Annotated in this window: 109 protein-coding genes and 1 tRNA gene (1 of these 110 running past the window's edge); 103 read left to right on the plus strand and 7 right to left on the minus strand. The window is 46.5% G+C overall.

Annotated features, from left to right (window positions below):
• Window positions 1–97: 97 nt before the first annotated feature.
• Window positions 98–733 (minus strand): TetR/AcrR family transcriptional regulator, encoded by a 636-nt coding sequence (locus tag ACLROL_RS00695; protein ID WP_087198986.1) that lies wholly within the window; start codon window positions 731–733, stop codon window positions 98–100.
• Between the two features lie 239 nt (window positions 734–972).
• Here ACLROL_RS00695 and ACLROL_RS00700 point away from each other — a divergent pair, with 239 nt between their 5' ends.
• The 24 genes from ACLROL_RS00700 to ACLROL_RS00815 all read left to right on the plus strand — a co-directional run bounded on the left by ACLROL_RS00700 (window position 973) and on the right by ACLROL_RS00815 (window position 26,445).
• The gene (locus ACLROL_RS00700; RefSeq protein WP_087198987.1) at window positions 973–1,302 is read left to right on the plus strand and encodes an SCP2 sterol-binding domain-containing protein; all 330 of its coding nucleotides are present in this window, start codon (window positions 973–975) and stop codon (window positions 1,300–1,302) included.
• Between the two features lie 51 nt (window positions 1,303–1,353).
• Window positions 1,354–2,292 (plus strand): alpha/beta hydrolase, encoded by a 939-nt coding sequence (locus ACLROL_RS00705; protein WP_413067151.1) that lies wholly within the window; start codon window positions 1,354–1,356, stop codon window positions 2,290–2,292.
• The gene (locus ACLROL_RS00710; RefSeq protein WP_087199251.1) at window positions 2,292–3,692 is read left to right on the plus strand and encodes a condensation domain-containing protein; all 1,401 of its coding nucleotides are present in this window, start codon (window positions 2,292–2,294) and stop codon (window positions 3,690–3,692) included. Before ACLROL_RS00705 ends, ACLROL_RS00710 begins: the two co-directional genes overlap by 1 nt.
• A gap of 14 nt (window positions 3,693–3,706) precedes the next feature.
• A complete protein-coding gene (locus tag ACLROL_RS00715; RefSeq protein WP_087198989.1) occupies window positions 3,707–3,937 on the plus strand; it encodes an acyl carrier protein in 231 nt (76 codons plus the stop codon).
• Window positions 3,938–3,948: 11 nt separating this feature from the next.
• On the plus strand, window positions 3,949–5,457 hold the full coding sequence (locus ACLROL_RS00720) for an AMP-binding protein (protein WP_413067152.1): 1,509 nt from the start codon (window positions 3,949–3,951) through the stop codon (window positions 5,455–5,457).
• A gap of 106 nt (window positions 5,458–5,563) precedes the next feature.
• Window positions 5,564–6,277 (plus strand): ATP-binding cassette domain-containing protein, encoded by a 714-nt coding sequence (locus tag ACLROL_RS00725; RefSeq protein ID WP_087198991.1) that lies wholly within the window; start codon window positions 5,564–5,566, stop codon window positions 6,275–6,277.
• Window positions 6,270–7,886 carry a hypothetical protein gene (locus ACLROL_RS00730; RefSeq protein WP_413067153.1) on the plus strand — a complete coding sequence of 539 codons (1,617 nt, stop codon included), beginning with the start codon at window positions 6,270–6,272 and terminating at the stop codon, window positions 7,884–7,886. Before ACLROL_RS00725 ends, ACLROL_RS00730 begins: the two co-directional genes overlap by 8 nt.
• A gap of 96 nt (window positions 7,887–7,982) precedes the next feature.
• A complete protein-coding gene (locus tag ACLROL_RS00735; RefSeq protein WP_087198993.1) occupies window positions 7,983–8,333 on the plus strand; it encodes a hypothetical protein in 351 nt (116 codons plus the stop codon).
• On the plus strand, window positions 8,330–8,878 hold the full coding sequence (gene ispF / locus ACLROL_RS00740) for a 2-C-methyl-D-erythritol 2,4-cyclodiphosphate synthase (RefSeq protein WP_087198994.1): 549 nt from the start codon (window positions 8,330–8,332) through the stop codon (window positions 8,876–8,878). The genes ACLROL_RS00735 and ispF overlap by 4 nt, the downstream gene beginning before the upstream one ends.
• A gap of 4 nt (window positions 8,879–8,882) precedes the next feature.
• Window positions 8,883–10,034, plus strand: a complete 1,152-nt coding sequence (locus ACLROL_RS00745) for a GNAT family N-acetyltransferase (protein WP_413067154.1) — start codon at window positions 8,883–8,885, stop codon at window positions 10,032–10,034.
• 37 nt (window positions 10,035–10,071) lie between these two features.
• Window positions 10,072–11,478: a cysteine--tRNA ligase gene (cysS, locus tag ACLROL_RS00750; protein ID WP_087198996.1), complete on the plus strand. Its 1,407-nt coding sequence runs from the start codon at window positions 10,072–10,074 to the stop codon at window positions 11,476–11,478.
• Window positions 11,463–11,915 carry a Mini-ribonuclease 3 gene (locus ACLROL_RS00755; protein ID WP_087198997.1) on the plus strand — a complete coding sequence of 151 codons (453 nt, stop codon included), beginning with the start codon at window positions 11,463–11,465 and terminating at the stop codon, window positions 11,913–11,915. Before cysS ends, ACLROL_RS00755 begins: the two co-directional genes overlap by 16 nt.
• A 1-nt stretch (window position 11,916) precedes the next feature.
• Window positions 11,917–12,669 (plus strand): 23S rRNA (guanosine(2251)-2'-O)-methyltransferase RlmB, encoded by a 753-nt coding sequence (gene rlmB / locus ACLROL_RS00760; protein WP_087198998.1) that lies wholly within the window; start codon window positions 11,917–11,919, stop codon window positions 12,667–12,669.
• Between the two features lie 17 nt (window positions 12,670–12,686).
• The gene (locus tag ACLROL_RS00765; RefSeq protein ID WP_087198999.1) at window positions 12,687–13,298 is read left to right on the plus strand and encodes a sigma-70 family RNA polymerase sigma factor; all 612 of its coding nucleotides are present in this window, start codon (window positions 12,687–12,689) and stop codon (window positions 13,296–13,298) included.
• Between the two features lie 189 nt (window positions 13,299–13,487).
• Window positions 13,488–16,064: a M64 family metallopeptidase gene (locus tag ACLROL_RS00770; RefSeq protein WP_413067155.1), complete on the plus strand. Its 2,577-nt coding sequence runs from the start codon at window positions 13,488–13,490 to the stop codon at window positions 16,062–16,064.
• A gap of 293 nt (window positions 16,065–16,357) precedes the next feature.
• Window positions 16,358–17,248, plus strand: a complete 891-nt coding sequence (rbsK, locus tag ACLROL_RS00775) for a ribokinase (protein WP_287447833.1) — start codon at window positions 16,358–16,360, stop codon at window positions 17,246–17,248.
• A 1-nt stretch (window position 17,249) separates the two neighbouring features.
• On the plus strand, window positions 17,250–17,660 hold the full coding sequence (rbsD, locus tag ACLROL_RS00780; RefSeq protein ID WP_087199002.1) for a D-ribose pyranase: 411 nt from the start codon (window positions 17,250–17,252) through the stop codon (window positions 17,658–17,660).
• Window positions 17,661–17,673: 13 nt separating this feature from the next.
• Complete coding sequence (locus tag ACLROL_RS00785) at window positions 17,674–19,164, plus strand: sugar ABC transporter ATP-binding protein (RefSeq protein ID WP_221919652.1); 1,491 nt, start codon at window positions 17,674–17,676, stop codon at window positions 19,162–19,164.
• Window positions 19,157–20,092: an ABC transporter permease gene (locus tag ACLROL_RS00790; RefSeq protein WP_087199004.1), complete on the plus strand. Its 936-nt coding sequence runs from the start codon at window positions 19,157–19,159 to the stop codon at window positions 20,090–20,092. The genes ACLROL_RS00785 and ACLROL_RS00790 overlap by 8 nt, the downstream gene beginning before the upstream one ends.
• Before the next feature lie 18 nt (window positions 20,093–20,110).
• The gene (locus ACLROL_RS00795; protein WP_413067156.1) at window positions 20,111–21,034 is read left to right on the plus strand and encodes a substrate-binding domain-containing protein; all 924 of its coding nucleotides are present in this window, start codon (window positions 20,111–20,113) and stop codon (window positions 21,032–21,034) included.
• Window positions 21,035–21,166: 132 nt separating this feature from the next.
• Window positions 21,167–22,165, plus strand: coding sequence for a LacI family DNA-binding transcriptional regulator (locus ACLROL_RS00800; RefSeq protein WP_413067157.1), 999 nt, complete (start codon window positions 21,167–21,169; stop codon window positions 22,163–22,165).
• A gap of 180 nt (window positions 22,166–22,345) precedes the next feature.
• Entirely contained in the window at window positions 22,346–22,846 is a 501-nt protein-coding gene (locus tag ACLROL_RS00805) for a MarR family winged helix-turn-helix transcriptional regulator (RefSeq protein WP_087210435.1), read from the plus strand.
• Window positions 22,827–24,560 carry an ABC transporter ATP-binding protein gene (locus ACLROL_RS00810; protein WP_413067158.1) on the plus strand — a complete coding sequence of 578 codons (1,734 nt, stop codon included), beginning with the start codon at window positions 22,827–22,829 and terminating at the stop codon, window positions 24,558–24,560. Before ACLROL_RS00805 ends, ACLROL_RS00810 begins: the two co-directional genes overlap by 20 nt.
• A complete protein-coding gene (locus ACLROL_RS00815) occupies window positions 24,553–26,445 on the plus strand; it encodes an ABC transporter ATP-binding protein (RefSeq protein ID WP_087199009.1) in 1,893 nt (630 codons plus the stop codon). Before ACLROL_RS00810 ends, ACLROL_RS00815 begins: the two co-directional genes overlap by 8 nt.
• 94 nt (window positions 26,446–26,539) lie before the next feature.
• Here ACLROL_RS00815 and ACLROL_RS00820 read toward each other — a convergent pair whose 3' ends face one another.
• Both ACLROL_RS00820 and ACLROL_RS00825 read right to left on the minus strand, forming a co-directional pair.
• Complete coding sequence (locus ACLROL_RS00820) at window positions 26,540–27,043, minus strand: DUF6512 family protein (protein WP_087199011.1); 504 nt, start codon at window positions 27,041–27,043, stop codon at window positions 26,540–26,542.
• A 124-nt stretch (window positions 27,044–27,167) separates the two neighbouring features.
• Window positions 27,168–27,240, minus strand: a tRNA-Thr gene (locus tag ACLROL_RS00825).
• Between the two features lie 651 nt (window positions 27,241–27,891).
• Between ACLROL_RS00825 and ACLROL_RS00830 the strand changes: the two genes are divergently transcribed.
• The 7 genes from ACLROL_RS00830 to ilvC all read left to right on the plus strand — a co-directional run bounded on the left by ACLROL_RS00830 (window position 27,892) and on the right by ilvC (window position 35,845).
• Window positions 27,892–29,553 carry a glutamine--tRNA ligase/YqeY domain fusion protein gene (locus ACLROL_RS00830; RefSeq protein WP_087199015.1) on the plus strand — a complete coding sequence of 554 codons (1,662 nt, stop codon included), beginning with the start codon at window positions 27,892–27,894 and terminating at the stop codon, window positions 29,551–29,553.
• A gap of 8 nt (window positions 29,554–29,561) precedes the next feature.
• A complete protein-coding gene (locus ACLROL_RS00835; protein ID WP_087199017.1) occupies window positions 29,562–30,959 on the plus strand; it encodes a PLP-dependent aminotransferase family protein in 1,398 nt (465 codons plus the stop codon).
• A gap of 111 nt (window positions 30,960–31,070) precedes the next feature.
• Window positions 31,071–31,295 (plus strand): hypothetical protein, encoded by a 225-nt coding sequence (locus ACLROL_RS00840; RefSeq protein WP_087199019.1) that lies wholly within the window; start codon window positions 31,071–31,073, stop codon window positions 31,293–31,295.
• A gap of 189 nt (window positions 31,296–31,484) precedes the next feature.
• On the plus strand, window positions 31,485–32,219 hold the full coding sequence (locus ACLROL_RS00845) for an SIR2 family NAD-dependent protein deacylase (protein WP_221919645.1): 735 nt from the start codon (window positions 31,485–31,487) through the stop codon (window positions 32,217–32,219).
• 78 nt (window positions 32,220–32,297) lie between these two features.
• On the plus strand, window positions 32,298–34,106 hold the full coding sequence (locus ACLROL_RS00850) for an ABC-F family ATP-binding cassette domain-containing protein (RefSeq protein ID WP_413067159.1): 1,809 nt from the start codon (window positions 32,298–32,300) through the stop codon (window positions 34,104–34,106).
• A gap of 111 nt (window positions 34,107–34,217) precedes the next feature.
• Window positions 34,218–34,754, plus strand: coding sequence for an acetolactate synthase small subunit (ilvN, locus tag ACLROL_RS00855; RefSeq protein ID WP_087199026.1), 537 nt, complete (start codon window positions 34,218–34,220; stop codon window positions 34,752–34,754).
• Between the two features lie 74 nt (window positions 34,755–34,828).
• Complete coding sequence (ilvC, locus tag ACLROL_RS00860; RefSeq protein ID WP_087199028.1) at window positions 34,829–35,845, plus strand: ketol-acid reductoisomerase; 1,017 nt, start codon at window positions 34,829–34,831, stop codon at window positions 35,843–35,845.
• Between the two features lie 135 nt (window positions 35,846–35,980).
• Here ilvC and rpsT read toward each other — a convergent pair whose 3' ends face one another.
• On the minus strand, window positions 35,981–36,244 hold the full coding sequence (gene rpsT / locus ACLROL_RS00865) for a 30S ribosomal protein S20 (protein WP_087199031.1): 264 nt from the start codon (window positions 36,242–36,244) through the stop codon (window positions 35,981–35,983).
• Window positions 36,245–36,419: 175 nt separating this feature from the next.
• Here rpsT and gpr point away from each other — a divergent pair, with 175 nt between their 5' ends.
• From gpr to ACLROL_RS00960, 19 genes are all read left to right on the plus strand, one after another.
• Window positions 36,420–37,406, plus strand: coding sequence for a GPR endopeptidase (gene gpr, locus ACLROL_RS00870; RefSeq protein ID WP_087210418.1), 987 nt, complete (start codon window positions 36,420–36,422; stop codon window positions 37,404–37,406).
• Between the two features lie 79 nt (window positions 37,407–37,485).
• A complete protein-coding gene (gene spoIIP, locus ACLROL_RS00875) occupies window positions 37,486–38,655 on the plus strand; it encodes a stage II sporulation protein P (RefSeq protein ID WP_087199255.1) in 1,170 nt (389 codons plus the stop codon).
• Window positions 38,656–38,746: 91 nt separating this feature from the next.
• Window positions 38,747–40,669 (plus strand): DNA gyrase/topoisomerase IV subunit B, encoded by a 1,923-nt coding sequence (locus ACLROL_RS00880; protein ID WP_288722994.1) that lies wholly within the window; start codon window positions 38,747–38,749, stop codon window positions 40,667–40,669.
• A gap of 30 nt (window positions 40,670–40,699) precedes the next feature.
• Window positions 40,700–42,949, plus strand: a complete 2,250-nt coding sequence (locus ACLROL_RS00885) for a DNA gyrase/topoisomerase IV subunit A (RefSeq protein WP_413067160.1) — start codon at window positions 40,700–40,702, stop codon at window positions 42,947–42,949.
• 113 nt (window positions 42,950–43,062) lie between these two features.
• The gene (locus tag ACLROL_RS00890) at window positions 43,063–43,833 is read left to right on the plus strand and encodes an ABC transporter ATP-binding protein (protein WP_413067161.1); all 771 of its coding nucleotides are present in this window, start codon (window positions 43,063–43,065) and stop codon (window positions 43,831–43,833) included.
• 4 nt (window positions 43,834–43,837) lie between these two features.
• Window positions 43,838–46,768 carry an extracellular solute-binding protein gene (locus ACLROL_RS00895; protein ID WP_413067162.1) on the plus strand — a complete coding sequence of 977 codons (2,931 nt, stop codon included), beginning with the start codon at window positions 43,838–43,840 and terminating at the stop codon, window positions 46,766–46,768.
• Between the two features lies 1 nt (window position 46,769).
• Complete coding sequence (phnX, locus tag ACLROL_RS00900) at window positions 46,770–47,546, plus strand: phosphonoacetaldehyde hydrolase (RefSeq protein WP_413067163.1); 777 nt, start codon at window positions 46,770–46,772, stop codon at window positions 47,544–47,546.
• Between the two features lie 136 nt (window positions 47,547–47,682).
• Complete coding sequence (rimP, locus tag ACLROL_RS00905; RefSeq protein WP_287448274.1) at window positions 47,683–48,150, plus strand: ribosome maturation factor RimP; 468 nt, start codon at window positions 47,683–47,685, stop codon at window positions 48,148–48,150.
• A gap of 20 nt (window positions 48,151–48,170) precedes the next feature.
• Window positions 48,171–49,295, plus strand: coding sequence for a transcription termination factor NusA (gene nusA / locus ACLROL_RS00910; RefSeq protein WP_087199043.1), 1,125 nt, complete (start codon window positions 48,171–48,173; stop codon window positions 49,293–49,295).
• Window positions 49,285–49,560 carry an RNase P modulator RnpM gene (gene rnpM, locus ACLROL_RS00915; protein WP_087199045.1) on the plus strand — a complete coding sequence of 92 codons (276 nt, stop codon included), beginning with the start codon at window positions 49,285–49,287 and terminating at the stop codon, window positions 49,558–49,560. Before nusA ends, rnpM begins: the two co-directional genes overlap by 11 nt.
• Window positions 49,547–49,879, plus strand: a complete 333-nt coding sequence (locus tag ACLROL_RS00920; RefSeq protein ID WP_087199047.1) for a L7Ae/L30e/S12e/Gadd45 family ribosomal protein — start codon at window positions 49,547–49,549, stop codon at window positions 49,877–49,879. Before rnpM ends, ACLROL_RS00920 begins: the two co-directional genes overlap by 14 nt.
• 4 nt (window positions 49,880–49,883) lie before the next feature.
• Window positions 49,884–52,451, plus strand: coding sequence for a translation initiation factor IF-2 (infB, locus tag ACLROL_RS00925; protein ID WP_413067164.1), 2,568 nt, complete (start codon window positions 49,884–49,886; stop codon window positions 52,449–52,451).
• A 10-nt stretch (window positions 52,452–52,461) separates the two neighbouring features.
• Window positions 52,462–52,833 (plus strand): 30S ribosome-binding factor RbfA, encoded by a 372-nt coding sequence (gene rbfA, locus ACLROL_RS00930; protein ID WP_087199051.1) that lies wholly within the window; start codon window positions 52,462–52,464, stop codon window positions 52,831–52,833.
• Between the two features lies 1 nt (window position 52,834).
• Complete coding sequence (locus ACLROL_RS00935) at window positions 52,835–53,797, plus strand: bifunctional oligoribonuclease/PAP phosphatase NrnA (RefSeq protein ID WP_330646814.1); 963 nt, start codon at window positions 52,835–52,837, stop codon at window positions 53,795–53,797.
• Entirely contained in the window at window positions 53,794–54,708 is a 915-nt protein-coding gene (gene truB / locus ACLROL_RS00940) for a tRNA pseudouridine(55) synthase TruB (RefSeq protein ID WP_087211385.1), read from the plus strand. Before ACLROL_RS00935 ends, truB begins: the two co-directional genes overlap by 4 nt.
• Window positions 54,709–54,738: 30 nt before the next feature.
• Window positions 54,739–55,689, plus strand: coding sequence for a riboflavin biosynthesis protein RibF (gene ribF / locus ACLROL_RS00945; RefSeq protein ID WP_413067165.1), 951 nt, complete (start codon window positions 54,739–54,741; stop codon window positions 55,687–55,689).
• A gap of 130 nt (window positions 55,690–55,819) precedes the next feature.
• The gene (rpsO, locus tag ACLROL_RS00950) at window positions 55,820–56,086 is read left to right on the plus strand and encodes a 30S ribosomal protein S15 (RefSeq protein ID WP_087199059.1); all 267 of its coding nucleotides are present in this window, start codon (window positions 55,820–55,822) and stop codon (window positions 56,084–56,086) included.
• A gap of 202 nt (window positions 56,087–56,288) precedes the next feature.
• Window positions 56,289–58,385, plus strand: coding sequence for a polyribonucleotide nucleotidyltransferase (locus ACLROL_RS00955; RefSeq protein WP_087199060.1), 2,097 nt, complete (start codon window positions 56,289–56,291; stop codon window positions 58,383–58,385).
• Window positions 58,386–58,504: 119 nt separating this feature from the next.
• Complete coding sequence (locus ACLROL_RS00960) at window positions 58,505–59,158, plus strand: DUF1847 domain-containing protein (RefSeq protein ID WP_087211408.1); 654 nt, start codon at window positions 58,505–58,507, stop codon at window positions 59,156–59,158.
• A 64-nt stretch (window positions 59,159–59,222) separates the two neighbouring features.
• On the opposite strand, the gene ACLROL_RS00965 is transcribed toward ACLROL_RS00960, so the two are convergent.
• The gene (locus tag ACLROL_RS00965; RefSeq protein ID WP_413067166.1) at window positions 59,223–59,714 is read right to left on the minus strand and encodes an N-acetyltransferase family protein; all 492 of its coding nucleotides are present in this window, start codon (window positions 59,712–59,714) and stop codon (window positions 59,223–59,225) included.
• Window positions 59,715–59,882: 168 nt separating this feature from the next.
• Here ACLROL_RS00965 and spoIIIAA point away from each other — a divergent pair, with 168 nt between their 5' ends.
• From spoIIIAA to ACLROL_RS01170, 41 genes are all read left to right on the plus strand, one after another.
• Window positions 59,883–60,791, plus strand: coding sequence for a stage III sporulation protein AA (gene spoIIIAA / locus ACLROL_RS00970; protein WP_413067167.1), 909 nt, complete (start codon window positions 59,883–59,885; stop codon window positions 60,789–60,791).
• On the plus strand, window positions 60,782–61,315 hold the full coding sequence (locus ACLROL_RS00975) for a stage III sporulation protein AB (protein WP_221919634.1): 534 nt from the start codon (window positions 60,782–60,784) through the stop codon (window positions 61,313–61,315). The genes spoIIIAA and ACLROL_RS00975 overlap by 10 nt, the downstream gene beginning before the upstream one ends.
• Window positions 61,316–61,339: 24 nt before the next feature.
• A complete protein-coding gene (spoIIIAC, locus tag ACLROL_RS00980) occupies window positions 61,340–61,534 on the plus strand; it encodes a stage III sporulation protein AC (RefSeq protein WP_087199067.1) in 195 nt (64 codons plus the stop codon).
• A 19-nt stretch (window positions 61,535–61,553) separates the two neighbouring features.
• The gene (locus ACLROL_RS00985) at window positions 61,554–61,940 is read left to right on the plus strand and encodes a SpoIIIAC/SpoIIIAD family protein (RefSeq protein ID WP_413067168.1); all 387 of its coding nucleotides are present in this window, start codon (window positions 61,554–61,556) and stop codon (window positions 61,938–61,940) included.
• Window positions 61,940–63,100 (plus strand): stage III sporulation protein AE, encoded by a 1,161-nt coding sequence (locus ACLROL_RS00990; RefSeq protein ID WP_087211377.1) that lies wholly within the window; start codon window positions 61,940–61,942, stop codon window positions 63,098–63,100. The genes ACLROL_RS00985 and ACLROL_RS00990 overlap by 1 nt, the downstream gene beginning before the upstream one ends.
• 8 nt (window positions 63,101–63,108) lie before the next feature.
• Window positions 63,109–63,447 carry a stage III sporulation protein AF gene (locus tag ACLROL_RS00995; protein WP_087199075.1) on the plus strand — a complete coding sequence of 113 codons (339 nt, stop codon included), beginning with the start codon at window positions 63,109–63,111 and terminating at the stop codon, window positions 63,445–63,447.
• Window positions 63,383–63,928 (plus strand): stage III sporulation protein AG, encoded by a 546-nt coding sequence (locus ACLROL_RS01000; RefSeq protein WP_413067169.1) that lies wholly within the window; start codon window positions 63,383–63,385, stop codon window positions 63,926–63,928. Before ACLROL_RS00995 ends, ACLROL_RS01000 begins: the two co-directional genes overlap by 65 nt.
• A 17-nt stretch (window positions 63,929–63,945) precedes the next feature.
• Window positions 63,946–64,629, plus strand: a complete 684-nt coding sequence (locus ACLROL_RS01005; RefSeq protein ID WP_221919632.1) for a SpoIIIAH-like family protein — start codon at window positions 63,946–63,948, stop codon at window positions 64,627–64,629.
• A 97-nt stretch (window positions 64,630–64,726) separates the two neighbouring features.
• Window positions 64,727–66,319 (plus strand): peptide chain release factor 3, encoded by a 1,593-nt coding sequence (locus ACLROL_RS01010; RefSeq protein ID WP_413067170.1) that lies wholly within the window; start codon window positions 64,727–64,729, stop codon window positions 66,317–66,319.
• Window positions 66,320–66,455: 136 nt separating this feature from the next.
• Window positions 66,456–66,836 carry an Asp23/Gls24 family envelope stress response protein gene (locus ACLROL_RS01015; protein WP_087199086.1) on the plus strand — a complete coding sequence of 127 codons (381 nt, stop codon included), beginning with the start codon at window positions 66,456–66,458 and terminating at the stop codon, window positions 66,834–66,836.
• Window positions 66,837–67,023: 187 nt separating this feature from the next.
• Window positions 67,024–67,431 (plus strand): transcription antitermination factor NusB, encoded by a 408-nt coding sequence (gene nusB, locus ACLROL_RS01020; protein ID WP_087199088.1) that lies wholly within the window; start codon window positions 67,024–67,026, stop codon window positions 67,429–67,431.
• 4 nt (window positions 67,432–67,435) lie between these two features.
• Window positions 67,436–68,650 carry an exodeoxyribonuclease VII large subunit gene (gene xseA / locus ACLROL_RS01025; RefSeq protein ID WP_087211366.1) on the plus strand — a complete coding sequence of 405 codons (1,215 nt, stop codon included), beginning with the start codon at window positions 67,436–67,438 and terminating at the stop codon, window positions 68,648–68,650.
• Complete coding sequence (xseB, locus tag ACLROL_RS01030) at window positions 68,637–68,834, plus strand: exodeoxyribonuclease VII small subunit (RefSeq protein WP_087199092.1); 198 nt, start codon at window positions 68,637–68,639, stop codon at window positions 68,832–68,834. Before xseA ends, xseB begins: the two co-directional genes overlap by 14 nt.
• Entirely contained in the window at window positions 68,821–69,711 is an 891-nt protein-coding gene (locus ACLROL_RS01035) for a polyprenyl synthetase family protein (RefSeq protein WP_087211363.1), read from the plus strand. Before xseB ends, ACLROL_RS01035 begins: the two co-directional genes overlap by 14 nt.
• A gap of 12 nt (window positions 69,712–69,723) precedes the next feature.
• Window positions 69,724–71,613, plus strand: a complete 1,890-nt coding sequence (gene dxs, locus ACLROL_RS01040) for a 1-deoxy-D-xylulose-5-phosphate synthase (RefSeq protein ID WP_087211361.1) — start codon at window positions 69,724–69,726, stop codon at window positions 71,611–71,613.
• 9 nt (window positions 71,614–71,622) lie between these two features.
• Window positions 71,623–72,435 carry a TlyA family RNA methyltransferase gene (locus tag ACLROL_RS01045; RefSeq protein ID WP_087199098.1) on the plus strand — a complete coding sequence of 271 codons (813 nt, stop codon included), beginning with the start codon at window positions 71,623–71,625 and terminating at the stop codon, window positions 72,433–72,435.
• 10 nt (window positions 72,436–72,445) lie between these two features.
• Complete coding sequence (locus ACLROL_RS01050) at window positions 72,446–73,255, plus strand: NAD(+)/NADH kinase (protein ID WP_087211358.1); 810 nt, start codon at window positions 72,446–72,448, stop codon at window positions 73,253–73,255.
• Window positions 73,256–73,259: 4 nt separating this feature from the next.
• Entirely contained in the window at window positions 73,260–73,709 is a 450-nt protein-coding gene (argR, locus tag ACLROL_RS01055) for an arginine repressor (protein WP_087199104.1), read from the plus strand.
• A gap of 10 nt (window positions 73,710–73,719) precedes the next feature.
• Window positions 73,720–75,405 (plus strand): DNA repair protein RecN, encoded by a 1,686-nt coding sequence (recN, locus tag ACLROL_RS01060; protein WP_087211355.1) that lies wholly within the window; start codon window positions 73,720–73,722, stop codon window positions 75,403–75,405.
• An 85-nt stretch (window positions 75,406–75,490) separates the two neighbouring features.
• Window positions 75,491–76,552 (plus strand): SpoIVB peptidase, encoded by a 1,062-nt coding sequence (gene spoIVB, locus ACLROL_RS01065; protein ID WP_318256936.1) that lies wholly within the window; start codon window positions 75,491–75,493, stop codon window positions 76,550–76,552.
• Window positions 76,553–76,680: 128 nt separating this feature from the next.
• A complete protein-coding gene (gene spo0A, locus ACLROL_RS01070; RefSeq protein ID WP_087199109.1) occupies window positions 76,681–77,469 on the plus strand; it encodes a sporulation transcription factor Spo0A in 789 nt (262 codons plus the stop codon).
• Window positions 77,470–77,535: 66 nt separating this feature from the next.
• The gene (gene glgA / locus ACLROL_RS01075) at window positions 77,536–78,972 is read left to right on the plus strand and encodes a glycogen synthase GlgA (RefSeq protein ID WP_087199111.1); all 1,437 of its coding nucleotides are present in this window, start codon (window positions 77,536–77,538) and stop codon (window positions 78,970–78,972) included.
• Between the two features lie 34 nt (window positions 78,973–79,006).
• On the plus strand, window positions 79,007–79,876 hold the full coding sequence (gene metF, locus ACLROL_RS01080; protein ID WP_413067171.1) for a methylenetetrahydrofolate reductase [NAD(P)H]: 870 nt from the start codon (window positions 79,007–79,009) through the stop codon (window positions 79,874–79,876).
• Window positions 79,869–80,519, plus strand: coding sequence for a vitamin B12 dependent-methionine synthase activation domain-containing protein (locus ACLROL_RS01085; protein ID WP_087211349.1), 651 nt, complete (start codon window positions 79,869–79,871; stop codon window positions 80,517–80,519). The genes metF and ACLROL_RS01085 overlap by 8 nt, the downstream gene beginning before the upstream one ends.
• Window positions 80,520–80,533: 14 nt before the next feature.
• Window positions 80,534–82,930, plus strand: coding sequence for a homocysteine S-methyltransferase family protein (locus ACLROL_RS01090; RefSeq protein WP_413067208.1), 2,397 nt, complete (start codon window positions 80,534–80,536; stop codon window positions 82,928–82,930).
• Window positions 82,931–83,006: 76 nt separating this feature from the next.
• Entirely contained in the window at window positions 83,007–84,518 is a 1,512-nt protein-coding gene (locus ACLROL_RS01095; protein ID WP_287448676.1) for a 4Fe-4S dicluster domain-containing protein, read from the plus strand.
• 27 nt (window positions 84,519–84,545) lie between these two features.
• Window positions 84,546–87,191, plus strand: coding sequence for an alanine--tRNA ligase (gene alaS / locus ACLROL_RS01100; protein ID WP_413067172.1), 2,646 nt, complete (start codon window positions 84,546–84,548; stop codon window positions 87,189–87,191).
• 167 nt (window positions 87,192–87,358) lie between these two features.
• Window positions 87,359–87,535, plus strand: a complete 177-nt coding sequence (gene rpsU / locus ACLROL_RS01105; protein WP_004054229.1) for a 30S ribosomal protein S21 — start codon at window positions 87,359–87,361, stop codon at window positions 87,533–87,535.
• A gap of 124 nt (window positions 87,536–87,659) precedes the next feature.
• Window positions 87,660–88,247: a putative ABC transporter permease gene (locus ACLROL_RS01110; RefSeq protein WP_087199119.1), complete on the plus strand. Its 588-nt coding sequence runs from the start codon at window positions 87,660–87,662 to the stop codon at window positions 88,245–88,247.
• Entirely contained in the window at window positions 88,232–88,906 is a 675-nt protein-coding gene (locus tag ACLROL_RS01115) for a response regulator transcription factor (RefSeq protein ID WP_087199121.1), read from the plus strand. Before ACLROL_RS01110 ends, ACLROL_RS01115 begins: the two co-directional genes overlap by 16 nt.
• Window positions 88,907–88,993: 87 nt before the next feature.
• Window positions 88,994–89,911 (plus strand): ATP-binding cassette domain-containing protein, encoded by a 918-nt coding sequence (locus ACLROL_RS01120; protein ID WP_087199123.1) that lies wholly within the window; start codon window positions 88,994–88,996, stop codon window positions 89,909–89,911.
• Window positions 89,904–90,755 (plus strand): ABC transporter permease, encoded by an 852-nt coding sequence (locus ACLROL_RS01125; RefSeq protein ID WP_413067173.1) that lies wholly within the window; start codon window positions 89,904–89,906, stop codon window positions 90,753–90,755. The genes ACLROL_RS01120 and ACLROL_RS01125 overlap by 8 nt, the downstream gene beginning before the upstream one ends.
• Window positions 90,755–91,654, plus strand: coding sequence for a sensor histidine kinase (locus tag ACLROL_RS01130; RefSeq protein WP_087199127.1), 900 nt, complete (start codon window positions 90,755–90,757; stop codon window positions 91,652–91,654). The genes ACLROL_RS01125 and ACLROL_RS01130 overlap by 1 nt, the downstream gene beginning before the upstream one ends.
• Window positions 91,655–91,766: 112 nt before the next feature.
• On the plus strand, window positions 91,767–92,927 hold the full coding sequence (locus ACLROL_RS01135; RefSeq protein WP_413067174.1) for a D-alanyl-D-alanine carboxypeptidase family protein: 1,161 nt from the start codon (window positions 91,767–91,769) through the stop codon (window positions 92,925–92,927).
• A gap of 45 nt (window positions 92,928–92,972) precedes the next feature.
• Window positions 92,973–93,788 carry an HAD-IIA family hydrolase gene (locus ACLROL_RS01140; protein WP_087211335.1) on the plus strand — a complete coding sequence of 272 codons (816 nt, stop codon included), beginning with the start codon at window positions 92,973–92,975 and terminating at the stop codon, window positions 93,786–93,788.
• Window positions 93,785–94,702 carry a metallophosphoesterase gene (locus ACLROL_RS01145; protein WP_087199133.1) on the plus strand — a complete coding sequence of 306 codons (918 nt, stop codon included), beginning with the start codon at window positions 93,785–93,787 and terminating at the stop codon, window positions 94,700–94,702. The genes ACLROL_RS01140 and ACLROL_RS01145 overlap by 4 nt, the downstream gene beginning before the upstream one ends.
• Window positions 94,703–94,813: 111 nt before the next feature.
• Complete coding sequence (locus ACLROL_RS01150) at window positions 94,814–95,599, plus strand: segregation and condensation protein A (protein ID WP_087199269.1); 786 nt, start codon at window positions 94,814–94,816, stop codon at window positions 95,597–95,599.
• Window positions 95,583–96,137, plus strand: a complete 555-nt coding sequence (gene scpB / locus ACLROL_RS01155) for an SMC-Scp complex subunit ScpB (RefSeq protein WP_413067209.1) — start codon at window positions 95,583–95,585, stop codon at window positions 96,135–96,137. The genes ACLROL_RS01150 and scpB overlap by 17 nt, the downstream gene beginning before the upstream one ends.
• 86 nt (window positions 96,138–96,223) lie before the next feature.
• Window positions 96,224–97,255, plus strand: coding sequence for a 3-deoxy-7-phosphoheptulonate synthase (locus ACLROL_RS01160; RefSeq protein ID WP_087199271.1), 1,032 nt, complete (start codon window positions 96,224–96,226; stop codon window positions 97,253–97,255).
• A 179-nt stretch (window positions 97,256–97,434) separates the two neighbouring features.
• Window positions 97,435–98,706 carry a D-alanyl-D-alanine carboxypeptidase family protein gene (locus ACLROL_RS01165; RefSeq protein WP_413067175.1) on the plus strand — a complete coding sequence of 424 codons (1,272 nt, stop codon included), beginning with the start codon at window positions 97,435–97,437 and terminating at the stop codon, window positions 98,704–98,706.
• 248 nt (window positions 98,707–98,954) lie between these two features.
• Window positions 98,955–99,674, plus strand: coding sequence for a transposase (locus tag ACLROL_RS01170; RefSeq protein WP_287448678.1), 720 nt, complete (start codon window positions 98,955–98,957; stop codon window positions 99,672–99,674).
• A 73-nt stretch (window positions 99,675–99,747) separates the two neighbouring features.
• Here the strand turns inward: ACLROL_RS01170 and ACLROL_RS01175 are convergent, their stop codons facing one another.
• Both ACLROL_RS01175 and ACLROL_RS01180 read right to left on the minus strand, forming a co-directional pair.
• On the minus strand, window positions 99,748–101,538 hold the full coding sequence (locus tag ACLROL_RS01175; protein ID WP_087199141.1) for an aminopeptidase P family N-terminal domain-containing protein: 1,791 nt from the start codon (window positions 101,536–101,538) through the stop codon (window positions 99,748–99,750).
• Between the two features lie 232 nt (window positions 101,539–101,770).
• The gene (locus ACLROL_RS01180) at window positions 101,771–103,132 is read right to left on the minus strand and encodes a peptide MFS transporter (RefSeq protein ID WP_413067176.1); all 1,362 of its coding nucleotides are present in this window, start codon (window positions 103,130–103,132) and stop codon (window positions 101,771–101,773) included.
• 1,028 nt (window positions 103,133–104,160) lie between these two features.
• Between ACLROL_RS01180 and ACLROL_RS01185 the strand changes: the two genes are divergently transcribed.
• The 12 genes from ACLROL_RS01185 to cmk all read left to right on the plus strand — a co-directional run.
• Window positions 104,161–105,600 (plus strand): acyl-CoA carboxylase subunit beta, encoded by a 1,440-nt coding sequence (locus ACLROL_RS01185; protein WP_221919976.1) that lies wholly within the window; start codon window positions 104,161–104,163, stop codon window positions 105,598–105,600.
• Window positions 105,601–105,614: 14 nt separating this feature from the next.
• Window positions 105,615–106,403, plus strand: a complete 789-nt coding sequence (locus ACLROL_RS01190; RefSeq protein ID WP_087211311.1) for an OadG family transporter subunit — start codon at window positions 105,615–105,617, stop codon at window positions 106,401–106,403.
• Window positions 106,404–106,415: 12 nt separating this feature from the next.
• Window positions 106,416–106,781 carry a biotin/lipoyl-containing protein gene (locus tag ACLROL_RS01195; protein ID WP_087211307.1) on the plus strand — a complete coding sequence of 122 codons (366 nt, stop codon included), beginning with the start codon at window positions 106,416–106,418 and terminating at the stop codon, window positions 106,779–106,781.
• A 29-nt stretch (window positions 106,782–106,810) separates the two neighbouring features.
• A complete protein-coding gene (locus tag ACLROL_RS01200) occupies window positions 106,811–107,962 on the plus strand; it encodes a sodium ion-translocating decarboxylase subunit beta (protein ID WP_087199155.1) in 1,152 nt (383 codons plus the stop codon).
• A gap of 18 nt (window positions 107,963–107,980) precedes the next feature.
• Window positions 107,981–109,393, plus strand: a complete 1,413-nt coding sequence (locus ACLROL_RS01205) for an oxaloacetate decarboxylase subunit alpha (RefSeq protein WP_087199157.1) — start codon at window positions 107,981–107,983, stop codon at window positions 109,391–109,393.
• A gap of 292 nt (window positions 109,394–109,685) precedes the next feature.
• Entirely contained in the window at window positions 109,686–110,429 is a 744-nt protein-coding gene (locus tag ACLROL_RS01210; RefSeq protein WP_221919978.1) for a YveK family protein, read from the plus strand.
• Window positions 110,401–111,393 carry an LCP family protein gene (locus ACLROL_RS01215; RefSeq protein WP_221919979.1) on the plus strand — a complete coding sequence of 331 codons (993 nt, stop codon included), beginning with the start codon at window positions 110,401–110,403 and terminating at the stop codon, window positions 111,391–111,393. Before ACLROL_RS01210 ends, ACLROL_RS01215 begins: the two co-directional genes overlap by 29 nt.
• 24 nt (window positions 111,394–111,417) lie before the next feature.
• A complete protein-coding gene (locus ACLROL_RS01220) occupies window positions 111,418–112,095 on the plus strand; it encodes a hypothetical protein (RefSeq protein ID WP_413067177.1) in 678 nt (225 codons plus the stop codon).
• Between the two features lie 12 nt (window positions 112,096–112,107).
• The gene (locus ACLROL_RS01225; protein ID WP_413067178.1) at window positions 112,108–112,788 is read left to right on the plus strand and encodes a CpsD/CapB family tyrosine-protein kinase; all 681 of its coding nucleotides are present in this window, start codon (window positions 112,108–112,110) and stop codon (window positions 112,786–112,788) included.
• Between the two features lie 160 nt (window positions 112,789–112,948).
• Window positions 112,949–113,878 (plus strand): MurR/RpiR family transcriptional regulator, encoded by a 930-nt coding sequence (locus tag ACLROL_RS01230; protein WP_413067179.1) that lies wholly within the window; start codon window positions 112,949–112,951, stop codon window positions 113,876–113,878.
• 10 nt (window positions 113,879–113,888) lie between these two features.
• Window positions 113,889–115,124, plus strand: coding sequence for an NAD(P)/FAD-dependent oxidoreductase (locus ACLROL_RS01235; protein WP_413067180.1), 1,236 nt, complete (start codon window positions 113,889–113,891; stop codon window positions 115,122–115,124).
• 29 nt (window positions 115,125–115,153) lie between these two features.
• Window positions 115,154–115,343 carry the start of a (d)CMP kinase gene (gene cmk / locus ACLROL_RS01240; protein WP_221919984.1) on the plus strand. 464 nt of this gene lie beyond the right edge of the window, so only the first 190 of its 654 coding nucleotides appear in the window; the start codon lies at window positions 115,154–115,156; its stop codon lies beyond the right edge, outside the window.

The raw sequence follows: 115,343 nt of genomic DNA on the forward strand, positions 1-115,343 counted from the left end.
AGAGCATACGGTTCATACCCGTAGTGTCGCTGGTTCGAATCCAGTTCCCGCTACTTTAAAACCAGAGTCGCTTGACTCTGGTTTTTTTGTATCTTTATCACATAGTGTCGTCGAAGCTCATCAGGAAATTCAGGGAGCCTGCTGGGTTGCCGGTTCCTTTTTCCAGGAGGGAGATAAGTCCCACAATCGTCTCTTCGATCTCTTCAGGTGCAGATGGGATCAGCGTATTGTCCAGCTTGACTGTGAGGACGATAAGGACGATTTCCGCCAATGCAGATGGATAGGAAAAATGGATCTGGCCATTTGCGATTCCCTGGCTGATGATATCCGAAAGGATCGGTTTCAGCTCTGTGATCAGATGGTTCAGATATTTTTGGTGGAGAAATGATTTCTCCTGTGCGTTGGAGTTTGCGGACAGATGTTCGTTCGTCTCCTGCCTTAAAAACTCAGAAGAAGAGCTTCGGCAAGCCTGAAAGATCATGGCCATCCGTGTAAAAGGAGAGATGTCTGTCTGTTTTGCCAAAGTTTTTGCCGTCTCAAGAGGTTTCTCATAGCGTCTTTTTACAAGGGCTTCTAAAATGGCATCTTTTGATGGGAAGTAATAGTAAATGCTCCCCTTTCCGATTCCGGCTGTGGCGGCGATCTCGCTCACAGAGATCGTCTGGATCGTCCGATTCTCCAAAAGTTTCTGGAGGGAATCCAGAATAAGATTATATTTTGACTGATTTGGCATGGTAGGCCGCCTTTCTAACTTTCTAAAATGAATGCTGCATAGAATAAGTTACAATCCAGTATAGCACAGGAATGGAACTGTGAACAGTGAAAATCCACGCCAATTTCGCCTGTCTGATTTTAGCTTTACCAGACTGTAAAATTTTGGTAAATGCTATTGACCAACAGTCGAAAAAGTGATATGTTACGGTTGAAATCAATTCGACCGACGGTCGAAAAATGTAGAATGGAGGATATGGGATGAATTATGCGGAAATGTTTTCAAAAGTAAAAGGAATGCTTGTTCAGGCAGATGTAAGCGATATTCACGAACATTTGGCATACCAGTTCAATATTACCGGGGAAGCGGAAGGAATATTCTACGTGGAAGTGAAAGAAGGAAAACTGTCCGTGGAGCCGTATGAATATTTTGACCGGGATGCTATGTTTACATGTACGGCTGATACACTGATGAAAATCGCGTCCGGTAAACTCAATCCGATTATGGCGGTAACTCTTCAGAAGCTGAAAGTAGAAGGAAATATCGATAAAGCGCTGAAACTGAAAGATCTTGTAGAGAGCCACAAATAGAAAGGAATTTCCCAGAGTGGCTGAATTGAGAATGGAGATGGGCTGGATAGTATGAAGAAGAGAATCCTTGGTGTCGGACTGCTTTTGCTGGCAGCGGCGGAGGCGGGAGGCACTGCTTATTTTTACCGTAGGACGATGAAACGAAGCAAAGTGAAAGTCGAGCGAACGATGAAGATGGCAGGGACGGACTGGAACCAGTATATTCCTCTGATGGAGAAACGAAAAGCCGCCATGCTTGAGAGCAGGCATGAGGACATTTTTGAGAAGGCGGATGACGGGCTTTTGCTTCATGCCACATGGTTTCCCCAGAATGACAAAAAGAAAGTTGTTATCTGTTTTCACGGGTATACAAGCCAGGGAATGAGCGATTTTATCGGCCTTTCAGACTACTATATGAGGAATGGATACAGTATGCTCCTGCTTGATGAAAGGGCGCATGGCGAAAGCGAAGGAGAGTATGTAGGGTTTGGATGCAAAGATCGCTATGACGGAATGAAATGGATCGACTGGGTTATCCGGATATGCGGGGAAGACTGCAGGATCCTTCTGCATGGGATCTCCATGGGAGGCGCCACAGTATCCATGATGAGTGGTCTTTCCCTGCCGGGGCAGGTCAAGGGAATCATATCCGACTGCGCCTTTACTTCGGCAAAACACGTCTTTACTCATGTGCTGCATACGATGTATCATCTCCCGGCATTTCCGATGATACCTGCCGCGGATCTTATCAATAAGAAACGTGCGGGCTACGGGCTGGATGAGTGCAATGCGGCGCGGGAAGTAAGGAAAGCGAAAGTACCGATTCTTTTTATACATGGAGAAAAAGATACATTTGTTCCGTGCAGGATGTGCTACGAGCTTTATGAGAATTGTGCGTCAAGAAAAATGCGGCTGATCGTCAAAGGCGCGGCACATGCGGAAAGTTATTACAAAGATACAAAAGCATACGAAAAAGCGATGGATTTATTCACAGGAGGAATAATGAAATGATGAGAAAAAGGAAAGGGTACAAAGTTTACCCACTGACTGCGGCGCAGAGGCTGCATTTCTTCTATCAGAAGTATTGCCCGAAAAAACAGGTCCTGAATATCGGGACGAGTCTTACGATCGGAACGGAACTTGACTGGGAAGTGCTCAGGCAGTCTATCTACAAAGCTTACGAGCGATGTGAATCCATGAGACTCCGGTTTGCCCAGGACAAAGAGGGAACTTGCTATCAGTATGTCGTGGACAGGGAAGAACGAGAGATTGAGTTTGTGGATTTCTCTGGAAAGACGATGGAGGAGGCGGAAGACATTATGAAAACCTGGTCTTCTGTGCCGTTCAAGAGGAACGATTCCCCGATGAACCGGATTGTCATGATCCATATGCCGGATGGATTTAATGGGATCTATCTCCTGGTAGACCATATGACAATGGACGCCCAGTCCCTGATCTGTTTCATGAAGGACATTATTGAGATTTATTGTAATGCGAAATACGAAGGGGTGCCGTATCCGAAGGATATGACGTCCTACATCGAACAGCTTGAGAAAGATCTTGCCTACGAGGCAGGATGTAAGGCAAAAGAAAGAGATGAGGCTTTTTTCAAAGGCCTGATCGAACATTCGGAGCCGATGTTCAACGGTATTGAGGGGCCGCAGGTGCTTGAGGAAGCGAGAGAAAAATACAAGGATCCGGATCTTCGTGCCGCTACATATTTGTCACAGTCTGTGGACTCCACAGTGGATGTGTTCCACCTGGAGGAAGAGCCTACAAAAAGGCTCATGGATTTCTGTGAAAAATACCATGTCTCTCTCGTGTGCCTGCTTATGATGGGACTTCGGACATACCTCCAGAAGATGAACGGAAACGACGACGTCTCCATCAATACAACTATCGCAAGGCGCGCCACAGTGAAAGAAAAGAAATGTGGTGGAACGAGGATCCATACATTTCCGTTTCGGACTGTTATCCCGGAAGAAAAGACATTTCTGGAAGGGATCTATGAGATACGTGACTGTCAGAATGCCATGTTCATGCATGCGAATTATGATTCAGTCGACTTTTTTGCCAGGAGAGGAAAATGCTATCCGCATCCGGACGGGCTGACATATGAGCCGATTTCCCTGACGTACCAGCCGATGACGCTGCAGGAAAAGGGGCTTGATAAACTTGGGGATATCAAATATAAGACAAAATGGTATCCAAACGGAGCGGCGGCACAGGCGCTTTATCTGACTGTGATGCACAGACCGGAAGACAATGGGCTTGACTTTAATTTTGAACACTGGATCCAGGCGATGCCGATAGAAAAATTGGAATATCTTTATTATTATCTTTGCAGGATCATGTTCAAAGGTGTGGAAAATCCGGATCTGACAATAGGAGAGATTATCAAACTGGTATAGTGGAGGGAAGAGATATGTACGAAAAACTGAAAGAAATGATCTGCAATTATGTGGAGGTAGAGCAAGATTCCATCAAACCGGAATCCCGCTTTATGGAGGATCTTGGATTTACATCGTTTGATTTTATGAGTATGCTTGGAGAAATCGAGGATGAATTCGATATTGAGATCGATCAGCACGAGGCGGCCGACATCCGTACTGTGCAGGAAGCAGCCGACTATCTTGAAAGACTTAGCGTAAAATAAGGAGTGAGCATATGATTTCCAGCACGATCAGAGAGATACTGTGTAAGACAGAAGAAAAATATGGGGATGGAGATGCCGTTCGCTACAAAATAGGAAAAGACAAGATCGAGTCAAAGACATATTTCCAGCTTCGCAGGGACAGCGAGAGCTTCTCGAGAGCTCTGGAAAGTCTTGGGGAGAGGGAAAATCATATTGCGCTCATCGGAGCCACCTCTTATCCTTGGATCGTCTCCTACCTTGGTATTGTAAACGGCGGAGGAATCGCAGTTCCGCTGGACGTGTCTCTCCCGGCGGAAGAGATCTGTGAGCTTCTTACCCGGGCGGACGTCACAGTGCTTGTGATGGATGAGATCAGAAAAGATGTAGGGGAGATGGCAAAACGTCTCTGCCCGAAATTAAAATATATTATTTCCATGCAGAAAGAAGAGGGTGAGGGAGCCGTGCTTTCTTTTCGAAGCCTTCTCAAAGAGCATGAGGGGAGATTTGACTATACACCGGATCCGGACAGTCTCTGTACGATCATGTTTACATCTGGGACGACGGGAAAGAGCAAGGGGGTCATGCTTACCCACAGAAATCTGGCGGAAAATGCCACTTGTCTGGACATGAAGATACCGGAGCGGATCGTGATCCTTTCCGTCCTGCCGATCCATCATGCATACTGTCTGAGTATGGATTTTTTGAAAGGAATGTCTCTCGGGGCGGTAATCTGCATGAACGATTCGCTCATGCGGGTGGCGAAAAATATCAAGCTTTTCAAACCGGAGATGATTCTCATGGTTCCCCTTATGATCGAGACTATGGCTAAGAAGCTGGAAGATACGAAGGGACTTCCGAAAAAGCTTGTAAAGAAGATGGTGTTTGGCGAACAGTTCCGTACCATTTGCAGCGGAGGGGCTTACTTAAACCCGGCTTACATTGATCTTTTTGAAAGTTATGGCATCACGATACAGCAAGGCTACGGTATGACGGAGTGCTCTCCGGTCATCAGCACGTCCCAAAGCTGGGATATCCGGAAAGAATCTGTGGGACAGCTCCTCCCAAACTGTCAGGCAAAAACGGTGGACGGAGAATTGTGGGTTCGTGGATCCAGCGTCATGCAGGGGTATTATAAGATGCCAAAAGAGACGGAAGAGACACTCTGTGACGGATGGCTTCGGACGGGAGATCTGGGCTACGTAGATGACGAAGGATTTGTCTACCTGACAGGAAGAAAGAAAAACCTGATCATTCTGAAAAACGGGGAGAATGTATCTCCGGAAGAGTTGGAAAACCGGCTTTCGGAAAACCGGCTTGTCCAGGAAGTGCTCGTAAGAGAAATGGGCGATGTGATGGAGGCGGAAATCTTTCCGGACTATGATTATGCAAAGAAAAAGAAGGTACGTGATATCCGACAGGCGCTTCAGGAGATCATTGACGAGTACAACCGCAGCGTGCCTGCATATAAAAAGATTTATTCATTGAAGGTGCGGGAAACGGAATTTGAAAAAACAACTTCCAGAAAAATAAAAAGATATTGATAAGTGACAAGAAAGGATGCTATATTTTTAGAATAGAGCATCCTTTTTATGAAGGGGAAAAGAAATTCAATGAAGATAGAGTCAGGCAAGGAGAAAGGGGAAAAGTATGGAATTAAGACTGGAGAAGATCCAAAAATCATTTGGTGCCAAAACGGTGCTGAAAGACTGTACATTTACATTTGAAAAAGGAAAGATCTATGGGCTGCTTGGGCGAAACGGCGCCGGAAAGACGACGCTTTTCAACTGCCTGAGCGATGAAATCCAACCGGACTTTGGGGAGGCATTCTTAAGTACGGGGGAAGATGAAAAGAGGACGCTTTTTCCGGACGACGTAGGATATGTGCTCTCCGTCCCGATCCTTCCGGATTTTCTTACCGGGGAAGAGTTTGTCCGGTTTTTCATGGACATCAATCAGGACAAGATTTCAAAAGATCTCACAATGGAGGAGTGCTTTGATATCGTACAGATCGCTCCGGAGGATCGGAAACGTCTGATCAAAGGATATTCCCACGGAATGAAAAACAAGATCCAGATGATCTGTTTTATGATCGCGAAACCTCCGGTTATCCTTCTGGATGAACCGCTGACTTCTTTTGACGTCGTCGTGGCGCTGGAGATGAAACAGCTTCTTCGCAGTATGAAGAAAGATCACGTCATCATTTTTTCCACCCACATCCTGCAGCTTGCGACGGACTTATGTGATGAGATTGTCGTGCTGAGTGAAGGCCACTTAAGCCTTTTGGACCACGAAATGCTGAAAAGCAAAGATTTTGAGGAACAGATCATAGAATTACTGAAAGATGAGGAAAGCCATGGTTAGAACATTACGTCAGTTGATTAGCATGAGGGCGGCCATCAATGCGAATGTCTTTCTTTATTATCTGAGCCGCCTTTGGATCATAGGGAAGAAAATCCCGGAAAGTGTATACGGAAAGAAAGAGTTAAAACAGATCGTTGCAGTGTTTACGATGATCATAGGTCAGCTTACAAAGCTGGCCGGAAAGATCCTTTATATGATGATTTTTGTCATCCTTCCGGTTATTTTGTTAGATCAAAAGATGCCGGATGGAACAGAGTTTGACAGTGTGGTCAGCATTGTGTTTTTCCTGAACTGTATACTTGGCGGGACGGACAGCGTGGTTTTTAAAGTGACAAGGGAAAAATACACGTGTCTGATCTACATGAAGATGGATCCGCTGAACTATGTCAGATCCTATCTCGTGTATATTTATGTACCGTTTTTCGTATATTTTTTGCCATGTTTTCTCGTGTGTGCGTGGTTGTTTCACGCACCTTTGTACAAAGGTGCGCTGTTGTGGTTTGTCCTTATGATGTTCCGGGCTATGGCGGAAGCATTCCAAGTAGTGCTGTACGATAAAAAAGAGTTCTTTGTGAGCAGATCCACAAAGATCAGCTGGATCATGATACTCCTCTGCGTGCCGGCGGCATATGGTCCTCTGGCATCCGGTATCGTCCCGGTTCCGGCTTCCATCCTGCTGCACCCGGCGGTTCTGCTTGTTCTGCTGATACTGGGTGCCGGATCTCTTTGGTATGTTCTGAAAGGCTACAAAGGGTATCGGATGAAGATGCACCGGACGATAGATCCGAAATGGATCACATCAGAACTGATGAAATCTGCAGGCAACCAGTCTGCCGCGAAAGAAGTGGGAATGAAAGAGAAGGATCTCCAGATCGATCACACAAAAGATCTGAGAAAGCAGGGCCTGACAGGGTATGATTATTTCAACGCACTGTTTTTTGCAAGACACAGAAGGCAGCTTATCAGGCCTGTGTATTATCGCCTGGCGATCATCTTCGTGTTGTTTGCATGTATGGTAGGACTACGGGTGGCAAATCCTGCCGTGGCTGCTTACATCTGTCGGCAAATCACGAGTATGCTGCCGCTTCTTGTGTTTATCATGTACGCTGTGACGGTGGCGGAAAAGGCCTGCAAGGCCATGTTCTACAACTGCGATAAAAGTATGCTGAAATTTGGCTTTTACAGAAATCCGGAAGTGATTCTGAAAAATTTTAAAATCCGGCTTATAAGAATCTCAGTCTACAACCTTATCGTGGGGGCGGCCATCAGCGCTGCGGCCATCGTACTGCGCGCAATATGCGGACTTGCTCCTTTGAATCCGGAGACTGTGCTTTTTGCGGCGGCGGTTTTGATGCTGTCAGTATTTTTTACAGTGCATCATCTGTTTATGTACTATGTATTTCAGCCGTACTCAGAGGAAATGAATATAAAGAACCCATTTTTCCGGGCGATCAATCTGGCAATGTATGTGATAAGCTACATCTGCCTGCAAGTGCAGACAGGAGGACTTGCTTTTACGGCAGGAGTTTTGATAGTGACAGTCGCCTACACAGTCATCGCGCTTGTGCTTGTCTACCGTTATGCTCCGAAGACATTCCGGGTAAAATAAGTGCATTTTTCATACAGATGTGTTAAAATGGCAGTATTGGGATAAAATCCGGTATGATTTTCCGGATGGAAAGAAACTATCAGGAGGAAAAGACAAATGATCGATAACAAGGTAAGAAGGATTCTGATGATTGTCGTGGGAGGATACCTGGCATATTTGGGATTTGGACTTGCAAAAGATGTATGGGGAAGCGGAGAGAAAAATACGGTGCTGTTCCTGTGCTGTGCGGTACTGTTTCTTGCGATCGGCGTTTTTGCTATCGTCATGAATATAAAAGGTCTGATCCGTGAGCAGAAAGAGGCGGACGAGGCAGCGGAAGAAGAAGCAAGGAGAGAAGAAGAAAACAGAAGTCTCGTGCAGGAAGAGGAATTCGAGTCTGAGACAGAAAAGGGTACGGAAGAAGAAAAAGCGGAGACGGGAGAAATGAAGGAGGACGAAATTCTGTGAGAGTAGGAATGGGTTATGACGTGCACAGACTGGTGGAAGACCGGGATCTGATCATCGGAGGTGTCACGATTCCTTATGAAAAAGGACTTTTGGGACATTCGGATGCGGATGTACTTTTGCATGCCATCATGGATGCTCTTCTGGGGGCGGCGGCTCTCGGAGATATCGGGAAACATTTCCCGGATACAGATGAAAAATACAGAGGAATCTCCAGCGTCAGGCTGCTGGAACATGTAGGAGAACTTCTGGAAGAAAATCTTTATATTATAGAAAACATTGATGCTACCATCATCGCGCAGAAGCCGAAGATGCGGCCTTACATCGAAGAGATGCGGGAAAATATCGCCCGAGCCCTGCAGATTGATACAGACCAGGTCAATGTGAAGGCGACCACGGAAGAAGGACTGGGATTTACCGGAACAGGAGAAGGGATTTCTGCCCAGGCCATCTGCTGCCTGGAAAAGGCTATGAACCGAAGCTTTGATGTGACGCAGCCTTCCGGCGGATGCAGCGGATGTCCAGGGTGTGGTGCAAGGCAGGAATAGGGCTATGAAGCAGAGAAGATTGTCAAAGGAAGAGCATTTCGCCACAAGGCCGCTCTGGGAAGAAATTTTTACGGAGGATGACAAACAGTTTCTCGATTATTATTATTATTGTAAGACGAAGGAAAATGAGATCTATGTCGTCGAGGAGGAAGAGAAACTTTGCTCTATGCTTCATCTGAATCCATATATGATATCAGTCAATAATAAAGAAAAGATGCTTCATTATATTGTCGCTGTTGCCACAAAGCAAGCGTACAGAGGGCGCGGATATATGGCTGCGCTTTTGAAACGATCGGCCGGAGAAATGTATCAAAGGCAAGAGCCGTTTACCTTTTTGATGCCGGCGGCAGAAGCAATCTATGCACCCCATGGTTTTCGGTTTATATATCGCCAGACTGTATATGATGTTCCCGAAGAAGAGATCCAGGAGGTCAAATATCCGGGAAAGACAACGATCCGGTATGCCAGAGAGGAAGAATGCGGCGAGATGGCAGTGTTTGCGGAGCAGCTCCTGGGAAAAGAAGATGTGGTCCGGGCAAAACGGACGGATGCCTATTATCAGATGCTTCTGAAGGAACAGAAAAGCGAAAACGGAGGAATCCTTCTTTTTGAGGAGGAAGGACGTCTTGCGGGGATGGCGCTGATCGCTTCTGATGGAAGACGGTTGGAAGTGAGGGAACCGCTTTTTGAGCGGCCGGAACTTTTGAGCGGCCTTCTTTCCTGGATGAAAGAAAAGAATGTCGAGGAGGCGAAGATCGCCGGTATACCAAAACACATCGATGCGTGGATGCAGGTAAATTTGAAAACAGCCGGGAGAAGGCAGATTCCTGTCATCATGGCGCGGATCATCCACCTGAAGACATTTTTGGAGTGCCTTACGGCAGAGGTGGATTTCACAGAGGTCTTTCAGGTAAAAGACAGGATGCTCCGGGAAAATACAGGGACATGGAAGATAACCGGCAAGGAGAATTCATATATAAGAGCAGAGAAAATAAGTGAAGAGGCGGGGGACGATGCATATGGGATCGAAGATCTCACAGTGCGATGCTTCGGCTGTCGGGCGGAGGAGACAGAAGGCACCAAAGAAAAAAAGGAAAATTTGTTTTTAAGAAATATTCGTCCGCTGTGCCCGGTCTTTTTAAATGAGATTGTATAGACAAACAGAGTACAAAACAAAAGGAGGAAGAAGTCGGATGAAATTATACAACACAATGACAAGACAGAAAGAAGAGTTCGTACCGTTGGAAGAAGGAAAGGTCAAGATGTATGTGTGCGGACCGACGGTATACAACTTTATCCACATCGGAAATGCAAGGCCGATGATCGTATTTGACACCGTGAGAAGATATTTTGAATACAAAGGATACGAAGTGAATTTTGTCTCCAATTTTACCGATGTGGATGACAAGATCATCAAAAAAGCGATGGAAGAAGGTGTGACGGCCGATGAGATTGCCAGCCGTTATATCGAAGAATGCAAGAAGGATATGGCGGATATGAATGTAAAACCGGCCACAGTACATCCCCTTGCCACACAGGAGATTCCGGGTATGATCGCCATGATCCAGGAACTCATCGACAAAGGATACGCCTACGAAAAGAACGGTACTGTATATTATCGCACAAGGAAATTCAAAGATTATGGAAAGCTTTCCCACAAAAATCTGGATGACCTTCAGTCAGGGGGAAGAGAACTCCTCGTATCTGGTCAGGATGAAAAAGAAGATTCTCTTGATTTCGTCCTGTGGAAACCGAAGAAAGATGGAGAGCCATACTGGCAGTCTCCGTGGAGCAATGGCCGCCCAGGATGGCACATCGAATGCTCTGAGATGTCCAGAAAATATCTGGGCGAACAGATCGATATCCATGCGGGAGGGGAAGACCTTGTATTTCCGCACCATGAAAACGAGATCGCACAGTCCGAAGCATGCAATGGAGTAGAATTTGCACGCTACTGGCTGCACAATGGATTCTTAAATATTGACAATAAAAAAATGTCCAAGTCTCTTGGAAACTTCCGCACAGTCCGCGAGATCGGAAAGCAGTATGATCTCCAGGTTCTGAGATTTTTTATGCTGAGCGCTCATTACAGAAGCCCGCTGAATTTCAGTGCGGATCTGATGGAAGCATCCAAGAATGGCCTCGAACGGATTGTCAATGCAGTGGATAATCTGAAATATCTCCGTTCTCTTGCAAAGACTGAAGAGATGAGCGATGAAGAAAAAGCACAGGCAGAGAAAACAGAAGAATATGTAAAAGCATTCGAGGAAGCGATGGATGATGACTTTAACACGGCGGATGCAGTGACAGCTATCTTTGAACTTGTAAAGTATGCCAACACAACGGCAGGCGAGGAAAGTTCCGCAGCATACCTGAACGTACTTTTTGATCAGATCGTGAAACTTTCCGATGTGCTCGGTCTGATTGTCGACAAGAAAGAAGAGATGCTTGATGACGACATCGAAGCACTGATCGAGGAACGTCAGCAGGCAAGAAAAGAAAAGAACTTCAAACGTGCAGATGAGATTCGTGATGAACTGCTTGCAAAAGGGATCATTTTAAAGGATACGCGAGAAGGAGTACAATGGAAACGAGCATAAGATTTGAACTGGATTCTTATATGAAGGAAGTGCTTGAGATGGGAGAGGTGGATATCAGGAGTTATTCGCCTCTCACACTGGCCTTTATTGGGGATTGCATCTTTGACCTGGTTATCAAAACGATGATCGTAAGAAAGGGCAATCAGCCGGTTAACCAGATGCAGAAAGAGACGAGCCGTTATGTGCAGGCGGCAGCTCAGTCTTACATGATGCGCTTTATGCAGGAGCATCTTACTGAGGAGGAGCGTGCAGTATACCGCAGGGGAAGGAATGCAAAATCGGTGTCTCCAGCCAAGAACCAGTCTATCACAGACTACCGCAGGGCTACCGGGTTTGAAGCGCTTCTGGGGTATCTCTATCTGAAAAAGGAATACAGACGAATGATCGATCTGATAAAAATCGGCCTGGATGGCTTAAATGAGAAAGAAGAGGAATAGGATGAAGGAACAAAAAGAACGAAACGAACTGTTGATTGAAGGAAGAAATGCGGTTCTCGAGGCATTTCGCTCCGGAAAACCGATTGATAAAGTATTCATCCTCGATGGATGCCAGGACGGACCAATCCGCAGCATTGTCAGGGAAGCAAAAAAGCACGATACAATTCTGAATTTCGTTGCAAAAGAACGGCTTTCCCAGCTCTCCGAGACAGGAAAACACCAGGGAGTCATTGCCTTCGCTGCAGCCTACGAATACGCAGATATCGAAGATATGTTTGAACTGGCTAAAGAAAGAGGGGAGGATCCATTTCTGTTGATTTTGGACAATATCGAAGATCCTCACAATCTTGGGGCGATCATCCGTACAGCGAATCTGGCGGGAGCCCACGGCGTCATCATCCCGAAACGCCGGGCAGCAGGACTTACATCCACGGTTGCAAAGACGTCCGCGGGTGCGCTAAACTACACGCCGGTGGCAAAAGTGACCAATCTGGTAAAGACGATGGAGGAACTAAAAGAAAGAGGATTGTGGTTCGTCTGCGCTGATATGGATGGGGAGACAATGTACCGCGTCAATCTGAAGGGGCCAATCGGCCTCGTGATCGGAAACGAAGGGGAAGGTGTCTCAAGACTTGTCAAAGAAGCCTGCGACTTTACCGCTTCGATACCGATGAAAGGGGATATCGACTCACTGAATGCCTCTGTGGCGGCGGGGGTACTGGCATATGAGATTGTCCGCCAGAGAACAATGTAAAAGAAGGAATGTCCGATATGTCTGATTACGGATCTATCACAGACGAAGAACTGATCAGGAGACTTCGCGGCGGCGAATGTGAGATCATGGATTTTATCATGGAAAAGTACAAATCCATGGTAAAGAAAAAGGCAAAAGCGATGTATTTGCTGGGCGGTGACAGTGACGACCTGATCCAGGAAGGGATGATCGGCCTGTTCAAGGCGGTGCAGGATTACGACGAAAAGATGGAGACTACATTTGCAGGATTTGCCCAGGTCTGCGTGACCCGTCAGCTTTATACTGCCATCCGGGCTTCCCGGAGAAAGAAACATCTCCCGCTGAATTCTTATGTTTCCCTCTATGACAATGTGGAGATTACTGAAGAAAAAGAGGCGGAGATGCTGGGAAGACAGGATTTGAGTCTCAATAACAACCCGGAAGAGCTGCTCATCGGAAAAGAGCAGGAAGACTCTTTCATGAAAAAGCTGGAAGACAAGCTAAGTGATCTGGAAAATAGAGTACTCTGCCTGCATCTGCTTGGGACAGACTACAAGACGATCGCAAACCTGCTTGGAAAAAGTCCAAAGACAATTGATAACGCATTGCAGAGAATCAAAGCAAAAGCAGGAGAACTGCTGGATGAATAATACGGACTGCATGAGTAAGTGGGAAGACCTGCAGCCCTTCCAAGAGAAGGGAGGCGGGTCTTTTTTGTATAAAATAACAAAAAAAACAAGTAAAAACCGTTGAGTTTCGACACTTTGACCATATAGATGTTGTATCGCCCGATTTTATGTGATACGATAAAAATAGAAATAAGGAAGGAGGAAAACGGAATGAAAAGGAGTGTGAAGAAAGGAATTGCAGTAATGCTGACACTTGTTTTGGGAGTATTAGCGGGAGTTTCACAGACACCTTTGCTTCATGTCCAGGCGGAGGAAACAGGAGGAAACGAATCACAAAATCCTGCAGTTCCGGATCCGAATCCACATTTGGTGTATGGAGATCCGGATTTGCAGGATGAAGACGCGTTTGTATTGCTGATTCTGGGAGATGGATTTACAGCAGATCAGCAGCAGACATTTTTTGATGAAGCCCAAAAGACAGCGGACTATGTCATGGCTACCTCTCCGTGGGATGAATTTACAGATACGATAAAGATCTATGCGCTTGGAGTGGTATCGAATGAATCAGGAGCAAAAGGGGACAAGGCTATCAACCAGGAGCAGGCAGATGCGGATACGAGAGATACATATTTCGGCTCTGCATATTGGTCCGGCGGAATGCAGAGGCTGCTTACTATCAGTGAGGAGGGATCCAGGAGGGCAAAAGAACTTACGGAAGCTTACCTTCCGAATGCAGATTACAATGTGGTAATCGTCAACGCAACAACTTATGGAGGAAGCGGAGGAAATACGTGTGTCGCTTCTCTGAACAGCGAGTCATTGGAAATGATGCTCCACGAGCTGGGACATACAACAGCAAAGCTTGCAGATGAATATTTCGCAGGGGAAAGCTATGCGGGAGAATATGCAAACATGACGGCCGAGTCCGATCCGGAAAAGGTAAAGTGGAGCAGATTTATCGGGAAAAATGGAGTAGGAGTGTACGAGTACGATAATGGAGGAGATGGATGGTATCGACCGCATGAAAACTGTAAGATGAGATTCCTGGGGAAACAATATGCGTTCTGTGAAGTCTGTAAAGAACAGATACGAAAGACATTTTGCCAGGATTCCAATGTGACGAAGCTGTTCTATCAGCAATATGCAGATGTGATCTATGAACAGCCTGAGGGACAGGGAACGGATATGCGGCAGTACTTTATTCTCCGGAAAGGAGACAATGAGATTACCGGGGATCAGCTTGGAGACGCACTCTCTCTTGTGTACAAAGATGAGGCAGGAAATGTAGTTTCAGGAATCCCGTACGCTCAGGGGACATATACGATAGAAGCTTCTTTTGCGGGAAATGATACATACGATGCCTGCACACAGTCAGCTGTGTATACCATCGAGCCACAGGATTTGTTTAATCTGACAGTGGAATCAAAAGTGTATGACGGAAAACCGGCCAAACTTGATTACACGCTGGATTACGATGGAGAATATACGGTAGAGGCCCATTATACCGGAACAATCCCGTATGCGGCAGAGATCACATACGATTATGACAGTGAGGAAGCTCCGATCAAACCAGGACGTTATCAGGTTGTATTGTCAGCTTACGACAAAGAAACAGGGAATCTGATCAGCAGGACAAGCAGAGATTTCTCTATTTCTTTCAAAGCAACGGCAGTTTCCAATCATGATACGGGAGAATATCCGGGAGCAATGCCGTATTACAACAATAAGACGATTGTGTTTACAGGAGAAGGCTATACGGCAGAAGAGCAGGATGCGTTCGAAAAGAAGGCAAATGAATTCATCGGATATTTCAGGAACACAGAACCATATAAAGAAGCAGATACTTATATGAACTATCATACAGTGGAAGCGGTATCTGAACAGTCCGGTATCGGAACGGAGGAGAAAGACACTTATTTTCGACTCACATATGATGAAAACGGAACTGTTGTCCCGACAGATTATAGTACAAACGGGGCAATGTACATCGGAAATAATGTAGTGACCTCCTACTATAAAGCAACGATCGTTCTCATCAACGATGAAAATGTAAAAAAAGGCGCCACAGTCACAAACAAACGTTTCACTGTATATACGACAGCTGATGAGGCAGGGATGGAATACGCAGCCATGGAACTCCTGAACTATTTCACAGGAAAGGAAGAAGGCTATCGTGCGTCAGATGATCAGCAGAAGGATTCCCAGAGGACAGAGTTCCTAAAAGCGCTCTATTACACATGGTATGGATGGGACTATGCTCCTGTTCTGAGCAGAGCTTATGAGGAAGAATTTGTGGAAAACGGCACGGCATTCGATCTTGCGCCATATTTCCACACTTATGTTCTTGGTAAGGAAGTGCCAGGAATGACTTACCGAATGACTTATTTTGAAGACGAAAACGGACAGCCTGGAAAAGAACTTTCCCAGGCACCTTCCGCAGCAGGCATATACCACGTCAGGGCAGAATTGGTTCCTCCTGAAGGGCAGGACACGACGGAAGTGGTGCTGGACGGTACTACGTATCATCTTCCTCTGGCGCGTGGGTGGACAACTTATGAAATCCAAAAAGCCGGGGAAACGGATCCCGGAAAAGATCCTCAGGACACCAGTAAACCTCAGGATACGAACGAACCTCAGGGTACAGACAAAACTTCCGATCCTAGCAAAGGAGAAGAAGAGGCAATCAAGACCGGGGATACTGCCCAGGCAAGTTTATGGATCTATAGTGGAATAGCAGCGCTTTTGGTAATAGCAGCAACGATTGTTTATAGAAGAAAAAGAAGATAAGAATGCCAGTGTAGCAGAAAAAAGATAGTTTCAATAAGATGTACAAGGGATTCCATGCTGACCCTTGTACATCTTTTTGTTAAAAATACACAAAAATGAAAAAGAAAAGTTTGTATTAATGACGAAAAGGTGCAAAGGGGATTGACATACAGAGACGGCGGAACTATAATATGACCAGGATTTGAAACCGGTTTCAAGAAGAAACTGAAAAAGAAGATCAAGGATCTCAAAATGGAGATCCTTATTTAGGAAATGATTTGAAACCGGTTTCACAAAGAAAGGAGAACAAGGGAATGAAAATTGCGGTAGTGGGAAGCATCAACATGGATATGACAGTGACGGCAGAGAGGATTCCTTTGAAAGGAGAGACGCTGCGAGGGGACAATGTCCGTTTGATTCCGGGAGGGAAAGGAGCGAACCAGGCAGTCGCCATGGCAAGACTTGGGGCGGAAGTAGAAATGTTTGGCTGTGTGGGCGATGACGATAATGGGAGAAAGCTTCTGGATAATCTGAAAGAGTCCGGAGTAAAGACAGACCACATCCATGTGCTGAAAGGTGTTCCGACAGGGATTGCCTTGATCACAGTAGGGGAAAATGATAATACGATCGTTGTTGTCCCAGGAGCAAACGGAAAAGCAGACAAAACATATGCAGAAAGCATCTGCAGGGAACTGGAAGGATATGATATGGTCGTTTTTCAGCATGAAATTCCGCTGGAAACAGTGCATTATCTTATAAAATGGTGCTATGAAAAAGGGATACCTACTGTGTTGAATCCGGCTCCTGCAGCGAAGGTGCCGACAGATATCGTGGAAATGGTCAGCTATCTTACGCCAAATGAACATGAAGCGCGTCTGATTTTTGGAGAAGAGACAAAAACCGAGGAAATGCTGAAAAAGTATCCGGAAAAACTGGTTATCACTCAGGGATCAGAAGGTGTGGTTACCTGTATGAAAAGCGGACAGATTCTTCACGTGCCGGCAAGAAAGAGCAGTGTAGTGGATACGACCGGTGCAGGTGACACATTAAATGGTGCATTTTCGGTAAGGATATGCCAGGGCGACGATATCGAACGGGCTCTTTTGTATGCCAATACAGCCGCAGGGCTTTCGACAGAAAAATTCGGAGCACAGAGCGGAATGCCGCTGGCAGAAGAAGTGGAAAAAGAACTGGAGGAGAAGTAAGGTGAAGAAAAAAGGAATATTAAATAGTGACATTTCAGCGGTTCTTTCCTATATGGGACACACGGACCGGATCTGTATCGGAGACTGTGGTCTTCCTGTGCCGGAAGGTCCGGAGCGGATCGACCTGGCTGTCAAGTTTGGCCTTCCATCTTTTATGGAAGTTCTGAAGGCTGTGGGGGATGACATGAAAATTGAAAAAGTTGTTCTGGCAGAAGAGATCAAAGAAAAGAGCCAGGACTTGCTGGAGGAAGTCACAGAGTATCTGAAAGAAAACGGACTGGAGGGTAATCGGATCGAATTCGTGCCTCACAGTGACTTGAAACTGATGACAAAAGAATGCAAGGCGGTCATCCGCACAGGGGAAACGACGCCGTATGCAAATATCATCCTGCAGTCGGGGTGTATATTTTAAAGGAGGGAGAGACATGCAGATTGAAATGCGGGGCATTAACAAATCGTTTGGCGGAAATGCGGTTTTAAAAAATGCTGGTTTTCTGCTGGATCATGGCGAGATACATGCATTGATGGGGGAAAACGGAGCTGGTAAATCCACTTTGATGAAAATACTGACAGGCGTGTACACAAAAGACGCAGGTCAGGTCATTGTAGACGGACAGGAAGTATGCTACAAAAACCCTCAGGAGGCGGAAAAAGCGGGAATTGTATTTATTCACCAGGAACTGAATGTCCTTTTTGATCTGACAGTGGAGGAAAACATGTTTTTGGGGAAAGAAATCCGAAATCGGTTTGGGATTTGTGATAAGAAAGCCATGCGCGCGGAAGTAAAAAAAATCCTGGACAGACTGGGCGTGAAAATCTCCCCGGAACAGAAGATGAGCGAGTTGTCTGTGGGACAGCAGCAGATGATTGAGATCGCAAAGGCACTGATGGTAGACGCCAAGGTAATCATTATGGATGAGCCGACAGCCGCACTCACGCAAAGTGAGACGGAGGTACTTTTTCAGGTCATCAATTCATTGAGAAAAAAAGGAGTTTCAATCGTATACATATCACACAGGATGGAGGAAATCTTCCAGCTTTGCGACAGGATCACAGTCCTGAGGGACGGAGCCTACATTGATACAAAGCGTATAGCGGACACGGATATGAACGACGTCGTCAAAATGATGATCGGACGGGAAATCGGCGAACGGTATCCATCCCGGAATGTCAAGATTGGCGAAGTTGCTCTTAAGGTAGAAAACCTGACTTGCCCGGGAGTATTTAAAAATGTGTCCTTCGAGGTACACGCCGGAGAAGTCCTCGGCGTATCCGGTCTGATGGGCGCCGGAAGAACTGAGATCATGCAGGCGATCTTCGGAAATATGCCCCATGTGACAGGAAAGATCTCTCTGTACGGAAAAGAGATACAAAACCACAGTCCGGAGCAGGCCATGAGAAACGGCCTTGGATTTATCACAGAAGACCGCAAGACAGAAGGGCTGATGCTGGAAGAAAGCATCCGGAAAAATATTTCCCTTGCAAATCTCGGCCGTATCTCCCGGCACGGAGTCATAAACAAAAAAGAAGAACAGGATCTTGTAAAGAAAGGGATCGAAGAACTGCACATCAAATGTTTTGGCCCGGAACACGAAAGCAATAATCTAAGCGGAGGAAACCAGCAGAAAGTCGTATTTGCGAAATGGATCTATACAGATCCAAAAGTGCTGATTTTGGACGAACCTACGAGGGGAGTAGACATTGGAGCGAAAAAGGAAATCTATCATATTATCAATGACCTTGCCGCAAAGGGAGTAGCTGTCATCATGGTGTCATCCGAATTGCCGGAGGTGCTTGGAATGGCAGACCGCATCATGGTTGTGAGGGAAGGTCTTGTCAGAGGCGTTTTAAGTAAGGAAGAGGCAAACCAGGAAAACATTATGATTCTGGCAACGGGAGGAAATTTAAATGAATAAGCAAAAAACCATCAATAAAATACAAGATATGGGCGCTTTGATCGCGCTGGTTCTTCTAGTCATCGTAATCGGGGTTATCAGCCCTGAATTCAGAACGGTTGGAAACTTTCTTTCTCTGCTGCGTCAGTCTTCCATTAACGGACTGATCGCATTTGGTATGACGGCGGTAATCCTGACAGGCGGTATTGATCTTTCTGTGGGATCTGTGTTGGCGCTGTCCACAGCACTCTGTGCCGGACTGATAGCAAACGGGATGCCGGTAGGAGCTGCCATGCTGCTGGCGCTTGTCATAGGAACAGGACTTGGTCTTATCAGTGGTATACTTGTGACAAAAGGAAGACTGCAGCCATTTATTGCCACACTCGTTACAATGACAGTATACAGAGGTCTGACAATGATCTACATGGATGGAAAGCCGATCTCCAATCTGGGAGACAGCTTTACATTGAAAGTCGTAGGAAAAGGAAATTTTTATCACATTCCGATCCCTGTTATCCTCTTTATCCTGATCTTCGTTCTTTTCATGTTTATCCTTGAAAAAACGACATTCGGAAGAAGAGTGTACGCTACAGGAAGCAATGCGCAGGCAGCCAGACTTGCCGGTGTGAACATTCACAGGACAAAGATGGCAGTATATGCCATCTCTGGTGCAATGGCAGCGCTTTCAGGACTGATCCTTCTTTCCAGGCTTGGCTCTGCACAGCCAAATCTTGGAGACGGATATGAGCTGGATGCCATCGCGTCGGTAGCTCTTGGCGGGACAAGTATGAACGGAGGAAGAGGCCGGATCTGGGGAACGTTTGTGGGCGTTCTGATCATTGCGGTACTCAACAATGGTCTGAATATTCTGGGTGTATCTTCCTATTATCAGGATGTTGTAAAAGGTATTGTTATTCTTATCGCAGTTTTATCAGATAGAAAGCGTTAAAGAAAAGGAGAGAATATTATGTGGATCAAAAAGATAGCGGCAGTGATGCTGGCTGCATTTGTTGGATTTACCATGACAGGATGTAATGCTATTACCATCGATGGAGAAGAGGGGAGCCTTACGGCAGGAGAAAGCGGCGGAAATGGAAACATTGGATTTTCCGTTTCAACTTTGAATAACCCGTTCTTTGTGACATTGAGTGAAGGGGCAGAAGCAAAGGCGGAAGAAGAAGGCGTGGAACTGATCGTCGTGGACGCCGGAGACGATGCGGCGAAACAGACAAGCGACATCGAGGATTTGATCTCAAGGAACATCAGCGTTCTGATCGTCAACCCGGTGGACTCTGATGCAGTTGCACCTGTTGTGCAGGATGCAGTTTCAAGAGGAATCAAAGTTATCTCCGTAGATCGTGTTGTGAATGGAGTAGAAGTGGACTGTGCCATTGCATCGGACAATGTGGAAGGGGCAAGAATGGCCACTGAGTATATGGTAAGCCTGGTCGGAGAAGGAGCAAAAACGGCTGAGATCGAAGGTGTGCCGGGCGCCAGCGCTACCATCGACAGAGGGGAAGGATTCCACATTGTTGCCGATGAAAAGCTGGATGTCGTGTCCAGTCAGACAGCAAACTTCAGTCGATCTGAAGGAATGACAGTCATGGAAAACATGCTTCAGGCAGACTCAGACATCAAAGGAGTATTTGCACATAACGACGAGATGGCTTTAGGAGCAGTGGAAGCTATCGGAAACCGTGATATTGTTGTTGTGGGATTCGACGCTACAGACGATGCCCTTACTGCGATCAAGGAAGGACGAATGGCGGCTACAGTGGCTCAGAAACCAGACCTCATGGGAGAAACAGCAGTTGATACAGCCATCAAGCTGATCAACGGCGAGACGGTGGAAAAGGAAATCCCTGTAGAAGTGGAACTGATCACAAAATAGAAAACAGATAACGCAATACCCTGGCGATACACCGCCGGGGTATTGGCTTACCCCGGGTTGACAGAAAGCATGGAGAAAAATATAATGAAACATGAAACAGTTTTCAAGACCGGAAGGAGTAAGGATACATACATGACCAGTATAAGAGAAGTAGCAAAAATAGCAGGGGTGTCCCCCGCAACTGTATCCAGAGTAATGAATGGAACGGCAAATGTGGATGAGGAGAAGCGCCGAAGAGTGCTGGAAGCAATCCGTCAGACAGGATTTATGCCAAATGAGCTGGCACGGGCTCTGTACCAAAAATCATCAAAAATCATTGGCGTTATCGTACCGGATATTGAAAACCCTTTTTTCAGTGAGCTGGCCAAAGCGGTGGAAGAACAGACTTACCACGCAGGGTACAAAATGCTGCTCTGCAATTCAGATGATGATCCGAAAAAAGAGATGATGAATATCCAGATGCTTGTTCAGATGCGTGCAGAAGGTATTATCATTACAACAAACTGCGACAGCACAAGCCGTGTGCTGAAAGACTGTCAGCTTCCGGTGGTTGTTGTGGATCGTAAGCTGACAGGTGTGAGCGGTACCGCTTTTATCGAGGCGAATCACTATAAAGGAGGCTGCCTGGCAGCAGAGCATCTGATAAAGTGCGGGTGTAAAAACATTGTATGTCTTCGGGGGCCTCAGGCGTATTCAAGCGGTAAGCAGCGATATCAAGGATACCTTGATACCTGCAGAAAATATGGAATCAAAGAGCAGTGTGTGGACTGTACATATGATTATGAGGCCGGCAGACGCGCTGCAAAAGAAATACTTCGGAAATTTCCAAAGGCAGATGGGATTATCGCCTGCAATGATATGGTAGCGATTTCTGTCTATAAGGTGCTGACCGGTGTTGGGAGGCGTATACCCGAAGAAATACAGCTGATCGGATTTGATGACATACGGTTCAGCAGCCTGTGCACGCCGGAGATAACCACGGTGTCTCAGCCAATCCGGGAGATGGGATTTATGGCGGCAGGAATTATCATCCGGCATGTGGAAGGAGGAGAGTTCCAGCAGGAGAACATTTTTGATGTAAAACTTGTCGAGAGGGATACGACAAGAAAGAAGAGTCATCAGGCTCTGTAAAAAATAAAACTGTCAATTTTTATAAAGAGCAAAAGAAGATGCGGGCGGAGCTGGCAATTCCTTATTTCCTTAAGGAATTGCCAACTCCGCCTTTAAAAAAAGAAAAATACTTGACACATCAATTCATACCCGTTATAATCCTATTGTTAGGAAGCGAACAAATAAAAAAGGAGCGGAGAAATGGATGAAGAATTTGAGAAAACGCGGCAAAATCATGCCGGAAGATTGATCCATATGCTTTCCCATCAGCTGAAACGCCGCAGTGCGATGCCGGAGACCGGCACCGGGCTGACGCCGATGCAGAAACATGTCCTGACATACATTTTGTTTGAGACAATGGTAAGAGACATTTATCAGAAAGATATCGAAAAAGAATTCAAAATACGGAGATCCACAGCAAGCGGGATCCTCCAGCTGATGGAGAAAAATGGCTTTATTTACAGGCAGAGTGTGGAGAAAGATGCGCGTCTGAAGCGGATCCTTCCCACTGCCAAAGCGGAGAAAATCCGCATGGAGATTCTGACAAATATCAAGCAGACAGAAGCAAAATTAAAGGAAGGGATACCAAAAGAAAATTTTGAGGTATGCCTGAATGTGATGAGGCAAATGCTTGAAAATCTGTCGGAAAAGAGACAGGAAAATCAAAATTTGGGAGGTAGACATGAACAGGAAACTTTTTAAATCGATTCGAGAGTATAAAAGAGAATCTGTTCTGGCGCCGATTTTCGTCATTCTGGAGGTGTTCATGGAAGTGCTGATCCCTCTTCAGATGGCGAAGATCATCGATATCGGCATTGCCAAAGGCGATTTGGGATATATTGTCAAAATGGGCATTATCCTTGTTGTCATGGCAATGTTGGCCCTGATATTCGGCGCAAAGGCAGGAAATTATGCAGCCAGAGCAGGAGCAGGTTATGCGAAGAATTTAAGACATGATATTTTTTACAAGGTTCAGGAATTTTCTTTCAAAAACATCGACCATTTCTCCACATCCAGCCTTGTTACGAGAATGACAACAGATATTACCAACGTGCAGATGGCATACATGATGAGTATCCGTCTTTTGGCAAGAGCTCCGATCATGATCGTATTGTCGCTCATTATGACGCTGACGATCAGCAGACAGATCGCCCTCTTGTTCCTTATCGTCATTCCGCTTCTTGGAGGAGTGCTGATCTTTATTGCGAAGAAAGCACATCCGCACTTTATCAAAGTATTCGACGAGTATGACATACTGAATAACGGCGTTCAGGAAAACGTCAATGCCGCACGTGTTGTAAAAGCGTACGTGAGGGAAGACCATGAAATCGAGAAATTCCACAAGATTTCTCAAACGGTCTATGATCTCTTTACGAAAGCGGAGAAAATCGTTGCGTGGAATTCCCCGACCATGCAGTTTTTCATGTATTCCGTCATCCTTATCATGGTACTGATCGGCGGACGCAGCATCGTATTCCAGACGATGGAAACCGGGGAACTCACAAGTGTCATCGTCTATGCCATCCAGATCTTAAGTTCACTGATGATGGTGTCTTTTGTGTTTGTCATGATCATGATCGCGGAGGCATCCAGTGACCGTATTGTGGAAGTCCTGGATGAAGTTCCGGAGATGCAGGACAAAGAAGACGCAGTCAAAGAAATCCCGGATGGAAGCATCGATTTCGAACATGTGGACTTCAGCTATGCAGGAGAAGGTGGAAATCTTTCTCTGAAAGATGTCAATATCCATATCAAATCAGGGCAGACTGTGGGGATCATCGGCGGTACAGGAAGTGCAAAATCCACGTTTGTCCAGCTTATTCCTAGGCTTTACGATGTGACGAAAGGATCTGTAAAAGTCGGAGGGATCGATGTAAGGGAATACAATCTGGAAGCACTCCGTGACCAGGTGTCCATGGTGCTTCAGAAAAACGTGCTCTTCTCAGGGACAATTTACGAAAATATCCGCTGGGGAGATGAAAATGCCAGCGACGAAGAAGTGCAGAGAGTATGTAAGCTTGCCCAGGCAGACGGGTTTGTACAGGAATTTCCAGCCAAGTACAACACGATGATCGTGCAGGGAGGAAACAATGTCTCCGGAGGGCAGAGACAGCGTCTTTGTATTGCCCGCGCACTTCTGAAGAAACCCAAAATCCTGATCCTCGACGATTCTACAAGTGCAGTTGACACAAAGACAGACGCTCTGATCCGAAAGGCATTCCGGGAAGAAATTCCGGATACGACCAAGATCATTATCGCCCAGAGAGTTTCATCTGTGGAGGATGCCGATGTGATCATCGTCATGGAAGACGGCCGCATTGATGGAATCGGCACATCCGAAGAACTTTTAAAGACAAATAAGATTTATCGGGAAGTTTACGAATCACAGGTTAAGGGAGGTGCAGACAATGAATAAGAAAGACGATAAAGTAAGGGTCTCAAGAAATACGATTAAGACCGGAAAACGACTTCTTGGATACGTGACAAGACGTTTTAAGCTGCAGTTTATCGCTGTGTTCATCTGCATTATCATCAGCTCCATAGCATCGATATCAGTGTCTTTGTCCCTGAAATTCCTGCTGGATGATTATATCATTCCGCTGATCGGGAAAAAGACGCCGGATTTTTCAGAACTTTACATGGCGCTGACCGTACTTGGAACCATCTTCCTGATGGGAATCCTGGCATCTTTCATCTACACAAGACTGATGGTTTATATTGGCCAGGGAGTGTTAAAAGAAGTCCGGGACGATATGTTTGAACATATGCAGAAACTGCCGATCCGGTATTTTGACCAGAACACAAACGGCTCTATCATGAGTCTTTACACCAACGACACCGACACTCTGCGACAGATGATCAACCAGTCCATCCCGCAGGTATTGATGTCCTCTATCACGATTGTTGTGACGTTCATATCTATGGTAGCACTAAGTCCGCTTCTCACAATTCTGGCTGTCGTGATGATATTCGTGCTGATCTTTGTGACAAAGAAGATTGGCGGAAACAGCGGAAAATATTTCTTAAGACAGCAGATCGCCCTCGCTGATGTGACCGGGTTTGTGGAGGAGAGAATGAATGGGCAGAGAGTCATCAAAGTGTTCAACCATGAACGGGTATCGGAAGAAGAGTTTGACAGGCTGAACGAACAGCTCTACGACAGCGCAGCCAATGCGAATACATTTGCAAACATGATGGGACCGATCATCGGAAATATCGGGAACCTGCAGTTTGTACTCACAGCAGTACTCGGAGGCTTTCTCTCCGTGGCAGGAGTAGGCGGAATCACGCTCGGCGTCATGGCGTCCTATCTCCAGTTTACAAAAAGCTTTACCCAGCCGTTTATGCAGGTGGCACAGCAGTTCAACTCCATTGTCATGGCACTTGCAGGTGCAGAACGGATCTTCAATATGATCGATGAGGAGCCGGAAGTGGATGAAGGTTATGTAACCCTTGTCAATGCGCGAAGAGACGAGGACGGCAACATTGTAGAGTGCAAAGAAAGAACCGGTATGTGGGCATGGAAACATCCGCACAAGGCGGAAGGTACAGTGACCTACACGGAATTAAAAGGAGATGTCCGTTTCTTTGATATGACATTTGGATATACGGATGAAAAGATGGTACTCCACGACGTGACACTTTATGCAAAGCCGGGACAGAAGCTGGCTTTCGTCGGATCGACAGGTGCGGGAAAAACAACCATTACCAACCTGATCAACCGTTTCTACGACGTGCAGGACGGAAAGATCCGGTACGATGGCATAAATATCAATAAGATCAAAAAGGCAGACCTGAGACGGTCTCTTGGCATCGTTCTTCAGGATACCCACCTGTTTACGGGAACGATCATGGAAAATATCCGATACGGTAAGCTTGATGCCACAGACGAAGAAGTATACGAAGCAGCACGGCTTGCACATGCAGACCAGTTTATCAGAATGCTGCCGGATGGATATAATACGAGACTGAGCGGAGACGGGGAAGAACTCTCCCAGGGACAGAGACAGCTTCTTGCCATAGCGAGGGCTGCGGTTGCCAATCCGCCGGTGCTTATCCTGGATGAAGCGACATCCAGCATCGATACCCGTACGGAAAGTATCGTACAGCAAGGTATGGATAACTTGATGAAAGGACGTACAGTCTTTGTTATCGCACACAGACTGTCAACAATCCGAAACAGCGACGCCATCATGGTGCTGGAACATGGACGCATCATCGAACGAGGCGACCACAAAGATCTTATCGCTCAGAAAGGAACATACTATCAGCTTTACACAGGAAAACTGGAACTGTCATAGACAAAACAGAAAAACGCTTTTTCCGGACAGAAATGCGCTGTCTGGGAAAAGCGTTTTTTGTGTTGTGTTTGTATAAAGGCGTATGGAGAAGGCATCAGGAAACCGGCGGATTTTGAAAGAGAGGGATATCAGGCGGAAAATACGTAAAGAGGGCAAAAAAGATGGCAAGAAGAACAACAAAAATGACAGAAGCCTTTCCGATTTTTCGATGATTTTCGATAAGCCGGTATGACAGGAAAAATGCGAAACCGACAGAAAGGATAAAAACACTGATATCCAGAAAAAGCGTGTGAAATCCCAGAATACCCGTGTAAGTGTAGAAAAGAACCGGAATAGCAAAAGTCCCGCCAAGGATTCCGACACATAGTATCGGGAGCAGATCGCGTTTGACCTTCCTATACTTCCAAGACCAAAAAAGGGAGTAGAGAAGCATGGGAAAAAAGAGCAGTTTCATATGTTCCCACGTTGATTCGTTGATCGGGAAGAAAAGGGCGACAATCGGATTGCTCCCGGACCATCCGTAGACAAAATGCCAGATGGAACCAGCAGCAGATACGAACAAAAATCCAAGAACCGAGTAAAACTTTACGTTTTTCATATGACCTCCCTCTACCTGAAGAACAGGATGCATTCAATAGATATAGGATATGCATTCGCGGAGAAGAATAGACGTCTATGTAAGAATAAAAAAAGAACCTTTGATAATCAAAGGTTCCGATCAAAGCTGCCTAGGGGACTTGAACCCCCGACCTCCGCCTTACCAAGGCGACGCTCTACCGACTGAGCCAAGGCAGCACATCAACATGCCTATATATTGTATCTTGAAAATCGTGAGATGTCAAGATAAAAAGAGGAAATTCCTGCTGTCCTGCTGTTCTCACAGATGTTGATGGCTGCCGGTTTGTTAGTCTGGGTAGACAGCATATTTCAAAAGCATCTAACTATGGTGCACATTGGGTAACTGGATATGGATATAATAGTAATTCATCCTCATCCTACGCAATAGTAAATGATGGACATGGCAGAACAGGGGTATCTATTAATCTAAGTTATACGGACTTTGTAGTGCATTAACAGATAAAGGCTATGTTCGTGAGTGATTCTTTGTCATTCATATACAGGTATGAAGCATGTTATACTTTTCGCCTCCTTTTGTCGCTGCAATCTTATTTGCAAAATTTCTCCCACCTCAACAAATTCTGGATGTGAAATTTTATGCAGATGAAGTCCGGATGTTTTTTAGCGAAAATGTGTGGGGAGATCAAAAAATATATCAGCTTTTCAGAACGTGTTTACAAAGAGAGCTTGTGCGTTATGGGTTTGTTGTGATAGGTGCGTGGGCTGTATCCCTTCTTTTTTGCTTGTCCTTATATCTTTTTTATGGTAAGATAAAAATTACGAAATTGCGCAAACAGCTATGAAAAATAAATCCTAGAGGAGGGCTTTATGGAGACAACGGAATCCAAAAATTTTATTGAACAGGAAATAGACAAAGATCTCAGGGAAGGAGTTTATGACCATGTGTGCACGAGGTTTCCGCCGGAGCCAAATGGGTACCTGCACATCGGCCATGCGAAATCCATTCTCCTGAATTATGGACTTGCAAAGAAATACAATGGCGAATTCCATATGCGTTTTGATGATACAAATCCGACAAAAGAGAGAATGGAATTCGTGGAATCTATCAAAGAAGATATCAAGTGGCTTGGAGCAGACTGGGAAGATCATTTATACTTTGCTTCCGATTATTTCGAACAGATGTATGAATGTGCTGTAAAGCTTATCAAGAAGGGAAAAGCGTATGTCTGTGACTTGACGCCGGATGAGATCAGAGAATACAGAGGGACACTCACAGAGCCGGGAAAAGAAAGTCCGTACAGGAACCGTTCTGTGGAGGAAAATCTGGAACTGTTTGAAAATATGAAAAACGGAGTGTACAAAGACGGAGAGAAAGTACTCCGGGCCAAGATCGATATGGCTTCCCCGAACATCAATATGAGGGACCCGATCCTGTACCGTGTGGCACATATGACACATCACAATACAGGAGACAAATGGTGCATCTACCCGATGTACGATTTTGCACATCCGATCGAAGATGCCGTGGAGAAGATCACGCACTCCATCTGTACGCTGGAATTTGAAGATCACCGCCCGCTGTATGACTGGGTTGTCAGAGAGTGTGAGTTTGACCATGGGCCGAGACAGATCGAGTTTGCAAAACTTTACCTTACAAATGTTGTGACTGGCAAGCGGTATATCAAAAAGCTGGTGGAAGAAGGCATCGTAGACGGATGGGATGATCCGCGTCTTGTATCTATCGCAGCTCTCAGAAGGAGGGGATTCACACCGGAATCCATCAAGATGTTCGTGGATTTGTGCGGGGTTTCCAAGGCCCAGAGCTCTGTGGATTACGCGATGCTTGAATACTGTATCCGCGAAGACCTCAAGCTGAAAAGACCACGTATGATGGCAGTGCTCGATCCGGTCAAACTGGTCATCGACAATTATCCGGAAGGGGAAGTGGAATATCTGGAAGCGGACAACAATCTGGAGAATCCGGAGCTGGGAAAAAGGAAGGTCCCATTCTGCAGGGAACTCTATATCGAGAGGGAAGACTTTATGGAAGAACCTCCGAAAAAGTATTTCCGTCTTTTCCCGGGAAATGAAGTCCGTCTCATGAACGCATATTTTGTGACCTGTACAGGATGTGAAAAAGATGAAGACGGAAATGTGACAGTCGTACACTGCACATATGATCCGGAGACAAAGTGCGGAAGCGGATTTACCGGACGAAAAGTAAAAGGAACGATTCACTGGGTACCGGCTCCGTACGCTGTGGAAGCCAAAGTGCGGCTTTATGAGAATCTCATAGACGAGGAAAAAGGCGTATACAATAAAGAAGACGGTTCATTAAATCTGAATCCGAATTCCCTGCAGACGAGAAAATGTTTTGTGGAACCGAATTTCCAGGGTGCGAAAGCATACGACAGCTTCCAGTTTGTACGCCAGGGATATTTCTGTGTGGATGCAAGAGATTCCAGGCCGGACGCTCTTGTGTTCAACCGTATCGTATCACTGAAAAGTTCTTTTAAACTGCCAAAATAGAAAGAATCATGAACGAATTGACCATTCATCTGGAGTCCCGTTCCGGGGCTCCTTTGTATGAACAGATTTATAACTATATCAAGAATGACATTCAGAGAGGACAGATCCCCGCAAGGGAAAAACTCCCTTCCACCCGTTCTCTTGCAAGATACCTGGAAGTCAGCAGAAGTACAGTGGAGCTTGCCTACGAGCAGCTTTTGTCGGAAGGCTATATCGAGTCCGTTCCGTACAAAGGATTTTTTGTTATGGAAGTGGAAGATCTCTACCAGATTCAGGCGATTCGGGAGCCTCGAAGGGAAGGCGGGGAGAAAAAGGAGACATGCATGTATGACTTTTCTCCCAACGGGGTCGATCTCAAGAAATTTCCTTATCATGTCTGGAGAAAGCTTTCCAAAGATGTGCTGTGCGAAGACAGGGCGGAATTATTCCGGCTTGGAGATCCACAGGGAGAATATGGACTCCGAAATGTGATCGCGGCTTACCTGCATCAGGCGCGAGGCGTCAACTGTACTCCTGAACAGATCATTGTGGGGGCTGGAAACGATTATATGCTGTTTCTTCTCCACGCTATTCTTGGAAATGGGCATAAAGCAGCTTTTGAAAATCCCACATACAAACAGGCTTACCGTCTCTTTGGGAGACTCGGCTATCCTGTATGTACAGTAGACATGGACAAAAGCGGGATGGAAGTGGAAAAGCTTCGGAAGATGGATGCGGATATTGCCTACGTTATGCCTTCTCATCAGTATCCACTGGGAATCGTCATGCCGATCCGGCGGAGGATGGAACTGCTTTCCTGGGCAAAAGAGAAAGAAGGGCGCTTTATCATCGAGGATGACTATGACAGCGAATTCAGGTATAAAGGAAAACCAATCCCGGCGCTGAAAGGATTTGATATGGAGGAGAAGGTCATCTACCTTGGAACGTTCTCAAAATCCATTGCCCCTGCCATAAGGATGAGCTATATGGTTTTGCCGCTGCCGCTTTTGGAAGTTTATCGAGAAACGTGCCGGTTTATCAATCCAACAGTGTCCCGTGTGGATCAGATGATTCTTCAGAAATTTATAGAAGACGGACATTACGAAAGACATTTGAACCGGATGCGCGCTATTTATAAAAGCAGACACGATATACTCCTCGGATGTCTGAAACCTTTTTCACGGATCTGCAGGATCTCCGGGGAAAATGCAGGAGTTCATCTCCTTCTGACATTTGACGACGGACGAACTGAGGAGGAACTGATCAGACAGGCTAAAGAGCAGGGGATCCGAGTCTGCGGGCTGTCATCTTACGATGCCAGAGAGCAGAAAAGAGGGAAAGCATCTGTGATTTTAGGATATGCAAATCTGGAGGAAAAAAAGATTGTGGAAGCGGTGGAGATCCTGAAAAAGATTTGGATCCCATAATGTGCAAAAAAGATAAAAAATGGCTTTAAAAAACCACAGGAAAAGGGTATAATAACATGGCTGCACGATGTGCGGGACAGAATATATTAATAGATTCACAGGAGAAAAGCGATGAGAGAAGTATATGTAAGTATCAATTCTATGGAAAAGGCCAAAGGATTGAACAGCATCTTAAGACGTATGGACGGAGACTTTGATCTGATTCAGGGAAGAATGACGATCGACGGGAAATCGTTCCTTGGAATCCTGAGCCTGGATCTTTCCAAACCAATCAAGATGATCATGCACGATGCAGATGATACAGAAGTCAACGAGCTGAGTGAATATCTTGCGTAAATGGGAAAACACAGGATTTACTGTTGACACAAAGAACAAGGATGGCTTTGGCTGTCCTTTTTTGTATCGTATGTGAAAACAGAGACAAAAGAGGAAATCCAGCTTGTATCGCATAAATCCATATAGTATAATAAATAAAAAGGTCATCGGACATACGGATGGCCCGCATGGCTGAAAGGGAGGGGTTCCATGCAGGAGAAGAGCAAACTGGATATTTTGAAAGAAATTGTGGATCAAGGGCAGTATGTGGTTGTTCTTTGTGGTTCCGGAATGTTGGAAGAATGTGGCTTCCACTCTTTGAAGGATCAGAATGCGGCGTATGAGATTGAAGAAAAATACGGAAGATCACCGGAATATCTGTACACGGATGCATTTTTTAATACGAGGACAGAAATGTTTTTCGAGTTTTATAAAAATGAGATCCTTGTAGAACTTGAACCGACGGAATCCGTGAAAACCCTGGCAGCTATGGAAAAAGCAGGAAAGCTTAAATGCATTATAACAAGCAATATCTATGAACTGAGCGAGCGGGGCGGATGCAGAAATGTCATCGATCTGCATGGCAGCATTTACAGAAATAAATGCATGCGGTGCCATAAAGAATATTCGTTGGAATATATCAAGAATGCGCCGAAGATTCCGTATTGTGAAGACTGTCACGGAGTAGTACGGCCGGGAGTTTCGTTTTTCGGAGAGATGCTGGACAGTGATAAACTCTCGCGGACGCTGGAAGAGATCGAAAAGTGTGACGTGCTTCTTTTGCTTGGGACGTCGCTGAGTTCGGAAGTTTTTCACAATTACGTCCGTTGTTTTGAGGGCAGCAGGATTGTTGTCATACATACCAAACCAACCTTGATGGACGACAAGGCGGATCTGGTCATCTACGATGAGCCAAGGAATATCCTGCCTGAATTGGGATACTAAAAAAGTAAGTGGAGGAAGGCACTGTCAAATCAGTGCCTTCTTCTTTTGGAAAAAGCAATACAGACGAGGAGTAGTAACATGAATATCTTGAACTTGGAACATATCAGCAAACTATTTGGAGATAAAATGATTTTTGATGATGCGTCTTTTGGGGTGCAGGAAGGAGACAAGGTCGGGATCATCGGCATCAACGGGACAGGAAAATCTACGCTCCTTCGGATGATCGCAGGGGAAGAAGAGCCGGATGGAGGACAGATCGTAAGGCAGAATGGACTGAAGATCGCCTACCTTTCCCAGAGCCCGGTATTTGAACCGGAGGATACCGTGCTTACCTATGCCTCCGATGGGAAGGAAGATGCCTGGATCGTGCAGAGCAATCTGACTCGCCTTGGGATCATGGATTTTCAGGCAAAGATGAAAACTTTATCCGGAGGACAGAGAAGAAGGGCAGCCCTTGCCAAAGTGCTTGCGGAAGATTTCGATCTGCTTCTTCTGGACGAACCGACGAACCATCTGGATGATGAGATGATCGTGTGGCTGGAAAACTATTTGAAAAATTACAGAGGGGTTATACTCATGGTTACACATGACCGCTATTTTCTCGATAAAGTGTCAAACCGCATCTTGGAGATCAGCCGGGGGCAGTTTTACAGCTATGAGGCCAACTATTCACGATTCCTGGAGCTCAAGGCGGAGCGTGAAGAAAGAGAGCTTGCCTCAGAACGGAAACGCCAGAGTATCCTTCGTATGGAAATGGAGTGGGCAAAAAGAGGATGCCGTGCCAGAACTACCAAACAGAGGGCAAGGCTTGACAGGCTGGAGGCTTTGAAGAACGGCAGAGCTCCACTGGCAGATCAGGCGGTGGAGATGGATGCGGCAGAGACGAGGATGGGAAAGAAGACGATTGAGCTGAAGCATATCACAAAAAGTTACGGGGACAGAACAGTCATAAACGATTTTGATTATATCGTTCTTAGAAATCAGCGTCTGGGGATTATCGGTCCGAACGGATGCGGCAAATCTACCCTCCTTCGGATGATCGCAGGGGAGATAGCACCTGACAGCGGAGAAGTGGATATTGGGGAAACGATAAAAATCGGATATTTTGCCCAGGAAGTTCCAGATATGGATGAAGACAAAAGAGTGATCGATTACATACGGGATATCGGAGAGTACGTCCAGACAAAAGAAGGCAGAATCAGTGCCTCCCAGATGTTGGAACGGTTTTTATTTACGCCGGAGATGCAGTACACACCGGTGTCGAAGCTGTCAGGAGGGGAGAAAAGAAGGCTTTATCTTTTGAGCATCCTGATACGTCAGGTCAATGTCCTCCTCCTCGATGAACCATCCAACGATCTGGATATACCGACCCTCACAATTCTGGAAGACTACCTGAATTCATTTTCCGGCATTGTCATCGCCGTGTCCCACGACCGGTATTTTCTGGACAATATCGCGGACCGTATTTTTGAGATTGGAGATGGAGGGCATCTTGTTCAGTACGAAGGAGGGTATACCGACTATCTGGAAGCCAGGGAAAAGAGAAGCACCTGGAAGGCCGAGGCTGAAAAGGAAGGAGAAAAACAAGGACAAAAAGAAAAGAAAGACAGTGTAAAAACGTGGAAACAGAATCGCCCGGCCAAGCTGAAATTTACATTCAAAGAGCAAAAAGAGTACGAGACGATCGATGGAGACATCGCCAATCTCGAAAAAAAAATCCAGCAGATCGATCAGGATATGATGGCAAATGCCACCAATTCCCTCCGTCTGTCCGAGCTTTCCGAAGAGAAAGAAAAGGCAGAGCAGGCACTGGAAGAAAAAATGGAGCGCTGGGTCTACCTGAATGACCTGGCGGAGAAAATAGAGAGACAGAAAGAAGAAAAATAAAAGAAAAGTTTGTTTTTTCTTTATTTCTTTACTTGACAAAAGTGTGATTCGTTGTTACAATAAAAAAACAGAACGCACTCTGTTTTTGAAAATGAAAGTGGAGGTAAGTTTATGAGGAAACAGGTTTATTCTTTGCTGGTGGATAATACACCGGGTGTATTGAGCCGGATCGCCGGGCTGTTCAGCAGACGTGGGTACAGTATTGACAGTATCACGGCGGGTGTCACGGCGGATGACCGTTTTACAAGAATTACGGTTGTGGCAAGCGGAGATGAAATGATTCTTTCACAGATTGAGAAGCAGGTAAGAAAGCTGGAGGATGTGATCGAAATCAAGCTTCTGAAAGATGAGGAATCGGTATACAGAGAGCTGATTCTCGTAAAGATCAAAGCGGATGCGGCGATGCGTCCGGGAATCATCGCTACAGCGGACGTTTTCCGTGCTAAGATTATCGATGTGGAGAAGGAATCCCTCATCATCGAGCTTACCGGGGCTCAGTCAAAGATCGAAGCATTTTTGAATCTTCTGGATGGGTATGAGATCCTGGAACTTGCAAGGACCGGAATTACCGGACTCTCCAGAGGAAGCCAGGATGTGACGGACGCTGATGAGATCATGAGGAAGAAAGCAGAGTATGAAGGACTGTAGACTGTAATATGCAGCAAAGCTGAAGGGGAAGCCCTTTGACGAATATAATTTCAGAAATCAGGAGGAGATTAGAAATGAACAAACCAAAAATCTACTATCAGGAAGACTGCAATTTATCTTTGCTGGAAGGAAAAAAGATCGCTGTGATCGGATACGGAAGCCAGGGGCATGCACATGCATTAAACCTGCAGGAATCCGGATGTGATGTGGCTGTCGGCCTTTATGAAGGAAGTAAATCAAAAGCCAAAGCAGAAGCACAGGGCGTCAAAGTCATGACAAATCAGGAAGCTGCAAAATGGGCTGATATCATCATGATCCTGATCAACGATGAACTGCAGGCTGATATGTATAAAAAAGATATCGAGCCAAATTTGGAAGAAGGCAAGATGCTCATGTTTGCGCATGGCTTTGCCGTACATTTCGGACAGATTAAACCTCCGGCAAATGTGGATGTTGCCATGATCGCACCGAAAGCTCCGGGCCACACAGTAAGAAGTACATATGTGGACGGACAAGGCGTTCCGGCTCTTGTATGTGTAGAACAGGATGCCACAGGCAAAGCGCTTGATCTCGCTTTGGCATACGGTGCTGCCATCGGATGTGCGAGAGCAGGTCTTCTTACAAGTACATTCCAGATCGAGACAGAGACAGACCTCTTCGGAGAACAGGCAGTTCTCTGTGGTGGTGTATCTGCCCTTATGCAGGCTGGATTTGAGACTTTGGTGGAAGCAGGATATCCGGCAGAAAATGCATACTTTGAATGTATCCATGAAATGAAACTTATCGTTGATCTGATCTACCAGAGCGGATTTGCAGGAATGAGATACTCTATCTCCAACACAGCGGAATATGGCGATTACATTACAGGACCGAAGATTATCACAGAAGATACAAAGAAAGCGATGAAGAAGATTCTTGCAGATATCCAGGATGGAACATTTGCAAAAGACTGGCTGCTGGAAAACAAGATTGGGGCACCTCACTTCCATGCTATGAGAGCAAAAGGCGCTCAGCATGAATCTGAAGTCGTAGGAGCTGAACTGAGGAAACTTTACAGCTGGGCTGAAGATGACAAGCTGATCAACAACTAACAGAAAGAAATAAGATGATAAAGCCAGGCGCAGAAGACAACGTTGCTTCTGCGCCTGTTTACCATCAAAAAAAGAACAGGCTCTGACGGTTTGAGACTGTTCTTTCTTTTTTGTCATACTATATCACTATATGGATTACGCGATAGAGTTAACAGCTTTTGTGAGACGGGAAATCTTTCTTCCACATGTATTTTTGTGGTATACTCCTTTTCCGCCAGCTTTGTTGATTTCAGAAATTGCAACGCTCAGTGCTTCTTTTGCAGCAGCAGCATCATTCTTAGCAACAGCTGTTTCCACTTTTTTCACGCAAGTTTTTACTTTAGATTTGATAGCTTTATTTCTGGCAGTTCTAGTTTCAGCAACTAAAATTCTTTTCTTTGCGGATTTAATGTTAGCCATGACCTACACCTCCAACCTTGGCAAATTCGTTTCTCGTTCTCGTCAGGTCCGGACACGGACGTCCTGACGAAGCATACTCATTCATTTTAGTCCAGGAAATATATTATGTCAATACATATTTCCATTTTTTTTTGAGAAACTAAGGGGAAATGAAAAAAGTAAGCGAGGGAATATCATGGTTGAAAAGTACAGTATCCGGACGGATCTTGCATTGGAGGACAAGGAACGGTTTGAAGAAGAAAACGTGGAGGTACAGGGAGTTGTCCTGGAAGAAGAATATGACGAAGAATGGGAAGTGAAGACGACGACTGTGCGGATCCAGACGGAAAACGGGGCAAAGACGATGGGCAAGCCGGCAGGGACATATATCACGATGGAAGCGCCGAATATGGCGGTGCCGGATGAAGAGTATCACAGTGAGATTTCCGAAAAGATCGCAGACTGTATAAAGAAACTGATGAACGGAAAAAACTGTAAAAAAAGAGGGGAAGACTGGTCTGTTCTGATCATCGGTCTTGGAAACCGGAATGTGACGCCGGATGCCCTCGGGCCTTATGTGGCTGATAATCTCAACATCACAAGACATATCGTAAAGGAATACGGGAAATATGCCATGGGGAAAGAAGAAGTCACATTGATCAGTGCGCTGGTCCCTGGGGTAATGGCACAGACAGGAATGGAGACGGTGGAGATCATCAGGGGCGTTGTAAAAGAGACGGATCCGGATGTCATCATTGCGGTGGATGCCCTGGCGGCCAGAAACTCCAAACGCCTGAACAGGACGATCCAGATCGCGGACACCGGCATCAATCCGGGATCCGGAGTGGGTAATCACAGGAATGCTATCACACAGGAAAGCGTGGGAGTCCCGGTCATCGCCATCGGTGTTCCTACTGTGGTGGATGCGGCCACGATCGTCAATGACGCGATGGAAAATCTCATGAAAGAGATGGAGCACTCCGAAGCGTTAAAAGGAGTTGGCGTCGTCCTTCAGGGATATCATGCAGCTGAAAAGTATGAGCTTGTGAGAGAGCTGATATCTCCCCATCTCAATGGAATGTTTGTGACGCCAAAAGATATTGACGATACGGTAAAACGGATCAGTTTTACCATCTCAGAGGGGCTCAATATGCTTTTTGCAGGAAAGGAACCGGCGGAATAAAACGGAACAGCCGGACATATAGTGTTAAGACACGGAAAACATGGATACAGAAAGCGGAGTGAGGCGTTTGGATCGGAAAATGCGGTTTCATAATCTCCTCGTAGGAGGGGCATTGTGCGCAGTGAGCGGATATATCATCCTTGGCGGCAGCCAGAACGTATGGGATAATATGAGAGACAGGATAGGACGGGCAGCACAGGAGGGCGCGGAGAACATGGTTTTTCCGGCCCTCGTCCATTATGGAAAGCAAGGTGGGAGGGACATGAAAGAATGGGTCACAAGCCAGGCTATGCAGATGGTGCCTCTTGGGGATTATGTGAATGCAGAAGAAGTGACGGAGACAGAGATAGAGGATATGGAAACGTACGAGATGCTTCTGAAAAAAGAGGCGGAAGATGAAAATGAAGTAGATGAAAACGGAAAGCTGATCGAGAAAAATCAGGAGACTACAGAGGAGCAGCCCAAGGAGACGAGTCAGCAAGCCAAAGTGGACAGGGAAAAGCTGAATGACTATGAATATCTGACGAGCCACTACTATACGATCGACAGTACAACGATGACAAGCCCGGAGGAGCTTAATGCGAAAAATCTTCTGGCAAAAGACATGAAGTTTCAAAAAGGGATAGATGGACCGAAAATTCTCATCTACCACACACATTCCCAGGAAACATTCGTGGACTCTGTAAAGGGGGATGACTCTACTTCCATCGTGGGGATAGGAGATTACCTGGCAAAGCTTCTGAATGAAAAGTATAAGATAGAGACGATACATGACAGAGGCGTCTACGACATCATCGACGGAAAGCTGGACCGAAGCCAGGCGTACGAATTGTCCGGAGCTGCGGCGGAGAAAATCCTCAAAGAAAATCCTACTATCGAAGTAGTCATCGATTTACATAGAGATGGGGTAAATGAAAATACGCATCTGGTAACAGAAGTAAATGGTAAACCGACGGCAAAGATTATGTATTTCAATGGCCTTTGCAGAACACGTGCCAACGGAAATATACAGTATTTTTCCAACCCGTATATCCAGGATAATCTGGCATTTTCTCTTCAGATGAAGCTGGATGCCGACGAGCATTATCCGGGCTTTACGCGAAATATCTATCTCAAAGGTTATCGGTACAACATGCAGCTTGTGCCGAAGATGCTTCTTGTGGAGGCTGGTGCCCAGACAAACACCGTGCAGGAGATGAAAAATGCCATGGAACCTCTGGCGGAATCTCTTGCCAGAGTACTCACATAAGGGGAAAAGAGGCACAAATCTTTTGCCTTGAATCGAATGTCTGTTTGTGATACACTGGTAAAAGTATGAAAAAATGGAAAGGGAGAATACAATGGCAAATCATGCGACATACGATGCAGACAGCATAACGATACTGGAAGGTCTGGAAGCAGTTCGGAAAAGACCGGGAATGTACATCGGAAGTGTCGGGACAAAAGGGCTCAACCATCTTGTGTACGAGATCGTTGACAATGCAGTGGATGAGCATCTTGCAGGTTACGGCGACCGGATCGAAGTGACGCTGGAAAAAGACGGGTCTGCCACTGTCTCTGACAATGGACGGGGAGTGCCGGTCGGTATGCATCAAAAAGGAGTATCCGCTGCCCGTATCGTGTACACGACGCTGCATGCGGGCGGGAAATTTGACGATGCTGCGTATAAGACAAGCGGAGGGCTTCATGGGGTTGGTTCCTCCGTCGTCAATGCGCTTTCCGAATATATGGATGTCAAGATCAGCCGTGACGGAGCGATCCACCATGACCGGTATGAAAGAGGAGTGCCGGTGGTTGAGCTTTCGGATGGACTTCTTCCTGTTGTCGGGAAGACAAAAAAGACCGGGACAACAGTAAATTTCCTGCCGGATGCGGAGATTTTTGAAAAGACAAGGTTTCGGGAAGAAGAAATCAAAAGCAGGCTTCACGAGACGGCGTACTTAAATCCTGCCCTCACGATCGTTTTCAGGGACAAACGGAAAGATCCCGAGGAATGTATCGCTTACCATGAGCCGGACGGGCTGATCGGTTTTATAAAAGATCTGAATAAAAAAAGTGAAGCAGTTCACGATCCCGTCTATTTTAAAGGAGAGGCAGAAGGGATTGAGGTGGAAGTTGTGTTCCAGTATGTCACGGAGTTTCATGAGAATATTCTGGGCTTCTGCAACAATATTTATAATGCCGAGGGAGGAACTCATCTTACCGGATTTAAATCCACTTTTACCACGATCATGAACCAGTATGCGCGAGAGATCGGAGTGTTGAAGGAGAAGGATGACAAGTTTACCGGAACAGATATCCGAAACGGGATGACGGCTATTGTCTCGGTAAAACATCCGGATCCACGGTTTGAAGGACAGACAAAAACAAAGCTTGACAACCAGGATGCATCGAGAGCTGTTGGAAAAGTGACAGGCGAAGAGATCGTTCGGTATTTTGACCGGAATCTTGAAGTGCTGAAGAATGTTCTGGCCTGCGCAGAGAAAGCAGCTAAGATCCGGAAGACGGAAGAACGGGCAAAGACGAATCTTCTGACCCGGCAAAAGTATTCTTTCGACAGCAACGGAAAACTTGCAAACTGCGAGAGCAGAGACGCAAAAAAATGTGAGATATTCATTGTGGAAGGGGATTCTGCCGGCGGATCCGCAAAGACTGCCAGAGACCGTATGTACCAGGCCATCCTCCCGATCCGGGGGAAGATACTCAATGTGGAGAAGGCAAGTATCGACAAAGTCCTTGCCAATGCTGAGATCAAGACGATGATCAATGCCTTTGGCTGTGGGTTTTCCGAAGGATACGGAAACGACTTTGATATTACAAAACTTCGGTATGATAAGATCATCATCATGGCCGATGCAGATGTGGACGGAGCGCACATTTCCACCCTTCTGCTTACTCTTTTTTACCGCTTTATGCCGGAACTCATCTACGAGGGCCATGTATATATTGCCATGCCGCCTCTTTATAAGGCGATGCCAAAGAAGGGGAAGGAAGAGTATCTGTATGACGACAAGGCGCTGGAGAGATACCGGAAACGGCAGAGCGGACCGTTTACCCTCCAGAGATACAAAGGGCTCGGGGAGATGGATGCACAGCAGCTCTGGGAGACGACGCTGGATCCAAAGACAAGGATCTTAAAGCGGGTAGAAATCGAGGACGCCAGGATGGCGTCCAGCGTGACGGAGATGCTGATGGGAACAGAAGTGCCTCCGAGACGGACCTTTATCTATGAAAACGCCCGCGAGGCGGAGCTGGATATATAATTGTATAGAAAGAAGAAGTGAGGAAGATACATGAGCCAGAGTGAAAGAGAACAGATCATTCGGACGGAATATTCGGATGTCATGAAAAAATCGTATATCGACTACGCCATGAGCGTGATCATCTCAAGGGCGCTCCCGGATGTGAGGGACGGCCTGAAACCGGTACAGAGAAGAACGCTCTACGATATGTATGAACTTGGGATCCGTTACGACAGGCCATACCGGAAATGTGCCCGTATCGTCGGGGATACGATGGGTAAATATCATCCTCACGGGGACAGCTCCATTTATGATGCCCTTGTTGTCATGGCACAGGAATTTAAAAAAGGGATGGTACTTGTGGACGGACACGGAAATTTCGGGTCCATCGAAGGCGACGGCGCAGCTGCCATGCGATATACGGAGGCAAGGCTTGCCAAGGTTTCCCAGGAAGCGTTTCTTTCCGATCTGGACAAGGACATCGTGAACTTTGTGCCGAACTTTGACGAGACGGAGAAAGAGCCGGAAGTATTGCCGGTGCGTTTCCCGAATCTTCTCGTAAACGGTGCGGAAGGGATCGCAGTTGGAATGGCCACCAGTATTCCTACACACAACCTGGGGGAAGTGATCGATGCTGTCAAGGCCTACATGAAAAACAATGCCATCACGACAAAGCAGCTGATGAAATATATCAAAGGACCGGACTTCCCTACAGGGGGGATCGTTGTCAATCAGGATGATCTTCTTGGAATCTACGAGACCGGAACAGGAAAGATCAAGATCCGCGGAAAAGTAGAGACGGAGGAAGGAAAAGGAGGGCGCAAGCGTCTTGTGATCTCCGAGATCCCATACACAATGATCGGAAGCGGAATCGGGAAATTTTTAAACGATGTATGTGCCCTTGTGGAAACAAAGAAGACGTCGGACATTGTCGATATTTCCAACCAGTCCTCCAAAGAAGGCATCCGGATCGTCATCGACCTTAAGAAAGACGCGGATGTGGAAAATCTGAAAAATATGCTTTACAAAAAGACGAAGCTGGAGGACACGTTTGGCGTCAATATGCTGGCAGTGGCAGACGGGCGTCCGGAGACGATGGGACTTCGCAGGATCATAGAACACCATGTGGATTTCCAGTTTGAGATCGCCACGCGGAAATACCGGACCTTGCTCAGGAAAGAGCAGGAGAAGCGGGAAGTTCAGGAAGGGCTTATAAAAGCCTGTGACGTGATCGATCTGATCATCGAAATCTTAAGAGGAAGCCGCTCCGTAAAAGATGCCAAGGCTTGTCTTATGTACGGCATTACCGATTCAATCCATTTTAAGACCAAAGTGTCTGAAAAGATGGCAAAGCTGCTTTCCTTTACAGAGCGCCAGGCGACAGCGATCCTGGAGATGCGTCTTTATAAGCTGATCGGGCTGGAGATGGAAGCGCTCGTAAAAGAGCACGAAGAGACCGTGGAAAAGATCGCCAGATACGAGAAAATCCTGAATGATTACGATGAGATGTCGTCTGTCATCATCGAAGATCTGAATCGGCTGAAAAAAGAATATGCCGTAAAACGAAAGACTTCCCTGGAAAATGCTGAGGAGATCGTTTTAAAGGAAAAGAAGATCGAAGAGCAGGAAGTTGTTTTTTTGATGGACCGCTTTGGTTACGCGAAGACGGTAGACGCTTCGGTTTACGAAAGAAACAAGGAAGCGGCGGATGCGGAGAACAGGTATGTGATCCGCTGTATGAACACCGGAAAGATCTGCCTCTTTACCGGACAAGGGCGGATGCACCAGATCAAGGTTATGGATCTCCCGCACGGACGATTTCGTGATAAAGGACAGCCGGTGGACAATGTGAGCAATTTTGACAGCACGAAGGAGGACATCGTCTTTCTCGTGCAGGAAGATCTGCTCGGGGAAGAAAAGCTGCTTTTTGTCACAAAAGACGGTATGATCAAGCTGGTGGACGGAAGAGAGTTTATCGTCTCCAAAAGAACGACTGCAGCAACAAAGCTGCAGGATGAGGATGAGCTCCGGACAGTCTGTCCGATGCAGGGAGCAGACTATGTAGTTCTCCAGACTGTAAACGGATATTTCCTCCGGTTCCCGGCAGGGGAAGTGTCTGAAAAGAAAAAAGGAGCCATTGGAGTCCGGGGAATTCGGCTGCAGAAAAAAGATGAGGTGGAGGCTGCCTTCGTATTTTCCGAAGGAGAGGATATAAGGGCAGTGTACAAAGAAAAAGAAGTGGTCCTGAACCGTCTGCGCATCGGAAAGAGAGACACTCAGGGAGTAAAGCAGCGAACATAAATGATACAAACATAATAGCGAATGTAAAAAGCAATGTCTGAACAGAAAGGGCATTGCTTTTATTTTTCCCGCCTTGTAAAGAAAACTTAACAATACGGAAAGGGGCATATCACATGCTGGAATTGAAACATATCAAAAAATCGTTTGACGGCGTACCGGTTTTAAGGGATATCAACCTGGAGATCGACAGCGGGGAAATCGTGTCTATCCTCGGACCGTCAGGATGCGGTAAGACAACACTTTTGAACATCATACTTGGGTTTACACAGGCAGATGCAGGAGAAATGCGGTTTGATGAAGAAGACATCTTACATGTACCAATGGAGGAACGGGGGTTTAATATCGTATTTCAGGATTATGCTCTGTTCCCGAATTTGAATGTGCAGCAGAATGTTACATATGGACTGCGCAACAAAAAGGACATTGCGACAGCCAAGGAAGTGTCCGGCCTGATCGAACTTCTCGGTCTGAAAGAGCATCTTGGGAAAAAGATTGAGCAGCTCTCCGGCGGACAGAAACAGAGAGTTGCCCTTGCAAGGACGATGGTCATGAAGCCGAAGATCCTTCTTTTGGACGAACCGCTGAGTGCTCTCGACGGTGTGATCAAGGAATCCATCAAAAGCAAGATCAAGGAAATCGCAAGAGAGTACCATCTCACGACGATCATCGTCACACATGATCCGGAAGAGGCGCTGACACTCTCCGACAAAGTCTGCATCATGAACCAGGGGACTATCGCTCAATACGGAAGACCGGAAGATATCATCAACGCGCCGGAAGAAGAATTTGTAAAAACATTTATCCTGAAGCAGCTGGAGATAAAGAGAAACAATATCATGTCTCTGTTCCGCGATTCTGAGGCAAAAAGGTTACAGGTGGTATAAGAAGATGAAAAAAATAAAAGAAAAAGAGATAAAGGGAATATACATTGTCGCCCTCATCGTCTTTCTGGCGTTTCTGTTCGTGCCGCTGGTCGTGCTGTTTCGTCAGGCCTTGGAAGGAGACGGAGGAGTGACGCTGGCGAATTTCGGCGAGATGCTTTCACAGAAGGGATTTGGAACGGCTGTGGCAAACAGTATGTCGGTTTCTGTCACAAGTGCAGTTGCAGCCACGCTTTTGGCATTCCTTTTGGCGTACACGATCCATTACACAAATGCACCGCGTCCGTACAAGAAATTCATCCGATTGGCCGCACAGCTCCCGATGCTTTTGCCGACCATTACATACGGGTTTGCGATCATCTATTCTTTTGGAAAACAGGGGCTTTTGACAAGACTTTTCGGAAGACAGCTGTTTGACATATATGGATTCAACGGACTGGTGATCGGGTATGTCATCTACACACTCCCGGTATCTTTTATGCTTCTGTCCAACACAATGGAATACATTGACAAAAAGTTTATCGTAGTATCAAGAATCATGGGAGACAGTCCGGCAAAGACGTTCCTTCAGACGATCATAAGACCGCTTCTTGGAACATTTGCGGCATCTTTCGTACAGTGTTTTTTCCTTTGCTTTACGGATTACGGTATCCCGGAATCGGTAGGAGGAAAATTCGAAGTTGTGGCGACAGTGCTGTACAACGAAATGCTGGGAAGTATTCCGAACTTCAGCAACGGGGCGGTCGTGGCGATCATCATGCTGATCCCGTCGGTTGTCAGCATCGCTCTTTTGAAATTCCTGGAACGGTACAATATCCGGTACAACAAGATTTCTGTTGTGGAATTAAAAGAAAACAAAGTCAGGGACATCCTCTGTTCTGTGGCGACAGGAATTGTATTCCTCTGCGTGTTTGCAGTGTTTGCGGTAATCTTCATTATGCCGTTCATCGAAGAATGGCCGTACCGGGCAGTGTTCACACTGGAGCATTTCCAGTCGGTATTCCAGGACAATACCTTGACGGCAGTATATAAAAACTCACTGTTTGTGGCGTTTATGACAGCGGTGGTAGGACTTCTTCTTACATATGGATGTGCCCTTGCATCTGCAAGAAGCAATCTGAAAGGGCGCACAAAACAGGTCATTGAAAGCACCGCCCTTGTGACAAACACAGTGCCGGGGATGGTCATCGGTATCGCGTACATGCTCGTATTTTCAGGGACTTCTCTTCAGAATACGTTCATTCTGATCATCATCTGTAATACGATCCACTACTTCTCGACACCGTATTTGATGATCAAAAATGCGCTGATGAAACTGAATACATCATGGGAAGCGACGGCAAAACTGCTTGGAGATTCCTGGAGCAAGACACTTATCCGCATCATCACGCCGAATATGACATCCACACTTCTTGAAGTGTTCGGATATTATTTCGTAAATGCGATGGTAACAGTCAGTGCGGTTATCTTCATCGCAGGGGCAAAAACCATGGTCATTACGACAAAGATCAAAGAGCTGCAGTACTTCATGAAATTCAATGAGATTTTCGTACTGTCTATCTTGATCCTCTTAACAAACCTCTGTATGAAAGGGGTGCTTTACCTCCTGACAAGCAGGAAGAAAGCAGATATCAAAGTAAAAAAGGAGAAAAAAATAATGAAAATGAAAAGTGTGACAGCAATGTTTATGGCATGTATGCTTGCCGGATCCGTTTTTCTTGGAGGATGTGCAGGCGGAAATGCAGCAGCGGGGAACAGCGACGATAAAGTCATCATCTATTCCAATGCAGACGAAGAAGCGGTGGATGCGATGAAAAAAACGCTGGATGAAAATGGATATGAAAATGAGTATGTATTCCAGACATTCGGTACTTCTGAGCTTGGCGGAAAACTGATCGCGGAAGGAAAAAACCTGGAAGCAGATATGGTAACGATGAGTTCCTTCTATCTGGACAGTGCACAGGAACAGAACGAGATGTTCAAAGACCTGACATTTGATTACTCTGTGCTGAGTGAGAACGACAGTTCTTCTTTCTATGCACCGATCACAAAGCAGGAAGGAGCTATCATTGTCAACACAGAACTTTTGAAAGAAAACGGACTTGACACTCCGACATGTATCAAAGATCTTGCGGATCCGCAGTACAAAGATATGCTGTCTGTGACAGATGTAAAAGCGTCATCCACAGCATGGCTTTTGATCCAGGCCATCATAAGCGAGTACGGCGAAGATGGAGCGAAAGAAGTTCTGAAAGGAATCTACGAAAATGCAGGGGACAATATCGAAGACTCCGGATCTGCACCGCTTAAAAAAGTACGTGCAGGGGAAGTGGCAGTAGGATTTGGACTTCGCCATCAGGCTGTTGCGGACAAAGAGGAAGGACTTCCGATCGATTACGTAGATCCTGCAGAAGGAAACTTCTCCCTGACAGAATCTGTGGCTGTGCTTGACAAAGAAGACAGCAAAAAGGCAGACAAAGCAATGGAGATGGCACAGTGCATCATTGAAAACGGAAGAACAGAACTTCAGAAAACATACCCGCTTGCGATTTACGAGGGAGAAGAAAATGCATCCAACCAGTCCGCATACCCGAAGGTATATCCGGAAAAACTGACAGCCGATCTTCTCGAAAAGCGTCATGAACGTTATGCGAAGAACAACAAGATCCTGATCGAAAACCTGGCAGAGCTTGGGATCCGCCCATATGTAGGCGCCGACGTACAGGGACCGATCATCACGACATTCTATTATCCGGAACATCATCATTTTTCCTTCCAGCAGATGTATGATTACATCAAAGAACGCGGATATGCGATCTACCCGGGAAAAGTTACGGATGCAGATACTTTCCGTATCGGAAATATCGGGGAGATCTATCCGGAAGACATGGTAAAACTTACCGCCATCATTTCAGAATTTTTAAAGGAGACAAACTAAGATGAAATACGAAGCAGTTATCTTTGACTGGGCAGGCACGACGGTAGATTACGGTTGTTTCGCACCAGTACAGGCATTTATCGATGCATTTAAAGCGTTCGGTATCGAACCGACAGTAGAAGAAGTAAGAGGACCGATGGGGATGCTCAAGATCGACCATATCCGGACCATGTTGAAGGGAGAAAGGATCGCCGGACTGTGGAGAGAAAAGTATGGAAAAGACTGGACCGAGGAAGATGTCCATGCAGTCTATGAACTCAGCGAAAAGAAAATCCTCGAGATTCTGCCAAACTTTGCGGATCCGAAGCCGTACGTTGTGGAGACAGTAGAAAAACTCAGAGAAATGGGACTGAAGATCGGTTCTACCACCGGCTACACGGATGATATGATGACCATTGTTGTGCCAAAGGCGGCAGAGAATGGCTATGCGCCGGACTGCTGGTTCAGCCCGAACTCCACAGGAAATACCGGAAGGCCATATCCATATATGATTTTCCGCAACATGGAAGAGCTGAAACTTTCCGATGTACGTAAGGTCATCAAAGTCGGAGATACTGTTTCCGATATCAAAGAAGGAAAACAGGCAGGTATGGAATCTGTCGGAGTTCTGGAAGGAAGTTCTGTCCTTGGACTTTCACAAAAGGAATACGAAGCACTTTCTGACGCCGAAAAAGAAGAGAAACTCAAAGAGGCGGAGAAGACATTTATGGAAGCAGGCGCAGACTATGTGATCCGTGATATCCGTGGTTTGCTTGACATTCTTTGCAAAAATGCTTGATTTTGGCGTAAAAGAGTGTTATAGTACATATAGTTACATAAGAAATCGGCAGAAGAGTGGACGTTTCGTTCACTCTTCTTTAGTGCATGGGAAAGTTTTCAGACATGCCGGGAAAACAAGAGAAAGGATGTTGGGATTGTCAAAAAGAGAACACTATGAACAGAGAACAGAAGATCTGCTGATACCGATCCTCGAGACTCATGGATTTGAACTGGTGGATGTGGAGTACGTCAAAGAGGGAAGCACATGGTATCTGAGAGCGTACATTGATAAACCGGGCGGGATCGCCATCAATGACTGCGAGGTAGTAAGCCGCTCGCTTTCAGATGTATTAGATGAAAAAGATTTTATAGAAGACAGCTATATTCTGGAGGTTAGTTCTCCGGGACTTGGAAGACCTCTGAAAAAGGAACGGGATTTTGAGAGAAGTCTTGGAAAAGAGGTGGATATCCGGACATACCGGATGATCGACCGCCAGAAGGATTTTACAGGAACGCTGGAGAGCTATGACAAAGATTCGGTTACGATCCGGTGCGAGGACGAATCCAGCATGACCTTTGATAAAAAAGACATTGCCCTGATAAGACTGGCATTTGATTTTTAAGTTTAGGAGGAAACGAAAAAATGAGTACAGAATTAATGGAAGCACTGACAATACTCGAGCAGGAAAAAGATATCAGCAAAGAGACAATGCTGGACGCCATTGAAAATTCTCTGATGAATGCCTGCAAGAACCATTTTAAGAAAGCGGACAACATCAAAGTCGTGATGAACCGGGAGACCTGCGATTTCGCCGTCTATGCGGAAAAGACTGTAGTGGAGGAAGTGGAAGATCCGGAAGAAGAGATCAGCCTTGTAAACGCGAAGATGATGGATTCCAAATATGCGCTTGGCGATATCGTGCAGGTGCCGATCGATTCCAAATCTTTTGGCCGGATCGCGACGCAAAATGCGAAAAATCTCATCCTCCAAAAGATAAGGGAAGAAGAACGTAAAGTCGTTTACGATCAGTATTTTGAAAAAGAGAAGGATATTGTGACAGGTATCGTACAGCGGTATGTCGGCAAAAATATCAGCATCGATCTCGGGAAGGCCGATGCGATGCTCACAGAAAACGAGCAGGTAAAAGGCGAAGTGTTCCGGCCGACAGAGAGGATCAAACTGTATGTAGTGGAAGTAAAAAATACGACAAAAGGGCCAAAGATCCTTGTTTCCCGTACCCATCCGGAACTTGTAAAACGACTCTTTGAAGCAGAAGTGACGGAAGTAAAAGACGGAACAGTAGAGATCAAGAGCATCGCAAGGGAGGCAGGTTCCCGTACAAAGATCGCTGTCTGGTCCAATGATCCGGACGTAGATCCGGTGGGCGCGTGCGTCGGAATGAACGGACAGAGGGTCAACGCCGTAGTAAACGAACTGCGCGGAGAAAAGATCGACATCATCAACTGGAGCGACAACCCGGCGATCCTTATCGAAAATGCGCTGAGTCCGGCCAAAGTTATTTCAGTTGCTGCAGATCCGGATGAGAAGACAGCAAGCGTCATCGTGCCGGACTACCAGCTTTCCCTGGCCATCGGAAAAGAAGGGCAGAACGCGAGACTTGCGGCAAGACTGACAGGATATAAGATCGATATCAAGAGCGAGACACAGGCCATCGAATCCGGGGAACTTCCGGAAAACTACATGGATCTCCCGATGGAAGAGGGTGTGTACGAAGAAGATATTTACGAGGATGAGTATGATGAATAAAAAGATCCCAATGCGCAAATGTGTCGGATGCGGGGAGATGAAAAATAAAAAAGAACTTCTGCGTGTCATCCACACGAAAGAAGGGGAATTTCTCATCGATACGACAGGGAGAAAGAACGGAAGAGGAGCCTATCTGTGCTTCTCAAAAGAATGTTTTCACAAGGCAGTCAAGAGCAAAGGACTTGAGCGCTCCTTTAAACAGGCGATACCAAAAGAGGTATACGAGGAGCTGGAAAAGGAGATGGAACAGATTGAAACAAGATAAGATCCTGTCTCTGTTAAGTCTTGCCACAAAAGCCGGAAGGACAAAGAGCGGCGGGTTTCAGACAGAGCAGGCAGTAAAAACAGGGACAGCGTTCCTGGTCATTGTGACAGAAGATGCATCGGAGAATACAAAGAAAAAATTCCGGAATATGTGCAGCTTCTACGAAGTGCCAATCTATTTTTATGGAGATAAAGATACCTTGGGGCATGCAATGGGAAAAGAATTCCGCACCTGCACGGCGGTTATCGACGCCGGGTTTGCGGACGGACTGAGAAAACAGCTTGAAACGAAAGAAAAAGAAATTGCATATAGGAGGTAGATTGATGTCAAAAGTGCGAGTACATGAATTAGCAAAAGAAATAGATAAAACGAGCAAGGAAATAATGGATTACCTGAAAGCGGGCGGGGCTGATATCAAAAGTCATATGAGTTTTCTGACCGAAGGACAGGTAGAAGATGTAAAGAAAAAATTTGCATCCGGAAGCCGTCAGGCAGAAGCACCAAAGAAGAAAACCATTGTGCAGGTGTTCCGACCACAGAACACACAGGGGGGACAGAGACGCCAGGGTGGCAGAAATGCCCAGAGAACCAATGGAGCTGCACAGGCAGGGAAGACAGGAATGGAGAAAGAGACAGGAAAGAAAGAGATGAATGCTCAGGAGAGAGGACGTGACGGAAGCCGTCAGGGAAGAGATTTCCGCAATGACCGAAACCGTTCCGACAGAAGAGAACAAAGAGGAGAAGGACGTGACGGAGGCCGTGGAGGAAGAGATTTCCGCGGAGAAGGAAACCGTCCGGACAGAAGAGAGCAAAGAGGAGAAGGACGTGACGGAGGCCGTGGAGGAAGAGATTTCCGCGGGGAAGGAAACCGTTCTGAAAGAAGAGGGGACAGACGCGACGGAGGCCGCCAGGGAAGAGGAGACCGCGACGGAAGAAACAACGGACCGTCTATTCCGGCACCGATGGTGGTAGAACAGAAGCCGCAGAGAAAGGCATCAAAAGACAATTACAAAAAGAAAGAATATGACCGTGACGAAGAGCGGGAAGGAAAGATGAGCCAGAAGCCGGGCAGAGGCAAGAAAAACAACATGCCGGTAATGGAAAAACCGCAGCCGAAACAGGAAAAACAGGAAGAACAGATCAAGCAGATCACGATCCCTAAGATGCTGACGATCAAAGAACTGGCGGACGCCATGAAGATCCAGCCATCAGCTATCGTGAAGAAACTGTTCCTTCAGGGCAAGATCGTGACAGTAAACCAGGAGATCGATTTCGCCACAGCAGAAGAGATCGCAATGGAATTTGACGTGCTGTGCGAACAGGAAGAAGAAATCGATGTGATCGAAGAGCTCTTAAAAGAGGAAGAAGAGGACGAAAAGAAGATGAAGAAACGTCCGCCGGTAGTCTGTGTCATGGGGCACGTAGACCACGGAAAAACTTCCCTTTTGGATGCGATTCGTGACACGAATGTGACGGACAGGGAAGCTGGAGGAATTACCCAGCATATCGGTGCGTCAGTTGTCAATATTAATGGAGAAAGCATCACATTCCTTGATACGCCTGGTCACGAAGCATTCACAGCCATGCGTCTGAGAGGAGCATGCTCCACAGATATCGCAGTTCTTGTCGTGGCTGCCGACGATGGTGTCATGCCGCAGACAGTGGAAGCCATCAATCACGCGAAGGCAGCGGGTGTAGAGATCGTCGTTGCCATCAACAAGATCGACAAGCCAAGCGCCAATATAGAACGTGTAAAACAGGAACTCACAGAATACGAGCTGATTCCGGAAGACTGGGGCGGAAGTACTATTTTTGTTCCGGTATCTGCCCACACAAAAGAAGGAATTTCAGAACTTCTGGAAATGATCCTTCTCACAGCAGAAATGATGGAGCTCAAAGCAAATCCAAACAGGAGAGCGAGAGGTCTTGTCATCGAAGCACAGCTTGACAAAGGAAAAGGACCGGTGGCTACTGTTCTCGTACAGAAAGGAACGCTCCGGATCGGAGATTCCATTGCTGCAGGATCTGCATACGGAAAAGTCCGTGCCATGATGGATGACAAGGGAAGACGTGTCAAAGAAGCAGGACCGTCCACGCCGGTAGAGATCCTCGGATTCAGCGATGTACCGAATGCAGGCGAAGTCTTTGTGGGATGCAAAAATGAAAAAGAAGCGAGAAACTTTGCAGAGACATTCATCTCTCAGAACCGTGTGAAGATGCTGGAAGAGACAAAGTCCAGAATGTCTCTGGACGATCTGTTCAGCCAGATCCAGGAAGGAAACTTAAAGGAACTTAACATTGTGGTAAAAGCCGATGTTCAGGGCTCCGTGGAGGCGATGAAGCAGAGTCTTCTGAAACTTTCCAACGAGGAAGTGGTTGTGAAGATCATTCACGGCGGAGTAGGAGCCATCAACGAATCAGACGTGATGCTTGCATCCGCATCCAACGCCATCATCATCGGATTCAACGTCCGCCCGGATGCGGCGGCAAAAGAGTCCGCAGAACGGGAAAATGTGGATGTACGTCTCTACCGTGTCATCTACAATGCGATCGAGGATGTAGAAGCGGCCATGAAGGGTATGCTGGATCCGGTATTCGAAGAGAAGGTACTCGGACACGCAGAAGTTCGCCAGACATTCAAGGCGTCAGGAGTCGGAACCATTGCAGGATCTTATGTGCTTGACGGCGTGTTTGAGAGAGACTGTTCTGCGCGTATTGTCCGTGATGGCATTGTGATCTTTGAAGGAAAACTGGCATCTCTGAAACGTTTTAAAGATGACGTCAAAGAAGTAAAAGCAGGATACGAATGTGGTTTCGTATTTGAGAAATTCAATGATATCAAGGAAGGCGACCAGGTAGAAGCCTTCAAGATGGTAGAAAAACCAAGATAGGAAGAGGAATATGAGAAAAAACAGTATTAAAAATACAAGGATCAATTCCGAAGTCCAGCATGAACTTTCCAACATTCTGCGCGGGGGTCTTAAGGATCCCCGGATTGCGGAATTTACATCTGTCGTTGCGGTGGAAGTGGCGCCGGATCTGAAGACATGTAAGGCGTATATCAGCGTTCTCGGGGACGAGGAGGCACAAAAAGACACGCTGAAAGGACTGAAAAATGCGGAAGGCTACATCCGCAGGGAGCTGGCCAGGACACTGAATCTGCGGAATACGCCGGAGATCCGTTTTATCCTGGATCAGTCCATCGAGTACGGTGTAGCCATGTCAAAAATGATCGATGATGTAACAAGAGGTCAGAATCAAGAGGATGAATAAAATGCTGAATTTGGATGAAATACTGGCAGGTGCAAAGACCGTCGGTATCGCAGGACATGTGCGGCCGGACGGTGACTGCTGCGGATCCTGCCTTGCGCTTTGTCAATATATCTGCAGCTATTATCCGCAGATCAAAGCGGATGTGTATCTGGAAGAGATACCAAATTCGTTCCGGTTCCTGAAAGGAGCTGACCGTATCCGGCACGAGGCTTCCGAAGATCAGACATACGATGTGTTTTTTGCGCTGGACTGCGGAGATGCAAAACGGCTTGGGTTTGCTGAATGCCTGTTTGAACATGCAGGACAGACAGTATGTATTGATCACCATGTGAGCAATCAGATGTTTGCTGATCACAATGATATCGAGCCGGACGCAAGCTCCACATCGGAACTTGTCTACAACCTGATGGAAAAGGAACGCATCACGAAAGAGATCGCAGAAGCACTCTATCTCGGAATCGTCCATGATACCGGAGTGTTCCAGTATTCCTGCACAAAGCCTTCCACCATGGAAGCGGCGGCAGAACTTCTGAGAAAAGGAATCCATGCATCCGAGATCGTGGAAAAAACGTTTTATGAAAAAACATACGAGCAGAATCAGGTACTCGGAAAAGCTCTCCTTGAGAGTATCCGTCTTATGGACGGCCAGGTTATCTTTTCTTATATTACGAAGGCCAGCATGGAATTTTTTGGGGTAAAGGCAAAAGATCTGGAAGGGATCGTAAGCCAGCTTCGGCTCACGAAAGGCGTGGAAGTGGCAGTCTTTCTCTATGAGCTCCAGAAAGGCGAATTTAAAGTCAGCCTTCGTTCCAAACAGAAGGTAGACGTGAGCAAAGTGGCACAGTATTTTGGAGGCGGCGGCCATGTCAGGGCAGCAGGTCTGACGATGCGTGGGACAGCACATGATGTGATCAACAATGTCATGCGTCTGATCGCTCCGCAGCTGGAGGATGAGACAGCATGATCGACGGTATCATCAATGTAAGAAAAGAAAAAGGATTTACTTCCCACGATGTGGTAGCGAAACTTCGCGGGATCACACGCCAGAAAAAGATCGGGCATACAGGGACGCTTGATCCGGATGCCACAGGTGTCCTTCCGGTGTGTTTTGGAAAAGCTACGAAGCTGTGCGACATGCTCACGGAGAAAGAAAAAGCGTACGAGGCAGTGCTGCTTTTGGGAAAGACGACAGATACCCAGGACATCTCGGGAGAAGTGAAAAAAGAGTGCTCTGTGGAGGGAATCACGCAAGATCAGGTTCGGGAGACAATTCTCTCCTTTGTCGGGGAGTACGACCAGATCCCTCCGATGTACTCTGCGCTCAAAGTCAATGGGAAAAAACTCTACGAACTGGCGAGGGAGGGCGTGGAGATTGAGAGAAAACCGAGAAAAATCCAGATCCACCGTATTGAGATCCGTGAAATCAACCTTCCGGAAGTACGGTTTGAAGTCTGGTGCTCCAAGGGCACATATATACGGACCCTCTGTAATGATATCGGAGAGAAGCTCGGATGCGGGGGATGTATGTCCTCACTCATCCGGACAAAATCCGGAATTTTTACCCTGGAAGAGAGCAAAAGCCTTGATGAGATCGAGACATGCGTACGGGAAGGAAGGATTGAAGAAATTCTAGTACCGATAGACGCGATGTTCCCGGATGTGCCAAAGGTATTTGTAAAAGAAGGGGAGGAAAAAAGCGTATACAACGGAAACGCATTGACGAAAAGACAGCTGGAAGAAAACACAATGCCTCAGAGCCAGGAGCGGATCCGTGTATACCAAAAAGACGGTCTGTTTCTTGCGCTGTACCGCTATGACAGCAAAGAAAACAGATACAAGGTAGAAAAAATGTTTTACAGTCCCAGACAGCAATAGGACAGCGGGGCATGGAAATGAGGAAAGAACATGCAATATATTACAGGATTGGAACAGTACAAAGAAAAAGCCGGATCCGCCGTCACACTCGGGAAGTTTGACGGACTTCACCGCGGACACAGAAAACTTGTGGAACGGGTTATGGAACATGTGGAAGAGGAGACGGATCTAAAAAGTGTTGTTTGTTTTTTCGATATGACGGAATTTAAAGCGAGAATGCATCTGGATGGGAAAAAGCTGATGACGAATGCGGAAAGGGCGTTTCGCCTGGAAAACAGAGTGGACTATCTGGTAGAATGTCCCTTCCTTTCCGTCAAGGAGATGGAGGCAGAGCAATTTATTGAGCAGATTTTATGCGGGGTCTTCCATGCAAAATATATCGTGGTTGGAGAGAATTTCCGTTTTGGACATGAGCGGCGCGGCGATACGGAGATGCTGAAGAAGTATGCAAAAAAGTACGGCTATACGATCGAAGTGATGGAAAATGAGATGTACGGTTCCCGCGTTGTGAGCAGTACATATGTGAGGGAAGTGATGAAGACAGGGGACATGTATCTTGTCAACCGTCTTTTGAGTTACCCGTATACGATTGCCGGCACTGTTGTAAAAGGGGATCAGCAAGGCAGGGAGATGGGCAGCCCGACGATGGATATCATCCCGTGTGAAGAAAAGATCCTGCCGCCAAAAGGCACATATATCTGTAAGATCCGAAGCGGCGGCGACTGGTATCAGGGTGTGTGCAATATCGGGACCAAACCGACGGTTGCTCAGAATGAGGAGCGCACGCTTTCCGCCCATTTTTTCTGCTATGAAGAGAAAGAAGAAGTATATGGGCGGGAGATCATCGTTCAGCTTTACCAGTATCTGCGTCCGGAGAGAAAATTTGCGGATGTCCATGCATTGAAAAACCAGATACAGGACGATATCCGGGAAGGAAAACGATATTTTATCCAGGTTGCCAACAGGGGAAGAAACCGGTAAGAAAAGAATTGACAATAGAAGGGTACTTTGCTATAATGGCTAAGTGTGAGTAAGCCGATATCCAGTGGATGGAAGACTCCGACCACCGCCTGATATCCGGCGTTTGAAATAAAAGAAGGAGGATACAAACATGATTTGTAAAGACAAGAAAGCAGCGATCATCGCTGAATACGGAAGATGCGAAGGAGATACAGGATCTCCGGAAGTACAGGTAGCACTGTTGACAGCAAGAATCAATGAATTAACAGAACATTTCAAAGCTAATCCAAAGGATCATCACTCCAGAAGAGGTCTTTTGAAAATGGTAGGTCAGAGACGTGGTCTTCTTGCATATTTAAAGAAAAAAGATATCGAAAGATACCGTTCTTTGATTGAAAGATTAGGACTTAGAAAATAGTCACTGTGAGAAAGAGGACGGAAAAAACTCCGTCCTCATTTTTTCTGCGGTTCATGGGTAACCGGGAAAAACGGTATAAAAAGGGGAAGAAACACCGAGACCACTGAAAAGCAAATCAGGAAGGCGCTGACTGGTTTTTCAGTAGTTTCGGGATTCTCCGCATATGCCGTACGAACAAAAAGAAAGGAAAAGGAGAATCAGAATGTACAAGACATTTGAGATGGAACTCGCCGGACGTACTCTCAGAGTCGATATCGGACGAGTGGCAAAACAGGCAAATGGTGCAGCGTTTATGCACTATGGCGAGACGACCGTATTATCCACAGCTACGGCTTCTGAAAAGCCGAGAGAAGGGATTGATTTCTTCCCGCTCAACGTGGAATACAATGAAAAACTTTACGCAGTAGGAAAGATTCCTGGCGGTTTCAATAAGAGAGAAGGAAAAGCGTCTGAAAATGCGATCCTGACGGACCGCGTGATCGACAGACCGATGCGTCCGCTTTTCCCGAAAGATTACAGAAATGATGTGACACTGGAAAACCTCGTGCTCTCTGTAGACCAGGACTGCAGCCCGGAACTTACGGCAATGCTTGGTTCCGCCATCGCTGTGGCGATCTCAGATATCCCGTTTGATGGTCCGACTGCATCCACTCAGGTAGGGCTTGTGGACGGAGAACTCGTGTTCAACCCGACTGCAGCACAGAAAGCAGCTTCTGATATGCAGCTCACTGTCGCTTCCACAAGAGAAAAAGTTATCATGATCGAAGCGGGAGCAAACGAAGTTCCGGAAGATAAGATGCTGGAAGCGATCTTTGCCGCTCACGAAGTGAACCAGAAGATCATCGCTTTTATCGATACTATCGTGGCAGAATGCGGAAAACCGAAGCATGAATACGAAAGCTTTGCAGTGCCGGAAGAACTGTTCCAGGCCATCAAAGAGATCGTTCCTCCGGAAGAGATGGAAGAAGCTGTATTTACAGATGATAAACAGACAAGAGAAGAAAATATCCGCAAGATCCAGGACAGACTGGAAGAAGTATTTGCAGAAAACGAAGAGTGGCTGCCGCGTATCGGGGAAGCACTCTATCAGTATCAGAAAAAGACTGTGCGCAAAATGATCCTGAAAGATCACAAACGTCCAGATGGAAGAGCTATCGACCAGATCCGCCCGCTGGCAGCAGAAGTAGATCTGATTCCTAGAGTGCATGGTTCTGCTATGTTCACAAGAGGACAGACTCAGATTTGCAACATTACCACACTGGCTCCGCTTTCTGAGGCACAGAAGGTGGACGGGCTGGATGAAGCAGAAACGTCCAAACGTTATATGCATCACTACAATTTCCCGTCCTACTCTGTAGGAGAGACAAAACCGTCCAGAGGACCAGGACGCCGTGAGATCGGACATGGAGCGCTTGCAGAGCGTGCGCTTGTGCCGGTACTGCCGACAGAGGAAGAATTCCCGTATGCGATCCGTACGGTTTCCGAGACATTTGAGTCCAACGGATCTACTTCTCAGGCCAGCGTCTGCGCATCCAGTATGTCACTTATGGCGGCTGGTGTTCCGATCAAGAGTGCTGTTGCCGGAATTTCCTGCGGTCTTGTGACAGGAGATACAGATGATGACTATATCGTGCTCACAGACATCCAGGGACTGGAAGACTTCTTTGGGGATATGGACTTCAAGGTAGCAGGAACACACAAAGGTATCACTGCGATCCAGATGGATATCAAGATTCACGGACTGACAAAACCGATCATCGAGGAAGCCATCGCCCGCACACGTAAGGCGAGACTTTACATCATCGATGAAGTTATGAACAAAGCCATCTCCGAGCCGAGACCGGAAGTGGGCAAATATGCGCCGAAGATCATTCAGATGAACATTGATCCGCAGAAGATCGGCGATGTGGTAGGCCAGAGAGGAAAGACGATCAACGCTATCATCGAGAAGACAGGCGTGAAGATCGATATTACCGATGATGGAAGCGTATCCATCTGCGGAACAGATAAAGAGATGATGGATGAAGCAAAACGCCTCATTACGATCATCGTCACGGACTTCGAAGCAGGACAGGTACTGGAAGGAACAGTCGTGAGCATTAAAGACTTTGGCGCGTTCCTCGAGTTTGCACCTGGAAAAGAAGGAATGGTTCACATTTCAAAAATCTGCAAACGCCGCATCGAACACGTGGAAGAGGTTCTGACGCTGGGAGACAGAGTAAAGGCAGTGTGCCTTGGAAAAGACAAGATGGGAAGAATCAGTTTCAGCATCAAAGACGTGGCAGAAGAGAATAAATAATCATAAAGATACGGCGCGGAATATCTCCGCGCCGTTTTTTGAACCGTTTTGCCTGTAAATCGGGAGTACCATGATTCTTTATATAAAGTAAAATGAAAAAAGGAGAGGAGAAAAGAGAGATGGGAGAACAGATCAGAAGATCCTGTGTTGATTGTGCAGTGACCGAATGTGAGAGAAAAACGGCGAAATATCCGTCGTTTTGCATGACATCTTCCCTGGATGAGGAAGTCTTAAAAGAGGCCATGGCATGCTATGAAGAGCCGGAGAATAAAAAGGCGGCCATCGCGGCGGCACAGGTGGAATACGAAGGGTACCTGAAGAAGACCCGTGTGGAAGAGATCGTGGAATTTGCACGGAAAATGAAGGTAAAAAAGATAGGGATCGCTACCTGTGTGGGACTGATTCGGGAGAGCAGGACACTGGCAAAAATTTTGAGAAGCCATGGATTTGAAGTGGTAGGCGTGGCCTGCAAAACCGGAGCCGTGGATAAAGTCTCTGTCGGCATACCGAAAGAATGTGAAGCCATCGGCTGCCACATGTGCAATCCGATCCTTCAGGCCAAAGTACTGAATCACGAAAAGACGGATCTGAACGTTGTCGTGGGACTCTGTGTGGGACACGACAGTTTGTTTTACAAATACTCTGAAGCGCTTACGACAACGGCAGTCACAAAAGACCGTGTGACTGGGCACAACCCGGCGGCAGTTCTCTACACGGCCGAGTCTTATTACAAAAGACTCTGGCAGGATACAGAACAGAAAGAAACAGAATAAGACAGCAGCTGCCAGGGAACATGGTTTTGCCAGCCCTGGCAGCCGCTGTCTTTATGCATATCTGCTACAATATCCGGTAGTATGGGCAGATGTCTTCGTAATGCCCGTCTTTCATTCGAAATCCTCCAGGAATGACGCCAAGAGGTACGAAGCCGACGCGCTCGTACAGATGACGGGCATGGATATTGGACGAAACGACAGCATTAAACTGCATGACCCGAAAGCCGCGCCGCTTCCCCTGTTCCAGAGAGTGGAGGACCAGCTTCTCCCCGATATGGAGTCTGCGGAACCTGGAATCAACAGCATAACTTGCATTGCACAAATGTCCGCACCTGCCTATGTTATTGGGATGCAGAATGTACATACCGCAGATTTTCCCCGTATCCGTATCCTCCGCTACGCCGCAGTCGGTCTGTTCAAGAAAGAAGGCCGGTCCGGTCTCTTCTGTCAGAAAGTCTTCCTGTGGAAAGGCAACGCCGTCTTCCACCACTTCATTCCAGATCCGGATCATTTCCGGTATGTCTTTTTCGTGATACATACGCACTTGAATTGTCATAATATGTTCCTTTCTCGCTATAAGAGTCTGAAATTTTACATTTTCTGTATTCATTATAATCCAGCACCGCAGAATCCGGCAAGTAGTATCATTCGGTTTTCAACATGAAAAGGACAGGAATATTTCCTCATGGTTCACATACAATGATGTAAAAGGTGGTGGACAAACATGACAAAAAAAGAAGAGATCTACGGCATCCTGCCATGCGGTATCCGGGATGCTCTTGAAAAAGAAAATCTTGATTTCGGCGCTGTGACGGAAATCTGTATCCGTGCAGGAAAACCGATCTATGTGAACGCAGGAGGGCGGGAGATTCGGACAGGCTATCTGCCCGGGAAGGAGGAGCTAAAAGATATATTGAATTATATGAGTCGTTATTCTCCCTATGCTTTTGAAGAAGAAATGCGAAAAGGCTTTCTGACCATCGAAGGAGGACACAGAGTAGGAATTGCGGGTAAGGCGATCACAGAGAAAGACAAAGTAAAAAATATCCGGTACATATCCTCCGTTCACATAAGAGTTGCACATGAAGTAAAAGGCTGTGCAGACACAGTGCTTCCGCGGATCGCAAGGCAGAAGGAACTTTGCCACACACTTATTATCTCCCCGCCCGGCTGCGGAAAAACGACGCTTTTGCGGGATGTGATCAGACAGATATCAGATGGGAATCATGTGATCCGGGGATGTACAGTAGGGGTTGTGGATGAACGGTCTGAGATTGCGGGATGTTATATGGGTATCCCGCAGAACGATATCGGCCTTCGGACCGATGTGCTGGACGCCTGTCCGAAAGCAGAAGGGATGATCATGATGATCCGGTCCATGGCTCCTCGGGTAGTGGCTGCAGATGAGATCGGAACGACAGAGGATGTAAGGGCTATCGAATATGCAATGCACTGCGGATGCCGGATATTGGCCACAGTTCATGGAAGTTCTTTTGAGGAGGTAAGGTGCAAACCGGAGATCGGAAGACTTCTCCGGGACGAACGGTTTGAACGCTACGTTGTACTCAAAAAAGAAGAGACGCCAGGACAGATAGCCGGTGTGTATGACAGGCAGGGCAAACCATGTATGTAAAAATCGTCGGGGCTTCACTGATCCTTGTATCGTCCGCAGCCATGGGGATGAATTACGGGAGAAATCTGAGAATTCATCTGGAAGAACTCAGATATTTAAGACAGATTTTTCTGATGCTTGCAGGGCAGTTAAAATACACAAAAGAACCTCTTCCGGATGTGTTCTTGGAGACTGCGGTAAGAGTAAAACAGCCGTATGCAGGATTTTTCCGTGAAGTATACAAGGCATTCGACCGTCAGAGGACGGTAAATTTTCCGGCGTGGTTTCAGGAGGAGGCAAAAAAGTGCCTTGAAAGCTACCGAAAAGAAAAGCGGCTCACAGAAGAAGAGTGGGACCTTTTTCTTTCCCTTGGAGAGCAGACCGGATATATGGATGTGGAGATGCAGATTGGGATGCTGCTATCCGGAGTCGAAGACTGGGACAGAAAGATCCGAAAAACAGAAGAAGAGATCGGGCCCAAACAGCGGATCGGGAATTGCCTGGGTGTACTCCTGGGCGTGTTTCTGACCGTTTTATTTTTCTGACAGAAGAAAGGGAAGGAAGTGCGTATGAGTGTCAGTTTGATTTTTAAGATTGCGGCTGTGGGTATATTGGTATCCGTCCTGAGCCAGGTGCTCAAACACAGTGGACGGGAAGAGCAGGCGTTTTTGACAAGCCTTGCAGGGCTGATCCTTGTTTTGATCTGGATCGTACCGTATATATATGATCTTTTTGAAACGATGCGGAATCTGTTTTCCCTGTGACGGCAGAAAGGAGGAGCCTATGACGATGATGCAGGCAGCGGCAGCAGCGGTATGTGCCGCACTGCTGGCGATGCAGTTTAAAGGACAAAAGGGCGAATATGGGATCTATATCAGTATTGCGGCCGGGATGGTCATCTGCTTTGGTATCCTTTCGAAACTTTCCGCCATCCTGGATACGATCCGTGAGATCGGTTCGATGATCCGGATCGAGGGTTCCTATCTGGCCATTTTGCTCAAGATGCTGGGGATCACGTACGCGGCGGAGTTTGCCTCCAATATCTGCCGGGACTGCGGAAACCAGACGCTGGCGGTTCAGATCGAGCTGTTTGGGAAACTTGCCGTGCTTGTCCTGAGCATGCCTATCCTTCTCGCGCTGCTAAAGACGGTCCAGGCATTTCTGACATAATGAGAAAAAAGAGATGGTTTCTTCTTGCAGTTATCTGCTTTTTTGTATGGGCGGGGGCAATCCACACGGAGGCGGCGCCGCAAGAAGAAACGACGACAAAGCAAGAAGAGGCGGCAAGTGAGGAGATTCTAAAAGAATTTGACTTTGACGAAGTGGACAGGATGCTTTCGGATATTTTCCCTGAGGAGTCGGTTTCTTTCGAGGATCTTGTAAAGACGCTGACAGACGGAGATTTTTCCGGGTTTGTCCATCTGATCTTTTCAGGGATCCGTACAGGTACATTTTCCGTTCTGAGGGACAACCGGGAGGCCATCGTACATATCCTCGTGATCGCGATGATAGCGGCTGTATTTGTAAATTTTTCTCATATCTTTACAAACCGACAGGTGGCAGAGACCGGATTTTTGATATTGTATCTTCTGCTCATCACGATTCTTTTGAAATCCTTTGGGATCATGATCGACTCCATCGACGGGAGCCTCAAAGTCCTGAAAGATTTCATGAAAGTGCTGTGTCCGCTCTATTTTCTGGCCACGGCATTTTCTACCGGAAGTACGACGTCAGTACTATTTTACAATCTGATGCTCATTCTCATCTATCTGGTTGAGACGGTAATTCTTCATATCATCCTGCCGATGATCCATGTGTATATGATGATCCGGATTTTGGACCATCTTTCTCCGGAACCATATCTGACAAGGTTCGGGGAGCTGCTGGATATGATCGTACGGTGGATACTCAAGACGATGCTGATCTGTGTCGCCGGAATCAATGTCATGCAGGGCCTCATCAGTCCAGCTATGGATGCGGTGCGCCGCAGCGGGATACAAAAAGGGCTTGAGGCGATACCGGGGGTGGGAGGAGCGCTTGGAGGGATGACAGACGTGATTTTGTCTTCCGTCGTACTGATCCGGAACGGGATAGGGGCGGTGGGAGCAGTCGTATGCGTCGTCATCTGTGCGGTGCCGATCCTCCAGATCGGAATGATGACGCTGATTTATAAACTGATCGCTGCAGTGGCGGAACCAGTGTCTGATAAAAGGATCGTCTCCTGCATCGCCAGTACAGGAGACGGGGCAGTGCTGCTTTTGAAGACCGTCTACACAAGCGCGGTACTGTTTCTCTTGACCATCGTCGTAGTAGCGGCATTTGGGGCATAGGAGGGGCCATGCTGACATATATATATGATTGGATAAGGAATCTTGCGTTTTATCTCATATTGATAACCGTGATTCTGCAGATGATTCCGGATTCCGTTTACAAAAAATACATCCGTTTTTTTACCGGGCTTGTGCTGATCCTGATGCTGGCAGAGCCGGTCATGCAGGGATTTCACCTCAAAAGTGAATTTGAGCAGATATTCCGCAGCGTGACATACCGGCAGGAAGCACGGGAGATCGAACAAGCAGCCGAATATTTCCGGGAAGCAGAGGAGGGATATCTTGAATGGCAAAATGACGTGGATCACGAAATTTCTGAAAAATCCGAAAATTCCAGCCAAGAATAGATGGCTTATCCTGTTCCTTTTCGGGCTTCTGATTCTTGTGATCGCGATGCCGGTGTCCGATCCCAAGAGTACGAAGACAGAATCCGGGGAAAGCAGAAGCACAGAAAGGACGACACAGGATGCTTACGCGGCCACGGTAGAGAGAAAGCTGACATCCATGCTCTCAGATATCGAGGGGGCTGGAAAAGTGAAAGTCATGATAACGTTGTCCTCTTCGTCAGAAAAAGTCGTGGAGAAAGATGTGGAGACCGGCAAAGAGGAAGGGAGAACGACCACGAGAGAGGAAACTGTCTATTCGGATGATTCCGGTCAGGGACAGGTGCCCTACGTGACAAAAGAGCTGAGCCCGGATATTGAGGGCGTCGTAGTTATTGCAGAAGGGGGAGAAAAACCGGTGGTGGTACAGAATATCACGGAGGCCGTGCAGGCATTATTCGGTGTGGAGTCACATAAGATTAAGGTAGTAAAGATGAAACAGTAAAAGCAGGAGGGATGACTGTGAAAAGATTATTCAAGAAAAACCAGATCGTAGTGACTGCCCTTGCGCTGATGATCGCGGCGGCTGGGTATTTAAACTACTCGGGGAAATTGTTCCCGGACAAGGAGAAGGAGGAAACACAGCAGGCAAACGCGGAACTTCTTGATATTTCGGATGAAGACGCCTCTCAGACTTCCGGGGATATCGAAAGCCTGGATCAGGACGCAGAGACGACGGACGGGGAAGTGGAAGGCAATCCTGGGGAGGCTGTGCTGACAAGCGGGGAAGTGAAAAATACGGTGGCACAGGCGAAGGTTTCCAGAGAGCAGGTGCGTGCAAAGAACAAGGAGACACTTCAAAGCATCATTGACAGCACGAGCGTTTCCGATGCCCAGAAAGAAGATGCCATTCAGCAGATGCTGGATCTCACAAAGATCGCAGAGCAGGAGTCGGCTGCAGAGACACTCCTGGCATCCAAAGGCTTCAGTGAGACGGTAGTCACAGTCAGTGACGGAAAAGTGGATGTCGTCGTGGGAAATGTGGAAATGACAGATGCCAACAGGGCGCAGATCGAGGATATCGTGACGAGAAAAACAGGAGTTTCTCCGGAAAACATCATTATCTCTCCGATACATAAGGATGCCACCAAAGACAGCACGGGCGACAGCAAAGAAGAGAGTCAGGAAAGCACAAAAGAAGAGTAAAATCATTGCAGAAGTGCCGGAGGATATGTTAAAATAAAATACTGTGCCGGAACGCAAGCTTTGTTCACGGCGAATATGAAAAATACAGGAGAATATCATGTCAAATATTACAGATGAAATCAGAAAGCGGAGGACATTCGCGATCATTTCCCACCCGGACGCCGGGAAGACAACGTTGACAGAGAAATTTTTATTATATGGAGGAGCCATCAACCAGGCTGGTTCCGTCAAAGGAAAAGCTACGGCAAAACATGCCGTGTCAGACTGGATGGAGATCGAGAAGGAGAGAGGGATCTCCGTCACTTCGTCCGTGCTTCAGTTTAATTACGGAGGGTACTGTATCAATATCCTGGACACACCGGGACATCAGGATTTCTCCGAGGACACATACCGTACATTGATGGCTGCCGACTCTGCAGTGATGGTCATCGACGCATCAAAAGGGGTGGAGGCGCAGACAAGAAAGCTTTTCAAAGTCTGTGTCATGCGCCGCATCCCGATATTTACTTTCATCAACAAGATGGACCGGGAGGCCATGGACACCTTTGAACTTCTGGACGATATAGAGAAGGAGCTTGGGATCGCCACCTGCCCGGTCAACTGGCCGATCGGGTCCGGGAAAGCGTTCCGCGGTGTGTATGACCGAAATGAAAAGGAAATCGAGCTTTTCTTCGACACAAAGAAGGGGACAACGACAGGGGAAGTAAAGAAGATTGCCCTTGACGATCCGCAGGCAGATTCCTATATGGACGCAGATCAGAAAGAACAGCTCATAGGGGAGATCGAACTTCTCGATGGAGCCAGCGCTGAGTTTGACCAGGAGCTTGTAAGCAAAGGGGAGTTGTCGCCGGTATTTTTCGGTTCCGCTCTGACAAATTTCGGTGTAGAGACATTTCTTCAGCATTTCCTGAAGATGACGACTTCTCCGCTTCCGAGAAAGTCTGATAAAGGCGAGATCGATCCGATGAAGGAGAAGGATTTCTCCGCATTTGTATTCAAGATTCAGGCAAATATGAACAAGGCACACCGGGACAGGATTGCTTTCATGCGCATTTGTTCCGGAGAGTTTGATGCGGGGATGGATGCGTTTCATATCCAGGGACAGAAGAAAGTCCGCCTCTCACAGCCTCAGCAGATGATGGCAAGTGAGCGCAAGATGATCGAGAAAGCGTACGGAGGAGATATCATCGGGATCTTTGATCCGGGCATCTTTTCCATTGGAGACACGATTACCACATCGCCGGAGAAGTTTGCCTATGAAGGCATCCCGACATTTGCGCCGGAACACTTTGCCAGAGTGCGCCAGGTAGACACTATGAAGCGGAAGCAGTTTATCAAAGGGATCAACCAGATTGCCCAGGAAGGAGCAATCCAGATTTTTCAGGAATTCAACACCGGGATGGAGGAGATCATCGTGGGAGTCGTGGGAGTTCTGCAGTTTGATGTCCTGAAATACAGGCTCAAAAATGAGTACAACGTGGACATCATCCTGGAAAATCTTCCGTATGAGCATATCCGATGGATTGAAAACGAAGAGATCGATATGGATCGGCTGAGCGGAACTTCGGATATGAAGAAAATCAAAGACCTCAAAGGAAGACCGCTTCTTCTGTTTGTCCACGAATGGAGTATCCGTATGACATTGGAGCGAAACGAAGGACTGAAACTTTCTGAGTTCGGGCGCTCTTAAGAAAAGATTCAAAAAGATTTCAGGAAGAGTTCTGAAAGATTCTGCCCCTTACCCTTGTAACACGTATGTTCTTTTGGTATAATAAATGCAGTATTTACCGATGCTACGGATAACCCGGGATAAGGAGGTTTGAGATATGGGAAAAGAAGAAAGAGGAGCTTACACGATTCAGGATGAAGAACTGGGACAGGTTCAGATTGCTGACGAAGTGGTGGCGATCATAGCAGGGCTTGCAGCGATGGAAGTAGACGGTGTCTCTTCTATGGCAGGCACATCCACGCGAGATCTGCTCAGCAAGCTTGGCAAGAAGAATCTGGCAAAAGGTGTGAGAGTAGACGTCCTGGACGGAGTCGTTACCGTTTCCCTTGCTTTGAATTTGCGGTTTGGCAAAAACATCATGGAAGTATCATCCAAAGTACAGGAAAAGGTAAAGACAGCTATTGAGAATATGACAGGCCTTACCGTGGCGGATGTCAATGTGAAGGTCGCAGGTGTCGATGACGCCGAATCAGAATAATCCCCGTACATTGAAAGTATAAATATACAAAAATAAGCATGATTATGCGCAAATCAGTTGCGTATCACATCGCGCGTATTGTATAATGAGGGGAGTCGGTAAGACTCCCCTTTTGTGTTATACAGCAGGAAAATCTTTTGGATTGCCTGTGTGAAATAGAAAAAAGACAGTTGAAAGAGGAGAAGATATGGGAAGATCAGAAATCAGAGAACACATTTTCAGGGTACTGTTCAGAAAAGAGTTTTTTGACACGTCAGAAATGAGCGGACAAAGGGAGCTATACATGGAGATGCTCAAGGCAGAAAGGGATGTCCGGGAAGAGGACGAGGCATATATTCTGGAAAAGAGCAGAAAAATAGAAGAGAAGATCCAGGAGATCGACGAGATGATCAACGGTCTGACAACCGGATGGAAGACAAGCCGAATGAACAAAGCAGATCTTACGATACTTCGGCTTGCCGTCTATGAGATAAAATGGGATGATGACATTCCGGTCAAAGTGGCGATCAACGAGGCCGTTGAACTTGCAAAGAAATACAGCAGTGAGGAAGGACCTGCATTTATCAATGGAGTGCTGGCAAAAATAGCAGGGTAAAAAGATGAAAAATGTATACACCGTAGGGCAGGTCAACCGCTATATCAAAAACATGTTTGACCAGGACTTTATGCTGAACCGGATTTATGTAAAAGGCGAAGTGTCAAACTGCAAATACCATCCCAAGGGACATATTTATTTTTCCCTGAAAGATGAGTCGGGAACGATCTCCTGCATATTGTTTGCCGGATCCAGAGGAGGGATCGCCTTTCGGATGCAGGACGGACAGCAGGTGGTCGTGTCCGGAACGGTTACCACATATGAAAGAGACGGAAAATACCAGCTCTATGCAAAAGAGATCATCCTGGACGGGGCAGGGCTTTTGGCACAGCGGTTCCAGGAACTCAAAGAAGAGCTTGAGGAGATGGGGATGTTCGATGCCGGGTACAAACGTCCTGTTCCGATGTATGCACAGAGGATTGGAATCGTTACCGCTCCGACAGGAGCAGCCATCCGTGATATCATCCATATCGCAAAGCGGAGAAATCCTTATGTACAGCTCATCATTTCGCCGGCTCTCGTACAGGGGGAAGGGGCGAAAGAGAGCATTGTCAAGGCCATCAAAAGGCTCGAAATGCAGGATGTGGATGTGATCATCGTGGGCAGAGGCGGAGGTTCCATGGAAGATCTGTGGGCTTTTAATGAAGAAGAGGTGGCGAGGGCCATCTTTGAATGCCCGATACCGGTAATCTCTGCGGTAGGTCATGAGACGGATACCACCATCGCCGACTATGTGGCGGATCTGAGGGCGCCGACTCCATCTGCGGCGGCAGAGCTTTCTGTCTACCCGTATCACGATATACAAAAGAAAATAGATGAGACACGGACTTCCTGCAGACATCTTATGGTTCAGAGGATCCAGATGGAGAGGCTTCGGCTGAGGCAGCGGGAAGAAGTTTTCCGAAGGCTGCATCCGGGTACGATCCTTGCATCCCAGAGACAAAGAGCAGCCAATCTGGAAGAAGCGATACGCAGAAGTATGAAAGAAGCTCTAAAACACGCCAGAGAAGAGCTTCGTGTACGTATACAAACGATCGAGGCCATGTCCCCGATGAAGAAACTCAATCAAGGATACGCATTTGCCACAGACGAAAAAGGACGATCAGTCCGGAGCATAAAGCAGATCAAAAAAGGAGACCGCATAACGCTCTATGTGACAGATGGAGTCATTCACACGACTGTGGAAGGGACAGAGGAGACGAACGATGGAATTAAATGAAATTTTTGAAAAGCTGGATGAACTCCAGAAGAGACTGCAGGCGGAGGATCTTTCTCTGGATGATGCCTTCCAGTATTATAAAGAAGCCATGGAGCTTTTAAGAGAATGTGACCGCAGAATCGATAAAGTGGAAAAGAAAGTGCTGTTATTAGAACAGAATGGAGAAACACATGAGTTTGAATGAAATAAAAGAGGAAAAGGTAAAGGAACTTCAGGAAGTGATCCGGGAATATTTGCCGGAGCAAAAGGGGCCTCAGAAAGTCATTATGGAGGCTATGGAATACAGCCTGATGGCAGGAGGCAAACGTCTTCGTCCGATGCTGATGCTGGAGACATACCGGATGTTTGGCGGGGATTCCGAGATTATCCGGCCGTTTCTTGCTGCCCAGGAGATGATCCACACGTACTCTCTCGTTCATGACGATCTTCCTGCCATGGACAACGACGAATACCGAAGAGGCAGAAAAACAACCCATATTGTCTACGGGGAAGATATGGGCATACTGGCCGGCGATGCGCTTCTGAATTATGCGTTTGAGACAGCGTCCAAGGCATTTGAGATGGAGCCTCAGAAGGCACAGCTCATTGGGCGGGCCATCCGGATCATGGCAGAGAAAGCAGGCATCCGCGGTATGCTTGGCGGACAGGTGGTGGACGTGGCATCCACCGGAAAAAAGATTGACAAAGAGACGCTGGACTTTATCTATCGGCTGAAGACCGGCGCCCTGATAGAAAGCTCCATGATGATCGGAGCTGTGCTGGCTGGAGCTTGCGAAGAAGAGATCCGGACAGTGGAAAAGATCGCAGCCAATATCGGAATGGCTTTTCAGATCCAGGACGATATTCTGGATGTGACAAGTACAACAGTGGAACTTGGGAAACCGGTTCACAGTGACGAAAAGAATGAAAAAACAACCTATGTGACACTGCTTGGTCTGGATGGTGCATCCCGTGAAGTGGAACGGATCTCGGAGGAAGCAATCCAGCTTCTTTCCACACTTCCGGCCGAGAATCCGTATCTGAATTGGCTTGTAAAAGAGTTGGTGCACAGAAGGAAATAGTGAGGGATATCCATGATACTGGAGAAGATACAGAGGGAAAACGATATTCAAAAACTGAATAAAGAAGAGCTTGCCATTCTCGCCTCGGAGATCCGGGAGTTTCTGATCGAGAAGATCAGCCATACCGGAGGGCATCTGGCGTCAAATCTTGGGGTGGTAGAGCTTACAATGGCTATGCACCTTTGTTTCCATCTTCCGGAAGATAAGATGATCTGGGACGTAGGGCATCAGTCCTACACACATAAAATCTTAACCGGAAGAAGAGAGGGATTTGATGATCTGCGGAAATATGGCGGCATGAGCGGGTTCCCGAAACGCAATGAAAGCAAGTGCGACGCTTTCAATACCGGACACAGCTCCACCTCCATCTCCGCAGGACTTGGATATGTGAAAGCCCGGGAGATTCGAAAAGAGAATTACCGGGTTATCTCCGTCATCGGAGACGGTGCCCTGACAGGAGGGATGGCTTTTGAAGCACTCAACAATGCGGCCCACCTTGGGAAAAACTTTATCATTGTCCTAAACGACAACCGGATGTCCATATCGGAGAATGTCGGAGGGATGTCCAGATATCTGGACGGTATCCGCACGGCGGACGTTTACAACCGTCTCAAAAGAAATCTTGAGAAAGCTCTCCGGAAGATTCCAGGAGGCGGAGAACAGATCGTAAGTCATCTGAGAAAGACAAAAAGCAGCATCAAGCAGCTCTTTGTACCGGGGATGTTTTTTGAGGATATGGGGCTTACGTACTTGGGACCCGTCGACGGACATAATTTAAAAGAACTGATCCGCGCCTTTAAAGAGGCAAAGCGGGTAAAAGGCGCAGTCCTTCTCCATGTAGTGACAAAGAAAGGAAAGGGGTATCTTCCGGCAGAGAGGGAACCTTCCAGGTTCCACGGCACAGGACCTTTTGATATCAGGACCGGATCGCCTCTGGAAAAAAAGGAGAAAGATACGTACACGGATGTATTCGGAAAAATCATGTGCGATATGGGAAAGAAGGAGCCGTCCCTTGTGGCCATCACGGCAGCAATGGAGGACGGAACTGGACTGGGAGAATTTCACAGACGATTCCCGGAGCGCTTCTTTGATGTCGGAATTGCAGAAGGCCATGCCGTCACTTTTGCAGCAGGGCTTGCGGCAGGCGGTCTAAAACCAGTATTTGCAGTGTACTCTTCCTTCCTTCAGAGGGGATATGACCAGATCATCCACGATGTGGCTCTTCAGAATCTGCCGGTGGTTTTTGCGGTAGACAGAGCCGGACTCGTGGGAAGCGACGGGGAGACACACCAGGGGATCTTCGACCTTTCCTATCTGTCTATGATCCCGAATATGACTGTCCTTTCCCCGAAAAACAAGTGGGAGCTGGCGGATATGCTGAGATTTGCCATCGCATACCAGGGCGGCCCTGTGGCAGTTCGTTATCCAAGAGGTGCGGCGTATGACGGATATAAGGAGTTCCGCGCTCCTGTTCTTTACGGAAAATCGGAGGCGGTTTTTGAAGAGGAAGACATCGCTATCCTGAGCGTCGGCCATATGTTTGAGACGGCTGCAAAAGTACGGGAAAAAATAAAGGAGGCAGGCTTAAATGCCAGCCTGATCAATGCAAGATTTGTAAAGCCGGTGGATGAGGAGATGCTCGTCACACTTGCGAAAGATCACCGGCTTTTCGTTACCATAGAAGAAAATGTTAAAACCGGCGGATTTGGGGAGCGGGTAATGGATTTCGCGGAACGGATGGAACTTCCGGTCCGGGTGCTTGCTGTCACGCTTCCGGACGATTACATTGAGCATGGAAGCGTTTCCGTTCTCAGAAAAGAAGTGATGCTGGACGCCGAATCCGTCTATAAACAGATACTGACTGTGTACGCAGGAATGCAGCACACAGAAGAAAAAAGATAAGGAGACGCCATGAAAGAACGGTTAGATGTATTACTTGTAAAAAGGAATCTCGCCGAATCCCGGGAAAAGGCAAAGGCCATCATCATGTCCGGAAATGTGTTTGTGGAAGGACAGAGGGAAGACAAAGCCGGAAGCACGTTCCCGGAAGAAGCAACGATAGAGATCAAAGGCCACACACTTCCGTATGTGAGCAGGGGCGGGCTGAAGCTGGAGAAGGCGATGCAGGTCTTCGACGTATCCATGAAAGACAAAGTCTGTACGGATGTGGGGTCATCCACAGGGGGATTTACCGACTGTATGCTGCAAAACGGTGCGAAAAAAGTCTTCGCCATTGATGTCGGAAGAGGGCAGCTTGCGTGGAAACTTCGCCAGGATGAGCGCGTCGTCTGCATGGAAAAGACGAATATCCGCTATGTGACACCGGAAGATCTGGGGGAACCTGTGGATTTCTCTTCTATCGACGTATCTTTTATCTCCCTTACGAAAGTGCTGCTGCCGATCCGGAACTACCTGGTAGAAGACGGAGAGATCGCAGCGCTCATCAAACCCCAGTTTGAGGCGGGGAGAGAAAAGGTGGGAAAGAAAGGGGTCGTGCGGGAACCTGCCACCCACGTGGAAGTCATTGAACATGTGACGCAATATGCGGCTTCCATTGGCTTTACCGTCAAAAATCTGACATATTCCCCGATCAAAGGACCGGAAGGAAATATCGAGTATTTGGTACACTTGAAAAAGATACCGGATGGAACTGCGGCAGACATACCGTCAAAAGAAGAAATCAAATCGGTGGTGGCTGAAGCATTCCAGTCGCTGGCAAAATAAGGACAGGCATATGGATAGATTTTATATCATAACCAACGAATCAAAAGACGAAAGACATGAAATATCAAAGCAGATCGAAGACTATCTGACAAAACACGGGAAAATATGCATTACGGATCCGGAGGAGGCAAAAAGGACAAAACTGGACTGCGCCATAGCCATCGGAGGCGATGGGACGATGATTCTCGCTGCCAGAGAGCTTCTCGGGCGGGATGTTCCTCTTTTGGGAGTCAATATGGGGACACTTGGCTACCTCACAGAAGCCGAAATACAGAATCTGCTGCCGGCGCTTGATCAGCTGATGGAAGACAGGTACACGATCGAGGAGCGGATGATGCTTTCCGGGAATATCAAAGGAATGAAGGAGGACATCGCCCTGAACGATATCGTTGTGACAAGGAGCGAATCCCTCCATATCGTGCGCCTTATGCTGTATGTAAACGGAGAGTATCTGGCATCCTACCAGGCGGACGGCCTGATCATTTCCACTCCGACTGGTTCTACTGCATACAATCTTTCAGCGGGAGGACCCATCGTGGAACCTACAGCGTCCATGATCCTTATCACTCCGATCTGTCCTCACTCCCTGAATAAGAGCAGCATTGTCCTTGCTGCCACGGACGAGATCCAGATTGAGATTGGATCGAGAAGGAACAAAGAAAGGGAAGAAGCGGTCGTGACTTTTGACGGTACAGACATTATGAGGCTTGCCACAGGGGACCGCGTGAAAGTAAAAAAAGCAAACGAAATAACGAAACTTGTGAAACTCAGCAATATTAGTTTTTTGGAAACACTGCGTGAAAAAATGAAAGGAAATTAGGCAAATGAAGGTAAACAGACACGCGAAGATCGTAGAGTTGATCCGGAAATACGATATCGAGACACAGGAAGAGCTGGCAGAATATCTGAATGAAGCCGGATTCAAAGTAACTCAGGCAACGGTGTCGAGGGATATTCGGGATCTGAAACTGACAAAAGTGCCGTCGGAGAACGGAAAACAGAAATATGCTGTGCTCCGCCACGACGGAAGAGAAATGAGCGAAAAATATATCCGTGTCCTGCGGGACGGGTATGCATCGATGGATATGGCACAGAACATCCTGATCATCAAGACAGTGCCAGGGATGGCGATGGCCGTGGCGGCTGCTGTGGATGCCATGCAGTGGCATGAGATCGCAGGCTCCATTGCCGGAGACGATACGGTTATGTGTGCGGTCAGAAGCAAAGAAGAGACGGTAAAAGTCATGAACAAAATCCGGGCAATTCTGATATAAAGGAGGAAGCATGTTACAAAGTCTGCATGTAAAAAACCTCGCCCTCATCGACGAGGCAGAAGTGGAATTAAAAGACGGGCTCAATATCTTAACCGGCGAGACCGGGGCGGGGAAGTCCATCCTCCTTGGATCAGTGCAGCTTGCCCTGGGCGGGAAATACACGGCGGATCTTCTTCGGGCAGGCGCCGATTACGGACTTGTGGAGCTGGAATTTTTTGTAAAGAATCCGCAGATCATCGAAAAACTGCGGAAGATGGATATCGAGCCGGAAGACGGCATGATCGTTCTGAGTCGCAAACTCATGGACCAGAGAAGTGTGAGCCGGATCAACGGCGAAATGGTGCCCCTTGGGAGACTCAAAGCTGCGGCGGAAATACTCATTGATATTCACGGACAGCATGAACACCAGTCTTTATTGTATAAAAAGAAACATATGGAGATCCTGGATGCCTACGCAAAAGAAGAAACCTTGCCGGTAAAAGAAAAAGTGAAAGAGGCATACCGCGCGGCCAGAGAAGCAAAACAGAAGCTTGACGAAGCGATAAGCGGGGAGGCAGAGCGGAAAAAGGAAGCGGATTTTCTTGCTTTTGAGGTGGAGGAAATCCGGGATGCAGGGCTCATCCCGGGAGAAGATGAAGAGCTGGAAGAACGCTACCAAAAAATGCGCAAAAGCAGAAAGATCATGGAGAGCCTGATGGAGACGTATCATTATACCGGTGGATACGAAGCAAGTTCCATAAGTGAGCTTTTAAGCCAAGCGATCCACGCTATGTACGAGGCGGCAGAGTACGATGGAGAGACGAAAGAACTTTATGGGCTGCTTGTGGAGATCGAGAGTCTCCTGAATGATTTCAACCGGGAGATTTCCAACTGTCAGGAAAAACTCCGGTTTTCTGAGGAAGAATTTTACGAGATGGAAAACCGGCTGAATACCATCAATCGATTGAAATCCAAGTATGGCAACACCATCGGGGAAATACTCGATTACGCGGCGCAGAAAGAAGAGCGGCTTCTCATTTTGTCCGATTACGACGCCTATTTGGCAAGACTTGAAAAAGAATTTTCCGAGGCTCAAAAAACGCTTCGAAAGTATGCTGATCGTCTCACGGACATCCGGAAACGCTATGCTGAGGGACTTGCCGGGACACTGCGCGAAGGAATCCGGGATCTGAATTTTCTTAATGTGGACTTCACAGTGGAGGTGCGTCCCCTTTCCGACTTTACAGAGAACGGGGCGGACGAAGTGGAATTCATGATCTCACTGAATCCTGGGGAAAAGAAAAAGCCGCTTGGCGCCGTGGCTTCGGGCGGAGAATTGTCAAGGATCATGCTGGCGGTAAAAGCGGCGCTGGCTGACAAAGATGAGGTGGAAACACTGATATTTGATGAAATCGATACCGGGATCAGCGGACGTACTGCACAGAAAGTGTCTGAAAAAATGGCTCTTCTTGGAAAACGCCATCAGGTCATCTGCATTACTCATCTGGCTCAGATCGCAGCTATGGCAGACGCCCATTATCTGATCGAGAAAACGGTGGAAAACCAGAAGACGACGACCCAGATCCGGAGGATTTCGGACAAGGAGGCGATTGCGGAACTGGCACGTATTCTGGGCGGAGCAAAGATTACCGATGCGGTGTACGAGACGGCGCAGGAGATGAAAGAGCTGGCAGTAAAAATGAAAAAAAGCGAATAAAAAATCAAAATAGAAAGATAATAATGGGGACGTGTTCCGATAGTTAGGAACACGTCCCCATTTCACGTAAAACAGGGGTGATATTGTGCAGAAAAGATGGTACCGCAGAAGTGTTTTGATTTTACTGATCGCTTTTATGCTGACTGGAGGAGGATATTGTTTTCTGGAATGGAAGCAGAGTCTGTTTGAGAGAGAAGCCAGCACTTCCGAAGTGTCGGACGATCTTTTGATCCCGGGAGGGATGCCGATCGGAATCTATATGGAAACAGACGGAGTGATGGTGCTTGGCACGGAGGCTGTGGAAGAAAAGGACGGCACTACACAGGAACCGGCGAAAAATATCGTGAAGGCTGGAGACTATATTGTCGGGATCAACGATGAGGCCGTGACAGACAAAAAAGACCTTCAGAGAGCTGTTAAGTCCCAGGAAGCGCAGGAGGTTGTGCTGCACCTTCGGCGGAACGAAGAATACGTGGACGTAAAGACAAAACTGGTTGATGCCAGGGATGGGAAAAAGCTTGGTATCTGGGTAAAAGATGACGAGCAGGGGCTTGGAACTGTCACGTTTCTGGACAGCAAAAGCAGGTTCGGGGCTCTGGGACACGGAATCCGGGATACAGATACGAGTGAACTTCTGGAGATTCGGGAAGGACGCCTTTACACAACCAGCATCCAGGAGATCAAAAAGGGAAAATCCGGGGAGCCTGGAGGTATGGAAGGGATTATTGTCTACAACAATTACAATATCTTAGGAACAATCGAACAGAACACGGAATCGGGGATTTTCGGGACGATAGACCGGATCGATGCCCTTTTTTCCGAGCAGGAAGCCATACCGGCGGCAGCGCCTTCGGACGTTCACACGGGAGAGGCCGTGATCCGCTGCGCTGTAAGCGGGAAAGTGGAGGAGTACAAAATTCGTATTACAAAAGTCGACCTGAATGCGCACGAAAAGAATAAAACCCTCGTCATCGAAGTGACAGATGAAAGACTTTTGGAATTAACCGGAGGAATCGTGCAGGGGATGAGTGGAAGTCCCATTATTCAGGACGGAAAACTTGTCGGTGCCGTGACACACGTCTTCGTCCAGAATGCGGCCAAAGGCTATGGGATCTTCATCCAGGATATGTTGAAATATGTCGGATAAAGCAAAAAATGTTTCACTCTGTCGAATTGTTACGACAGCAATTTCTTGATTCTGCAAACCGCCAATTTTATAATATGGAACGTAGCGCTTTTCAGAAAAGAATGGGAGAAATTGGAGGTAAATAAAAGATGGAGCAGGTAAATGTTGCGATTGCGGACGACAATGAACGAATGCTGGAACTGCTTGGCAGCATCATTGCGGAAGACAAAAGTCTGAATCTTGTCGGAAAGGCGAATAACGGGGAGGAAGTTTATCAGATTATAAAAACGAAAGAACCGGATGTCGTGCTTCTGGATCTCATCATGCCGAAAATGGACGGACTTAGTGTCATGGATATGGTAAACAAAGACGGGACTATCAGAAAGCGTCCTGAATTCATCATCGTGACAGCAGTGGGACAGGAAAAAATCACGGAAGATGCATTCCGGAAAGGTGCGGCATATTACATCATGAAACCTTTCCGGAACGAAGTACTTTTAAACAAGATCAGAAGCACACAGGAGAAAAAGCACGGGGAAATCCTGATACAAGGAACGGGACTCATGGAACGGTCAAAAGAGCCGGAACCGCTTGAGACAAGGGTTACCGATATGATCCACGAGATCGGGATACCTGCTCATATCAAAGGATATCATTACTTGAGGGACGCCATCATCATGGCGGTAGAAGATATGGATGTTTTAAACGCCATCACAAAGATTCTTTACCCGACGGTGGCGAAAAAACATCAGACAACAGCAAGCCGTGTGGAACGGGCTATCCGCCACGCCATCGAGGTGGCGTGGAGCAGAGGGAAGCTTGACATTCTCGATGAACTGTTCGGCTATACGGTTAGCAACGGAAAGGGAAAGCCGACCAACTCGGAATTTATCGCTCTTGTCGCAGACACCATCAGATTAGAGTATAAACATCGATAAAATCTTTGCAAATATGCAAAAATGCGGTATAATAAGACAAGAGCGTAAAAAATAGGAGGAAGGCTTATGAAAAGAATATTATTTGTGGCATCTGAGTCTGTTCCATTTATCAAAACAGGAGGACTGGCCGATGTTGTAGGTTCTTTACCGAAATATTTTGACAAAGAAGAGTACGATGTAAGAGTGATGCTTCCGAAATATATGTGTATGAAAGAAGAGTGGAAGGAAAAACTTTCTTATAAGACGCATTTTTACATGGATCTGAACTGGCGTGAACAATATGTGGGAATTTTGGAGCTTGTTCATGAGGGAATTACATTTTATTTCGTTGATAATGAATATTATTTCAACGGAGGGACACCGTACGGAGATATAAAATGGGATATCGAAAAATTTGCTTTTTTTTCCAAAGCAGCGCTGAGCGCACTTCCGCTCATCGATTTCCGGCCGGATATCATTCACTGTCATGACTGGCAGACAGGACTTGTACCGGTTTATCTTGATAATTTCCGTTACGGAAATGAATTTTTCCGCGGCATCAAGACGGTAATGACGATCCATAACCTGAAATTCCAGGGGGTATGGGACACAAAAACGGTCAAAGACATCACAGGACTTCCTCAATATTATTTTGCACCGGACAAACTGGAAGCGTACAGGGATGCAAACCTTTTAAAAGGCGGTATCGTCTACGCAGACAGAGTAACGACAGTAAGCAATTCCTACGCTGAAGAGATCAAGACTCCGTTTTACGGAGAACGGCTGGACGGTCTGATGAATGCCAGATCCAACTGCCTGTCCGGTATCGTGAACGGAATCGATTACAAGGAATGGGATCCGGCCACAGACAGTCTGATTTCCTATAACTATGATATCAGCAATTTCAGAAAGGAAAAAGTAAAGAACAAACTGGCGCTTCAGGAAGCGCTCGGACTCACACAGGACAAGAAAGCTATGATGATCGGTATCGTATCCCGGCTCACAGATCAGAAGGGATTCGACCTGATCGCCTATGTGATGGACGAAATGTGCCAGGATGCGGTACAGATCGTTGTCCTTGGCACCGGCGAGGAACGTTATGAAAATATGTTCCGCCACTTTGCATGGAAGTATCAAGGCAAGGTTTCCGCGAATATCTATTATTCCGAACCGATATCCCACAAAATCTATGCATCCTGCGACGCTTTTCTCATGCCGTCGCTGTTTGAGCCATGCGGTCTCAGCCAGCTGATGAGTCTGCGCTACGGAACCGTTCCGATCGTGAGGGAGACAGGCGGCCTGAAAGACACGGTGGAACCGTACAATGAATTCGAGAAGAAAGGTACCGGATTTAGCTTTGCAAACTACAATGCACATGAGATGCTGGCTGCGGTCCGTTACGCAGAAAGGATCTACTATGACAAACGACGTGACTGGAACAAGATCGTAGAACACGGCATGAGCCAGGATTTCTCATGGAAGAATTCAGCCGAACAATACAAAAACCTTTATGAAGAGTTATAGCGCTTTTGCGTATGAGACAGCACAGGAGACAGACATGAAGATAAAAGAAAAATTATATTCCGGCGGTGTTCATATTTCTTTTGAAGTATTTCCGCCGAAAACAGATGACAAATATGAAAGTGTGAAAAAGGCAGTGGACGAGATCGCCAAGGTGCGGCCGTCGTTTATCAGCGTTACATATGGAGCAGGGGGCGGTACAAGCAAAAATACCGTTGGGATTGCATCACATATTCAAAACGACCTCGGGGTGCCAAGCATTGCCCATCTGACATGCGTATCGTCCACAAAAAGTGAAGTAAAAGAAGTGGTAAGAAAACTCAAAGATGAAGGGATCCAGAATATCCTTGCGCTCAGGGGAGACATCCCGGATGGAATGGAGTACCTGGCAGAGGACAAATTCCGCCACGCGGAAGGGCTGATCCGTCTGCTTAAGGAGGAAGGGGATTTCTGCATCGGAGGAGCCTGCTACCCGGAAGGACACGTGGAAAGTCCGAATCAGAAAGAGGATATCCGTTATCTGAAGGAAAAAGTGGACTGCGGCCTCGATTTCCTTACGACACAGATGTTTTTTGATAACCACATCCTCTATAATTTCCTTTACAAGATCAGGGAAGCCGGGATCACGGTTCCTGTTCTTCCAGGGATCATGTCGGTCACAAACAAAAACCAGATCAAGAGGATTTGTTCCCTTTCCGGGACATATCTGCCGGAACGGTTTAAGGCTATCGTGGATCGGTTCGGGGATCATCCGGCAGCCATGCAGCAGGCTGGGGTAGCGTATGCGACAGATCAGATTATTGACCTGATTGCCAACGGCATCGACAACATCCATGTCTATTCCATGAATAAGCCGGAAATTGCCCGGGCGATCATGGCAAATCTTTCGGAGATTGTAAATGGATAGGAAGATCAAAGAGGCGATCCGTTATCTTGGATACGGGAGTCATGCGATAGATGAAAAGACACTTGCGATGATCGAAAGTTCTTTTGAGGAACTGGAGAAAATCGTGAGAATGCGGTTCATCTATCGCATTTTTGAATTGTCCCACGAAGAAGGGAATCGCCTCAGAATCGGACAATGGGAGATAGAAAGTAAGAGTCTGTCAAAAAATATGAAAGGGTGCGGACAGGTGGTGGTCTTTGCTGCAACCCTTGGTACGGAGGCGGACAGGCTGATGAGAAGATATGCTTTGACGGATATGGCAAAGACAGTCGTCATCCAGGCGTGTGCAGCAGCTCTTTTGGAAGAATACTGCGATGCCTGCCAGGATGAGATTTCGGAACAGATGTGGCAAGAGGGATATTATCTCCGTCCGAGGTTCAGCCCCGGGTACGGGGATTTTGATATCCGGCACCAGGAACGGCTGCTTGGCCTTCTGGATGCAGGAAAATCTATCGGGCTTACGATGACAGAAAGCTGCATGCTCGTCCCGACAAAATCCGTGACGGCTCTTATCGGAGCCAGCACGACAAAGACTGCATGCCACAGACAGGGCTGCGAAGTATGCGAAAAGACAGACTGTATATACAGAAGAGACAGCAGATGAAAAGGAGTGACCAGATGATCAGAGAACGGATCTACAAAGAATTGCTATTTTTGGACGGCGGCATGGGGACGCTTTTGCAGGAAAAGGGATTAAATCCTGGAGAACTGCCGGAAACATGGAATCTGAAAAACAAGGAGGCAGTCATCTCGATCCATCGCCAGTACTATGAGGCTGGAAGCGATATCGTCCTTACCAACACATTCGGGGCCAATGCACTTAAATTCCGCGACAGTGAGTATCGATTGCAGGATATCATACAGGCAGCGGTGGAAAATGCGAAAGAAGCGAGAACACTTGCAGGAGTCGATGATGGACGCCATTATATCGGGCTCGACATGGGACCCACCGGAAAGCTTTTAAAACCTATGGGATACCTTGGTTTTGAGGAGGCGTACGAAGCATTTGCAGAAGTTGTGCGATGCGGGGTAAAGGCCGGTGCGGATCTGATACATATTGAGACGATGAGCGATACGTACGAGACGAAAGCGGCTGTTTTGGCTGCGAAGGAGGAAAGTGATCTTCCTGTCTTTGCCACACTGATCTTTGATGAAAAAGGAAAATTGCTGACAGGAGGGGATGTTCCGTCAGTGGTAGCTCTCCTGGAAGGACTCGGCGTGGATGCGCTTGGAATCAACTGTGGACTTGGACCAAAACAGATGATGCCGATCCTTTGCGAGATGCGAAGATGGGCTTCGGTTCCTATTATCGTAAAGCCAAATGCAGGCCTTCCAAAACAGAAAGACGGACACACGTACTACGATGTGACGCCGGAAGAATTTGCCGACTGTATGGAGAAAATGGTAGAAGAAGGCGCATGCATCATCGGAGGATGCTGCGGGACAACCCCGGAACACATCCGGATGATGACAAACGTATGCCGGGAAAAAGCGATCCACGTACCGGAAAAGAAGACAGATACCATTGTATCTTCTTACGGACAGGCGGCTGTACTTGGAGATATGCCTCTGATCATCGGAGAGAGGATCAATCCTACCGGGAAGAAACGTTTTAAACAGGCACTCAAAGAGAAAGATATCGATTATATCCTGAAAGAGGGGATCCGCCAGCAGGAGCAGGGAGCCCATATTCTGGATGTAAATGTAGGACTGCCGGACATTGATGAGCCAGCTATGATGGAGGAAGTCATCACAGAACTTCAGGGTATCACAAGCCTTCCACTTCAGATCGACACGGTAGATGCAAAGGCCATGGAACGGGCCATGCGGATCTATAACGGCAAGCCGATGGTCAATTCCGTAAGCGGGAAACAGGAATCCATGGATATGGTATTCCCTCTTGTGAAGAAATACGGAGGTGTTGTCATCGGTCTTGCCCTTGATGAGGGAGGAATCCCTGAGACGGCGGAAGGCCGGGTAGAGATTGCCGGCAAGATCATAAAAGAGGCAGAAAAATACGGGATCGAAAGAAAAGATATCATCATAGACGTCCTGACAATGACGATCAGCTCGGAGCCGGAAGGAGCCAGGATCGTTCTGGAGGCTTTGGAGAAAGTAAGAAGACGTTACGGAGTGAAGACAGTCCTTGGAGTTTCCAATATCTCTTTCGGCCTTCCATACCGCCCGGCGGTCAACTCCACATTCTACGCTCTGGCTATGCAAAAAGGGCTGACAGCCGGAATCATCAACCCAGGATCGGAAGAGATGATGAAAGTCTATCGGTCTTATCTGGCGCTGATGAACTTTGATAAAAACTGCGAAGCTTATATCCGTGCATATGCAGATCAGGAGGAAAAAGGGAAGGAAAAGACAGGGGCAAAAGAGGAGATGACCCTTGGTTACGCCATCCAGAAGGGACTGAAAGAAGAGGCGGGCCATCTGGCCAAAGCCTGCCTTGGAGAAGCGGAACCGCTGGACATTATCAATCAGCATCTCATCCCTGCCCTTGATTACGTCGGAAAAGGATTCGAGAAAGGAACGATCTTCCTTCCGCAGCTTCTCATGAGCGCAGATGCGGCAAAAGAAGCGTTTGCAGTCATCAAAGAAGCGCTGGAGGAAAGCGGCAGACAGGAAGAAAAAAAGGAAAAAGTCATACTTGCTACCGTAAAAGGAGACATCCATGATATCGGGAAAAACATTGTGAAAGTTCTCCTGGAAAATTACGGATTTGACGTTATCGATCTTGGAAAAGACGTGGATCCAAAGCGGATCGTGGAGACAGCGATCAAAGAACAAGTCTGCCTTGTTGGATTAAGCGCCCTTATGACAACCACTGTCGTCAGTATGGAAGAGACGATCCGTCTTTTGAGGGAAGAAAAGCCGGACTGCAAAGTCATGGTAGGAGGCGCAGTTTTGAATGAGGAGTACGCGGATATGATCGGAGCAGACTTCTATGGAAAGGACGCGATGCAGTCCGTCTACTACGCACAGCGCGTGCTGAAGGAACAAGGGTAGTCCCTTGACACTTTCGGCTTCATCCATTATAGTAGTAAAAGAACTTTTAAGAGAATGAGATTAGGAGGGATCTGCCATGATGAGAGGACTTGATACTCCGGTAAGAAAGCGAAGAAGAAAAGTGTTCGAGGAGGTCGCTAGGATCGCATTTGAATCCACGCCGGAAACACTGAACGCAGAGTTGGAAGCTGTGCCTTACCGGCTTGTCAATGAAAATACGGAAAACTACAGGGAAGGGGTGTACCGTTTCCGTTCTATCGTAAGTGAACAGATGCGGCTCGCCATGGGTATGTCTCTTCGACCGGAAGATAAGCCTGTTCATCTGACTGCAGGCGTTGAGGCAAGTAATATTTCGGACAAATATTACGAGCCGCCGCTTATGCAGGTCATCCCGTCGGCATGCTCGGCCTGTGAAGAAAATAAATACGAAGTAAGCAATATGTGTAAAGGATGCTTCGCGCATCCATGCATGGAAGTTTGCCCAAAAGGGGCTATTTCTATGGTAAACGGACATTCTTTTATCGATCAGGAAAAATGTATCAAATGCGGAAAATGTAAATCTGTATGCCCGTATGACGCCATTGCCAAGAAAGAACGTCCATGTCAGGCAGCCTGCGGCGTCAAGGCCATCGAATCCGACAAATTCGGACGTGCCCGCATCAACCCGGACAAATGTGTATCCTGCGGTATGTGCATGGTAAGCTGCCCGTTCGGGGCGATCTCCGACAAATCTCAGATTTTCCAGCTGATACAGGCATTGAAGGAGGGAAAGGAGATCATCGCTGAGGTGGCGCCGGCATTTGTAGGACAGTTCGGGCCTGGAATCACGCCGCGAAATATTAAGGCCGCCCTCCATGAGCTTGGATTTTCCGCGGTGTACGAAGTGGCACTTGGGGCCGACATCGGCGCTATCGCCGAAGCACATCACTATGTGGAAAAGGTTGTGACAGGGGAACTGCCGTTCCTTCTTACATCCTGCTGTCCGTCCTGGTCCATGCTGGCGAAAAAGTATTTTCCGGATCTGATCGATGAGGTATCCCAGGAGCTTACTCCGATGGTGGCGACAGCCCGCACGATTAAGCAGGAACATCCGGAAGCACGAGTTGTCTTCATTGGGCCATGTGCGTCCAAGAAGCTGGAGGCGTCCAGAAGGACTGTACGAAGTGATGTGGACTTTGTCATCACGTTTGAAGAGCTTCAGGCCATTTTTGACGCAAAAGGGATCGATCTCACTACATATGAGGCGGAATCCTCTTTCCATAATGCAACAGGGGCAGGAAGAGGATATGCGGCGGCCGGAGGAGTGGCCAAAGCCATCGAGAAATGTATCAACGAATACTACCCGGAGGTGGAAGTCAACATCGAACACGCAGAAGGGCTTGCAGAATGTAAAAAGATACTGGCTCTTGCCAAAGCGGGAAAAATGAACGGATGTCTCATCGAAGGGATGGGATGCCCGGGAGGATGCATCGCCGGTGCAGGGACGAATATCCAGGTTGCAAAGGCAAAGAAAGCACTGGATGATTTTGTAAATCATTCCACAAAACAGCTTCCGCCAAAAGAGCTGGAAGAAATAGAATTAAATTAAATATACGATCAGGAGGCAGATAAAGTCATGCAGACTTATGGAGTGAACGAATTGAGAAAGATGTTCCTGGATTTTTTTGAAAGCAAAGGACATCTCGTAAAAAAGAGTTTTTCGCTTGTACCGCACAACGATAAGAGTCTTCTTCTTATCAACTCTGGTATGGCACCGTTAAAACCGTATTTTACCGGACAGGAGATCCCGCCGAGACGCAGGATGGCTACATGTCAGAAATGCATCCGTACCGGGGACATCGAAAATGTAGGGAAGACTGCGCGTCACGGTACGTTTTTCGAGATGCTCGGAAACTTTTCCTTTGGGGATTACTTTAAGAAAGAAGCCATCCGCTGGTCCTGGGAATTCCTCACAGAAGTCGTAGGGCTGGATCCGGAACGTCTCTATCCGTCTGTATATGTTGACGACCAGGAGGCGTTTGACATCTGGAACAAGGAGATGGGGATTCCGGCAGAGAGGATCTACAAATTCGGAAAAGAAGACAACTTCTGGGAACATGGATCCGGACCTTGCGGACCTTGTTCTGAGATTTACTATGACCGTGGAGAAAAATACGGATGCGGACGTCCAGACTGTACGGTAGGATGCGAGTGCGACCGCTACATGGAAATCTGGAATAATGTCTTTACACAGTTTGACAATGACGGACACGGAAATTACAGTGAGCTGGAGCAGAAAAATATCGATACCGGAATGGGACTGGAACGACTGGCCTCTGTTGTGCAGGATGTGGACTCTATTTTTGATGTAGATACCATAAAGGCACTCCGGGACCACGTATGCCGCATTGCAGGCGTGGAATACGGAAAAGATGAGAATCAGGATATTTCCATCCGTGTTATCACAGACCATATCCGTTCCGTGACATTCATGATCTCAGACGGAATTATGCCGTCCAACGAAGGAAGAGGCTATGTGCTTCGCCGTCTTCTCAGACGTGCGTGCCGCCATGGAAGACTTCTTAACATTGGAAGAAAATTCTTAAATGAACTTTGTGAGACTGTTATCGAAGGATCCAAAGACGGATATCCGGAACTGGAAGAGAAGAAAGATTTCATCCTCAATGTCATCAGCAAAGAGGAAGATCAGTTTAACAAAACGATCGATCAGGGGCTTGGCATTCTCGCGGATATGGAAAAAGACATGGCAAAAAATGGCGAAAAGACGCTTTCCGGCGAAAATGCATTCAAACTTTACGATACGTACGGATTCCCTCTGGATCTGACAAAAGAGATCCTGGAAGAGAAGGGACTTGGCATTGATGAGGAAGGATTCCAGGCGGCTATGAAAGTCCAAAGAGAGACTGCCCGCGCAGCACGGGGAGTCACAAACTACATGGGCGCCGACGTGACAGTCTATGAGTCCATCGACCCGTCTGTTACAAGTACATTCGTAGGTTATGACACTTTGACGCACGCTTCCAAAGTCACGGTTCTCACGACAGAGACAGAGATCACAGATGCGCTCACAGAAGGTGTGGAAGGCACGATCTTTGTGGAAGAGACACCGTTTTATGCTACAAGCGGGGGACAGAACGCGGACAAAGGTACGATCGTTTCTGAAGACGGAAGCTTTTCCTTTGAAGTAAAAGATGTCAAAAAACTGCTTGGCGGAAAGATCGCACATATCGGCTGCGTGACAAAAGGAATGGTAAAGACAGGAGATACCGTAAAGCTTCAGGTGGAAGAAGAAAATCGTCTCCTTTCCGGAAGAAACCACAGTGCCACACACTTGCTTCAGAAAGCGCTCCGCACGGTTCTCGGGACACACGTAGAGCAGGCAGGATCCTATGTGGATGCCTCCAGACTTCGTTTTGACTTTACTCATTTTTCCGCACTCTCACAGGAGGAATTAAAAGAGGTAGAAGAGATCGTCAACAAGGCAATCGCAGATGCCCTCCCTGTCAAAGTAGAAAATCTCCCGATCGAGGAAGCGAAAAAGACGGGCGCACAGGCTCTGTTTGGCGAAAAATACGGCGATATCGTGCGTGTGGTCAGCATGGGGGATTTCTCCATTGAATTCTGCGGCGGTACTCACGTAGACAATACATCTTCCATCGGCTGTTTCAAGATCATCTCTGAGACAGGCGTGGCAGCTGGAGTGAGAAGGATCGAAGCCTTGACAAGCAAAGGACTGTTGACTTACTATGCAGACCTGGAAAATGTACTCCATGAGGCTGCAAAAGCGCTGAAGACGACTCCGGATCATCTGGAAGAAAAGATCGCGCATCTTCAGATGGAAAACAAAGAACTCCGAAGCGAAGTTGAAAGCTTGAAGAGCAAACTTGCCAAAGACGCCATGGGAGATGTCATGGATCAGATGAAAGAGATCGGCGGTATGAAAGCAGTTATGCTCAAAGTAGAAGGTGTCGACATGAATGGTCTGAGAGAACTGGGAGACCAGCTCAAAGAAAAGATGGGCGAAGGCGTGGCAGTTATTGCATCCGTGGCAGACGGAAAAGTAAGTCTCATGGCGACCGCAACGGACGGAGCAGTGAAAAAAGGCGCGCACTCCGGAAACCTTATCAAAGCCATCGCAGGCCTTGTAGGAGGCGGCGGAGGCGGACGCCCGAATATGGCTCAGGCCGGTGGAAAGAATCCGGCAGGAGTGGACGATGCTCTGAAGAAAGCAGAAGAAGTACTGGGAGAACAGCTTTCCTGATCAGATCAAGAGGCTTTGCCTGCTTTTCATCGATACTTGTGAAAGAAAACGCAAAAAACTTCTTGACGTTTAAGCAAAGTGTGCTATAATACTTGTAGTGCAATAAAATACCCGAACAGTCGTATGATGCACAATACAGGACTGGAGGGGAGGTTAGGTGTGAGACAATGTCAAATGTAATCGTAAAAGAAAACGAAACACTAGACAGCGCTTTACGCAGATTCAAACGCAACTGCGCAAAAGCTGGAATCCAGCAGGAGATTCGTAAAAGAGAACATTACGAAAAACCAAGCGTTAGACGTAAGAAAAAATCTGAGGCTGCTAGAAAACGTAAATATAACTAATTATGTGCAGATAAATAGGGTGTTGTACAACACCCTATTTTTGTTTGCCCAATATGAATTGAAAAATACTTTTTGTGTTCCCGCCAAAAGGGGACACGTTTTCATAATAGAGGGAGGAAAAGTTATGTGGTATAAAGGAGAGATCTTCGGAGAAAGTTCTTATGAGATCGTCCTGTGGTTTATGGTATACAGCATTATGGGGTGGATCGTGGAGTCCATTTATATGTCGATCTGCAATCGGAAACTGACAAACCGGGGGTTTGCAAAAGGACCGTGCTGCCCGATCTACGGGTTGGGGGCTTTATCTGTCTTTTTCATGCTGCGGCCTTTTGCAGACTGCCCGGTACTCCTGTTTTTTGTGGGATCCATCGTGGCCACCACGCTTGAGTATTTTACAGCCATCGTGATGATCCGTATCTTCGGCGAAGTCTGGTGGGACTACAACGAAAAACCGTTCAATTACCGTGGTATCATATGCCTGGAAAGCTCGGTGGCCTGGGGATTCTATACGGTGTTCCTTTTCTTGTTCCTGCAGAATTTTGTCATATTCCTCGTAAGCAGCATTCCGACGTCCATGGGGAAAGTCATCGGAAGTCTGTTTCTGATTCTTTATGGTCTGGACTTTTCCACATCCCTTTATCGCGCAAAGAAGCAGGAGAAGCGAAAAGCAGAAGAAGAGAAAGAGGAGGAGACGGCATGGCAGCGATATTGATCATAGAAGACGATGTACATATCAATAATCTGTTGAGGGAGGCTCTTGAGCAGGAAGGATATCAGTGTATCCAGGCATTTTCCGGTTCTGAGGGAAATCTGGTACTGGAAAAAGGAGGGTTTGATCTTGTGCTTTTGGATCTCATGCTTCCAGGGATGCCGGGAGAAAAAGTGCTTCTTGAGATCCGGCAAAAAGGACAGATCCCGGTCATCGTCCTGACGGCAAAAGAAGAGCTGGACAGCAAGGTCGATATGCTCCTTGCTGGAGCGGATGACTATATTTTAAAGCCTTTTGAGATCCGGGAAGTGCTTGCAAGGATCCAGGTGCAGCTCAGAAAAAGCGGGAATGTCGGGCAGAAAACAGTGCTGGAACACAAAGGCCTAAGACTTGACAAAGAGGAACATCAGATATCCGTAAATGGGACCATCCTTACCGGGATCACAAGGCAGGAATTTCAGATTCTGGAGCTTTTTCTTACATGGCCCAAGAAAGTATTTGGCAAAGAAGAAATCTTCGAGGCGGCCTGGCAGGAACCTTTTATGGGAGAGACGAAGGCGATCGATGTCCACATAAGCAATATACGAAAAAAGCTCCGGGCAGTCTCCGATGTAAATTATATCGAGACCGTTTGGGGGATCGGCTATAAACTTACAAAGTAATATCTTTACGAAGTCTTTACTTTTTATTTGCGATAGATTTGAAAAGACACAGTATGATAGAGGCAGATAAGAAAAGGAGATGCAGATATGAGTGAGATATTACTAAGCACCAATATTTTAACAAAAAAGTATGGACGCCACAAGGCGGTGGACAAGATCAGCATCCGTGTCAGGAAAGGCGCGGTGTACGGGCTGATCGGAAGAAACGGAGCAGGGAAGACGACCTTTCTTAAGATGGTGGCAGGGCTTGCAAGCCCCACCTCCGGGGAGATCCGCATTTTTGGATATTCCGGAAAAAATCTCGAGAAGATCCGAAAAAGAGTGGGATGTCTGATCGAGGCTCCGGGTCTTTACGGCAATCTGAGCGCATATGAGAATCTGAAAATGAAGTGTAAGTTCTGCGGCATCGATAAGAAAGGATATATCGAGGATATTCTGGATACAGTAGGACTTTCCGATACGGGGAAAAAGAAGACAAAACACTTTTCTCTTGGAATGAAACAGAGGCTTGGGATCGGCCTCGCCCTTGTGGGAGAGCCGGATCTTCTGCTTCTGGACGAACCGATCAACGGGCTGGATCCTCAGGGAATCGTGGAAGTGCGGGATACCATCCTTCGACTTCAGGAAGAACGAAATATGACGATTGTCATTTCCAGCCATATACTGGAAGAATTATCAAAGATTGCCACGGATTACGGCATTATCCACCAAGGAAGCCTTCTCGAAGAGATCACAAGAGACGAGCTTATGAAAAAATGCAGTGAGCGGCTGGAGATCACATCTCCAAATCCGGAAAAGATCGTTCCTGTCCTTGATAGACTGGGATACCGAAAATATCAGATCACAGACAGAGAACATATCAGTATTTTTGAACATCTGGATCAGAGTGACAAGCTGAATGCAGAGCTTGTCCTTGCAGGGATCCCTATCAGAGAGCTAAAAGTAAACAGTGAAAAACTGGAGACATACTATCTGAATCAGACAGGAGGGGAACATCATGCTTAACATTATAAAGATGGACTTGTACCGGATGAGAAAGATGAGAAGTATACTCGTGATCTGGATGGTAATGGCGTTCATCCTCTTTTTTTCCACCATCATGATGCACGAAGAGTACGCGGATCCGGTAATGAATAAAAAAAACCAGGAAGAGATCGCAAAAAATCAGGATGAGGCTGCAGAGGACAGTCTTGGGATCTATGTACTGATTCCGACAGAACCGGGAGAAAAGGTAACGGTTTACGATATGGTCTATGCGAACACCCAGGGAAAAGTGATCAGCCTGTTCATCGCCATCTTTTCTGTCCTTTTTTCTACGGCGGATCTCCGAAATGGTTTTATCAAAAACATCGGCGGACAGACGAAAAAGAGATACCACCTGATCTTTTCCAAAGCAGCAGTCTTATTTTTGTTTACCGTGCTGACATTTGCGGTAACAGTCGCCGTGCAGACCATATCCAATATCATTTCTTTTGGATATCTGGAATTTGGACCGCAGAAAGAATTTCTTTCTTATCTGCTGACGGAGGGGATGCTCCACTACGGTCTGGCGCTGATCGTCATGGGAATTGCGATCCTGATTTCAAACAACGTGATCAGCATGACCATCGCAGTCTGTCTCTGCATGAATATGACGATGATCCTGTACGGATTTGTGAATAAGGCGGGGGATATGCTGTTTGGAGAGACATGGAATATCGTTCCATATACCGTGTCCGGACAGATCGGAAGTATCGGAATTCATCTGACAGGGCAGGAGGCTTTGCGCGGTATATGGACAGCAGCCATTTACGGTATTGTTTTTGTCATACTTAGTATGTTTGTATTTCAAAAGAGGGATATACGATAATGGGAGCAATTATTGTGCTGCTTACGGCAGCAGTCATCATCTTAGTATGTATATTGATTATTTACAAGCGGCAGATCAGAGATATCTGCCGCCAACTTTCGTTTTTGAAAGAACATGAGAGCAATCTTATGATCACAAAGCAGATAAACGGAGGAGATATCCGTGAACTTGCCGACTGCCTCAATGAGATGATCGAACGCCAAAGGAAGGAACGCAGAAAATATCTGAAAAAAGAGCAGGAGATTTCCGATATCTACACAAATCTGTCCCATGATATCCGCACTCCCCTTACTTCCCTAAATGGATATTTTGAGCTTTTGAGAGACAGTGAGAAACTGGAGGACAGGCAACGTTATCTTTCTGTTATCGAAGAGAGGATCGACAGTTTAAAAGAGATGTTGGAGGAGCTCTTTACTTACACAAGACTGAAAAATGAGACGTACAATCTTGAACTCAAAGAACTTTATTTTGAGCGTATTCTCAAAGAGACGATTTTTTCCTATTACGATGAATGGGAAAAGAGAGGCATAGAGCCGGATATCCAGATAGAGGAAACATCCATGAAGATGCTGGGAAATGAGCAGGGGCTTAAACGGGTCGTCCGCAATATTATCAAAAACGGGCTGGATCACGGGCAAAGCCAGATCTGCATTGCACTTCGCAGGGACGGCCAGGAAGCAGTCTGCCTGTTTCGAAACAAGACGGAAAGACCAGGAGATATCAATCCTGACCGCGTGTTCGAACGGTTTTATAAAGCAGATCAAGCCAGAAGCAAAAGTTCTGCCGGGCTTGGCCTTTCCATTGCCAAAGAATTTACAACTCGGATGAACGGACAGATCAAGGCTTTTCTTGATGATGGCTGGTTTGCCATAGAGATTCGCTTTCCTCTCCTCGGATAAAAGTGTATGCTCGTGTCGTCTCATCTGGGTAATCTTCTTTTGCCTGGAAAAAGGAATATTTTCCCAAGTGTCCTGTAAAATGATAATAAAGGAAATAGACAGGGGAAACTACGTGAAAAAACTGATCGCAGCCGTGCTGGCAGCCGCTTTGCTGTTCTCATGCAGGGTAGTGCCGGTAAAGGCAGAAGAAGGGCCGGCCATCGAAGCGCCGTCGGCGATTCTCATGGAAGCGTCCACAGGGAAAGTTATTTATGAAAAAGATGCGGACAGTAAACGCCCGCCGGCAAGCGTCACAAAAGTGATGACACTTTTGCTGATCTACGATGCACTGGAGGCAGGGACGATAAAAAAGGAGGACGTGGTAGCGACCTCAGAGTATGCCGCATCCATGGGAGGATCCCAGGTATTTCTGGAAGTAGGAGAAGAACAGACTGTCGACACACTCCTGAAATGTATTGTCGTATCCAGCGCCAACGATGCCTGTGTGGCCATGGCAGAACGGATCGCAGGATCAGAGGAGGCGTTTGTAAATGACATGAATGAACGAGCAAAAGGACTTGGGATGAAAAATACATCTTTCAAAAACTGTAACGGTCTGGATACAGACGGCCATGTCACGACAGCCCGGGATATCGCGCTGATGTCGAGGGAACTGATCACGAAGTATCCGGATATTTACAACTACACGAAAATCTGGATGGATACGATCGTACATAAAACGAAAAAAGGAGAGGAAGAATTTGGGCTTTCCAACACAAACAAGCTGATCCGGCAGTACACTTATGCCACTGGACTTAAGACTGGATCTACAGGGAAAGCCAAATTTTGTCTGAGCGCCACAGCAAGAAAAGATGATATCGACTTGATTGCCGTCATCATGGCAGATCCGGACTCCAAGACTCGGGTGGCAGACGCTCAGAAACTTTTGAATTATGGGTTCTCCAAATGCCAAAAGTACGAGGATGCAGATTACTCGAAGCTCCAGGAAAAGATTCCGGTAGAGAAGGGAGAAAAGAAAGAGGCTGTCGGTATCCAGAAAGAAGGATTCTCCTATGTGGACACCGAAGGAAACGACCTTTCCCAGGTAAAAAAGGAAATCAACATGGACAAAAAGAAAACTGCGCCGGTCAAAAAAGGGGAGAAGATAGGGACAGTCGTGTACAAGATTGGAGAGAAAACGATCGGAGAGGTGCCCGTCGTGGCAAAAGAAACGGTGCCCGCATTGACACTCAAAGGAGCCATAGAAGAGGTTTTAGGCAGCTTTTCGTTGTAAAATCTTAAGAAAAATTATATAATGTCGTGGAAGGGAGCCAAAAGAATGCTAGGAGAAAAAAAATATTTTTTGTTTGATATTGACGGCACGTTGGCCGTGGACACGACATTATATGACGGCACAAAAGAATTTTTGGAATGGATAGAAGAGACGGGCGGAAGATGTTTTTATATTACAAATAACTCCACAAAAAGCAGAAAAGACTATGTGGAGAAGTTTAAAAACTGGGGGATCCGGACGGAGGAAAGCCAGTTTATGACGGCATCCTACGCCGCCTGTCTTTATCTGAAGAAATATTATGAGGGAAAAAAGATTTTTGTACTTGGTACACCTTCCTTTATTAAAGAATTAAAAGAGGCAGGTATTCTAGTAACAGAAAAGGCGGAGGATCATGTGGACTGCGTCCTGGTCGGATTTGACAGCACATTAAACTATGATAAAATGACAGACGCATGCAGGCTTTTATTTCAAAAAGAGGTAGATTTCCTTGGGACGAATCCCGATCTCAGATGCCCGGCCTCTTTCGGATTCATACCAGACTGCGGAGCAATCTGCAGAATGTTGGAAGTGACTGCGGGAAGGAAACCGTATTTCATCGGGAAGCCGAATCGCCTGATCGCAGATTTGTGTATGCAGCAGTGCAAAGGAAGCCCGGAAGAATATCTTGTGGTAGGGGATCGCCTGTATACGGATATTGCCTGCGGTATCGAGGCTGGCATTGAGACTGCCGTCGTTTATACGGGCGAGGCAGATCCGGAGGAAGTGCGGACAAGCATCTGGAAACCGGACTATGCATTTGATACGATCCGCCAGCTGTATGATGCAGTCCGAAAGGCGCGTGGGGAAGGAGCCGGAAGATGACGGTTTATTTGGCCGCGGCAGGGATTTTCGTATGTATTGTTTTTCTTCGGATTCTGTATGAGACACATACATTTCGTGTCACAAGATATGAGGTACGTTCGGATAAATTTCCTGAAATGATGAAAGACTGGAAAATCGTTTTCCTGAGTGACCTGCACAACCAGGAATACGGGGAAAAGAATCAGAAACTTATAGACGCGATTCGAAAAGAAAGGCCTGATCTGATCCTCGTCGGCGGCGATATGCTGATTCGGGGTGAAGAGGCAGAAATTTTTCCTGCAGTGCGGTTTATGGAAGCGATGACGAAGATCTGCCCAGTGTACTGTGCAAACGGGAATCACGAACAGCAAATGAAAGAAGGAATGGAACGATACGGGGATACCTATGCGAACTACCGTGCACATCTGGTTTCCCAAGGAGTGCATATGCTGGAAAATGAGACAGCCCTCCTTACCATCGGAGGTATGGAGTCGGAGATTTCCGGGATAGAGATTCCCGTTCGATACTACGGAAAAGGTCTTCCGTGGAAAGGAAAAAAGAAATTTGAAGGGGCAGATGTGGAGGAACTTCAAAAAAAGATGGAAAGCTCCAGGGATCGTCTTGGAAAAGAAGAGCCATACCGTATTTTTCTTGTACATCAGCCTCTCTACGCAGAGGAGTATGTAAAATGGGGAGCGGATTTGATTCTCTGCGGACATCTCCACGGTGGAATTGTACGACTTCCCTTCCTTGGCGGTGTCATCTCCCCTCAGCTTACGCTGTTTCCCAAATATTCCGGCGACCATTATAAGAAAGGGGAAAGCGATATTATCGTCAGTAAAGGGCTGGGGACGCACTCATTTACCGTTCGTCTGTTTAACCGGGCTGAGGTAGTGGTAATAACCGGAAAGAAGAAAAAACAGCGGTCAGAATAAGTACGGCAACGTTGTGTGGAGAGCAGAAATCATGTATAATTAAAAACAGCGGCATTGTGTGCGAAACATCATGATGCAGCAGAAAAAGAGAAACAGACAGGAGGCAAGAAAATGGGAATACCGGTCAAGCTCCCGGTGTTTGAGGGGCCATTGGATCTGCTTTTGCATCTGATAGACAAAAATAAGATCGATATCTATGATATCCCGATCGTGGAGATCACGAACCAATATATGGAATATATCAAGGCAATGGAAAGAGAAGACTTGAATACCATGAGCGAATTCCTCCTGATGGCAGCAACCCTTCTTGATATCAAATGCAGAATGCTTCTGCCAAAAGAAGTAAACGAAGAAGGGGAAGAGGAAGATCCAAGGAAGGAGCTGGTAGAGCAGCTTCTCCAGTACAAACTGTATAAATATATGGCGCTTGAACTAAAAGACAGAGAGCTTTTGAGCGACAGAAGTATGTTTAAGAAACCGGATATTCCAAAAGAAGTGTCAGAGTACACTCCTCCTGTGGATTTGGATGAACTGATCGGAGATCTGACGCTGACAAAGCTCAATCAGATCTTTCAGGAAGTGATCCGCAGGCAGACAGAAAAGATAGATCCGGTAAGGAGCAAATTTGGGAAGATAGAAAAAGAGGAAGTGACACTTCCGGAGAAGATGGACTACATTTCCGCTTACACAAAACTTCACAGACGGTTTTCATTTCGAGATCTTCTGATGAGGCAGTCATCCAAAGTACAGGTTATAGTGACATTTCTGGCTGTGCTGGAGATGATGAAATCCGGACGTGTGCGTGCCGAGCAGGAGGAGACGTTCGGGGAAATCATGATCACATCCACAGCGGAGGAGGAAAAGAGTGAACAAAAAGAAAATGGAGGGGATCATTGAGGCGATCCTCTTTACTATGGGAGATTCGGTAGATATTTCCAGGCTGGCAAAGGCGTTGGAGACAGAAGAAACCGCCGTGCGGGAGACGGTGGGAGAAATGCAGAAGGAGTACGAAAAAGAGGACAGAGGAGTTCGGATCATTGAGCTTGACGGAGCATATCAGATGTGTACAAAGACAGATACATATGAGTATCTCATCCGAATTGCAAAACAGCCAAAGAAACAGGTTCTTTCGGATGTACTCCTTGAGACATTGTCCATCATCGCATACAGACAACCTGTGACAAAGCTGGAGATTGAAAAGATTCGGGGAGTGAAATCAGACCATGCGGTCAATAAACTTGTGGAATACAATCTCGTCTGTGAAGTTGGAAGACTGGATGCACCGGGAAGACCGCTCCTTTTTGGAACAACAGAAGAATTCCTCAGGAGATTCAGCGTCCAGTCGCTGGATGATCTCCCCTCCGTAGATCCGGAACAGCTGGAACATTTTAAGGAAGAGGCGGAAGACGAGGCAAAGATCAAACTTCATGTCTAGAAGATCAAAACAAGATTGTCAGAAAAAGGAAAACCGAAAAAACAAGAATGCAGCAGCATAGAAAAGAAGACAGAAAGGATAAAGTTATGGCAATGATGATACAGGCAAAACTTCCGGAACCGGAAGAGCTGAAGAAAGAATATCCGCTCAGCGAGGAGATGAAGAAAAGAAAAGAAGAAAGAGATGGAGAGATCCGCAACGTATTTACCGGATACTCAGACAAATTTCTCGTGATCGTGGGTCCATGCTCCGCGGATAACGAAGACGCGGTATGTGAATATGTGGAAAAGCTGGCAGTCCTCAACGAGGAAGTAAAAGACAGATTAATTCTGATTCCGAGGATCTATACAAACAAACCACGAACAACAGGAGAAGGATATAAAGGGATGCTCCACCAGCCGGAACCAGATAAAGCGCCAAACCTTCTGGAAGGACTGATCGCCATCCGAAAGCTACACATCCACGCTATCGAAGTAAGCGGACTGACATGTGCAGATGAAATGCTCTACCCGGAAAACAGAAGTTATCTGGATGACATTCTCTCCTACGAAGCCATCGGTGCCCGCTCTGTAGAAAATCAGCAGCACCGCCTGACAGCAAGCGCCATGGATATTCCAGTAGGAATGAAAAATCCAACAAGCGGAGACCTGGCTGTCATGCTGAATTCCGTAAAAGCAGCACAGGCAGCACACCAGTTCATCTACCGGACACTGGACGTGACAACGACAGGAAATCCCCTGGCACACGCAATCCTTCGGGGAGGAGTCGATAAATACGGCACCTGCATACCAAACTACCACTACGAAGATCTATATCGGTTAAGCGCCATGTACCAGACATCCGGTCTCAAAAATCCGGCAGTCATCGTAGATGCAAACCACTCCAACTCCAACAAACAGTACAAAGAACAAATCAGGATCACAAGCGAAGTACTCCACAGCAGAAAATATAATCCGGAGCTGAAAAAACTGATCAAAGGAGTTATGATCGAAAGTTATCTGGTAGAAGGAAATCAACAAATTACAGAAAACCGCGTGTATGGAAAATCAATAACAGACCCATGCCTTGGATGGGAAGATACAGAAAAACTCATACGCAGGATTGCGGAAGAATGTTAGAAAGGGGACGTGTTCCGGCTGGTCGGAACACGTCCCCTTTCTAATAAATTGTATATATTTGGGCTACAATTATATTGCAGAATTTGCATATTATCTTTTGAATTTTCATACAGTTGTTTTAAGCAAATATAGGTAAAGTTGGTAGTGATGGTATGTACAAATATAGGCGGATAGTCTGTATGTTTTTTACGTTAGCGGTTTGTTTGATTGGCACACAGTTTTGTTCAGTATATAGTTTGACGATAAAGGCTGAGGAGCAGTCTGGAAAAGCTACAGAGATGGATTCATCACTGCAGCTTTTTTCCCGGTCCGCGGTATTGTTGGACGGGGAAAGTGGACGTGTTTTATACGGGAAGGATGAAATGAAAGAACGTCCTATGGCCAGTACGACAAAGATTATGACATGTATTTTGGCATTGGAACAAGGAAATCCGAATGATATTGTGACTGTTTCGCAAAAAGCGGCATCCCAACCGGAAGTACATTTGGGAATGAAAAACGGCGACTCGTTCTATTTGAATGATCTTCTTTTTTCGTTGATGCTCGAGTCCCACAATGATAGTGCCTGGGCAGTGGCAGAACATATTGGGGACGGTAGTGTGGAGAAATTTACTGGTCTGATGAATAAAAAAGCAGAAGAAATCGGATGTGACAATACACACTTTGTAACACCAAATGGACTGGATGGCGAAGACGAGGGTGGCATCCATCGTACGACAGCAGAAGATCTTGCAAAAATTATGAGATATTGCATCATGGTTTCTCCCAAAAAAAAGGAGTTTCTTAGTATTACCCAGACAAGATCAAAAGAAATTACAGATACTTCGGGGAAAAAGAAAGTGATCTGTCGAAACCACAATGCTTTTTTGGATATGATGGATGGAGCTTTGACAGGAAAAACCGGATTTACCGCAGACGCTGGCTATTGTTATGTAGGAGCGGTAAGAAAAGAGGAAAAAACATTGATCGTAGCATTACTAGCCTGCGGATGGCCAAATAATAAAGGGTATAAATGGAAAGATATGAAAACATTAATACAGTATGGACTTAATAATTATACATATCGGTATTTCTGGCAAGAAGCGGAAGAAAACGAGACGATCCGCTTGTTGCAAGCCGGAAAACAGAAAACGGTATCTGAAGCCGCTGCCAAGAAAGAAAATTTGTATCAGGATGGAGTTACAAAGATATTTCTGGATATTACTTCAGAACAAAAAGAAAAAAGAATTCTGATGCGACCAGATGAAAAGATCAGTCTGCAGATCCACGAGAAAGAAAAGATGCATGCGCCTGTAAAAAGAGGGGATAAAGCCGGAAATGTGGAGATTTATCTGGGAGATCAGAAGCTGGATGAACAGGGGATTTATGTTGGGGAAGCAGTACCAAGAAAAACATTTCGATGGGTTTATCAAAATATTTGGAAAGAATTTTTATACGGATCAAAGGAATGAAAAAAAATATAGGAAACAAGGTAGAAGTTACTCAAAAAGAAGAGTATAATGAAGAAAGATAAATACAGAAAAAGAATGTGGGGACGTGTTCCAATAAGTCGGAACCTGTCCCCTATATAAAAAAGTCTATTATCAAATCAATATTTCTTAAAATTCTAAATTAAATCTATAATTCATGCAACATTTCACAAGAGATATAAGTACTAAAGGAGGAAAGTCTTTTGCCAAGAAGAAGTAGAAAACGTTCTTTGTCCGGTTTTTATCATGTCATTATTCGAGGGATTAATCAGGAGGATATCTTTGAGACAAACCGGGATAAAGAAAAAATAATAAAATATATGAAAGATAAGAAGGAGGATTATGTAGAAATTTTCGCGTTTTGCATCATGAAAAATCATCTTCATCTACTGCTGCGCGGGGATTTGAAACAGATATCATTATTTATGAAAATGATAGAGACTTCTTACGCACTTTACTATAACAGAAAAAGAAAACGTTCAGGTTATGTCTTCCAGAATCGCTTTAAAAGTTTTCCGATTGAAGATAAAGAGTATCTTTGGCATTGTTGGCATTATATTCATTTAAATCCTGTAAAAGCAAAGATCGTCCAGACTCCAGAACAGTACTATTACAGCAGTGCACGAGAATACAGGCTAGGCAGGAAAGGCCTTGTAAATCTTACGGCATTTGAAGAATACCAGAAAGATAAAATATACTATCCAGTTTCAAAATTAACTCATAATCTGGAACAATCAATGGTCTATATAGATGATCTGGATGATGAGAAAGAAAAACAGAAACAACAGATTATGAAACGATGGGTAAAGAGTTATTTAAAAAATCATCCAGAATCCAATATATGGGAACTAAAAAATTTGCCGGTAGAAAAGGAAAAATTAATAGAAGAAGTATGGGATATGAATATCATGTCGAGGAAAGAATTTGTTCGAAGACTGGAACAATTCTGATAATAGCATATAAAAAAGAAGGCGTAGATATAAGGGGACGTGTTCCGACAAGCCGGAACACGTCCCCTTATAATTAAATCTCACGTGTATATGTTTTCAGCCATTCTTTTTCGTCTTCTGTAAGATATGGAGAGATTTTTTCGTATACTTCTTTATGATAGTTGTTCAGCCATTCTCTTTCTGGTTTTGACAGATATTCTGGATCAATTCCATCCAGGTCGATTGGCGCGAATGTGATAGTTTCGAAGTACATGTACTGTCCGTATTTGTTTTTTGGACCTTTGCGTACGATAAATTCGTTTTCTGTACGGATTCCGAATTTGCCGTCTTCGTAGATGCCTGGTTCGTCTGTGATAACCATGCCTTCTTCCAGTTTGTGGTGTTCGTTTTTGCTTGGTACCACATACCAGCGGAAGCCTGTCGGCGGTTCATGGACATTTGCGAGATATCCTACACCGTGTCCTGTTCCGCACTGGTAATCCAATTCGAGTTCCCAGATTGGTTCTCTTGCGAGTACGTCGAGATTGTATCCATAGCAGCCGTAGAGGAATTTAGCGCGTGAAAGATTCATCATAGCGCGTACAACTGCTGTGTAATATTTTTTCAGTTCGTCGCTTATAGAACCAAGTACAAAAGTACGGGTAATATCTGTGGATCCTTCATAGTATCCGCCGCCTGTATCGTTCAGGAAGAGTGCGCCTTCTTTGAGCTGCACATCTGTTTCTTCAGAAGGAGAGTAGTGCATCATGGCAGCGTGGTCTGCAAAAGCACACAGAGGTTCGAAGCTGTCGCGGATGTATCCTTCCTGTTCTGCACGCAGACTTGTAAGTTTTTCAGCTGAGCTGAGCTCTGTAATGACTTCTTTGTCATAGCGTGTCTTGATCCAGTACATGAACTTTGTGATGGCAACGCCGTCTTTGATATGTGCTTTTTTAATATTTTCCAGTTCCACCGGATTCTTCATGGCCTTCATGAGGATGGTCGGATTTGCACATTCCACTGTCTTGCAAGGAATGTTTTTGTAAAGTGCATAATTCATCTTCATCGGGTCGATCATCGCAACATCATCGGCAGACAGTTTTTTGATATCTTCATAAATGTCATTGTACGGATGAAGTGTAACGTTTACTTTTGCAAATTCTGCAAGGATCTGATCATTCAGCTTTGTTTCGTCCACATAGAGATCCACGCTGTCCATTTTTACTACAGCGTAGGAGAGAAGAAGCGGGAAGAAATCGATATCATCTCCACGCACATTGAGGAGCCAGCAGACATCATCCAGAGAAGCGATAATGTGTGCAGTAGCGCCCTGTTCTTCCATTGCCTTACGTACACGTGCCAGTTTGGATGCAGAGCTTTCTCCGCTATATTTTTCTTCCAGGAAAAATGCCGGTTTATCAGAGAGAGGCGGACGGTCTTCCCATACTGCATCGATCAGATCTTCCGTATAATCAATTTTGATGCCTTTTTTGGAAAGAGCTTCTTCGTACTCCTGGCCTTCGCCCATGGACAGTACACGGCCGTCAAATCCGACAGTACCGCCTTCCGGAACATAGGATGCCAGAAATTCTGTGACGGATGGAGTATCTCCTACAAACATTTTCATCAGACGCACACCGCTTCCTTCCAGCTCATGCTCAGCCTGGAAGAAATATCTTCCGTCTGTCCAAAGTCCGGCGTCATCCTTTCCGATCACGGCTGTTCCATAAGAACCGCTGAATCCTGTAATAAATTTTCTTGCCTTAAAATGTTCGCCAACGTATTCGCTCTGATGGAAATCAGCAGTAGGAACAACGTATGCATCGATTCCTTTTTCTGCCATAAGAGAACGAAGTTTAGCAATCCTTTCAGCTACAACAGTCATTGTTGCAAACCTCCTTTATGATGATAAGTTTTTATATAATACCCGCCTCTTTTAAATGAAAATATGTATGGCAGGTAATTATAAACAATAAAATATAAGAACCATCTTTATTTTATCACTATTTCTACCAAAGTTCAAACTTAAGTATATAAAATAAAGTAAAATTTTTGCAAAGAGAAAGAGACGGCTCTCAAGTGAGAACCGCCTCCAAAATAGATTAAACACTATAGGATTATTCAGCTTTTTCCATTGCGTCAAGTTTACCGCTGCATGCCCAAAGGATGATACCAATGACGATAACAACGACACCGACACCGCCGTAACCAGCTGTGAAGTTCAGTCCGGAAACCCAGTCGTAGATCGGCGGGTAAGCCTGCTGTGCAAGGAATACGGCGATTGGCCAGAATCCAAGAAGAAGTCCCATAACCTTAGCAGGTGCCAGCTTGGAAATGAAAGAGTTTCCAAGTGGGGAGAAGATCATCTCACCTACGGACATCAACAGACATACGAGAACGATCCAGAATACGGAGCACTGTCCATCGCCTGCGATGAAGTTAGCGATAACCATAACGATGTAAGCAAGACCTACAAGCATAATACCGATAGCTGTCTTTTTGAACATGCTCATGTCGCCCTGCGGTCTCTTAGCCATCTTAGCCCATACACCAGCGAGAACTGGTCCAAGGATGATACATGTAAGAGCGTTTACAGAGTCGAACCAAGCTGTCGGGATCTGGAAGCTTCCGATGTACCAGTTTGCTTTGTTCAGGAAGTCTGCACCATCGCCCCATCCGAAGTAATAGTAAGCCGGCATGTAAGCCATGTACCAAGCCATCCAGAACACAGCGGAGAACAGAGTTACAAGAATGATAGCGAACATACGCTTCCAGTCTCCGGATGTAAGTTTCTGAGATTTTCCAGCTTCTTTCTTACCAGCGCTTTCGAACTGTCTCTGGTCAGCCTTGAACGGTTTCTTACCAGCATCGCCGAGTGCCTTGGAGTTAGCAAGGAACCAGATAGCGTCGATGAACAGGAAGATCGCACATACAAGGAATACCTGGTTGAATGTCAGGTGGATCGGGCCAAGTCCTGTTGTTGCTGTGATAGCGATGAATGTTGTACCACAGAAAGAACCGATGTTTACGAAGGAATACTGGATAGAGAATGCTTCATCCAGTTCGTCCTGATCGTGGAACAGAAGTCCGTTGATACCGGACAGGTTTCCTTTGAAGAATCCTGTACCGATAGATACAAGGATGATCATTGCCCAAACCATGCCAAGGGAATTAGCCTTCCATGTGAACAGGTAACCGATACCCATCAGGATCATACCAAGCGGTACGCAGAGACGTGGGCTGAGCCAGTGGTCAGCGATGTATCCGCCGAAGATCGGTGTGATGTAAGTAAATGCTACGAACTGAGCGGACATGAAAGAACCTTCAGAGTCTGAAAGTCCCAGACCGCCGGAAGCAGCTTCTGTAGCAATCCAGATGGCCAGCAGGTATTTCACTGTGTAGAATGCAAGACGCTCGAATGTGAAACCAAGCGCACATACATAAAAGCCAAATGGTTTACGCTTTTTTGCAGTTTCCATAGTTAAACCCTCCAATTTCTTTTTTGATTTCTCATACGTAAATCGTGAAAGCCTGATCCGCCGCAGAAAATGCGGGGACGTCCCCGGACCTTCTTTCCATCTTCATGCAGTAAAACAGAAACAAAAGTGTAAGGAACTGCCCGGATAATTCCGGAGTGTTCTTTCCTGATATAATAATATGTAAAAACCTCTCATATATGCCGGAACAGAAAAGAACGTTATGTAAAGGAAACATAAGACCGAAAAGAAACATTCCATCCGATATGGCCTAAACAGATACGATGATCTGTCAGGGAACTGACCATAAAGGTGTCCGCCTATTCGAAAGAATAATCTGCATATCAACGGAAGGAACCAAAGCTCTTTTCTCAAAACATCTGGAAACCAAAAAAGAAAATCCGTAAACAGATGTGGAAACGTGATGACTGACTTTTACGAATGATCCGTTTTGGTTGCCCGGACGATTGATATCCGCTACCCGGAAAAAGGAGACGCTGCATTCAGTCTCCGTTCTGCCAAGATAAACCTGCCTCATGCAGACACAGTGGAAAGATGGAAAAAGCGATCCGGCTCTGCCAGAAAGATCTGCTCCTTCGGCTTCTGAAAGGAACAAAAAAATCTGTTCTTTTCCATACATCCAAAGTGTATAATATACAGATTCAGGACAACCATGTCATATTTGTTTTCGGGAATTTCCTTTATACCAATCCCTGTAAAATGTATTTTAGCATAGTTTCCACTCGTGCACAATGTATTTTTCGTAACAAAGTATAAAATTATAAAATTTCTATAAAATAGAGGCAGAAAAGAATGCGGAAAATATAAAAGAAAAAGAAAAAATAGGTAAAAAGTGTGTAAAATTACAGAAAACAAATTCGTACGACAAAAACTTAACGCGATAAAGCAGTGAAAAAAGTTGATAAAAATTTCACATAAAGCTTGAAAATTTGACTTATAGAAACTATAATATAATTGGCTAAAATTTGGTTTAACTTTTAGTAATATATCACAAATGGAGGGCTAGGTTTATGAGTAACGAAGCAGTGAAAACGCCAGCAGCTTTGAGAGTGGAAAACTTACTGGATGCTGGAAGCTTTGTTGAAATCGGCGGCGCCATGACCGCAAGGACAACGGATTTCAACATGCAGGAAAACAAGGTTCCAGGCGATGGAGTCATCACTGGATATGGAGTGATCGACGGCAATCTTGTGTATGTGTACAGTCAGGACGCTTCAGTATTGAAAGGAGCGGTCGGAGAAATGCACGCGAGAAAGATCACATCTCTTTATGACATGGCGATGAAGATGGGAGCGCCGGTCATCGGACTGATCGACTGTGCAGGAATGAGACTTCAGGAATCGACAGATGCGATGCATGCTTTTGGAGAGATTTATGCGAAGCAGGCGGCAGCGTCAGGAGTGGTTCCGCAGATTACGGCCATCTTTGGAACATGCGGCGGCGGCCTTGCCCTGATACCAGGTCTTACGGACTTTACTTTTATGGAAGAAAAAAGTGCAAAGCTTTTTGTCAATTCCCCGAATGCGATCCCGGGCAACAGAATAGAGGCATGCGATACATCCTGCGCAGATTTCCAGGCGAAAGAGGCGGGAAATATCGATTTCCTCGGAAGTGAAGAGGAAATCTTGGAAGGGATCAGAGAACTGGTGTGCATGATCCCGGCGAACAATGAAGATAACGATACGTATGAAGAGTGCACAGACGATCTGAACAGGATCTGTGAAGGTATCGAAAACGGGGCGGATGACGCATCCCTTGTACTTTCTGTCATCGCGGACGGACAACAGTTCCTGGAAGTGAAAGCAGATTACGCAAAAGAAATGGTTATCGGATTTTTGAAACTCAATGGCATGACGGTAGGGGCAGTCGCAAACCGTTCCAAATGCTATGATGAAGAAGGAAATGAAGCAGAGACATTTGACCCGGCACTTTCCGCAAAAGGATGCAAAAAAGCGGAAAAATTTGTCAGATTCTGTGATGCCTTTGAAATCCCGGTACTTACTCTTACCGATGTAAATGGATTCCACGCATCCAAATGCGGAGAGAAGACTCTTGCAAGAGAAGCGGCGAAACTTGTCTATGCTTTTGCAGATGCAACCGTGCCAAAAGTCAATGTGGTAACAGGAAAAGCTTACGGAAGCGGATATATCATCATGAACAGCAAAGCGCTGGGAGCAGACATGGTCTACGCGTGGCCACAGGCGGAGATCGGAACGATGGATGCAAAACTGGCGGCACAGATCATGTACGCAGATGCGGATGCTGAAACCATCAAGGAGAAAGCAGAGGCATACAGAACACTTCAGGAAAGCGCCCTTTCTGCAGCACAGAGAGGATATGTGGACACGATCATCAAGCCGGAAGATACAAGAAAATATGTCATCGGAGCTTTTGAGATGCTGTTTACAAAAAGAGAGGATCGCCCGGCAAAGAAACATGGGACAGTGTAGAGAGGTGAGGTAAGTTGAAGAAGAAAATTAGTTTATTGGCAGCTATCCTCGTTCTTGCATTCAGTCTTGCCGGATGCAGCAGCAGTTCAGATTCCGCTGACTATAACAAAGAATTGTTAGTGCAGCAGGCGGATGCGATGATTTCCAACTTCTCTCAGATGAGCGAAGAAGATATGGAAACATTCAAAGACATGAGCGATCTTCAGCTGAATCTGACACTTATGCAGTCCGGATTCAAGATGGAAGCTGATAATTTTGTGACAATGATCGATGCATGGAACTCAGGTGTCGAGGAGTGCGGAGCGTATGTAAGTCACGAAGATTTTGAGGTTGAGGAAAGCGCAAAGAGCATCATGCTTGTCGCGGAAGCAAAATATGAAGACAGGAACGCGGAGATTACATTTGAGTTCACAAAAGATGAAGAAATGAAGAGCTTTACGGCAGCGGCTAAGTATTCCATGGGAGAGATCATGAAAAAAGCCGGGCTTAACACACTGCTCGGGATGGGTACCGTGTTCGCAGTGCTGATCTTTATCTCTTTCATCATTTCCCTGTTCGGACTGATCGGAAAGAATGAGGAAAGGAAAGCAAAAGCGCTGAAAGCAGCCGAGGAAGCAGCTGAGGCGGAAGCAAATAAAGCAGAGACAATGGCGGCAGAGGAAATGCCGGCGGACGATTTGACAGATGACCTTGAGCTGGTGGCAGTCATCAGCGCAGCCATCGCGGCAAGCGAAGGGACATCGACAGACGGGTTCGTTGTGCGTTCCATCAAAAAGAGAAGAAAAAACAGTCAGTGGAAATAGGAGGATGTTCACATGAAAAATTATACAATTACAGTAAACGGAAACGTATATGATGTCACAGTAGAAGAAACAGGATCCCAGGCAGCGCCGGCAGCTCCGAAGGCAGCAGCGCCAAAAGCAGCCCCGAAAGCGGCACCGGCGCCGAAAAAAACAGCGGCAGCAGGAAGCATCCGTGTGGAAGCAGGAGCAGCAGGAAAAGTGTTCAAAATTGAGGCGAACGTAGGAACAAGCGTGAAGAAAGGCGATCCGGTCGTTATCATCGAAGCGATGAAGATGGAGATTCCGGTCGTTGCCCCGGAAGACGGAACAGTGGCAAGCATCGAGCTTGCGGTAGGAGATGCATGTGAGGCAGGAACACTGCTTGCAACATTAAACTAATGCGAATCACTGACAATGGAGGTTAGAACATGAGTTATATAACAGAGACGTTAGGGCGTCTTGTAGAGCAGACGGCATTTCTGAACCTGACGGTCGGGAACCTGATCATGATCGCAGTTGCATGTATCTTCCTGTATCTTGCGATCAACAGAGGATTCGAACCGCTTCTTCTTGTTCCGATTGCTTTCGGGATGCTCCTCGTAAATATCTATCCGGACATCATGCTTGCCATGGAAGATGCGGCAAACGGAACCGGAGGACTTTTGTATTATTTCTATAAACTGGATGAATGGTCCATCCTTCCATCCTTGATTTTCATGGGTGTCGGGGCGATGACGGACTTCCGTCCTCTGATCGCCAATCCGAAGAGTTTCCTTCTCGGTGCGGCAGCACAGTTCGGGATTTTCGCGGCCTACCTTGGAGCCATGGCCATGGGATTCTCCGATAAGGCAGCAGCGGCCATCGCTATCATCGGCGGTGCAGACGGGCCGACTTCCATCTTCCTTTGCGGGAAGCTTCAGCAGACAGCTCTTCTTGGGCCGATCGCGGTGGCGGCATATTCGTACATGGCCCTTGTGCCGATCATCCAGCCGCCGATCATGAAGCTTTTGACGACGGAAAAAGAGCGGAAGATCAAGATGGCACAGCTTCGCCCGGTGTCCAAGCTGGAAGCCATTCTCTTCCCGATCATCGTTACGATCGTCGTATGTCTGATCCTTCCGACGACGGCTCCGCTCGTAGGTATGCTGATGCTTGGCAACCTGTTCCGTGAATCCGGCGTCGTAAGACAGCTGACTGAGACGGCATCCAATGCCTTGATGTACATCGTTGTCATCCTCCTTGGAACATCCGTCGGAGCGACGACAAGTGCGGAAGCATTCCTGAACTGGGATACGATCAAGATCGTCATCCTCGGACTGATCGCCTTTGCCTTCGGTACGGCGGCGGGTGTCCTGTTGGGAAAAGTCATGTGCTATGTGACAGGCGGAAAAGTAAACCCTCTGATCGGATCAGCAGGCGTATCCGCGGTTCCGATGGCGGCACGTGTGTCTCAGAAAGTCGGTGCGGAGGCAGATCCGACAAACTTCCTTTTGATGCATGCCATGGGCCCGAATGTGGCCGGCGTTATCGGTACAGCTGTCGTGGCAGGAACATTTATGGCGATTTTCGGAGTACAATAAATCTAGGAGGACATTGAAATGGCAGAACAAAAACCAATTAAAATAACCGAAACCATTCTGCGGGATGCGCATCAGTCACTGATCGCCACAAGGATGACGACAGAACAGATGATGCCGATCGTGGAGAAACTCGACAAAGTGGGATACCACTCCGTGGAATGCTGGGGAGGAGCCACGTTCGACGCGTCACTGCGTTTCTTAAAAGAAGATCCGTGGGACAGACTCCGCAAATTCCGCGATGGATTCAAAAACACAAAACTTCAGATGTTGTTCCGTGGACAGAATATCCTTGGATATCGTCCGTACGGAGATGACGTGGTAGAATATTTCGTACAGAAATCCGTGGCAAACGGCATTGATATCATTCGTATTTTTGACTGTCTGAATGATCTTAGAAATCTGAAAACAGCCGTAAAAGCAGCCAACAAAGAGAAGGCTCACGCACAGGTTGCGCTTTCCTATACTCTGGGAGATGCCTATACGCTGGAATACTGGGTCCAGAAAGCAAAAGAGATCGAAGAGATGGGAGCGGATTCCATCTGTATCAAAGACATGGCAGGACTTCTTGTCCCGTACAGCGCCACAGAACTTGTCACAGCGCTGAAAGAAGCGACAAGCCTTCCGATCCAGCTGCATACACACTATACCTCCGGTGTGGCTTCCATGACCTATCTGAAAGCGGTGGAGGCAGGTGTGGATGTGATCGACACAGCAATGTCTCCGTTTGCCCTTGGCACATCACAGCCGGCGACGGAAGTGATGGTAGAGACACTGAAAGGGACACCGTACGATACAGGATTTGACCAGAATCTGCTGGCTGAGATTGCAGATTACTTCCGCCCTATCCGGGACAAAGCACTGGAAAGCGGACTCTTAAATCCGAAGAACCTCGGCGTCAATATCAAGACGCTCCTTTACCAGGTTCCAGGCGGAATGCTCTCCAACCTGACAAGCCAGTTAAAAGAACAGGGCGCAGAAGACAAGTTCTACGAAGTGCTGGAAGAAGTGCCGAGAGTGCGAAAAGACCTCGGAGAACCGCCGCTTGTTACCCCGTCTTCCCAGATCGTCGGAACACAGGCAGTGTTTAACGTGCTGATGGGAGAACGTTACAAAGTAGCGACGAAAGAGACAAAAGATATGCTGAAAGGAAAGTACGGCGCTACCGTCAAACCATTCAACGAAGAGGTAAAGAAGAAATGTCTCGGAGATGAGATTGACGACTGTATCACATGCCGTCCGGCTGACCTGATTCCGGACGAACTGGAAACACTGGAAAACGAGATGAAGCAGTGGAAGCAGCAGGACGAAGATGTCCTGACATACGCGCTCTTCCCGCAGGTGGCAGTGGATTTCTTCAAATACCGCCAGGCACAGCAGACAAAAGTGGATGCTGCAGTGGCAGACACAGAGAACGGAAGCTACCCGGTGTAATGTTAAACTGAAATAGAAAGCGGATCGTTAAGAAGCGAAAATGCAATACCTTGACAGCGGTACACATTGACAAGATGTGTGTTCTGTCAGGGTATTTTTTTTATGCAATAAAAAAGATGGAAAATTTTACCATAAGAAAAAATAATGAGTTGTAAAAAAGTTCCAGGAATAATGTTTGCATGAAAAATATGACAAAAAAATTTATTTCCAGATTTTTCTAACTATTTTGGGTTGCAAATAAAATAGTTCAGTGATATTATGGAGAAACACGCGTCAGGGAAGGAGGAGACAAATGATAAATCAGCAAAATATTAATCATTCAGATGCAGAAGACATGAAAATAGATATCGTTCACATCTATCACGCGGTTCTGGAAAAAGCATGGGCAATCATTCTTGGTATGGTGGTAGGGGGAAGCCTGATGTTTGGCTATACAAAAACGATGCTGACACCAGAGTATCAGGCTAATGCGATGATCTATCTTCTTGGAGCGTCCACAAGTATCACATCCATGGCTGATATTCAAATCGGCTCTATTCTTACAGTCGATTTTGAAACGATTGCGAGAAGCCGGCCTGTTGTAGAGCAAGTGATGGATACGATGGACCTGGAGCTGGATTACCAGACGGCAGCGGATATGCTGTCTATCCAGAATTTGCCGGATACACGTATATTGAGACTGACAGTGACAAATCCAGATCCGGAACTTGCAAAGAACATTGCAAATGAGTGGGCCACTATCACATCTTCCAGAATCGCCGATATTATGAATACAGACAAACCGTCTATATTGGAGTGGGCAGTCACTCCGACATATCCGGTCACACCGAACACGGAAAAGAATGTAAGCAACGGTGTTGTGCTGGGAGGAGCTCTTGTACTTGCTTTCATTGTCATTCGTTTTTGCCTGAACGATCGCATCCATACAGAAGAACAAATAGAAAAATGTCTGGGGCTTCCTGTGTTGTCCATCATCCCTGTGGAAAAGAAAAAGAGGATTCTAAGATATGAAAATCAGGGTAAGCCGCGGCGATAAAGCCGGGAGAAAAAAGCGGTGGCTGATAGTCTTTATTTTGTTTTCCCTTATTGCCGCAGGATTGGCAATAAGTGGGAAGGATGAGAAAAAAGAGACAAGTGGAAGAGACACACAGGGGCAGATTTTTTACTACAAAGGGAAAAAATATAGAAAAAACCCGGATATAGAAACCATACTGCTTCTTGGGATTGATGCAGAGACGGACAGTGAAAAGCCAAAAAATCCAGGAGAAAATGGTCAAAGTGACAGCATAAGCTTGTTTGTTTTGGATAAAGAGACAAAAAAGGGAACGATCCTTTTGATATCAAGAGATACGTTGGTAGAGCTCGAGATTTATGATATCCGGGGAGAAAAACTTACATCTGTACCGGGGCAGATAGCCATGCAGTACGCATACGGAGATGGAAAACAAAAAAGCTGCATGCTTGTGAAAAATAAAGTGTCCGAATTGCTGGGCGGTATAGAAATTGATTACTATGCGTCACTGCATTTGGAGGCTATTTCCAAGATGACAGAAGCGATTGGCGGCGTTCTTATTACCGTACCAGGAGACTACACGCAGATCAATCCAAAGTTTCGGAAAGGGAACCAGGTTTTGCTGGACGGCGGACTGGCGGAGCAATATGTACGGGGAAGGGATACCGGGCAGCTGGACAGCAATATAGAACGTATGGAACGGCAGGCTCAGTTTCTGGAAGCATTTATAAAGCAGGGCTCAGAAAAGATCGGTTCGTCGGAAGATACCATTGTCTATGAACAGCTGACATCCTGCGTTACGACAAATCTCGGATGGAGTGAAATTCAGCGTATAAAGGAATATGAGATCACGGAAGAGTATCTCGCACTGCCGGGAAATATAATTGAAAAAGATGGATATGCTCAGTTTATACCAGATGCAGAGCAGCTCCAGGAAATGATTTTTCAGTTATTTTATATAGAGGAACCTAAGGTAAACACAAAATGAACAGACAGATAAGGAGAAGACAAAATGTGTAAGGGAACAATGAAAGTAATCGCAGCATTAGTGGGAAGTATGTTTGTAGGATTGACTGCACATGCAGCGCCAAGTCCCGAGGCGTCGACCGTTGTTGGCAACGTCCCGGTCTATGCAAAAGATGCAGACGGAAATGAGATAGAAGGACTCATGATCACATCAGAGATACCAGAGCAGTACATAGAAGCCGAAAACCAGATCAAATCTCAGACTGGCTTTGCCGAGATCGTGGAAGCGCTTCAGTTGAAGGAATTGATAGGAGCAAAATCCACAGATGACATTGTGCTGATTGATTTGAAAGACGTTTCCGTACCGGAGCATACCAAATTTCCAGTCACAATTTCATTCGAAGTACAGGGAGTGACAGAAAAAACCAGGGGTGTGATCCTTCACTACAATAAGACACAATGGGAAACCGTTCCTACGACAATGGGAGAAGGGACGATGACAGGAGTGTTTGAGAGTCTCTCCCCGGTAGCATTTGTGATTGACCGCACGACAGTAGAACCTTCAAGTAATGATGAAGAAAGTACGGTATCCAAAACAGATGGAGAAAATCCAAAGACAGGAGAGACATCGCATATCGGAATCATTGCTGCATTGCTGCTCTCCGGGGCAGTCGTTGTATTTATGGGTATACAGCAAATGAGAAAATGGAAGAAAAAACAGTAAAGGACAGACGAGATGATCAAGATTGAACTTCAGGAAGAAACGATGGAATATGCTCAGGAAGAAGCGGTAAAGACACTGCGGACGAATTTGCAGTTTTGTGGAAATGACAAGAAGAGTATTCTGATTACGAGCAGTATCCCAGAAGAAGGAAAGACGAGTATCGCGCTTCGGCTGGCAAAATCTCTCGCGGAAATACAGAAAAAAGTGCTGCTGTTGGATGCGGATCTGCGGAAATCTTCTTTACAGAAAAAAATGCGGATTGGAGATATCCCATTTGGACTGTCGCACTTTCTTTCCGGCCAATGTGGACTGTCGGAAGCTGTTGTGACAACAAATATCGCAGGATTTCATCTTTTGTTTGCCGGAGCAGGGGTTCCAAACGCGACAGAATTGTTGTCGCACCGGCATATGGAAGCTTTGATGGAACAGCTGAAAACAGTCTATGACTACATTATTATAGACAGCGCGCCGCTTGGATTGGTAATAGATGCAGCAATTTTAGCCAAATACTGCGACGGAGCCATCATTGTTGTCGAAGAAGGAAAGATACGGAGAAAGATGGTGCAAGATGTGAAAAAGAGACTGGAACATTCCGGATGTGCTGTGCTGGGCACGGTTTTGAATAAAGTCTCACTGAAGAAACAGCACGGATACTATAAGAATGAGTACAAAAAATATAATTATGCCCCATAAAATCATCCAGAAAGATAGGTTTTCCCAAAAAATACGATCAAATTGGCTGTCCACAAACCTGTCAACACGGCGAAGCTGCTGAGAATAACTTGTAATTGTATTCAAATAAGAGTATAATAAGTACGCTTAAAAGGGATTGAAAGTTAGAAGGAAGACAGACATGATAAGCGGAAAAAATGAGTTATTGGACAGAATTGAAAAGAAATATGACAAAATGAGTAAAAGCCAGAAGAAATTAGCTGATTTTATTCGTTCATCGTATGAGAAGGCAGTGTTTATGACCGCGTCAAAATTAGGACAGGTAGTGGGCGTCAGTGAGTCGACAACCGTGCGTTTTGCCACACAGCTTGGATACAGCGGCTATCCGGAATTGCAGAAAGCACTGGAAGAGCTCGTCAGCAATCGCCTGAATTCGATACAGAGGATGGAAGTTACATATGGAAGGATCAGCCAGTCAGAGATTCTGATGAGCGTCCTTCAGTCGGACATTGACAAAATCAAAATGACAATGGAACATATTGACCAAAATGCATTTGAACATGCGGTGGATATGATACTTGGTGCAAAGAAGATATATATTATAGGAATCAGGAGCTGTGCACCCCTCGCCAAATTTCTGGGATTTTATCTAAATCTTGTGTGCGACGACGTCGTAAGTGTGGATACAAACAGTTCCAGCGAAATTTTCGAGCAGCTTATAAGGATAGGGGAGGAGGATGTGATCATCGGCATCAGCTTCCCTCGATATTCCATGCGGACATTGAAAGCACTGGAATTTGCCAACAACAGAAGAGCAAAGATCATCACACTAACCGACAGCGTGCACTCGCCGATGACTCTTTATTCTTCCTGCAATCTGATTGCCAGAAGCGACATGGCATCCATTGTAGATTCTCTTGTGGCGCCTCTCAGTGTGATCAATGCACTTGTAGTTGCTCTGTGCATGAAAAAGCAGGGAGATGTCATTGCCACACTCGAAACACTTGAGACTATCTGGGACGAGTACCAGGTTTACAGCCGTGACGAACTCAACCAGGTAAGCGAAAGAGTCACACTGAGATTTCAGGAAGAAAGCACAGAAGGAAAGTAGAGGAGAAAGCATGGCGAAAGTATTGGTAATCGGCGGAGGGGCCGCGGGAATGATGGCTGCCATCTTTGCGGCTAGAAACGGACACGATGTCCATCTGTTTGAAAAGAATGAAAAGCTTGGAAAAAAGATTTATATAACCGGAAAAGGGAGATGCAATCTGACCAATGCCTGCGATATGGAAGAACTGCTCGACTCTGTCGTGACGAATAAAAAATTTTTGTACAGCAGTTTTTACGGCTTTACAAACGAAGAGACCATGGAGTTTTTCCAGTCCATAGGCCTGGAAATAAAGATAGAAAGAGGAAACAGGGTGTTCCCGGTATCGGATCATTCCTCGGATGTAATCCGGGTGTTGGAAAGGGAACTGCGCAGATTGAACGTAAAACTTTATTTGCGGGAAAAAGTGACATGGGTAGGGACGTCAGAAAACAGATTTTCTTACCTGAAACTGGAAAATGGAGAGACTGTGAAAGGAGATGCCTGCATTATCGCAACCGGAGGCAATTCCTATCAGACAACAGGCTCAGACGGAGACGGATACCGTTTTGCGGAAGAACTTGACCACACAGTGACAGAGATCAGTCCGGCACTTGTACCTGTCGAAATCAAAGAAGGATTTGTAAAAGAGCTTCAGGGACTTTCCTTGAGAAATGTGGAAATCTCTGTGCTGGATGACAGAAAAGAAGTATACAGGGAATTTGGAGAGATGCTGTTTACCCACTATGGGGTCAGCGGTCCCCTGATTTTAAGTGCGAGCTCTTTTGTAGGAAGCAGGCTGAAGAAAAAAACACTGAGACTCATCATCGACTTAAAACCGGCTCTGTCCTTTGAACAGTTGGACGCAAGAGTCCTCAGAGACTTTGAGGAAAACAAAAACCGACAGTTCAAAAATGCGCTGGACAAACTGTTCCCGTCCAAACTGATACCTGTCATCGTGACCTTGAGCGGCATTTGTCCAGAGAAAAAGGTAAACGAGATTACCAAGGAAGAAAGGCATCGCCTTGTTTCCCTGATCAAAGGCATGGAAATGACAATGACAAAGCTGCGCGACTTCAACGAAGCCATCATCACACAAGGCGGTGTAAGTGTAAAAGAGATCAATCCTGCCACCATGGAATCCAAAAAAGTGGGAGGGGTTTACTTCGCCGGGGAAGTCCTGGATCTGGATGCTGTGACAGGCGGTTTCAATCTGCAGATTGCCTGGTCTACCGGAAATGCGGCCGGCAGCAGCGTGTTTGATGAATAGAAAGTGAAAAAAAGGAGGAAACATGAATCATGGGATATCAAATCGCAATAGATGGACCGGCCGGAGCCGGAAAAAGTACGATCGCTAAGCTGGTTGCAAAGAAAAAAGGGTTTGTGTATGTCGATACAGGGGCAATGTACAGAGGGTTGGCCATCCACTTTCTGAAAAAAGGGATCCAGCCTGATGAGACAGAAAAAATATGTAAGGCATGCGAAGACG

This window comes from Sellimonas sp., from assembly GCF_047234585.1.
Lineage (GTDB): Bacteria > Bacillota > Clostridia > Lachnospirales > Lachnospiraceae > Sellimonas > Sellimonas caecigallum.

Coding starts and splice junctions, on each gene's coding strand:
- scpB (WP_413067209.1), top strand. CDS start 95,583: ATGGAGGGGATCATTGAGGCGATCCTCTTTACTATGGGAGATTCGGTA.
- ACLROL_RS01145 (WP_087199133.1), top strand. CDS start 93,785: ATGACGGTTTATTTGGCCGCGGCAGGGATTTTCGTATGTATTGTTTTT.
- spoIIIAC (WP_087199067.1), top strand. CDS start 61,340: ATGAGTGTCAGTTTGATTTTTAAGATTGCGGCTGTGGGTATATTGGTA.
- ACLROL_RS00850 (WP_413067159.1), top strand. CDS start 32,298: ATGAATATCTTGAACTTGGAACATATCAGCAAACTATTTGGAGATAAA.
- ribF (WP_413067165.1), top strand. CDS start 54,739: ATGCAATATATTACAGGATTGGAACAGTACAAAGAAAAAGCCGGATCC.
- ACLROL_RS01185 (WP_221919976.1), top strand. CDS start 104,161: ATGAGTAACGAAGCAGTGAAAACGCCAGCAGCTTTGAGAGTGGAAAAC.
- ACLROL_RS00800 (WP_413067157.1), top strand. CDS start 21,167: ATGACCAGTATAAGAGAAGTAGCAAAAATAGCAGGGGTGTCCCCCGCA.
- ACLROL_RS01095 (WP_287448676.1), top strand. CDS start 83,007: ATGATGAGAGGACTTGATACTCCGGTAAGAAAGCGAAGAAGAAAAGTG.
- ACLROL_RS01115 (WP_087199121.1), top strand. CDS start 88,232: ATGGCAGCGATATTGATCATAGAAGACGATGTACATATCAATAATCTG.
- spoIIP (WP_087199255.1), top strand. CDS start 37,486: ATGCGGTTTCATAATCTCCTCGTAGGAGGGGCATTGTGCGCAGTGAGC.
- ACLROL_RS00700 (WP_087198987.1), top strand. CDS start 973: ATGAATTATGCGGAAATGTTTTCAAAAGTAAAAGGAATGCTTGTTCAG.
- ACLROL_RS01140 (WP_087211335.1), top strand. CDS start 92,973: ATGCTAGGAGAAAAAAAATATTTTTTGTTTGATATTGACGGCACGTTG.
- ACLROL_RS00985 (WP_413067168.1), top strand. CDS start 61,554: ATGACGATGATGCAGGCAGCGGCAGCAGCGGTATGTGCCGCACTGCTG.
- ACLROL_RS01120 (WP_087199123.1), top strand. CDS start 88,994: ATGAGTGAGATATTACTAAGCACCAATATTTTAACAAAAAAGTATGGA.
- ACLROL_RS01150 (WP_087199269.1), top strand. CDS start 94,814: ATGGGAATACCGGTCAAGCTCCCGGTGTTTGAGGGGCCATTGGATCTG.
- rnpM (WP_087199045.1), top strand. CDS start 49,285: ATGATGAATAAAAAGATCCCAATGCGCAAATGTGTCGGATGCGGGGAG.
- ACLROL_RS00720 (WP_413067152.1), top strand. CDS start 3,949: ATGATTTCCAGCACGATCAGAGAGATACTGTGTAAGACAGAAGAAAAA.
- ACLROL_RS00820 (WP_087199011.1), bottom strand. CDS start 27,043: ATGAAAAACGTAAAGTTTTACTCGGTTCTTGGATTTTTGTTCGTATCT.
- ACLROL_RS01090 (WP_413067208.1), top strand. CDS start 80,534: ATGATCAGAGAACGGATCTACAAAGAATTGCTATTTTTGGACGGCGGC.
- ACLROL_RS00785 (WP_221919652.1), top strand. CDS start 17,674: ATGCAGATTGAAATGCGGGGCATTAACAAATCGTTTGGCGGAAATGCG.
- ACLROL_RS01130 (WP_087199127.1), top strand. CDS start 90,755: ATGGGAGCAATTATTGTGCTGCTTACGGCAGCAGTCATCATCTTAGTA.
- ACLROL_RS00840 (WP_087199019.1), top strand. CDS start 31,071: ATGAGAGAAGTATATGTAAGTATCAATTCTATGGAAAAGGCCAAAGGA.
- ACLROL_RS00790 (WP_087199004.1), top strand. CDS start 19,157: ATGAATAAGCAAAAAACCATCAATAAAATACAAGATATGGGCGCTTTG.
- phnX (WP_413067163.1), top strand. CDS start 46,770: ATGAAATACGAAGCAGTTATCTTTGACTGGGCAGGCACGACGGTAGAT.
- ACLROL_RS01195 (WP_087211307.1), top strand. CDS start 106,416: ATGAAAAATTATACAATTACAGTAAACGGAAACGTATATGATGTCACA.
- ACLROL_RS00695 (WP_087198986.1), bottom strand. CDS start 733: ATGCCAAATCAGTCAAAATATAATCTTATTCTGGATTCCCTCCAGAAA.
- ACLROL_RS00960 (WP_087211408.1), top strand. CDS start 58,505: ATGGGAGAACAGATCAGAAGATCCTGTGTTGATTGTGCAGTGACCGAA.
- ACLROL_RS00715 (WP_087198989.1), top strand. CDS start 3,707: ATGTACGAAAAACTGAAAGAAATGATCTGCAATTATGTGGAGGTAGAG.
- ACLROL_RS01175 (WP_087199141.1), bottom strand. CDS start 101,538: ATGACTGTTGTAGCTGAAAGGATTGCTAAACTTCGTTCTCTTATGGCA.
- ACLROL_RS00770 (WP_413067155.1), top strand. CDS start 13,488: ATGAAAAGGAGTGTGAAGAAAGGAATTGCAGTAATGCTGACACTTGTT.
- nusB (WP_087199088.1), top strand. CDS start 67,024: ATGGGAAGATCAGAAATCAGAGAACACATTTTCAGGGTACTGTTCAGA.
- xseA (WP_087211366.1), top strand. CDS start 67,436: ATGAAAAATGTATACACCGTAGGGCAGGTCAACCGCTATATCAAAAAC.
- rlmB (WP_087198998.1), top strand. CDS start 11,917: ATGAAGGAACAAAAAGAACGAAACGAACTGTTGATTGAAGGAAGAAAT.
- ACLROL_RS00880 (WP_288722994.1), top strand. CDS start 38,747: ATGGCAAATCATGCGACATACGATGCAGACAGCATAACGATACTGGAA.
- alaS (WP_413067172.1), top strand. CDS start 84,546: ATGCAGACTTATGGAGTGAACGAATTGAGAAAGATGTTCCTGGATTTT.
- ACLROL_RS01035 (WP_087211363.1), top strand. CDS start 68,821: ATGAGTTTGAATGAAATAAAAGAGGAAAAGGTAAAGGAACTTCAGGAA.
- ACLROL_RS01235 (WP_413067180.1), top strand. CDS start 113,889: ATGGCGAAAGTATTGGTAATCGGCGGAGGGGCCGCGGGAATGATGGCT.
- ACLROL_RS01180 (WP_413067176.1), bottom strand. CDS start 103,132: ATGGAAACTGCAAAAAAGCGTAAACCATTTGGCTTTTATGTATGTGCG.
- ACLROL_RS00815 (WP_087199009.1), top strand. CDS start 24,553: ATGAATAAGAAAGACGATAAAGTAAGGGTCTCAAGAAATACGATTAAG.
- ACLROL_RS00885 (WP_413067160.1), top strand. CDS start 40,700: ATGAGCCAGAGTGAAAGAGAACAGATCATTCGGACGGAATATTCGGAT.
- ACLROL_RS01010 (WP_413067170.1), top strand. CDS start 64,727: ATGTCAAATATTACAGATGAAATCAGAAAGCGGAGGACATTCGCGATC.
- dxs (WP_087211361.1), top strand. CDS start 69,724: ATGATACTGGAGAAGATACAGAGGGAAAACGATATTCAAAAACTGAAT.
- ACLROL_RS01045 (WP_087199098.1), top strand. CDS start 71,623: ATGAAAGAACGGTTAGATGTATTACTTGTAAAAAGGAATCTCGCCGAA.
- nusA (WP_087199043.1), top strand. CDS start 48,171: ATGAGTACAGAATTAATGGAAGCACTGACAATACTCGAGCAGGAAAAA.
- rbfA (WP_087199051.1), top strand. CDS start 52,462: ATGAGAAAAAACAGTATTAAAAATACAAGGATCAATTCCGAAGTCCAG.
- gpr (WP_087210418.1), top strand. CDS start 36,420: ATGGTTGAAAAGTACAGTATCCGGACGGATCTTGCATTGGAGGACAAG.
- ilvN (WP_087199026.1), top strand. CDS start 34,218: ATGAGGAAACAGGTTTATTCTTTGCTGGTGGATAATACACCGGGTGTA.
- cysS (WP_087198996.1), top strand. CDS start 10,072: ATGAAATTATACAACACAATGACAAGACAGAAAGAAGAGTTCGTACCG.
- ACLROL_RS01220 (WP_413067177.1), top strand. CDS start 111,418: ATGTGTAAGGGAACAATGAAAGTAATCGCAGCATTAGTGGGAAGTATG.
- ACLROL_RS00995 (WP_087199075.1), top strand. CDS start 63,109: ATGCTGACATATATATATGATTGGATAAGGAATCTTGCGTTTTATCTC.
- metF (WP_413067171.1), top strand. CDS start 79,007: ATGAAGATAAAAGAAAAATTATATTCCGGCGGTGTTCATATTTCTTTT.
- ACLROL_RS01200 (WP_087199155.1), top strand. CDS start 106,811: ATGAGTTATATAACAGAGACGTTAGGGCGTCTTGTAGAGCAGACGGCA.
- ACLROL_RS01160 (WP_087199271.1), top strand. CDS start 96,224: ATGGCAATGATGATACAGGCAAAACTTCCGGAACCGGAAGAGCTGAAG.
- ACLROL_RS01050 (WP_087211358.1), top strand. CDS start 72,446: ATGGATAGATTTTATATCATAACCAACGAATCAAAAGACGAAAGACAT.
- ACLROL_RS00890 (WP_413067161.1), top strand. CDS start 43,063: ATGCTGGAATTGAAACATATCAAAAAATCGTTTGACGGCGTACCGGTT.
- infB (WP_413067164.1), top strand. CDS start 49,884: ATGTCAAAAGTGCGAGTACATGAATTAGCAAAAGAAATAGATAAAACG.
- ACLROL_RS01125 (WP_413067173.1), top strand. CDS start 89,904: ATGCTTAACATTATAAAGATGGACTTGTACCGGATGAGAAAGATGAGA.
- glgA (WP_087199111.1), top strand. CDS start 77,536: ATGAAAAGAATATTATTTGTGGCATCTGAGTCTGTTCCATTTATCAAA.
- spoIIIAA (WP_413067167.1), top strand. CDS start 59,883: ATGACAAAAAAAGAAGAGATCTACGGCATCCTGCCATGCGGTATCCGG.
- ACLROL_RS00730 (WP_413067153.1), top strand. CDS start 6,270: ATGGTTAGAACATTACGTCAGTTGATTAGCATGAGGGCGGCCATCAAT.
- ACLROL_RS00810 (WP_413067158.1), top strand. CDS start 22,827: ATGAACAGGAAACTTTTTAAATCGATTCGAGAGTATAAAAGAGAATCT.
- ACLROL_RS01110 (WP_087199119.1), top strand. CDS start 87,660: ATGTGGTATAAAGGAGAGATCTTCGGAGAAAGTTCTTATGAGATCGTC.
- ACLROL_RS00745 (WP_413067154.1), top strand. CDS start 8,883: ATGAAGCAGAGAAGATTGTCAAAGGAAGAGCATTTCGCCACAAGGCCG.
- rpsT (WP_087199031.1), bottom strand. CDS start 36,244: ATGGCTAACATTAAATCCGCAAAGAAAAGAATTTTAGTTGCTGAAACT.
- ACLROL_RS01165 (WP_413067175.1), top strand. CDS start 97,435: ATGTTTTTTACGTTAGCGGTTTGTTTGATTGGCACACAGTTTTGTTCA.
- ACLROL_RS00755 (WP_087198997.1), top strand. CDS start 11,463: ATGGAAACGAGCATAAGATTTGAACTGGATTCTTATATGAAGGAAGTG.
- ACLROL_RS00895 (WP_413067162.1), top strand. CDS start 43,838: ATGAAAAAAATAAAAGAAAAAGAGATAAAGGGAATATACATTGTCGCC.
- argR (WP_087199104.1), top strand. CDS start 73,260: ATGAAGGTAAACAGACACGCGAAGATCGTAGAGTTGATCCGGAAATAC.
- rpsO (WP_087199059.1), top strand. CDS start 55,820: ATGATTTGTAAAGACAAGAAAGCAGCGATCATCGCTGAATACGGAAGA.
- ACLROL_RS01225 (WP_413067178.1), top strand. CDS start 112,108: ATGATCAAGATTGAACTTCAGGAAGAAACGATGGAATATGCTCAGGAA.
- ACLROL_RS00830 (WP_087199015.1), top strand. CDS start 27,892: ATGGAGACAACGGAATCCAAAAATTTTATTGAACAGGAAATAGACAAA.
- ACLROL_RS00795 (WP_413067156.1), top strand. CDS start 20,111: ATGTGGATCAAAAAGATAGCGGCAGTGATGCTGGCTGCATTTGTTGGA.
- ACLROL_RS00710 (WP_087199251.1), top strand. CDS start 2,292: ATGAGAAAAAGGAAAGGGTACAAAGTTTACCCACTGACTGCGGCGCAG.
- ACLROL_RS00725 (WP_087198991.1), top strand. CDS start 5,564: ATGGAATTAAGACTGGAGAAGATCCAAAAATCATTTGGTGCCAAAACG.
- ACLROL_RS00965 (WP_413067166.1), bottom strand. CDS start 59,714: ATGACAATTCAAGTGCGTATGTATCACGAAAAAGACATACCGGAAATG.
- ACLROL_RS00835 (WP_087199017.1), top strand. CDS start 29,562: ATGAACGAATTGACCATTCATCTGGAGTCCCGTTCCGGGGCTCCTTTG.
- ACLROL_RS00735 (WP_087198993.1), top strand. CDS start 7,983: ATGATCGATAACAAGGTAAGAAGGATTCTGATGATTGTCGTGGGAGGA.
- ilvC (WP_087199028.1), top strand. CDS start 34,829: ATGAACAAACCAAAAATCTACTATCAGGAAGACTGCAATTTATCTTTG.
- ACLROL_RS01230 (WP_413067179.1), top strand. CDS start 112,949: ATGATAAGCGGAAAAAATGAGTTATTGGACAGAATTGAAAAGAAATAT.
- ACLROL_RS00955 (WP_087199060.1), top strand. CDS start 56,289: ATGTACAAGACATTTGAGATGGAACTCGCCGGACGTACTCTCAGAGTC.
- recN (WP_087211355.1), top strand. CDS start 73,720: ATGTTACAAAGTCTGCATGTAAAAAACCTCGCCCTCATCGACGAGGCA.
- xseB (WP_087199092.1), top strand. CDS start 68,637: ATGGAATTAAATGAAATTTTTGAAAAGCTGGATGAACTCCAGAAGAGA.
- ACLROL_RS00705 (WP_413067151.1), top strand. CDS start 1,354: ATGAAGAAGAGAATCCTTGGTGTCGGACTGCTTTTGCTGGCAGCGGCG.
- rbsK (WP_287447833.1), top strand. CDS start 16,358: ATGAAAATTGCGGTAGTGGGAAGCATCAACATGGATATGACAGTGACG.
- ACLROL_RS00975 (WP_221919634.1), top strand. CDS start 60,782: ATGTATGTAAAAATCGTCGGGGCTTCACTGATCCTTGTATCGTCCGCA.
- ACLROL_RS01085 (WP_087211349.1), top strand. CDS start 79,869: ATGGATAGGAAGATCAAAGAGGCGATCCGTTATCTTGGATACGGGAGT.
- truB (WP_087211385.1), top strand. CDS start 53,794: ATGATCGACGGTATCATCAATGTAAGAAAAGAAAAAGGATTTACTTCC.
- ACLROL_RS00990 (WP_087211377.1), top strand. CDS start 61,940: ATGAGAAAAAAGAGATGGTTTCTTCTTGCAGTTATCTGCTTTTTTGTA.
- ACLROL_RS01210 (WP_221919978.1), top strand. CDS start 109,686: ATGATAAATCAGCAAAATATTAATCATTCAGATGCAGAAGACATGAAA.
- ACLROL_RS01015 (WP_087199086.1), top strand. CDS start 66,456: ATGGGAAAAGAAGAAAGAGGAGCTTACACGATTCAGGATGAAGAACTG.
- ACLROL_RS00765 (WP_087198999.1), top strand. CDS start 12,687: ATGTCTGATTACGGATCTATCACAGACGAAGAACTGATCAGGAGACTT.
- ACLROL_RS01215 (WP_221919979.1), top strand. CDS start 110,401: ATGAAAATCAGGGTAAGCCGCGGCGATAAAGCCGGGAGAAAAAAGCGG.
- spo0A (WP_087199109.1), top strand. CDS start 76,681: ATGGAGCAGGTAAATGTTGCGATTGCGGACGACAATGAACGAATGCTG.
- ACLROL_RS00805 (WP_087210435.1), top strand. CDS start 22,346: ATGGATGAAGAATTTGAGAAAACGCGGCAAAATCATGCCGGAAGATTG.
- ACLROL_RS01205 (WP_087199157.1), top strand. CDS start 107,981: ATGGCAGAACAAAAACCAATTAAAATAACCGAAACCATTCTGCGGGAT.
- ACLROL_RS00845 (WP_221919645.1), top strand. CDS start 31,485: ATGCAGGAGAAGAGCAAACTGGATATTTTGAAAGAAATTGTGGATCAA.
- ACLROL_RS00935 (WP_330646814.1), top strand. CDS start 52,835: ATGCTGAATTTGGATGAAATACTGGCAGGTGCAAAGACCGTCGGTATC.
- rpsU (WP_004054229.1), top strand. CDS start 87,359: ATGTCAAATGTAATCGTAAAAGAAAACGAAACACTAGACAGCGCTTTA.